The 114,735-nt window shown below is 60.3% G+C and carries 89 protein-coding genes, 2 tRNA genes and 11 pseudogenes; 41 read left to right on the plus strand and 61 right to left on the minus strand.

Annotated features, from left to right (window positions below; translation table 11 throughout):
• The first annotated feature begins 3 nt into the window (after positions 1 to 3).
• A complete protein-coding gene (locus tag ACZIRK_RS16925; RefSeq protein WP_463327770.1) occupies positions 4 to 2,208 on the plus strand; it encodes a response regulator transcription factor in 2,205 nt (734 codons plus the stop codon).
• Between the two features lie 397 nt (positions 2,209 to 2,605).
• Here ACZIRK_RS16925 and ACZIRK_RS16930 read toward each other — a convergent pair whose 3' ends face one another.
• The 3 genes from ACZIRK_RS16930 to ACZIRK_RS16940 all read right to left on the minus strand — a co-directional run bounded on the left by ACZIRK_RS16930 (position 2,606) and on the right by ACZIRK_RS16940 (position 6,472).
• Positions 2,606 to 2,779, minus strand: coding sequence for a hypothetical protein (locus ACZIRK_RS16930; protein WP_165435647.1), 174 nt, complete (start codon positions 2,777 to 2,779; stop codon positions 2,606 to 2,608).
• Between the two features lie 530 nt (positions 2,780 to 3,309).
• Complete coding sequence (locus ACZIRK_RS16935) at positions 3,310 to 3,723, minus strand: hypothetical protein (protein WP_130231735.1); 414 nt, start codon at positions 3,721 to 3,723, stop codon at positions 3,310 to 3,312.
• Between the two features lie 1,303 nt (positions 3,724 to 5,026).
• Entirely contained in the window at positions 5,027 to 6,472 is a 1,446-nt protein-coding gene (locus tag ACZIRK_RS16940; RefSeq protein WP_463327771.1) for an IS1182 family transposase, read from the minus strand.
• Between the two features lie 609 nt (positions 6,473 to 7,081).
• On the opposite strand from ACZIRK_RS16940, the gene ACZIRK_RS16945 reads away from it, so the two are divergent.
• The 5 genes and pseudogenes from ACZIRK_RS16945 to ACZIRK_RS16965 all read left to right on the plus strand — a co-directional run bounded on the left by ACZIRK_RS16945 (position 7,082) and on the right by ACZIRK_RS16965 (position 10,298).
• Positions 7,082 to 7,408 carry a hypothetical protein gene (locus ACZIRK_RS16945; protein WP_130231780.1) on the plus strand — a complete coding sequence of 109 codons (327 nt, stop codon included), beginning with the start codon at positions 7,082 to 7,084 and terminating at the stop codon, positions 7,406 to 7,408.
• 66 nt (positions 7,409 to 7,474) lie between these two features.
• A complete protein-coding gene (locus ACZIRK_RS16950; protein ID WP_130231782.1) occupies positions 7,475 to 7,702 on the plus strand; it encodes a hypothetical protein in 228 nt (75 codons plus the stop codon).
• 778 nt (positions 7,703 to 8,480) lie between these two features.
• Positions 8,481 to 8,705: a hypothetical protein gene (locus ACZIRK_RS16955; protein ID WP_130231784.1), complete on the plus strand. Its 225-nt coding sequence runs from the start codon at positions 8,481 to 8,483 to the stop codon at positions 8,703 to 8,705.
• Positions 8,706 to 9,244: 539 nt separating this feature from the next.
• A pseudogene (locus ACZIRK_RS16960) lies at positions 9,245 to 9,735 on the plus strand (ATP-dependent DNA ligase); the annotation flags it as partial.
• A 486-nt stretch (positions 9,736 to 10,221) separates the two neighbouring features.
• Positions 10,222 to 10,298: transfer RNA gene (locus ACZIRK_RS16965), tRNA-Arg, on the plus strand.
• A gap of 148 nt (positions 10,299 to 10,446) precedes the next feature.
• Here ACZIRK_RS16965 and ACZIRK_RS16970 read toward each other — a convergent pair.
• The gene (locus ACZIRK_RS16970) at positions 10,447 to 11,451 is read right to left on the minus strand and encodes a dienelactone hydrolase family protein (protein ID WP_130229656.1); all 1,005 of its coding nucleotides are present in this window, start codon (positions 11,449 to 11,451) and stop codon (positions 10,447 to 10,449) included.
• A 101-nt stretch (positions 11,452 to 11,552) separates the two neighbouring features.
• Here ACZIRK_RS16970 and ACZIRK_RS16975 point away from each other — a divergent pair, with 101 nt between their 5' ends.
• Entirely contained in the window at positions 11,553 to 12,212 is a 660-nt protein-coding gene (locus tag ACZIRK_RS16975; protein WP_165435549.1) for a TetR/AcrR family transcriptional regulator, read from the plus strand.
• Positions 12,213 to 12,568: 356 nt separating this feature from the next.
• On the opposite strand, the gene ACZIRK_RS16980 is transcribed toward ACZIRK_RS16975, so the two are convergent.
• Positions 12,569 to 13,348, minus strand: a complete 780-nt coding sequence (locus ACZIRK_RS16980) for an ArsR/SmtB family transcription factor (RefSeq protein WP_130229654.1) — start codon at positions 13,346 to 13,348, stop codon at positions 12,569 to 12,571.
• Between the two features lie 251 nt (positions 13,349 to 13,599).
• Here ACZIRK_RS16980 and ACZIRK_RS16985 point away from each other — a divergent pair.
• Positions 13,600 to 14,996: pseudogene (locus ACZIRK_RS16985) on the plus strand (MFS transporter); the annotation flags it as partial.
• 163 nt (positions 14,997 to 15,159) lie between these two features.
• Positions 15,160 to 15,235, plus strand: a tRNA-Ile gene (locus ACZIRK_RS16990).
• A gap of 48 nt (positions 15,236 to 15,283) precedes the next feature.
• Here ACZIRK_RS16990 and ACZIRK_RS16995 read toward each other — a convergent pair.
• The 7 genes and pseudogenes from ACZIRK_RS16995 to ACZIRK_RS17025 form a co-directional block, all read right to left on the minus strand.
• Positions 15,284 to 15,862 (minus strand): hypothetical protein, encoded by a 579-nt coding sequence (locus ACZIRK_RS16995; RefSeq protein ID WP_165435548.1) that lies wholly within the window; start codon positions 15,860 to 15,862, stop codon positions 15,284 to 15,286.
• A 481-nt stretch (positions 15,863 to 16,343) separates the two neighbouring features.
• Positions 16,344 to 16,892, minus strand: a pseudogene (locus tag ACZIRK_RS17000) (IS5 family transposase); the annotation flags it as partial.
• 129 nt (positions 16,893 to 17,021) lie between these two features.
• A complete protein-coding gene (locus ACZIRK_RS17005) occupies positions 17,022 to 17,768 on the minus strand; it encodes an SDR family NAD(P)-dependent oxidoreductase (protein ID WP_130229653.1) in 747 nt (248 codons plus the stop codon).
• A gap of 137 nt (positions 17,769 to 17,905) precedes the next feature.
• Positions 17,906 to 18,823 (minus strand): MBL fold metallo-hydrolase, encoded by a 918-nt coding sequence (locus tag ACZIRK_RS17010; RefSeq protein ID WP_165435547.1) that lies wholly within the window; start codon positions 18,821 to 18,823, stop codon positions 17,906 to 17,908.
• A 107-nt stretch (positions 18,824 to 18,930) separates the two neighbouring features.
• Complete coding sequence (locus ACZIRK_RS17015; protein ID WP_463327772.1) at positions 18,931 to 20,136, minus strand: NAD(P)/FAD-dependent oxidoreductase; 1,206 nt, start codon at positions 20,134 to 20,136, stop codon at positions 18,931 to 18,933.
• Positions 20,137 to 20,247: 111 nt separating this feature from the next.
• On the minus strand, positions 20,248 to 20,535 hold the full coding sequence (locus ACZIRK_RS17020; RefSeq protein WP_130229652.1) for a hypothetical protein: 288 nt from the start codon (positions 20,533 to 20,535) through the stop codon (positions 20,248 to 20,250).
• A 35-nt stretch (positions 20,536 to 20,570) separates the two neighbouring features.
• A complete protein-coding gene (locus tag ACZIRK_RS17025) occupies positions 20,571 to 21,401 on the minus strand; it encodes an alpha/beta fold hydrolase (RefSeq protein ID WP_130229651.1) in 831 nt (276 codons plus the stop codon).
• Positions 21,402 to 21,738: 337 nt separating this feature from the next.
• Between ACZIRK_RS17025 and ACZIRK_RS17030 the strand changes: the two genes are divergently transcribed.
• Positions 21,739 to 22,692, plus strand: coding sequence for a helix-turn-helix transcriptional regulator (locus ACZIRK_RS17030; RefSeq protein WP_130229650.1), 954 nt, complete (start codon positions 21,739 to 21,741; stop codon positions 22,690 to 22,692).
• Positions 22,693 to 22,811: 119 nt separating this feature from the next.
• On the opposite strand, the gene ACZIRK_RS17035 is transcribed toward ACZIRK_RS17030, so the two are convergent.
• Together ACZIRK_RS17035 and ACZIRK_RS17040 are read right to left on the minus strand one after the other, a co-directional pair.
• Complete coding sequence (locus tag ACZIRK_RS17035; RefSeq protein WP_463327773.1) at positions 22,812 to 23,411, minus strand: invasion associated locus B family protein; 600 nt, start codon at positions 23,409 to 23,411, stop codon at positions 22,812 to 22,814.
• A 103-nt stretch (positions 23,412 to 23,514) separates the two neighbouring features.
• Positions 23,515 to 24,519, minus strand: a complete 1,005-nt coding sequence (locus ACZIRK_RS17040) for a hypothetical protein (RefSeq protein ID WP_130229648.1) — start codon at positions 24,517 to 24,519, stop codon at positions 23,515 to 23,517.
• 1,055 nt (positions 24,520 to 25,574) lie between these two features.
• On the opposite strand from ACZIRK_RS17040, the pseudogene ACZIRK_RS17045 reads away from it, so the two are divergent.
• The 3 genes and pseudogenes from ACZIRK_RS17045 (at position 25,575) to ACZIRK_RS17055 (ending at position 28,850) form a co-directional block, all read left to right on the plus strand.
• Positions 25,575 to 26,449: pseudogene (locus ACZIRK_RS17045) on the plus strand (tyrosine-type recombinase/integrase).
• Between the two features lie 7 nt (positions 26,450 to 26,456).
• Positions 26,457 to 27,656, plus strand: a complete 1,200-nt coding sequence (locus ACZIRK_RS17050; RefSeq protein ID WP_463327774.1) for an IS91 family transposase — start codon at positions 26,457 to 26,459, stop codon at positions 27,654 to 27,656.
• A gap of 660 nt (positions 27,657 to 28,316) precedes the next feature.
• The gene (locus ACZIRK_RS17055) at positions 28,317 to 28,850 is read left to right on the plus strand and encodes a hypothetical protein (protein WP_463327775.1); all 534 of its coding nucleotides are present in this window, start codon (positions 28,317 to 28,319) and stop codon (positions 28,848 to 28,850) included.
• Positions 28,851 to 29,292: 442 nt separating this feature from the next.
• On the opposite strand, the gene ACZIRK_RS17060 is transcribed toward ACZIRK_RS17055, so the two are convergent.
• From ACZIRK_RS17060 to ACZIRK_RS17075, 4 genes are all read right to left on the minus strand, one after another.
• A complete protein-coding gene (locus tag ACZIRK_RS17060) occupies positions 29,293 to 29,781 on the minus strand; it encodes a hypothetical protein (RefSeq protein WP_130231878.1) in 489 nt (162 codons plus the stop codon).
• Positions 29,782 to 30,081: 300 nt separating this feature from the next.
• The gene (locus ACZIRK_RS17065) at positions 30,082 to 32,490 is read right to left on the minus strand and encodes a hypothetical protein (protein WP_463327776.1); all 2,409 of its coding nucleotides are present in this window, start codon (positions 32,488 to 32,490) and stop codon (positions 30,082 to 30,084) included.
• A 1,206-nt stretch (positions 32,491 to 33,696) separates the two neighbouring features.
• The gene (locus ACZIRK_RS17070) at positions 33,697 to 35,295 is read right to left on the minus strand and encodes an FAD-binding oxidoreductase (protein ID WP_463327777.1); all 1,599 of its coding nucleotides are present in this window, start codon (positions 35,293 to 35,295) and stop codon (positions 33,697 to 33,699) included.
• A 76-nt stretch (positions 35,296 to 35,371) separates the two neighbouring features.
• Entirely contained in the window at positions 35,372 to 36,541 is a 1,170-nt protein-coding gene (locus tag ACZIRK_RS17075; protein ID WP_463327778.1) for a saccharopine dehydrogenase family protein, read from the minus strand.
• Between the two features lie 820 nt (positions 36,542 to 37,361).
• Here ACZIRK_RS17075 and ACZIRK_RS17080 point away from each other — a divergent pair.
• Both ACZIRK_RS17080 and dinB read left to right on the plus strand, forming a co-directional pair.
• Complete coding sequence (locus ACZIRK_RS17080; RefSeq protein WP_463327779.1) at positions 37,362 to 38,051, plus strand: Crp/Fnr family transcriptional regulator; 690 nt, start codon at positions 37,362 to 37,364, stop codon at positions 38,049 to 38,051.
• Positions 38,052 to 39,115: 1,064 nt separating this feature from the next.
• Complete coding sequence (gene dinB, locus ACZIRK_RS17085; RefSeq protein WP_130225187.1) at positions 39,116 to 40,219, plus strand: DNA polymerase IV; 1,104 nt, start codon at positions 39,116 to 39,118, stop codon at positions 40,217 to 40,219.
• A gap of 61 nt (positions 40,220 to 40,280) precedes the next feature.
• On the opposite strand, the gene ACZIRK_RS17090 is transcribed toward dinB, so the two are convergent.
• The 5 genes from ACZIRK_RS17090 to ligD form a co-directional block, all read right to left on the minus strand.
• On the minus strand, positions 40,281 to 40,898 hold the full coding sequence (locus ACZIRK_RS17090) for a cell envelope biogenesis protein TolA (RefSeq protein ID WP_130225186.1): 618 nt from the start codon (positions 40,896 to 40,898) through the stop codon (positions 40,281 to 40,283).
• A 24-nt stretch (positions 40,899 to 40,922) separates the two neighbouring features.
• The gene (locus tag ACZIRK_RS17095) at positions 40,923 to 41,828 is read right to left on the minus strand and encodes a ribonuclease Z (RefSeq protein WP_130225185.1); all 906 of its coding nucleotides are present in this window, start codon (positions 41,826 to 41,828) and stop codon (positions 40,923 to 40,925) included.
• An 80-nt stretch (positions 41,829 to 41,908) separates the two neighbouring features.
• A complete protein-coding gene (ku, locus tag ACZIRK_RS17100; RefSeq protein ID WP_130225184.1) occupies positions 41,909 to 42,835 on the minus strand; it encodes a non-homologous end joining protein Ku in 927 nt (308 codons plus the stop codon).
• Between the two features lie 369 nt (positions 42,836 to 43,204).
• Entirely contained in the window at positions 43,205 to 43,759 is a 555-nt protein-coding gene (locus ACZIRK_RS17105) for a hypothetical protein (protein ID WP_130225183.1), read from the minus strand.
• A 2-nt stretch (positions 43,760 to 43,761) separates the two neighbouring features.
• Positions 43,762 to 45,606 carry a DNA ligase D gene (gene ligD, locus ACZIRK_RS17110; RefSeq protein ID WP_130225182.1) on the minus strand — a complete coding sequence of 615 codons (1,845 nt, stop codon included), beginning with the start codon at positions 45,604 to 45,606 and terminating at the stop codon, positions 43,762 to 43,764.
• A gap of 1,592 nt (positions 45,607 to 47,198) precedes the next feature.
• Between ligD and ACZIRK_RS17115 the strand changes: the two are divergent.
• The 3 genes and pseudogenes from ACZIRK_RS17115 (at position 47,199) to ACZIRK_RS17125 (ending at position 48,889) form a co-directional block, all read left to right on the plus strand.
• Positions 47,199 to 47,645 (plus strand): annotated as a pseudogene (locus tag ACZIRK_RS17115) (hypothetical protein).
• A 378-nt stretch (positions 47,646 to 48,023) separates the two neighbouring features.
• A pseudogene (locus ACZIRK_RS17120) lies at positions 48,024 to 48,236 on the plus strand (hypothetical protein); the annotation flags it as partial.
• Between the two features lie 260 nt (positions 48,237 to 48,496).
• Complete coding sequence (locus ACZIRK_RS17125; RefSeq protein WP_130225181.1) at positions 48,497 to 48,889, plus strand: hypothetical protein; 393 nt, start codon at positions 48,497 to 48,499, stop codon at positions 48,887 to 48,889.
• A gap of 876 nt (positions 48,890 to 49,765) precedes the next feature.
• Here the strand turns inward: ACZIRK_RS17125 and ACZIRK_RS17130 are convergent.
• Positions 49,766 to 49,996 (minus strand): hypothetical protein, encoded by a 231-nt coding sequence (locus ACZIRK_RS17130; protein WP_130225180.1) that lies wholly within the window; start codon positions 49,994 to 49,996, stop codon positions 49,766 to 49,768.
• 614 nt (positions 49,997 to 50,610) lie between these two features.
• On the opposite strand from ACZIRK_RS17130, the gene ACZIRK_RS17135 reads away from it, so the two are divergent.
• The 4 genes from ACZIRK_RS17135 (at position 50,611) to ACZIRK_RS17150 (ending at position 54,363) form a co-directional block, all read left to right on the plus strand.
• Positions 50,611 to 50,934: a signal peptidase II gene (locus ACZIRK_RS17135; protein WP_165435152.1), complete on the plus strand. Its 324-nt coding sequence runs from the start codon at positions 50,611 to 50,613 to the stop codon at positions 50,932 to 50,934.
• A 10-nt stretch (positions 50,935 to 50,944) separates the two neighbouring features.
• The gene (locus tag ACZIRK_RS17140; RefSeq protein ID WP_165435151.1) at positions 50,945 to 51,166 is read left to right on the plus strand and encodes a signal peptidase II; all 222 of its coding nucleotides are present in this window, start codon (positions 50,945 to 50,947) and stop codon (positions 51,164 to 51,166) included.
• 210 nt (positions 51,167 to 51,376) lie between these two features.
• The gene (locus tag ACZIRK_RS17145) at positions 51,377 to 52,618 is read left to right on the plus strand and encodes an MFS transporter (protein ID WP_463327780.1); all 1,242 of its coding nucleotides are present in this window, start codon (positions 51,377 to 51,379) and stop codon (positions 52,616 to 52,618) included.
• A gap of 95 nt (positions 52,619 to 52,713) precedes the next feature.
• Positions 52,714 to 54,363 carry a metallophosphoesterase family protein gene (locus ACZIRK_RS17150; RefSeq protein WP_463327781.1) on the plus strand — a complete coding sequence of 550 codons (1,650 nt, stop codon included), beginning with the start codon at positions 52,714 to 52,716 and terminating at the stop codon, positions 54,361 to 54,363.
• A gap of 131 nt (positions 54,364 to 54,494) precedes the next feature.
• On the opposite strand, the gene ACZIRK_RS17155 is transcribed toward ACZIRK_RS17150, so the two are convergent.
• Positions 54,495 to 55,487 (minus strand): Bug family tripartite tricarboxylate transporter substrate binding protein, encoded by a 993-nt coding sequence (locus ACZIRK_RS17155; protein WP_130225176.1) that lies wholly within the window; start codon positions 55,485 to 55,487, stop codon positions 54,495 to 54,497.
• Between the two features lie 848 nt (positions 55,488 to 56,335).
• Positions 56,336 to 56,725: a GFA family protein gene (locus ACZIRK_RS17160; protein ID WP_463327782.1), complete on the minus strand. Its 390-nt coding sequence runs from the start codon at positions 56,723 to 56,725 to the stop codon at positions 56,336 to 56,338.
• Between the two features lie 770 nt (positions 56,726 to 57,495).
• On the opposite strand from ACZIRK_RS17160, the gene ACZIRK_RS17165 reads away from it, so the two are divergent.
• Positions 57,496 to 58,443, plus strand: a complete 948-nt coding sequence (locus tag ACZIRK_RS17165) for an alpha/beta fold hydrolase (protein WP_130225191.1) — start codon at positions 57,496 to 57,498, stop codon at positions 58,441 to 58,443.
• Between the two features lie 64 nt (positions 58,444 to 58,507).
• Positions 58,508 to 60,196, plus strand: coding sequence for an MFS transporter (locus tag ACZIRK_RS17170; protein ID WP_130225175.1), 1,689 nt, complete (start codon positions 58,508 to 58,510; stop codon positions 60,194 to 60,196).
• Here the strand turns inward: ACZIRK_RS17170 and ACZIRK_RS17175 are convergent.
• Positions 60,129 to 61,307 carry an alginate export family protein gene (locus ACZIRK_RS17175; protein ID WP_245474645.1) on the minus strand — a complete coding sequence of 393 codons (1,179 nt, stop codon included), beginning with the start codon at positions 61,305 to 61,307 and terminating at the stop codon, positions 60,129 to 60,131. The two genes, ACZIRK_RS17170 and ACZIRK_RS17175, sit on opposite strands and share 68 nt — an antisense overlap.
• Between ACZIRK_RS17175 and ACZIRK_RS17180 the strand changes: the two genes are divergently transcribed.
• Entirely contained in the window at positions 61,203 to 61,673 is a 471-nt protein-coding gene (locus ACZIRK_RS17180; protein ID WP_245474648.1) for a hypothetical protein, read from the plus strand. The two genes, ACZIRK_RS17175 and ACZIRK_RS17180, sit on opposite strands and share 105 nt — an antisense overlap.
• Here the strand turns inward: ACZIRK_RS17180 and ACZIRK_RS17185 are convergent.
• The 8 genes from ACZIRK_RS17185 to ACZIRK_RS17220 all read right to left on the minus strand — a co-directional run bounded on the left by ACZIRK_RS17185 (position 61,642) and on the right by ACZIRK_RS17220 (position 69,695).
• Positions 61,642 to 62,331: a YoaK family protein gene (locus tag ACZIRK_RS17185; RefSeq protein WP_130225173.1), complete on the minus strand. Its 690-nt coding sequence runs from the start codon at positions 62,329 to 62,331 to the stop codon at positions 61,642 to 61,644. The two genes, ACZIRK_RS17180 and ACZIRK_RS17185, sit on opposite strands and share 32 nt — an antisense overlap.
• A 140-nt stretch (positions 62,332 to 62,471) precedes the next feature.
• On the minus strand, positions 62,472 to 63,722 hold the full coding sequence (locus ACZIRK_RS17190) for an alginate export family protein (protein ID WP_207230994.1): 1,251 nt from the start codon (positions 63,720 to 63,722) through the stop codon (positions 62,472 to 62,474).
• Positions 63,723 to 63,938: 216 nt separating this feature from the next.
• Complete coding sequence (locus ACZIRK_RS17195; protein ID WP_130225171.1) at positions 63,939 to 64,853, minus strand: glyoxalase; 915 nt, start codon at positions 64,851 to 64,853, stop codon at positions 63,939 to 63,941.
• A gap of 16 nt (positions 64,854 to 64,869) precedes the next feature.
• Positions 64,870 to 65,295 (minus strand): DoxX family protein, encoded by a 426-nt coding sequence (locus tag ACZIRK_RS17200; protein ID WP_130225170.1) that lies wholly within the window; start codon positions 65,293 to 65,295, stop codon positions 64,870 to 64,872.
• A 1-nt stretch (position 65,296) separates the two neighbouring features.
• Complete coding sequence (locus tag ACZIRK_RS17205) at positions 65,297 to 67,180, minus strand: amidohydrolase (protein ID WP_130225169.1); 1,884 nt, start codon at positions 67,178 to 67,180, stop codon at positions 65,297 to 65,299.
• Complete coding sequence (locus tag ACZIRK_RS17210; protein ID WP_130225168.1) at positions 67,177 to 67,461, minus strand: XapX domain-containing protein; 285 nt, start codon at positions 67,459 to 67,461, stop codon at positions 67,177 to 67,179. The genes ACZIRK_RS17205 and ACZIRK_RS17210 overlap by 4 nt, the downstream gene beginning before the upstream one ends.
• Before the next feature lie 22 nt (positions 67,462 to 67,483).
• Positions 67,484 to 68,134, minus strand: a complete 651-nt coding sequence (locus tag ACZIRK_RS17215) for a hydrolase (RefSeq protein WP_130225167.1) — start codon at positions 68,132 to 68,134, stop codon at positions 67,484 to 67,486.
• A 493-nt stretch (positions 68,135 to 68,627) separates the two neighbouring features.
• The gene (locus ACZIRK_RS17220) at positions 68,628 to 69,695 is read right to left on the minus strand and encodes a LysR family transcriptional regulator (RefSeq protein ID WP_130225166.1); all 1,068 of its coding nucleotides are present in this window, start codon (positions 69,693 to 69,695) and stop codon (positions 68,628 to 68,630) included.
• Positions 69,696 to 70,056: 361 nt separating this feature from the next.
• Between ACZIRK_RS17220 and ACZIRK_RS17225 the strand changes: the two genes are divergently transcribed.
• Complete coding sequence (locus ACZIRK_RS17225) at positions 70,057 to 70,482, plus strand: TetR/AcrR family transcriptional regulator (protein ID WP_463327783.1); 426 nt, start codon at positions 70,057 to 70,059, stop codon at positions 70,480 to 70,482.
• Positions 70,483 to 70,507: 25 nt separating this feature from the next.
• On the opposite strand, the gene ACZIRK_RS17230 is transcribed toward ACZIRK_RS17225, so the two are convergent.
• The 14 genes and pseudogenes from ACZIRK_RS17230 to ACZIRK_RS17295 form a co-directional block, all read right to left on the minus strand.
• Positions 70,508 to 71,884, minus strand: a complete 1,377-nt coding sequence (locus ACZIRK_RS17230) for a carbohydrate porin (protein ID WP_207230992.1) — start codon at positions 71,882 to 71,884, stop codon at positions 70,508 to 70,510.
• A gap of 160 nt (positions 71,885 to 72,044) precedes the next feature.
• The gene (locus ACZIRK_RS17235) at positions 72,045 to 73,064 is read right to left on the minus strand and encodes an alpha/beta fold hydrolase (protein WP_165435147.1); all 1,020 of its coding nucleotides are present in this window, start codon (positions 73,062 to 73,064) and stop codon (positions 72,045 to 72,047) included.
• A 26-nt stretch (positions 73,065 to 73,090) separates the two neighbouring features.
• Positions 73,091 to 74,254, minus strand: a complete 1,164-nt coding sequence (locus tag ACZIRK_RS17240) for an MFS transporter (protein ID WP_463327784.1) — start codon at positions 74,252 to 74,254, stop codon at positions 73,091 to 73,093.
• 284 nt (positions 74,255 to 74,538) lie between these two features.
• Positions 74,539 to 75,183 (minus strand): response regulator transcription factor, encoded by a 645-nt coding sequence (locus tag ACZIRK_RS17245; RefSeq protein WP_130225163.1) that lies wholly within the window; start codon positions 75,181 to 75,183, stop codon positions 74,539 to 74,541.
• Between the two features lie 69 nt (positions 75,184 to 75,252).
• Positions 75,253 to 75,627 (minus strand): response regulator transcription factor, encoded by a 375-nt coding sequence (locus tag ACZIRK_RS17250; RefSeq protein ID WP_130225162.1) that lies wholly within the window; start codon positions 75,625 to 75,627, stop codon positions 75,253 to 75,255.
• Complete coding sequence (locus ACZIRK_RS17255) at positions 75,624 to 77,795, minus strand: PAS domain-containing sensor histidine kinase (RefSeq protein WP_165435146.1); 2,172 nt, start codon at positions 77,793 to 77,795, stop codon at positions 75,624 to 75,626. The genes ACZIRK_RS17250 and ACZIRK_RS17255 overlap by 4 nt, the downstream gene beginning before the upstream one ends.
• Positions 77,796 to 78,398: 603 nt before the next feature.
• The gene (locus tag ACZIRK_RS17260) at positions 78,399 to 79,442 is read right to left on the minus strand and encodes a LysR family transcriptional regulator (RefSeq protein ID WP_130225160.1); all 1,044 of its coding nucleotides are present in this window, start codon (positions 79,440 to 79,442) and stop codon (positions 78,399 to 78,401) included.
• Between the two features lie 553 nt (positions 79,443 to 79,995).
• On the minus strand, positions 79,996 to 81,456 hold the full coding sequence (locus tag ACZIRK_RS17265; protein ID WP_130225159.1) for an FAD-binding oxidoreductase: 1,461 nt from the start codon (positions 81,454 to 81,456) through the stop codon (positions 79,996 to 79,998).
• A gap of 308 nt (positions 81,457 to 81,764) precedes the next feature.
• Positions 81,765 to 82,966 (minus strand): annotated as a pseudogene (locus ACZIRK_RS17270) (cupin domain-containing protein).
• Between the two features lie 377 nt (positions 82,967 to 83,343).
• A complete protein-coding gene (locus tag ACZIRK_RS17275) occupies positions 83,344 to 83,637 on the minus strand; it encodes a hypothetical protein (RefSeq protein ID WP_130225158.1) in 294 nt (97 codons plus the stop codon).
• Between the two features lie 80 nt (positions 83,638 to 83,717).
• Positions 83,718 to 84,203: a GlcG/HbpS family heme-binding protein gene (locus ACZIRK_RS17280; protein ID WP_463327785.1), complete on the minus strand. Its 486-nt coding sequence runs from the start codon at positions 84,201 to 84,203 to the stop codon at positions 83,718 to 83,720.
• A 107-nt stretch (positions 84,204 to 84,310) separates the two neighbouring features.
• Positions 84,311 to 84,691 carry a c-type cytochrome gene (locus ACZIRK_RS17285; protein ID WP_130225156.1) on the minus strand — a complete coding sequence of 127 codons (381 nt, stop codon included), beginning with the start codon at positions 84,689 to 84,691 and terminating at the stop codon, positions 84,311 to 84,313.
• A 31-nt stretch (positions 84,692 to 84,722) separates the two neighbouring features.
• Entirely contained in the window at positions 84,723 to 86,483 is a 1,761-nt protein-coding gene (locus ACZIRK_RS17290) for a GMC family oxidoreductase (RefSeq protein ID WP_130225155.1), read from the minus strand.
• An 11-nt stretch (positions 86,484 to 86,494) separates the two neighbouring features.
• Complete coding sequence (locus ACZIRK_RS17295; RefSeq protein WP_130225154.1) at positions 86,495 to 87,244, minus strand: gluconate 2-dehydrogenase subunit 3 family protein; 750 nt, start codon at positions 87,242 to 87,244, stop codon at positions 86,495 to 86,497.
• A 462-nt stretch (positions 87,245 to 87,706) separates the two neighbouring features.
• Between ACZIRK_RS17295 and ACZIRK_RS17300 the strand changes: the two genes are divergently transcribed.
• The gene (locus tag ACZIRK_RS17300; protein WP_130225153.1) at positions 87,707 to 88,066 is read left to right on the plus strand and encodes a hypothetical protein; all 360 of its coding nucleotides are present in this window, start codon (positions 87,707 to 87,709) and stop codon (positions 88,064 to 88,066) included.
• A gap of 130 nt (positions 88,067 to 88,196) precedes the next feature.
• Here the strand turns inward: ACZIRK_RS17300 and pcaG are convergent, their stop codons facing one another.
• The 5 genes and pseudogenes from pcaG to ACZIRK_RS17325 form a co-directional block, all read right to left on the minus strand.
• The gene (gene pcaG / locus ACZIRK_RS17305; protein ID WP_130225152.1) at positions 88,197 to 88,802 is read right to left on the minus strand and encodes a protocatechuate 3,4-dioxygenase subunit alpha; all 606 of its coding nucleotides are present in this window, start codon (positions 88,800 to 88,802) and stop codon (positions 88,197 to 88,199) included.
• Positions 88,799 to 89,503 (minus strand): protocatechuate 3,4-dioxygenase subunit beta, encoded by a 705-nt coding sequence (gene pcaH / locus ACZIRK_RS17310; RefSeq protein ID WP_130225151.1) that lies wholly within the window; start codon positions 89,501 to 89,503, stop codon positions 88,799 to 88,801. The genes pcaG and pcaH overlap by 4 nt, the downstream gene beginning before the upstream one ends.
• 49 nt (positions 89,504 to 89,552) lie before the next feature.
• On the minus strand, positions 89,553 to 90,092 hold the full coding sequence (locus ACZIRK_RS17315) for a 4-hydroxylaminobenzoate lyase (RefSeq protein ID WP_130225150.1): 540 nt from the start codon (positions 90,090 to 90,092) through the stop codon (positions 89,553 to 89,555).
• Positions 90,093 to 90,123: 31 nt separating this feature from the next.
• Positions 90,124 to 90,852 (minus strand): nitroreductase, encoded by a 729-nt coding sequence (locus ACZIRK_RS17320; protein WP_130225149.1) that lies wholly within the window; start codon positions 90,850 to 90,852, stop codon positions 90,124 to 90,126.
• A pseudogene (locus tag ACZIRK_RS17325) lies at positions 90,828 to 92,055 on the minus strand (ABC transporter substrate-binding protein). The gene ACZIRK_RS17320 and the pseudogene ACZIRK_RS17325 overlap by 25 nt, the downstream one beginning before the upstream one ends.
• Before the next feature lie 235 nt (positions 92,056 to 92,290).
• Here ACZIRK_RS17325 and ACZIRK_RS17330 point away from each other — a divergent pair.
• Positions 92,291 to 93,271: a LysR family transcriptional regulator gene (locus ACZIRK_RS17330; RefSeq protein ID WP_130225148.1), complete on the plus strand. Its 981-nt coding sequence runs from the start codon at positions 92,291 to 92,293 to the stop codon at positions 93,269 to 93,271.
• A 33-nt stretch (positions 93,272 to 93,304) separates the two neighbouring features.
• Here the strand turns inward: ACZIRK_RS17330 and ACZIRK_RS17335 are convergent, their stop codons facing one another.
• On the minus strand, positions 93,305 to 94,489 hold the full coding sequence (locus ACZIRK_RS17335) for an ABC transporter substrate-binding protein (RefSeq protein WP_130225147.1): 1,185 nt from the start codon (positions 94,487 to 94,489) through the stop codon (positions 93,305 to 93,307).
• Between the two features lie 224 nt (positions 94,490 to 94,713).
• Here ACZIRK_RS17335 and ACZIRK_RS17340 point away from each other — a divergent pair, with 224 nt between their 5' ends.
• Positions 94,714 to 95,307, plus strand: a complete 594-nt coding sequence (locus tag ACZIRK_RS17340; RefSeq protein WP_130225146.1) for a MarR family winged helix-turn-helix transcriptional regulator — start codon at positions 94,714 to 94,716, stop codon at positions 95,305 to 95,307.
• A gap of 209 nt (positions 95,308 to 95,516) precedes the next feature.
• Here ACZIRK_RS17340 and ACZIRK_RS17345 read toward each other — a convergent pair whose 3' ends face one another.
• The 3 genes from ACZIRK_RS17345 to ACZIRK_RS17355 all read right to left on the minus strand — a co-directional run bounded on the left by ACZIRK_RS17345 (position 95,517) and on the right by ACZIRK_RS17355 (position 98,401).
• Positions 95,517 to 96,755: an NAD(P)/FAD-dependent oxidoreductase gene (locus ACZIRK_RS17345; RefSeq protein WP_130225145.1), complete on the minus strand. Its 1,239-nt coding sequence runs from the start codon at positions 96,753 to 96,755 to the stop codon at positions 95,517 to 95,519.
• The gene (locus ACZIRK_RS17350) at positions 96,752 to 97,108 is read right to left on the minus strand and encodes a Rieske (2Fe-2S) protein (protein ID WP_463327786.1); all 357 of its coding nucleotides are present in this window, start codon (positions 97,106 to 97,108) and stop codon (positions 96,752 to 96,754) included. The genes ACZIRK_RS17345 and ACZIRK_RS17350 overlap by 4 nt, the downstream gene beginning before the upstream one ends.
• 69 nt (positions 97,109 to 97,177) lie before the next feature.
• Entirely contained in the window at positions 97,178 to 98,401 is a 1,224-nt protein-coding gene (locus ACZIRK_RS17355; protein ID WP_130225143.1) for a Rieske 2Fe-2S domain-containing protein, read from the minus strand.
• Between the two features lie 89 nt (positions 98,402 to 98,490).
• Between ACZIRK_RS17355 and ACZIRK_RS17360 the strand changes: the two genes are divergently transcribed.
• The 7 genes and pseudogenes from ACZIRK_RS17360 (at position 98,491) to ACZIRK_RS17390 (ending at position 107,625) form a co-directional block, all read left to right on the plus strand.
• A complete protein-coding gene (locus ACZIRK_RS17360; protein ID WP_207230991.1) occupies positions 98,491 to 99,378 on the plus strand; it encodes an SDR family NAD(P)-dependent oxidoreductase in 888 nt (295 codons plus the stop codon).
• A 37-nt stretch (positions 99,379 to 99,415) separates the two neighbouring features.
• A complete protein-coding gene (locus ACZIRK_RS17365; RefSeq protein WP_463327789.1) occupies positions 99,416 to 99,910 on the plus strand; it encodes a cupin domain-containing protein in 495 nt (164 codons plus the stop codon).
• Positions 99,911 to 100,209: 299 nt separating this feature from the next.
• Complete coding sequence (locus ACZIRK_RS17370; protein WP_130225142.1) at positions 100,210 to 101,676, plus strand: catalase; 1,467 nt, start codon at positions 100,210 to 100,212, stop codon at positions 101,674 to 101,676.
• 84 nt (positions 101,677 to 101,760) lie between these two features.
• A pseudogene (locus ACZIRK_RS17375) lies at positions 101,761 to 102,401 on the plus strand (HD domain-containing protein).
• Positions 102,402 to 102,976: 575 nt separating this feature from the next.
• The gene (locus ACZIRK_RS17380; protein ID WP_130225141.1) at positions 102,977 to 105,859 is read left to right on the plus strand and encodes an ATP-binding protein; all 2,883 of its coding nucleotides are present in this window, start codon (positions 102,977 to 102,979) and stop codon (positions 105,857 to 105,859) included.
• A 184-nt stretch (positions 105,860 to 106,043) separates the two neighbouring features.
• Positions 106,044 to 106,511 (plus strand): nuclear transport factor 2 family protein, encoded by a 468-nt coding sequence (locus ACZIRK_RS17385; RefSeq protein WP_130225140.1) that lies wholly within the window; start codon positions 106,044 to 106,046, stop codon positions 106,509 to 106,511.
• Between the two features lie 34 nt (positions 106,512 to 106,545).
• The gene (locus tag ACZIRK_RS17390; protein WP_130225139.1) at positions 106,546 to 107,625 is read left to right on the plus strand and encodes a LysR family transcriptional regulator; all 1,080 of its coding nucleotides are present in this window, start codon (positions 106,546 to 106,548) and stop codon (positions 107,623 to 107,625) included.
• A gap of 89 nt (positions 107,626 to 107,714) precedes the next feature.
• Here the strand turns inward: ACZIRK_RS17390 and ACZIRK_RS17395 are convergent.
• Positions 107,715 to 107,917: pseudogene (locus ACZIRK_RS17395) on the minus strand (hypothetical protein); the annotation flags it as partial.
• A 319-nt stretch (positions 107,918 to 108,236) separates the two neighbouring features.
• Between ACZIRK_RS17395 and ACZIRK_RS17400 the strand changes: the two are divergent.
• The 4 genes and pseudogenes from ACZIRK_RS17400 (at position 108,237) to ACZIRK_RS17415 (ending at position 110,894) form a co-directional block, all read left to right on the plus strand.
• Positions 108,237 to 109,175 (plus strand): annotated as a pseudogene (locus tag ACZIRK_RS17400) (IS630 family transposase).
• Between the two features lie 507 nt (positions 109,176 to 109,682).
• Complete coding sequence (locus ACZIRK_RS17405) at positions 109,683 to 109,892, plus strand: cold-shock protein (RefSeq protein WP_018321049.1); 210 nt, start codon at positions 109,683 to 109,685, stop codon at positions 109,890 to 109,892.
• Between the two features lie 227 nt (positions 109,893 to 110,119).
• Positions 110,120 to 110,359 carry a hypothetical protein gene (locus ACZIRK_RS17410; RefSeq protein WP_027558111.1) on the plus strand — a complete coding sequence of 80 codons (240 nt, stop codon included), beginning with the start codon at positions 110,120 to 110,122 and terminating at the stop codon, positions 110,357 to 110,359.
• Between the two features lie 307 nt (positions 110,360 to 110,666).
• Positions 110,667 to 110,894: a hypothetical protein gene (locus ACZIRK_RS17415; protein ID WP_130225136.1), complete on the plus strand. Its 228-nt coding sequence runs from the start codon at positions 110,667 to 110,669 to the stop codon at positions 110,892 to 110,894.
• 575 nt (positions 110,895 to 111,469) lie between these two features.
• Here the strand turns inward: ACZIRK_RS17415 and ACZIRK_RS17420 are convergent.
• Positions 111,470 to 111,715 (minus strand): hypothetical protein, encoded by a 246-nt coding sequence (locus ACZIRK_RS17420; protein WP_130225134.1) that lies wholly within the window; start codon positions 111,713 to 111,715, stop codon positions 111,470 to 111,472.
• Between the two features lie 453 nt (positions 111,716 to 112,168).
• Here ACZIRK_RS17420 and ACZIRK_RS17425 point away from each other — a divergent pair, with 453 nt between their 5' ends.
• Positions 112,169 to 112,411 (plus strand): hypothetical protein, encoded by a 243-nt coding sequence (locus tag ACZIRK_RS17425; protein WP_130225133.1) that lies wholly within the window; start codon positions 112,169 to 112,171, stop codon positions 112,409 to 112,411.
• A gap of 575 nt (positions 112,412 to 112,986) precedes the next feature.
• Here ACZIRK_RS17425 and ACZIRK_RS17430 read toward each other — a convergent pair.
• On the minus strand, positions 112,987 to 114,051 hold the full coding sequence (locus tag ACZIRK_RS17430) for an MBL fold metallo-hydrolase (protein WP_245474642.1): 1,065 nt from the start codon (positions 114,049 to 114,051) through the stop codon (positions 112,987 to 112,989).
• Positions 114,052 to 114,735 lie beyond the last annotated feature (684 nt).

Below are 114,735 nucleotides of genomic sequence, written 5' to 3' on the forward strand. Positions count from 1 at the left end.
AGCTTGACGCCCGATGTGGTGTTACTGGAGGACGGGTTCACCGACGTAAGCGCTTCCGACATCCTCGCCGTCGTTGACGACGAAGGCCTTTCCTCCCGGCTGGTGTTCTTCACTGCTACTGTCGCCTGCGGCGATCTAGCCAGGGCACTGGCGAGTGGTGCTTGCCGCGCAATTTCGATGAACGCCAAACCAGAAGCGCTGGTGCAATCCCTGAGGCTGGAAAAACCGGGGTCAGACCTGGCGAGGGTCGGTAACGAAGCTAATGGAATCGCCTCGTTCGGCAATAACGTTCTGGCGCTCCTGACCGTCAACGAGCGGACGATCATGGATCTCGTCGCCGAAGGTTTGTCGGACACTGAAATTGCCCGGGTGCTCGGTGTCTCTCTGGAGATCGTCAGGATTCACATCGACCACGCGCGACAGAAGCTCGGAATCAACAGCCGGACGGAGCTCGCTGCGCTGGCAAGGTCGCGCCGTTATGGCGCGATGAGTATCCTGGCAGCTGCGATCCTGGCAGCGTTGGACGATTCGCACGGTCACGCCGCAACCGAAAGCTTCACGGTCATGGCCGCAAATGGCTGCGCGGAGGTCGTCACCATCAAAATCAGTTGCAAGGAAGCAGTATCAGGTGGCACCCCGGCCAGAGGCGCGAGCAAGGACCGCGGCGGCGCCGCAACTGGGACATCATCGCCGACCGGCAAACTCGTCGACCCCTTGGCCGAGATTGCCGCGAGCCTATTTGCGCAGGCGGCACTCAACGCGCCGAGGCCGGGTTCGAGCGGCTACAGCATCTTCATGGTTGCAGCTTTCGCCGCCTTGATCTACGACCTCGATGGTGCCAACCACGCGGTGCAGGCGTTCGATTTCGGCGACGACATTGTAACTTCATCTACCGCAAGCGACGCCAACGGACTGGCATCCGCACTTCCCGGCTTCGCAAATTTCGGCGGCACGGCCGTGTACGATGGGGGGGTCGCATTCGAGTTCGCCCAAGGCGATACAATCGCCACAGACGGCAGCGACCTTTATGTCGGCAATGCCCATGCGGAGGATGGCAGCAGTGACCGAGAAATTCCTATTCCCCGAGGTTCCGGGACCGTTGATGTTGTTGCGGCGGCCGCGAACGAAGCCTCGCAGCGTGACCCAACGCAGACGGGCCGGGATAACGGGTCAAATCAGGATCGATCGCAATCCGATTTACGCGCTTCCGACAACAGCTCCGAAGCCGCTAAGCGTGAGGCCCCGGGAGACGATTTAAATCACGGTCAATCGCAGAAGGCCCTACATGAGTCCGACAACAACTCCGGAGCCGCCAAGGGGCGCGCCAAGCATGAGGCCGCGGGAGACGATTTAAAGCACGGTCAATCGCAGAAGACCCTACATGAGTCCGACCACAGTTCCGAAGCCGCCAAGGGGCACGCCAAGCATGAGGCCTTGGGAGACGGTTCAAATCATGGTCAATCTCAGAAGTCACCGCATGAGTCCGACAACGGCTCCGTGGCCGCCAAGGGGGATGCCAAGCATGAGGTCCCGGAAGACGGTTCAAATCACGGCCACTCTCAGAAGGCACTGCATGAGTCCGACAACGGCTCCGTGGCCGCCAAGGGGGATGCCAAGCATGAGGTCCCGGAAGACGGTTCAAATCACGGCCACTCTCAGAAGGCACTGCATGAGTCCGACAACGGCTCCGTAGCCGCCAAGGGAGATGCCAAGCATGAGGCCCCGGGACAAGATTCGAATCGCGGACAGGCGCACTGCGATTTGCAGACTTTTGAAGATGGCTCCGCGGCCGGCAAGCAACACGCACAGCATCCACAGGCAGGTGATCTAGATACTGGCAAACCGCGGCAGAATATGCCAACGGCGTCCGTAAATTCTGCCAACGACGCACATTCGGCATTGAAGATTACGACTGAAGGAAAGGGCGGGCCTTCTTCTGACAACGCAGACCAGGCCAAATCAGCGATTGGCACCGAACTTGGCGATTCCTTTCATTTTAAGAGTGGCGCCGACAATACGTCTTCAGAAATGTATGACCTTCAGCAACTGAGCCAGGGAAATGGAAAAGCCTATGGAGATGGCCAGCATGCTGTTGCACGCGAGGGGCCTGAGCCGGCCCAGGATGCTGACGGGATTGATATTTCAGATGCGCACAACGATCACTCATGGCACGCCAATCTCCATGCGGCTCACGATTTGATTGTGTAGCAATTTACTGATCGAATGGCCGGGGCCGCGGTTCAAGCGCTTTTTGCGCTGCTGACATCGCAACGCGAAGTTGACGCGATCATCGCCGAGACACTCAAGTGCTACGATGATGGAGCAAGTCGTCGCGAAGCATCCGCTATGTCATGTCAGGGTTCATCGGAGGACGACGAATTCGAACACCTTCGCCTGTTTCTGGTGAGGCAAACACAAACTCAACGGCGAGGTCATCTTCCATCTGACGTCGGAGCTCTTGAAGGATAGCCCGTCGGCGAGGATCAATCGGGCTCGCCTTCATTGTCTCGATAAGGGCAATCGTCTTTCGCGAAATGCCGACCTTGTCGGCGAGCTGAGCCTTGTCGAATCCTAATAGATCAAGTTAGCGCGATCCGGTCCGTCTTCAGCCCCTTCGGGTGCAGCAGCCGGCCTCGAATTTCGAGATGGCGAAATTCATGGTAAGGATCGGAGCCCGTTCCGTGTTCAGGCTGAGCAAATAGCTCCAATCTCTGCCGTCGATCGCGATGACGTAGTAGACGTCCGGCTCATGCGGCCGGCGACCACCTTTTTTCCTCACCGCCTTCCGCCTCGGCTCCGCACCCATTGCGGCTTTCCACCATCCGATCACGGCAAGCTATGCGAGTCGGTCGCCACCGCGGACCCCTCCTGAATCACTCGGAAGACGCGGGGCCGACAGCAGCTTCGAGAAGAGTTCTCATAACCCAGTGGATGCTTGTATGTGCGTCAACGACGTGTGCCCACGTCAATTTAACGCCGTCGGAATGGTTAACCCCTTTCTTGTTGACGAGGTCCAATCTGTCGAGCTCATGTAGCGCTACCGGCAGAAAGCGAAATCTTTCCCGAAGTTCGGCGCTCCAAGCGATGCCGTCGCGATCTAGGATTTTCTTTGTAATCCCGATCAATTGACCCAGTGGCCTCCCCTCCGCCGAAGCGCCCAACGCCGCTAGGACAAGCCTAAGAATGGGCTCCGCAACTCTGGACCATCGCACGACCAGGGCGTCGATCGGCTGCCCGCCCCTCTCGGATGGTCTCATACGACGGAAGCGAGCGAAGAGCATCTCCGCTTCGACAAGGCTGGACCTATGCTCACGATCGAGAGCATCCCAGAGCTTGGGCGAAAATGCCTCGCTCAGGATTGCCGTGAAATCCTCGGGGGGGTGCCGTATCGATGAGGGGAAGCCAGGATAGAAGCCCATCGACGTCCCGACGCAATGCCGCGACGTCGAGGGATTCCCTTTTTAGGATGGCGAGCACTGCGTATTTGCTCGACCGGTGATCAGCGGGCAAGTCCGTTATGAACCGCGCAAGCCCGACAAGGTCGGGCAGCGGTTCACGGCAATGGAGCGCGCAGAAGAGCAGCCATTCGCCAAAGGTGAGATTGGTGGTCACGATGACGGAGGCGCGCTCATAGAGCCGGGGAGTTTTTCTTTGCTCTGCTCGCACAGCCAGAATTTTCTCAAGAATGGCGGTCGCGATTCCAATACGAGCTTTGCCGCCCAAGCATCTTCCTTGTCGGGATACTGCGGCCCAGAAAATCCGTCAATATAGGCTCCATGCTTCGTGATCATCACGAAGTAATAGAGGTAGCGCTCGATCAATCTAGCCTTGTTTCGGTACAGATAGGACGATCCGGTGACCTGCCCCGCGCATGCTACAACTTCGTGGGATCGATGACTTCGAAGCCGCGAGGGCACGTGCATCGCCATGGTAGCAGCCGAACTATCTGAACTCATACACAACGCGTTCCCCGTCAAACCTGTCCCCGAAAAGTTTTGGATCGACGGCAATCAACCACTCATTGGTGATATCCCGGAAGATCTTGCGAGGAGGATTGCGCATCGTCCTTGGGTTGATGTGACGATATTCGACTGGAGGATGACGGGGGGCTCACGCGAGTAGTGCTAGGCGGTACATCGATCCGAATGCCTTTCGATATTATTTACCATCCCTGTTGGTCGGCGGTTTGAATGATTTGGCCTTTGTCGATTGGCCTCTGGAAAGTCTTCTACCAGCCGGAAGGGAGCGCCGAACTACTGGAAGTTGGTGGCAGGAATATTGGACCGGTTTCGCTGACGGACAGAAGGAACTCGTTCGGACGTACTTGATTGGCGTTCAATCTATGCTTCGAGAGACGATTCATCTCAGCGAATTGCAGTTTATCGCTGAGGCTCAATTGATATGGCACCAATGACGACACTACGCATCTACGATTGTCGGGATGGCATTCTGGCCATCGATCTGCGCGATCTTATCGATCTACTGCTCCACGCTCGCTCGAAGCCAGTTGGACGGTGTCACCGATTAGCGTGGAATATCCACGTCTTGGCCGCTCCATTGATGAATTCATGATGACGGGGCCAAGTCGGCCGGGCAGGATAAGCTGGAACTGCTCGCGGCCAGTGGCTCGTCGGTCAGCGGCGATACGCTTTCGGAGGCCGCTCATGCAGCGTGGCAGATAATTCGGGGACAGTTCTCCCGGAGCAGAGCGGCGCATGGGTTATTGTACGCGCAACAGGCAGCACCTTCTACGAACTCACTTCATCGGACGAGGCGGTGCTCGACGCCGTTCGATCGACTTACAAGGACGTCAGGGTCGCGCACGCTCCCGCTACTTCGGCTCCTATCGAGCGCATATGAACCAAGAGGAAGTTGGCGTTGACGTCTGCTTCGGGTCTTGGTTGTGTGCAAACGGGACGCGGCCGTGGTCGACAATCGTTGCAGGCCACGCGTTCCAAACGTCCGATAGCCGGCCAAGGTGGATATAGGGACGCGTTATCGCGCTTTTGGACGCACTTTCCGGCCTTCAGGCGGCGCGGATGGCTGCAATCAGGCTCGGTTTGCCGACGATGTTCATCACCCGTGTGAGGTTATAAGCGAGAACATGCAGCGCCATCTCAGCGGCGACATTCCGTAGGCGCTTCATCAGGAAGTGCGTTGCACCCATACGGGCTTTGATCGTGCCGAAGGGATGCTCAACCGTCTCGCGCCGCGTCCGCATGGCGTCGGGATCGGAATCGAGCCGTCTCTGGACCTCCTCGACCACATGCTCATGCTCCCAGCGCGTGATGCGGCGCTCCTTTGACGGCGTGCATTGGCTCTTGATCGCGCAGCCTTGGCACGCCGCTGTCGACCAGTAACGGCGCAGCGTCATTCCATGCTCGATGTTGGTGTAGTGATAGGGCAGCAGCTGGCCGGATGGGCAGCGGTAGACGTCCTCATCAGGCAGGTAGGCGAAGTCCTGTTTGCCGAACCGGCCCTCCGCCTTGGCGTTCGACGTCATGGGCTTGGGCAAGGTGACTGCAACGCCAGCCTCTTCGCAGGCTAATATCTCCTCTCCGTCGAAGTAGCCACGGTCGGCGACCGCCTCGAGCTTGTCCACTTCGAGCACTTCTTTGGCTTGCTTCGACATCCGAGCAAGCTGCCCACGGTCGTTGCCGACGTTTATGACCTCGTGCGTAACAATCAGATGGTGCTCGGTGTCCACCGCGACCTGGACATTGTAGCCGACGACACCCGATCCGCGTCCGCTGGTGGCCATCGAACGGGCATCCGGATCGGTGAGCGATATCTGTTGATCCGGCGTGTTGCGCATCTGCGCATCAAGCACTTCCAGGCGGCTCATCTCCTGCTGCAGCCGAGCGATCTTTTCCTTGGTCCTCGTCGTCTTGATGCTGATCGCTTCCGATGGCTCCTGCCGATCGGCGCTATCGAGTTGACGCAGATATCGACCGACGCTTTCCTCGATCTGCGCCATCCGCCTCGCCATCTTGGCATGCGTGAAGTTGCGGTCGCGGTTGTTCACCGCCTTGAACTTGCTGCCGTCGATTGCGACGCTTGGGGTCTGCAACAGGCCCATTTGCCGGCATAGTGCAATGAACTTCGCACAAACCTTCCGGATCGCCGCACCATTGTCCTTCCGGAAATCGGCGATTGTCTTGTGATCGGGAGCCAGGCGGCCGATCAGCCACATCACCTCGATATTGCGGCACGCCTCACGTTCCAGACGACGACTGGATTGCACCCGATTGAGATAACCGTAGATGTAAAGCTTCAGAAGGACTGCCGGATGATAGGAGGGCCGGCCCGTCTCCTTCGCGATCACACGCTCAAACCCCAGTCCATGCAGGTCGAGCGCCTCGACAAACACATCGATCACATGGGCCGCGTTGCCCTCGCTTATCCAATCCTCCAGACATTCCGGCAAGAGCGTCAGCTGGGATCTGTCCGCGCCTTCAACGAAGCGTCCCATCCGTATCCCCCAATCAGGAAACGGAGGAATCGTAGCCGACTCGTGGCTTTTCACACAGCCAGGGTCATGAGGCGAAATTCTCGGGACAGGCACAAAGCGTCCGCATTACCCCCGGAAGCGGACGTCGCATTTTGTGAGTACGCGCCCTAGACTTGTGGCTCAGCCAGGCGCGACGCATGCGCGACGACGCCCTTAAGATCGCCATGCGCGGCCCCGATAAGGAAGACAAGCTCGCAGCATGAAATACATCGAGGACGGCCCCTAGGCCATCCAGAAAAGGTAGCCCAGAAGTCGCGCACCAAGCGGCAGCACCAAGCGTCCCAATTCCCTCTGCCAGCGCTCCAAAAAGCAGCCCGGTCGTGAGAACCGGGCTGCCAAGTTGCAGTTGCACAACACGCCATGGTGGTGAAACGTGCGTGCGGCCATAGAAACCTCGCTAGAACAGGCCGGTTCCCACAGTCGGGAAAAATATGCAACGCAGGCTCAGAGGAACGAAGCAGTCGCTCAAACGTACTTCGACCTAGTCATTGTACGCAAAAATTCCGCAGGCCGGGGTCAAGTCTTTCTTCAATAAGCCGCCAGGATCGGAAAATCTTTGGGAGACCGTTCATGACCAAGGAGCCGCTCTCGGTAGACGCGGGCAATGTTCCCGAAACGCTTTGCGTAGGAAAAATCAATTTCGCATCAGGGCCTGGACCGCTCATGACTCTTACATTTACAAACGTTCGACCAAAGGCAGGTCCTTTATTTGATTCCAATAGGATTGAGCATGAAAGCATCGTGCGTGCTCGCATTGTCACAACGTTGGACAATTTGATTGCATTACGAGATCTTTTGAACACTTCGATACAACAAACGCCAGCTCCCTCCGCCAGCAGCGAGGCCGTCAAGCTCCATTGTGATGTGTTGTTGGCCGGCCGGATTTTGGAACGCTAAAGATGGGGCCGAGTTTAAGTGCGGCCGTCATCCAGGCGGAGGCCCGAGACAAGGAAGGGCCGAACCATGACAACGTTCCGAACCGACCAAGTTGACGACAACAGGGTGAACATCAAGCGCGCCCCGAACACGCTGGCCGGATCGGTCGCCCGGGTCGACGATCACTGGCGCGTCGAGATCATGTGGAGCGGCCCTGGCGGCGCCATCAGCTACGAGGCGACATCACTGCCCCGCGCGTTGGCGTTTATAGATGGGGTCGACGCGGCATTCGAACGGGTGATAATGCTCGGGTAAGCGCTAAAACCGTAGGCCGAAAGCATGGCAGCCAAGGCGCCAGAATAGCCCGCTCACAGCTCGTTCGCCTTCTCGGCCGCAATGGCGCGCTCTAATCCGACGCGGCCAGGCTCGGTGACCGGCCAGTTCTGCGAAAAACTTCCGTTTGTCCACGTCAGTCGCAACGTCGCGGATTTGAGCGCACTCTGCCCACAACTTCGGCGCCCTTCCAGATGCGCCTGTCGATTGCTCTCTCTCAATAAATGCCGCTAACGTACAATCGCGGTCAGAAATTCGTCGCCCGCGAAACCTACGAGCCGCCGCCCGCACGAGCGCTCACATATGATGAGCAGCCCGGGAACAAGCGGCAACAACAGCCATGGCCATCTCCCTGCGAATCGAGTTTACAATGGGCGTCCCGCGCCATCGTAAAACCGATGAAGCCGGGTCCGGATTTGCCCCTCTGTAAGCTCAACCGCGCGTGTGCTCGGGCCCCATTCGCGGCGCGCTGGGTATGCTGCTATGCGAAGCAGCGACGATTTCAACGCCGGCAACGATTTTTCGAAGCGAAAGCAAATCGGACATCTTTCGTGCCAGCACGTCCGTATCTGACGCCAGTTGCTCGCAAAGCTCGTTGGCACTGCATGTTGAAGCGCGCATACCAGCCGCCCTCCCTATTTAGAAGGGAACGGATCCTAATATAGTCGGGAAAATTCGGCAATTAACTAATTGTACCTTAATTTTTTACTGTATAATTTAATTTCACATTTAATGTCGGTCAGAAATAAAGTAGAAGGCAATGACGACCGGTTTTGGCATGGCGGCCGCGATTTTGGCCCTCGCTCTGACGACGGTCACCCCGCCTGCGCAAGCCTGCAACGACAGGGGAAATTGCGCAAAAGCGCCGGGCCAGAACAAGCACGTCAGCGGAGCCCCTGGGCCGATCGCCGGTGCAGGTCTTCCGATCCTTGCCGTTGGCTACGGCGTCTACTGGCTCATCAGGCGCCGCAGGAAGCAGGACTGACATTTTCTTGATACTAGGGCATGCTCAAATAGGAGGAACGTCGGTCTCTCCGCACGCAAGATCACTGCAGCAGCAGGCACATCGGCGTTTCTTGACGATCGATAGTGCGTAAACGATTGGCTGGTCGCCAGCAACACCGCGGAAAAGACAACAACCAAGGCAAGTTGAAGCATATCTTCCATCGTCATCGCGCCCGGCACTCCTTGCTCCTCAGTTCAGCTATCTTTCGCCCTCGCTCCCATAGCTCGATGTCGTGGCCATCCACCATCTGCTTGGCGTGCTCTTTCGCCGCGTTATCGTCAGGGGCCAGGAATTCGTGTCGGTCCATAATGTGTCCGTCCCGACCCAGAATGAAAATGCGATACTCCTGCATGACGTCTCCCTGAGGTACGTCCTATCGGTCGGGAAAACTCGGCAATACCAAAAAAGGTTTCCAAGTTCCGGAGTCGGAACAGCGACAAAACACGTGGAACACTCTGAGCCGAAACGAACCAAGTTGCGCCACCTTGAATCGGCCTCCATCGCGTGGAGTCTCTTGAGTGACGTTTCAGCGTAAGAAGCCGGCCGCGATCGGTACCAAGGCCCCCTACCCCGGCTTCATCGAGCCCGCGTTGGCGACACAGGCGATCGGGTGCCTTCCGGGACGCGCTGGATTCACGAGATCAAGTTCGATGGCTATCGCGTCCAGCCTCATCTTGCCAACGACGACATCAAGGTATTCACGCGGCGCGGAAAAGACTGGACCAAGCGCTTCAAGAAGAATGCCGCCGACGCTTACGTGATCAACGCGGGCTCTGCGATCATCGACGGCGAGGTCGTCGTCCCCTCAGCCGACGGCACGACGGATTTTTCGGTGCTGCAGAACGAGCTGAAAGGCAAGTCTGCCAAGATCGTGATGGTAGCGTTCGATCTGCTCTATCTCAATGGCTACGATCTTCGGAAGCTGCCGCTGGTCGAACGTAAGGCACATCTCAAAAAGCTGATCGACGAGACGCCGATCCAATTCAGCGAAAGCTTCGAACTCGGCGGCTGATGTCGCCCTCGGCCGACCATACCTGGATGTCGCCGCCGAAGGTGGTCATCATGCCGGACAGGCCCGATCAGCTTGCGTTACTTTCTTCAATCATCCGCTTGACGCGGAACGCAAGCGATTGGGCCAGCTCAGGTTTTATGCGGTCTATGCAAATGCTGTCAGGTTCCTAACGTTGAACATCAGCGATAAGCGAGCAATGTCGCAGAAAATCGAAGGCGAACGCGCTTTCGGCGGCGGCGTCGCAGAGCGGCGTAAAATTTCCGCGCTGCCTGCGTCAGACGAAACCGGTTCAAAGCGCGGACATGCAACCATCTCAAATTGCTATTTCAGGCGGTCGCTTGGCGTTGCCCTCCGAAGGCACGTGTCAAGCCGGCTGGTGTGAAAAGTGACGAAGAAAGAGTATTGAACTACAAGGGCTTGCGAGGGTTACGCGTTGGGGTTCACTCATTCGCGAAATTCGCGTAAGCACTGCGTAAGCAGTAAGCACCCGTAGCTCAGCTGGATAGAGCGTCGCCCTCCGAAGACGAAGGCCACACGTTCGAATCGTGTCGGCTGCGCCAACACGGCCCCTTTCCCTGCCAGCCATGCGCCATCTCCAAAACCAATGTGCAGACAAACGCTTGCAACCCGGGCGAGCGGACGGCGCCCGCTTCTATCTTGCCGTCCTTCGATCGGGAGTAACTTCGCCGCCCATAGCCCTATCCACGGCTACTCAGGCCTGAGATGCAGTCGTAGGAATCCCATCGCTTCGGCAGCCGACTTCGCGCGAACCGCAGCATCGTAAACCATGGAATAGCCCGGCGCCTTGCCCATGCAGGAGCCGAAAGTGCCTGGGTCAAAGGGCTCCAATTGGTCATCGACGAGCAGCGAGGGTCTGTTTGGCCCGATCAGGATAAGCGGACACTTCTTCGCGCTCGGGTATTCCGGATAGAAGCGCAAGGTCGTCAAACTAGGAACCGTCCATGCATGGTAGGCGTCGGGATAGGTCACGACCTCGATCGGAGTCGGGGATCCCGCGGCTTTCGCGTAAGCGAGATAGCCCTCGACTTTCGCCACCGGCAGATTGTCGTCCTTTTCGCCGAGGAGTATGAGGACCGGCGATCCGGTGTAGGCCCCTCGTTCAGCGATCGCGCCAAAGACACCTGCCGGATAGTACGCGACGTGAGCGGCAAAGCGAGCTTGACTCGGATTGACCGCGGCGCGCAGTTGCTCAAAGGCCGTCAGATGAGCAACCTCGCCGCCAAACGAGAAGCCGACGATAGCGATTCGACTGGCGTCGATTTTAGGATGGCTGGCGAGCAGCCCCAACGCTGCGTAGGCATCTGCCACCCCAGTCGGCCAAATGCCCGGGCCGGAACGTGATGCTGCAATCCCAGTCGTTCCGCGTGCAGCAAAGCTATCATAGGTCAAGGTGGCGAACCCCGCCTTGCGTAGTTCAGCCGCGTATTGCCCTTCATTGGCGTCGAGATAGCCAGCAATCGTGTGTACGATGACGACAGCGGGATAGCGATTCCCCGCTTCGTCGGGAAAGCTCAAGGTAGCAGGCACCGTGATCGTTGCGGCAGGGGCTTCGCGCGACTGGAGTTGGCGAAATTCTGTATATGACGCGGATTGAAACGTGACCCGGTTTGGGCCTGGCTGAAGGGCCTGTCCATGGGCTGTCGCTGTTCCGAATGCGGTGGCAGCGATCATCAGGAATGAGCGCAGATGCATGTGAAACCTCTCAGTGTTCGGAGGTGCGGGGCTCCATGCGCCCAATGTAGACACCGGTCACATTGCATCTTGATGTGTGCCGTGTCAACATCAAGTTCGTCGTGACCACGAAACGCACCTATCATCATGGAGACCTGCGGGCGGCGCTGCTCAAGGCGGCGGCCTCTGAAATTGAGCGCCGCGGCTTCGAGACGCTTTCGTTGCGCGAACTCGCGTCGTTGATCGGAGTTGCGCATAGCGCGCCCTATCGGCATTTTACCGACCGTGACGCTCTGTTGGCGGCGCTTGCGGCCCAGGGCTTTGCAGAACTGCTGAAGCGCTATAAGGATAGCGCGCGCGAAAAGAGCCCGGGCGCCCGGCTGCGTGCTTGTGGCCGAGCTTTTCTCGAACTGGCCGCGGATCGGCCACAGCTTTTCCGCTTGATGTTTGCCTCCGACCTGCTGAGCGATACGTCGGCTGACCCGGCGCTCGCAGAGGTGGCCAGCGCCTGCTATGTCGCGTTGGAAGAGCGAGTGAGAGCGACCCGGCCCAACTCAGACGAGCAAACGATAAAGGCGATGACGATCGCCTATGCGTCGCTGGCGCACGGCTTTGCGCTAATGCGGGTGGGCAATCGAATAAGACCCTTCATGCGCGCCGGGCTGTCGGACGAGGACCTCGTCGATGCGTTGCTCTCGTTCGATATTCAGACTCCGTCGCGCCCCGCAAGTGCCGCAACGCGCGGCCGATCGAGAAGGCCCTCGCGGCCGGGCGACTCCTGAATGGGTAAAACTACGAAATAATACATCAGACTTCTGTTTTCGACTTTGCCCTCGATCTCGGAAATTACTCCAATTTCGCGGCGAAGCGCCAAGTCGCAGGTGGTCGCAGGGTCTTCGGAGGCGAGCGCGTGCAAGGCTGTAGCGTCATAGCGCCACGGCGAAGCTATAGTGCCCATCTTCATCGGCCGTGGCGCGCCATTTCGGAATGCGCTATCACCGCCAAAATGCGCCGCTTACCTGATGCAAGAGAGCAAACGGCAATTGCGCTGACGGAGTGCGAACCAAGTGCACTGTCCACCGTGATTCTGAATGTCAAGTACGGACAGTACTCTCGGCCGAAGCGGCTGATCGCAGCGCTACCTCCGGCCGGGGAACGCTGACTCAACCGGGATAACCGCTACCCGGCCTCGGGACAGTGATGCAACAGGCCCTTCGCAACCGTCCGTCGGGCGTGCGCTCTCGATGCCGAACGTTGTGGCGAGTTCTCTAACGCCAACCGGAGTGACGACGAGCGCGCGGCTATCCCGGACATGCTCGACCCAATCGTGCTCGAGCGCGTGATGAAGAATGGCAGCGCCGACCGCCCCTGCCAGATGCGGCCGCCGCTCGCTCCAGTCGAGACAGGGGCGACAGAACACTCGGCGCCTCGAGGCGAGGCGAAGATCGATGCCCAACTCATCGAAGAATGACCGACCGGCATCGGTTAATTGTCCGCCATCCTCGTCGAGCAGAACAAACGACTGTTGGACCAGGCGGTCGGTGATTGCGACCGCGATGCGGCCGGCCATGTGGTCATAGCACGTGCGCGCGTGTCGGAGCGTCTCTCCGCCGCGCCAGAGATTGCGCTGCCGGGCGGGGCCTTCCTGCGCCACGACCATGAGACCTTCCAGCACGCGCGCGACGGACGGAGAGGCCAAGCGGAAATATCGTCGTCGGCCCTGCTTTGCGAGCGCGAGCAATCCGGCGTCGCTGAGTTTCGCAAGATGGCCACTCGGCGTCTGTGGCGCCACGCCAGACACATAGGCAAGCTCCGAGGCGGTCAACGTTCGGCCATCCATCAGCGCGCTCAGCATGTTGGCGCGCGCCGGATCGCCGATGAGCGCCGCGACTTGGGCGATTTTGGGTCCCGTGTCCATGTCTTTCTCCTAACGCCGACGAGGACGCAGTGCCAGCGCAAATGCTTCGGCCGAGACCGTAGTAGTTCCGCAAGACTGGTTCGATCACCGGACATAGGTTGCCTGGACACCAACAAGCCCAGCGAAAGCAAGTGCCGCGATGGGCGAAAGATATCATCCCCGCGGCTGCGAATATTCGATTGGTATCGAATGTGAACGCAACGTAGGCTTATCCGAGCCGTCAAATTCTCACAGACAACTGAGTGTGATCAATGCAAACAGCTTCGCTCAACGCAAGGCGGCCGGAACAAGCCCGCTCCCACAACACGTCATCCCGTTCGCCTCTCGCGACGGCGCTGGCGCTTGCCGCCACGAGTCTTGGCCTCGGCGTGGTGCAGCTCGATATCACCATCGTCAACACTGCGCTGAGCAGCATCGGCACCTCGCTCGGCGGCAGCGTCGCCGAGCTGCAATGGGTGGTGACGGCCTATACCATCGCGTTCGCTGCCTTCATTTTGACCGCCGGCGCGCTCGGTGGACCGCGTTGGCGCCAAACGGATATTCATCGGGGGCTTTGCAATCTTCACGTTGGCTTCGCTCGCCTGCGCACTGGCCCCGTCAGCGATGTTCCTGATCGCTGCGCGCTCCGTGCAGGGCCTGGCGGCGGCGATCCTAGTGCCGAACTCGCTGACGCTGCTCAATCACGCGTATACCGATCCGAAGGCGCGCGGCCGCGCTGTCGGCTTCTGGGCCGCAGGTGCGAGCGTCGCACTGACTTCGGGGCCGTTTCGTCGGCGGCGCGCTGATCGCGCTGGTCGGATGGCGCGCCATCTTTCTCGTCAACCTGCCGATTGGCGCCGCCGGCCTCTGGCTTGCCTGGCGCTATGCCGAGGAGACGCCGCGGCTCGCGCAGCGCGAGATCGATCTGCCGGGACAGATCGCGGCGATTGCAACCCTCGGCACACTGGCCGGCGCCCTGATCGAGGCCGGCGCGCTCGGCTGGAGCCACCCGCTCGTCATCGTAGGCTTCGCGGCGGCGGCCGTAATCGGACTCGTGTTCGTATGGCGCGAGGCGCGCGCGCCACAACCGATGCTGGCGCTGTCGCTGTTCCGCCATCGCATGTTCGCGCTGACCGCTCTGGTCGGGCTTCTTTTCAGCATCGCCTTCTACGGCCTGATCTTCGTGCTCAGTCTCTACTTCCAGAAGGTCAATGGCTGGTCGCCGTTCGCAACGGGCCTCGCCTTCGTGCCCATGATGGCCATGGTGCTGCCCGCCAACCTGGTCACCGCGTCGGTCAGCGAGCGCCTCGGCTCGCCGCAAACCATTGCGTTGGCTTGTGTGATCACTGCCGCGGGCTGCGTTGCGCTGCTGCCCATGGCCTCAGGCACCAGCTACGGGGCGATCGGCGCTCAGCTCATGGTCCTCGGCGGCGGGCTCGGCCTGCTCGTGCCGTCCTTGACCTCAACGCTGCTCGGCAGTGTCGAGAAGTCGCGATCCGGCATCGCCGCGGGCGTATTGAACGCGACGCGGCAGACCGGCAGCGTGCTTGGCGTTGCCCTGTTCGGCTCGCAGGTCGGAGGGAACAACGCGTTCATGACGGGCGCGCATGCCTCCCTCGTGATATCGGCCGCTGTGTTGCTCGCAGGTGCGTTCGCGATCTGGCATGGCCGGGCAAAGGAGGAACGATTGGACAGTCCAACGATACCTGCGAAAGTGTCATCAAATATTGCGAAGATTTCCACGCCTGAGCGGGCCTTCAAGCTGCGAAAGCCCAACGAATTCGTAACGTTTGTTGCGGCGGTTTAGGCCTATCGCGCGCGCGGCAGCTGGGCGGCCTGTAGCTCAATGGTTAGCGCCGGCCGCTCATAACGGTCTGGTTGCAGGTTCGAGTCCTGCCGGGCCCACCAGCGATTTCAAATTTGTGCGGACACTTTGAGAACGACTCGATTTCCGCTTTACGAACGACTCGATTTCGTTTTGAGAACGACTCGATCGCAGATCCCGCTGATATTTCTCGTAAATTCTGCCTCGATTTTTCGCCGATTTTTGAGCTCGAAAAAAGTGAGGGGGGTCAAATCACCTTCTTTGGGTCCCCAGATGCCTGCATATCCCCGCTCCAACGGCCTCGCGAGGAAGCCATGAAGCAGCCACCGACGAAGTTCGCCTTCCATGAGCAAGAGGTCGGCGACGTCGGCTTTCGTGCGATGGTGGAAGCCCGTCGCGTTGTTCTTCACATGGAGAATTCGAGCGGCCGCGAGTCCAGCGTGGACCTCATTGGACAGGCATTCGCTCTGCCTTGCCTTTGCTATTCCGAAGCAGGCTGGCAGCGCCGCGGAAGCCATTCCGGTCCGCCGGGCTGGGCTGTTTGCCACGACAGAGCGCGTGAGCCCCGGTTGTTTCTCGGGCACCTTCACAGCGATGACGTACGGCTTCTGGCGCACGAGTTCGGGCTGCATCGCGGAGATTTCCTCGGCCATCAGGTCGCGTTCAAGGATTCCATCGCTGGCCAGACTTTGAAGCAGATCATGCTCCATGATCCCATCCGCGCGGCGCTCTTCCGGAAGGCCGACGCATCGCTCGACAATTGGGCCGAGCAGGTCGTTTCCGAGGAGCCGGCGTGACCCTGTCGACTGGCGATATGACGGGACTCCCGCTTCGAAGGCCTCAGACGAAGTGAGTAATCCTCTAGCGCAGGGGCGGTGGTCGACATCTTCTCAACCCAAGGTCATGCCTGCTATATCCGGCACCGCATACCGGAGGAGTCGATGAGAAGCCCTGCCATTCGGATCCAGGAACTCGATGACAGCCAGCTTGAGGAGTTCGTAGATCTTTGGGCGAGCCAAAAGTCGAAGCTATACGTCAGCGTGGAGCGGGTCGGCGGCGCCAACGATAAGGGCCGAGATGTCATTGGATTTCTAACCCTCCGCCGACACGAAGGCGAATGGCACCTCTACCAGTGCTAACGGAAGACGCTGGGATCGAAACTCGGGCTTTCAGAGGCGCTGCTCGAACTCGGAAAGGGCCTTGCTGGCGGGCAAGCTCCCTGATCCAGTCGGCGTCGTAGCCGCGATCCGCGAGCAACATCGTCTGGGGAAGCATGGCGCAGAGGAGGACCGAACACAGCCGGTTGTCGTGCGCTTCACCGGGCGTGAGGGCAAGACGGACCGGCAGGCCATTGGTGTCCACCACCGCGTGAATCTTGCAGGTCAGGCCCCCTCGCGAGCGACCCATATCCTGCTGATTGTTGTCCGAGATGCAGGCTCCGTGCTGGTGCACTCGGACGACCGAGGTGTCAATCATCTGCACCGCCGGTTCATGACCGGCGGCAAGCGTATCCATGATCTGGTCACAGACGCCAGCCTGCCGCCACCTAACGAAGCGATTGTAGCAGGTGGTGCGCGGACCATAGGTCGGCGGCAGGTCGCGCCATGGCGCACCCGAGCGCAGAACCCAGAAGATGCCATTGAGCACGCGACGGTCATTTACCCGCCGAACGCCGCGCGGCTTGTTGGGCAGCATCGGCTTGATTGCGGTCCATTCATAGTCGCTGAGTTCGTAGCGCATGATTCGAGGCTCCCGGTCAGAGATTGAATCACGTCTCGAGCAGCGCCATCAACTCGCCATGACCAACGCGCAGTCGCTCATGCTCTGAATTCACTTACGGACATGGCTGGACTTTTGGCAGCGTGGAAACTAAGCCAGTCCCAAGCCGCCATCGACGGCGAGAACCTGGCCCGTCAGCCATTGCGAGGCGGGGCCCGCAAGCTGGACAATCCATTCCGCGATGTCATCGGGAACGCCGCGCCGACCGAGCGGAATCCGTGCGCGCTCGTCTTCCTTGACGGCTTCTGCCTGTTCCGCAGATAGCCCCATCATCCCGGTCAAGGCGCCGGATTCCGTGGGCCCGGCGGCGACCGCATTCACCCTTATTCCGAGCGGCGCGAGTTCGAGCGCCCAGCAGCGGGTCAGGTGTTCCAGCGCCGCCTTGCTGGCGGCGTAGTGGGATAGTCCCGCCGCCGGCCGGTGACCGAAGGTCGAGGAGATGTTGATGATGGTGCCCTGCGTCGCCTTCAGGTGAGGAAGGGCGGCGCGGGCCAGCAGGCTCGGACCGAGCACATTGACAGAAAAGATGTCTGCGATCCGATCGGCTGTCGCATCCGATAACGGAAGGATGGCTCCCGCGCCGGCGTTGTTGACGAGCCCATCCACTCGGCCCCAGTTGTCGACCGCCGTGGCGATGGTCCGCCCGGCGTCTTCAGCAGAGGCGGTATTCGCAACGATGCCCGCGATATTCTTATGCTCCGCCACCGTTTGCTCGACGGGGCCGGCGCGGCGGCCGGTGATGAGCACCTTGTCGCCTTGGTTCGCGAAACGGAGCGCGGCCGCCCGACCAATGCCAGAGCTGCCACCCGTTATGATCATGACTTTTTCGTTCTGCATGTTCGTTCGACTCATCTGTAAAGTTTGAAGTTGGTCCAAGCGGGCATAAACGACCGCTTCGGGTTCAGTGGTTGCGAGGTATTGAACCAGGGCGCGAACTCATACGCGCCCTGGGTCGGCCTTAACCCAACGAGCGGTCAGTAGTCCCAGAAGACCGGCACGAAACGGAAGGCGTCGCCGTCGGCCGCCACCCGTCCGATGGACGGGAAAGGCAGGTGAGTGGCCACCAGCATCTCGCCGTTCTTAGCCAGCTCCCGCAAAAGACGGACCCGAACGCGCGCCGCCTCTTCGGGATCGTGTTCGAAACCGTTGTGCCAGTCGGGCTGCTCGAACCCGACGGTAAACACGGCGTCGCCGGCGAACGTCAGCCCGTCACCGCCGGACGCCACGCGGACCACGCTGTGCCCGGGGGTGTGACCGCCGGTGCGACGGGCGACCACGCCCGGCGCAATCTCGTGCTCCTCATCGAACGTCCGCAGGTTGCTACCGTACTCGCTCACGAACCGCCTGGCGGCCGACCGGAGCGCATCCGGGAAGCCCTGCGGCATGGAGGTGTGGGAGAAATCGGGCGACTCCCAGAACTTGACCTCGGCGGCCGCCACGTGGATCCGCAGGTCTTTACGCAGCCGCTCCTTCACCCCCTCGACGAGCAGCCCGCCAATGTGGTCCATGTGCATGTGGGTCAACACCAAGTCTGTGACGGACCCAAGATCGATGCCGGCGGCCTCCAGTCGCTTGATCAACTGGCCGGCCCGCGGCAGGTTCAAGTCCGGATCGGACCCTAGTCCAGCGTCAATGAGGATGGTCTTGCCGCCGCTCCGCACCACGACCACGTTCAGCGCCCAATCGAACGCGTCCTGCGGCAGGAACATGTCTTTCAGCCAGGCCGCGCGGTCGGCCGGGTCGGCGTTGTGTCCCAACATTTGGGTCGGGAGCGGGAGCACGCCATCGCTGACCACCAGCACGTCGATGTCGCCGACCTTCAGCGCGTAGCGCGACGGGACGAGCTCTTCGGGTTTGGATGTCGCGGGGTATGAGGTGTTGTGCACGTTCATGTCTGTCTCCTGTTTTATGGTAAAGGCGCTTGGTTGGTCTTGGTCTGTCGGGATTTGGTTGAGCAGGCCGCGGACCAGGGGAGCGCGGCCGCCATTGCTTGGGGCGTCTAGAGGTCGGTCACACGCTCCGGATCGGCCGACGCGAGCGCCGCGGCGCGCTCGGCGCGGGGCGGGTAGATCCAGACAGTGTTGATCTCCTGCTTGGTCTTCTTGGCGACGTCGCCGACCATCTCGACCTTGCGCTCCCAGCCGCGCGTGAAAAGCGCGCCGGCTTCGCCGAGGTCGAGGCAGGTGACGTACGCCTTCTGGTGATACCGCCTGGTCGGAACGCCCAGGAGTTCGGCGGCGGCATTGTTGCCGGCAAAGGCGCCCATCCGGGTGGCGTGCTGGCAGGACATCAGCGCGTAGTTGCCGTCGTCGTCGCATGCGGCCCGCGCAGCATCGCCTGTGGCGAAGACGCCGGCGACACCCGGCACGCGCAGATCGCGATCCACCAACAGCCGGCCGAAATTGTCGCGCTCGGAGGGAATCTGCGCCGTCAACGGCGCGGCGCGCATGCCGGCCGCCCAGACCACCGTCTCGGTTTCGATGTGTTCGCCGGTCGACAGGGTGACGCCTGAATTGTCGAGGGAGGCGACACCGGCCCCGAGCCGGGTCTCTACGTCGAGCTTGCGCAATGCTTCCTCGATTAATGGGCGAGGGCCTTCGCCCATGTCGGGAGCGATCGCACTGTTGCGGTCGACGATGATCACGCGCGTCCTTGCGTCCGTGCCAAGGATTTCGCGCAAGCGCGTCGGCAGCTCGGTCGCCGCCTCGATACCTGTGAAGCCGCCGCCGGCGACGACGACCGTATCGCGCCCCTTGATGGCCGGCCGCCCGGCCAGGCTGTGTAGATGCTTGTCGAGCGCGATTGCGTCATCGAGCGAGTCAACACTGAAGCCGTGCTCGGCAAGGCCCGGAATATTCGGGCGGAACAGCTGGCTGCCGGTGGCCACGACCAGCCGGTCGTAGGAGAGCGACTTGCGTGTACCTTTGGCTGTGGCGATCTGCACCATCCGAGACTTGGTGTCGATCGTCTCGGCGCTGCCCTGCACGTAGGCGACGTCGATCGCCTTGAGCACATCGAGCAGAGGCGCAGTCAACGTCTCGGGCTTCGCTTCGTAAAGGCGCGGGCGCACCACCAGCGTCGGATCGGGGGCGACCAGCGCGATCTCGAGCTCCTCGGGCGAGACGCCCCGGATGTCGCGCAGGCGGGCGGCGGAAAGTGCAGCATACATGCCGGCAAAGCCGGCGCCGATGATGACTAATCGCATGTCATTTGCTCCTGTGGTTTTGGCTTCCAAAAGTCCGCGCGTTACCGGCGCTGCCCCAGATGGGCGGCAGCGACCGACGACGACGCGAAGCGGTGAAACGAGATCTGGTTCTTAAGGGGCGACGCAGCCGGGCGGCGACCAGCGCGGCCAGCCGTGGCGAAAGAGGATCGGTTGCGCGGGGTTTGCGCCCCACTCCTGGTGGGGAAGACGGGAGCCGTCCCTGGGCATGATGGAAATCAGCGGGTGCGCCCGTTGCGCGGCTTGCGGTGGAATCTCCACCTCTTCACCCGCCGCTGAAGTGAAGCGAACGGCCAGCGACAGCCCGTAGATGACCGCAGAGGCGACGGCTCTCGGCCGCGATCTGATTGCAAGGGGGGCGACGAGGTTCTTCCAGGTCATTTTTTGTCTCCCGCTGTTCTTGACGTCGATGCCGACTAGGCTGAGATGAAGGAGAGAAGCTCGGCGTTGATGATGTCGGCATGTGTCGTGCACAGGCCGTGCGGCAGCAGGTCGTAGATTTTCAGAGTGCTGTGCTTCAGTAGCTTCGCCGACAGGGATGCCGAGTCGTTGACGGGTACGATCTGGTCGTCACCGCCATGCAGGACGAGCGTGGGCACGGTGATGCTCTTCAGATCCTCGGTGAAGTCCGTTTCCGAGAAGGCTTTGATGCCGTCATAGTGGGCCTTGGCACTGCCCATCATGCTCTGGCGCCCCCAATTCCAGATGACGGCCTGCGATGCTTCTGCGCCCGGGCGGTTATAGCCATAGAATGGACCGCTCGCGAAGTCTTGGTAGAACTGCGCCCTGTTGGCGGCGAGCTGCTGGCGTAGGCCATCGAACACTTCGATGGGCAAGCCAGCCGGATTCGCCTCTGTCTTCAACATCAGCGGCGGCACCGCACCGATCAGGACCAGCTTGGCCACGCGATTTCTGCCATGGCGTGCAACGTAGCGCGTGGCCTCGCCGCCGCCCGTGGAATGACCGATGTGAATGGCATTCCGAAGATCGAGGTGCTCTACGACGGCCGCGACATCGGCTGCGTAGTGATCCATATCGTGGCCGTCACTCACCTGCATCGAACGGCCATGACCCCGGCGATCATGGGCGATGACACGGTAACCCTTGCTGACGAAGAAGAGCATCTGGTTATCCCAGTCGTCGGCGGTCAGCGGCCAGCCGTGGTGAAAAACGATCGGCTGGGCGGATTTCGGCCCCCAGTCCTTATAGAAAATCTGGACGCCATCGTTGGTGGTGACGGAGGTCATAGGATCGGTCCCTTGAGTTCGTGTGTCGCTCTCTCAGCGCGGGCACGACGATCTCTAGCGAACCTGGCGTGCCGCTGCCCCAGAGCGTTTGCCGTCGCTAAAGAGCGATTGCTGCTAACGCCTCCGCCAATCGCTCGGGATTTCGCAGGTTCTGCGGATAGCTCGGCCAATTATGTGTTCTTCCGCTTCACCGTAGCGGGTAGATCACACTATCCGTCAGGTTTACGTGAGGAGTTTGCTGAGGTAAGTTCCGCCATCAGGTCAGCGACCGCCCCACCTACTTGCTCGCGCCATCGCGGCGAGGGCTCCATCGCCACCGCAACTTTGGTATTGGATCATGAATAAGCCGATCCTGCGCGATCCGTTGCAGGAGCACCCGCCCGCCATATCTGAGGGCCGTCAGAGCGGCGTGTCCGTTGCCGATGGGCGTCGTGCCGATGCGGAGATGGCCCGTGTGCTCGGGACCGAACCGTTTCACATGGCATTGGACGCCTCCGGTGCCGGGATCGCCCACTGGAAACATGAACCACTGCACGACGTCGTCGCGCCAATGGCCCATCACGTCATCATGGCTTACAACGGTATGATGCAGCGCATGGAGCGGCGGTCAGGAAGATCGGTCGCGATTGGAACGTTTCGTCCCGGGGTTGTGATCATCATTCCGGAAGGATCAAGCTCCCGATGGGATATTCCGAAACCTGTTGATGTCGTCCAGCTCTATCTTCCTCACGCAACGCTGAGGCGCGTTGCCGACGAAGCCGATATCTCCACACCGGTCGATCTCATGGAGCGAACGGCGCATCCCGACCCCTTTACATCCCGATTGCTGTTGAGCGCGGTGGATGTCATGGAGGGCAATGGGGCCCTGGATACCCTGTTCAGGCATCAGCTGACGGACCTGCTGGCCACGCGCCTCCTGGCTGCACACGCCGGCTCGCCAACCACGTCCCGGCCGACCATGGGTGGGCTGTCGCCGAAGGTCCTGCTCCGTGCCATCGAACGCTTGCGCTCGGGCAGCGACGCCGACGTCTCCCTCGATGCCCTGGCTTCCGATGCTGGCCTGTCGCGCTTCCACTTCTGTCGTGCCTTCAAGGAGAGTACCGGGCTTTCGCCGCATGCCTGGCTGCGCCAGCACCGCCTCGAGCAGGCCATGAATATGCTGCGCGACACCGACGAGTCGGTCGTCTCGGTCGCCGCGGCGCTTGGCTATGCCTCCCAGACGGCCTTCGCCGCGGCGTTCAGGAAGCTGACCGGTGAAACGCCGAGCGATTGGCGGCGGCGCATGCGTTAACAGCAATGCTCCGCGCAGGACGTCATGCTGAACCGACGTACCACTTGGCATATGCCTTGTTGCGCGACTTCCGTTTGGGGTCCATCGCGTCGCTTCGCTGCTGTGCAACGATAAGTCGCCTATCGGGGCATAGCGGACCTCGCAAGCCGCCCGTCCGGCAGATTTATGGGTTCACGGCCTAGTCTGATCGGCGAATTGGCTTTGTCGACCGTCTCGAGAACAAGCATTCGCCCTTGCTTGAGCTGATCGATCAGTTCCGCTCCAGCGTCATAGTGGGCCATGCAGCCACTAGCAAGGCAGCGGACATAGGGCCGCTCGATTGGCTTGCTCTGATCGATGATGATACGGACACCGCGCTCAAAGCTCACTCGGGTCGGCAGGGTAACGTGCAACGTCTTTTGGGTGTCTCCGTTTCGCTCAATGAACACAGCCGTGACAACTGGTGCACAGTCAGCATAGCGGCCATCCCTGCCGACAAAGCAGGTTTCGTTCACACAGAACTTAGTCCAGGGAGAGTAAGTTAGCGCCGGCGGACCGGCCTCCTCGGCGGTTGCCGGCGCGGCAGCGAGACAACAAAACGTGGCGAAGCAACGAAATACCTTGCAGCACACAGCCGCCTCCCCGAAAGGACATGAACTCAAGCATGGACTGCAAACTTTGTCCACATTGGGGGCGTTGCTACGCTCGGCAACAGTTCTGCTATGGGTCAATCGCATCATTTTGTGCTTAGCAATAGGACGGCAGCTTCGCCCCAATAACCGGACCTGTTTGAGACCAGCCGGCTCGCCTGCGTCGGGCCAACAGACGACGTGGTTCGATCATCTATGAGGACGTGTTAGCAGATAGGCTTGCGACCAGTTCGCGCAAATACACCCTGATCGCGTCGGAATCTGCATTCAACCGCGCGCCGTTCGTGTGAAACAGAAACTTGATGCGTAGTCCGTTAGCAATGACTTCTTGCGCACCGCAGAAGAGCGCTGCGTCGGCGGTAGATGCTTCATCGCCTTCGCAGACTAGCACGAAAGGCTCGCTGCTTTCGATTAGACGCTGATGTAGCCGCTCTTCTATCGCGAAGTTGCCGCCGCGCAGGATGGCGGCGTCCATCTCGGAGCCGTAAATCGTGGCGCGTTCCATCCTCCGTGCTGGATGCGTCTTGTCAGCTAGGAGGCACACGAGGATAAGCGTCTTATCGGCCGCCGACGTGCAGGTTGCCGCCGCCCAACTCTGCACATGCGAGCTGCCGAACATCCAAGGATACAGGTTAACCGCGACCGGCCCGATCACTTGATTGTCTCGGAGTTCGCGCCCGCAGAGTTCCTTGAGACCACGCTCGCTACCGAAGCCGAGATGGCGAACGTAAGTCGAACCCGTCGCGCCCAACTCATCGACGGCAAACACCGGTGTTGCCCTTATTTGCAACATCATGTTCGCCGACGTCACGCGATAGACGGCTGCGGCGCAAACTCGCTGGGAGGGCCGCTTGAGCCATGCGACGGTCTCTGCAGGCCCCGAAAAGGCGACGGGTGGCAAGATATAGCCGATCATGGCGACTGCCATGAACCGATAGGGATGTCGGCTCAAAGGCGCGATCCACAGCGTCGCCGCGCGAGTGAGCAATCCACAGCATAGGCCGCCGACAGCGGTCAAGACGAAGAGCAGAGCGAGAGCCGACGCGAGCCCGCCACCTGCCGTCGCCTTCGCGTAAGCGGCGGAGGCAAGAGCAGCGAAACCGGCAATGATAAGCGAAGGCCACCCGGGCAGTGCGAGGCCGACTAGAAATGGGAACGTGTACAACGTCGCAATGTGAGTGTCGTCGAGCAAGAACATGGCGGCTCTCAAATTCCTCCGTGACGCATGACAAGCCTGCTGCCCGAGTTGCCACAAACATTAGCCCGCAGGCTAACGAACGTTTATCGCCACGGCTTGAAACGGAGTGCGTAAAATTCCGGAAATATTTGGAATCGAGACCGGAAAAGTCCGCCAGTTTTCATCTTCTGAGGCACGTCCGCTTCGGGTCTTGTGTCACGAGCATCGCCAGTCCACGCGGCGATGCGCAACTGTACGAGAGATGAAGGAGGGCCCTTCGGGTTCGGCAATCAGGTGCCGATCTCAAGCCACCGCAAGCTGCTGTCGCCAAAAGCGATGGTGGTGAACGTTGCGGAAACGTCGGGACAAGATCCCGGCAGGCACGGTCGAGAGAGGCGAGCGCAAGCGAACCGCTGCAGAAGTGTCGAAAGCGGATTAGGCGATGTCAGAACCGGGGGGTGACCCTTCCTCCGGGATCAGCTCGGGGGATGCCTGAGACTGCCCGAGCGACATCCGGCATGTAGGCGGCGCGAAGCTCGACCAGGCTGTCGTACGGAACGTGAGAACCTGGCCGGCGATGCCAAGGGAAAAGACACAAGCGGCTACCACCGCAAGGTCGAAAGTACCGATGCGCCGGAGAGGGGCGGACTGCCTCGTATTAGCGATGAAGCGGAGTAATGCCCGTGGAGCGAAGGGGGCAGGTCATCGCCATTGGATCGGGTCAACCAGCATTGGGAGGAACTCGATCGTCAATGGAAGGCGGCAGCCTTCATGCGATGGCACGAGCCGTATGAATCGAGAGGTTCACGTACGGAATCTGTGAGAGGCTCGGGGTGAAATTCCCCGGGCCTACTCGGCATCAACGTCGTTTTGGCCATCGGTCGGTCGCTTCCGGTCTAGCCCGATGAACGGACATCGTCAGAGGCCGTTGGCATGTCACTGAAGGGCCACGGGACTAAACCGCTCGCGCGGTAGGCCGCTGCGGCAAACAGGGTGGCCAAGCCGATAGCGCCAAGGGGCGTCCTGTCTTGAGATTGAGGGGTTGCAACAACCTCACCCAAGACAGGAGCATCCCCATGACCGACGAGGCAATGAGCCCGTTGCGCCGGCGCATGATCGAAGACATGACGATCCGCAAGTTGGCCCCGAAGACCCAACATGACTACGTGCAAAGGGTCAAGAACTTCGCGGCGTTTCTCGGGCGCTCGCCCGATACGGCGAGCTTCGAGGACGTGCGGCGCTACCAGCTGCATCTGGCGGCGAGCGGCGTTGGCGTGCCGACCATCAATCAGACCGTCTCGACCCTCGGTTCTTTTTCAAGGTCACGCTGAAGCGCCACGAGATTGTCGAGCACACCCATGTCGTTCACGAGCCGCGCAGGCTGCCGGTGGTGCTCAGCGTCGAGGAGGTGGCGCGGCTGCTCGCTGCCGCGCCGGGGCTGAAGTACAAGGCGGCGCTGAGCGTGGCCTATGGCGCCGGCCTGCGCGCTGCCGAGGTGGTTTCGCTCAAGGTCGCCGACATCGACAGCAAGCGCATGATCATCCGCGTCGAGCAGGGCAAGGGCGGCAAGGACCGTAACGTCATGCTGTCGCCACACCTGCTTGAGTTGCTGCGGGCCTGGTGGAAGGCGGCGCGGCCGCAGGGCTGGCTGTTCCCGGGCCGCGATCCGGCCCAGCCGATGACCACACGCCAGCTCAATCGCGCCTGTCACGCCGCCGCCCAGATGGCCGAGATCAACAAGCGCGTCTCGCTGCACACCTTGCGGCACAGCTTCGCCACCCACCTCTTGGAGCAGAACATCGACGTCCGCGTCATCCAGGTGCTGCTCGGTCACGCCAAGCTCGACACCACGGCGCTCTATACCCGCGTCGCCACCAAGACGATCAGCGAGGTCATGAGCCCGTTGGAGCACATCGCGCTCAAGCTCAAGGAGATCCGGCCGCCCGGCTGACGCACGCGTGTCGCGCCCAGCCTTGGAGGTTGCGGACATCTTCCGCAACCATGGCCCGGCATGGCGTCAATCCCATGCCGGCCATGTCAGCCTCGACCAGATGAAGGTGATGTCGGCGATCGAGCGCTGCCGCACGGCGGCCCTCGGCGGCCATGTCGCGCGCTGCGCGGACTGCGCCTATACGACCATCGCCTACAACTCCTGCCGCAACCGGCACTGCCCGAAGTGTCAGGGCGCCGCCGCCAAGGACTGGCTCGCCGACCGCGAAGCCGACCTATTGCCGGTGCCGTACTATCATGTCGTGTTCACGCTGCCTGCGGCCATCGCCGACATCGCCTACCAGAACAAGGCCGTCCTCTACGACCTGCTGTTCAAGGTCTCGGCCGAGACCATGCTGACGATCGCCGCCGATCCGAAGCATCTGGGGGCCAGGATCGGCATCACCTCCGTGCTGCACACCTGGGGCTCGGCGCTGACCCATCATCCCCATGTGCACATGATCGTGCCGGGCGGCGGCATCTCGCCTGACGGCCAGCGCTGGGTGTCCTGCCGGCCGGGCTTCTTCCTGCCCGTGCGCGTACTCTCCCGCCTGTTCCGGCGAGTGTTCCAGGAGAAGCTCGTCGCGGCCCACCAGGCCGGCCGCCTGAGCTTCTTCGGCGATCACGCCCATCTCGCCGAGGCGCAATCCTTCGCGGCTTATCTCGCACCGCTGCGCAAGGCCGAATGGGTTGTCTACGCCAAGCGGCCGTTCGGTGGGCCAGAGGCAGTGCTGGCTTATCTGTCGCGCTATACCCACCGCGTCGCCATCGCCAACAGTCGCTTGATCGCCTGCGACCAGCAGGACGTCGCCTTCAAGTGGAAGGACTACCGCGTCGCGGGCCGCGATCGATACAAGCAGATGACACTCGAGACCTTCGAGTTCATCCGCCGCTTCCTCATCCACGTGCTGCCCAAGGGCTTGCATCGCATCCGCCACTACGGCCTGTTCGCCAAAGGCGCTTGCGCCGGCAACATCGCACGCGCCCGTGAGCTGCTTGCCATTGCAAAACCTGAAGGTCGGCCCACCGCGGCCGCCGTCGATCCCAGCAAGCCGGCTTGTCCATGCTGCGGCGGTCGCATGATCATCATCGAAGTCTTCGCGCGCGGTGCAATGCCACGGCATCGGCCGACAGCTCCAACGAACCACATCAGGATCGACACCTCTTGACCGTGCCGCAATCCCGCAAATCCGCTCGCCGCGCTCGCTGGCCCTCGACCGGCCACGGCAGAGCGCGCCCAGATATCCACCAGCCGTCGCAAATCGTCGGACAACTTGTCGAGTTCAAGGCCATCCGCCGCGCATTCGTCAGCGACTTCACCGTCGCGCAACTCGTTGGGCCGACTCGATCTCAATCAACGAGCTCGCCCGCGGCGCTCAAATCCCCATAACGCCTGCCGCACCGCCTTACGTTTCTCACGCGCGGTTTCCTTCCTTGGAGGCTTTCGGACGCCGGCCGCCGAATACGCCGCGCCCTCCCTCAAGCGGCCGGCATCCGAAACCCTTCACAGAAGCGGAAGAATGGAAGCTCGTGACTTGCCCGAGCCAACCAAAAGATTCGTCGGATGTTCATCGATTGCTCGATCAATTCGAAACCGGCGAGCTGCTCGCATCTGCTTGACAGAGGGCTGCACGATCTACATTAGCGCGCTCTGACCGTCGCAGTTGCACGTCCATAGGAAGTATCGGCGCCCGGCGCTCGCAAAGAGCTAGGTCAGTACGGCAGACCATTGATGCATGGAGATCACGCGTCCAATAGACGCATTGGAAATTCAAAAGTGGAGGTCTTTGCTCGACGACGTGTACCCGCAACCTATCTGGGAGGAAACCATGAGGTATCATCTCCATTCATTGTGGATTTCGGGTTGTGTTGTGCTTGCTTTGGCAGTCCCGACGGCCGCTGTCCCGGCCGCGGCAGAAGAAGCGGGCCAATGGTTTGGTCGAGCCGTTCTGGTCGCCCTGTCCAGCAAGAGCGTGAAGGTGGAAGACCGGGCTGACCATACGGTGTCGGTCACCGAATACGACGGCGCCGTGTTCAACGCCGACGGCAAGACCTTCCTCGACAAAGCCCGCTATCAGGTGGTTGATCTAACGGATGCTGGCACTTCCAGCGGCGGCCACAAGACCTTCACAGAGGCCGATGGATCTAAGGTCTTTGCCAAGTACGTCCTGAAAGACGCGAAGCCGAAAGAGTTCCGCGGTACCTTCGAGTTCACTGGTGGCACGGGCAAATATGCCGGGATTACGGGCCGCGGTGAGTACCACGTCGTGCTCGTCAGCGACACGGCCCTGTGGGATGAACTCCGCGGCGAGTACAAAATTCCGGCTACCGTTGGAAGTTCGCGACCTGATCCGACCAGATGAGCATCGAACGCTATGCTCGCGTTCATGATGAGCTGCTCTAGTTGCGTATGAATGTCGATCAGTGGCACCTGCTCGACCAGTCTTCAGTCGACCATCGGCGGAGGAGCGCAGCCTGGCGACAGTCGGACTGGACCGGCTTTGACGTGGCCAGTCCGCCCCTTACTCCGGACGATATTCGGCGGGATCGTGAGCTGCACCGAACGGGAGCCCGCGTAAGGTAGTGTCTTTGGAGGCTCTCACCGCCCGTACACTCAGTACCGGCTCCACTTTGTAGGTGATGCTGGAACTACTCACGATGAGCCGTCGCCAGATCTATACCGGCGACGGCGTTTCTAAGATTAAGGACGACTTGGAGACCGCCAACAGAGGGGCTTCCCATGTCGCCTGCGCAATCCTGGTGCTGTGTGGTCCATCTCCAACTCAGTTTACCGGACCCGTCCGGTTACTCGTTCACGCACAACTCGCCGCGAGCATGCGAATCAAATCCGCCGCCTTGACGACCGATGCCGGTGAGAAAAATGAGCCGGCCGGTGGAGTTGCTGAATCGATCAGTTCCTTTGACGATCTTATCCAGTTGGCTGAAGGCCTGAGACTCGGTGTCGTACATGCCAGCATTGGTGGTCGTGAATGTTCCCCCTTTTGCCGTGACTACTACCGTTCCGGCGTAAGATTGCAGTGTTTTGGGCAAAGAGGGCAGTCCAGCCGTTTCGGCCATTCCGTGCGCCGTGAAAAACCAAGTTGCGCCGCTTAGAGCGGTCTCGTTGCTCATGACTGTTCCGACTGTGCAAAGGTCGATCTGACTTAAGCAACCTTCTTTGGTCATCTGAAGCGCAATTGTCGCCTCAAAGTTTCGGCACTGCGCGGGCTGTTGTGCGAAGGTGGCGCTCGTCGAAAGTGCAAGGATCAGTGTTGAAAGAAAGGTGGTTTTCATCATGCCCTCTACTGGATGTGCACTCTACGCTCGATGGAAGGGGTAAACTAGAGTGTGCAAGCGCACCCGAATACCGAGTTGACGCTGGCAGGTCGAAAGTCCCTTATGGGCCAGAAACAGAACTTGGCCGCGCACCGGACAAGCGCAAGATTGAGCCCGAAGCGGAAGGTGCGGCCAGGGACGGCCCACCCCAGAGAATTCCCGTCACGTCGATGAGCAAGCCAGGGCGCAGCACCGCTGAGAGCCGCAAATGTCGCGTTTCAATTTCTATTCACTTCGTCGTCGCGCCACCCCGATATCCTATACATTCGTAGGCTCGCTCGGGTGCAGGGATCGGAGAGTGGTGTGGCCGGATCGGGCGCCAGCGGACATCAACAACACTGCAGGAGCGGCGACCAGGAGATAGCAGGCGGCCCCAATCCTGAGCGTCGTATCGATACTGAAGGCAATGCTGGTGGCAACGGCGACGCTTGCGGCGAGCACGCCTGCAGCACCGTTGATGCCCCAGAACCATGGCGTGGGGACCGTGCTGATTGCAGAGACCAGTCGCATGCCGGTGGGAAATCCAAAGCCCATCAGCAAGCCTGCCGGCGCCAAGACAAGAAGACAGAGGCCGGCGCGAACGAGCAGGCCCGCTCCACCAAGATCGACCAAGAGCGGAGGCAGCCAGAACGGCAACGCAAACAAGTAAGCGGCACTCGCCACGCTCCAGGCTAAGACCTTGCCCGTTCCGGCAAGGCGCATGCGCTCGGATGCCAGGCTGCCGAAGCCCGTCCACAGGATCAGGCTGAACAGAACGACACTCAACGCGTAGACGGGATGACCGAGGAAGACGCTCATCCGCTGTAGCAGAGCGATCTCGACCATCATGAACCCGCTCCCGATCAGAACGAAATAAGCGGTGCCGCCCACGGCCAGCTGCCAGCCGGCTTCTCTGACCGTCGGCTGCAGCGGAACGATGATCGTAGCGGCGACCAGCGCGACCGAAATCAGAACGAGCATGGCAAGGGTCAGCGTCGCGATCAGGTTGCCCGCGAACACCCCGGTGTGGGTGAAGTGCGACAACACGTCCGCGTCCAACAACGTGGCGAACCACAACTGGTTGAAGAAGAAAGGGCGCGCATCGGTCGGCGGCGTGAGGTCGAGATAGAAGCCGGTGGTCGCCCGGTCGAGCATGCGACGGTCCGTAGCACTGACGATCTTCTCGAGCACTACGGATGGCGCGGACATGTTCGGGTTTAACAGCACGGTGAATTCATTGGCATTGGCGGCAACCTCGAGCGCCCTGAGCGCCGCCGGCGAGAGCGGCGACTTCGTCACGATCAGTGTCGCAACCTTCCCGGCTGCGGCGAGAAAGAGGTGGCGGCGGGGCTCGGCGGCGCCGCTTGCAAGAAGGGTTGCGACGGCAAGGCTGACCAATCGCCCGGTCTCGTTCACTTCGCCGGGCGCGTACCAGCGACTCACCGTGAACAGGCCACTTGGGGTAAGCCGATCGAGAAAGCGTTGCCAGGCCTCGACTGTGTAGAGACCATTTTCTGTGAGCGTGAAGGCGCCGGCACCTGTCGCCGCCCAGGTATCGATCAGGCTCATCTGGATGACATCGAAGGAGCGCGGTGTGCGGGCAAACCAGCTGCGCGCCTCGTCGACCTCGAACTTCACCCCATCCAATGCGGCAACAGCCGAATAGCCGGAAAAGTGGCGCTCCAGGACGTCGATGATGATCGGATTGATCTCGACGCCCGTCACGTCCCTCAGGCCGAAGAGGCGTTGCGACAGGACGTCCCGACCGCCGCCCACGCCGATCACGGCACCCGTTTTCAGGCCCGGGATGGCATAGGCAAGGTTGGTCACGTCATAGCGCAGGAACTCCAGGTTCGCGAGGACCCCATCGAAGCGGTATAGGGCGGTGCCGGCGCCGCCGTCGATATTCAGCGCGCGCTGCTCGATGGTCGAGTGCGGCAAGCGAGCCGAGGCGCCGAACATCGCCGGCGGGACGGTTTCGCTCCGACTGACGGTGATGCGGGAAAACGAATTCCAGCGATCGAACGCAAGGTCGGCCGGCGTTTCCACGTGATCCTTGATGATCAGCGGTCGAACGCCATAGGTCGTGAGCGTGTTCGCAATCGCAAAGAGTAGGCAGCTTATGAAAATGCTTCGGCGGTAGCGAAAGAGCTTTGACCCGAGCGACGTGGGTTCGGGCAGGGTGCCGAGTCCGGAGCCGGCGAAGCCGAGTGCGGCGAGCCCGATGAGCGCACCGATCCACAACACCGCTGATGGCCCGCTCATCAAATTTAGGAGCATGAGGACACCGATGGACCCAGCGGCCGCACCGATCAGATCCGCTCCGTAGACATTTCCGATTGCATAGGGACTGCGCGTTAGGGCCAGGCTCACGACAACGCCCGAAAAGAAGAATGGAAGGGCAAGACAGAGCGCGAATTCTGTCCAAGCGACCAGGGAGGTGAGGGATGGCGAAGCACCTGTTACCAACGTCAATTGCACGAGCATGGCAAGATCGGTCGTTAATGCGAAGGCCAGCGCCGCCACGGCCAGGTCGTAGGACAGTTGCGCCGGTCTGAACCTCTCCCTGCGCAAATAGACAAAAACCGCGCCGGCGGTCAGGCCGAACATGGCAATGCTGATGACAAAGAAGGCCAGGTGGTACCATGAGACAACAGAAATGATTCTGGTCTCGATAATCTGCAGCATCAGCGTCGCTGCCGTTACCAAGCCAAGAGCCACATAGAATCGGACTCTTCGGCCGGTTTCGTCTCGCGATTTCGCTTTCGGTAGATGCACGCGCCCTCCCCGCCGATACGCGGCTGCCGAGCTGGGCCCAGGGTGATCTGGGTTAGCAATCTTTCCGTACGGCCTTGCGATGGCCCACAATAAACGTTGTCCTTCACTCCACAACAAACGTTACCCAGACAGAACGCAGAGGCATTTGGCGCGGCAATTAGAGCAAAAGTGCGCCTGAACATTTCAGGTTCAACGCGCAGAGAACGCGGCCCCAAGTCGCGGTGGCAGCGTCGCCCGTTCAGCACGCGCGAATGCTATCAACGCACGCGCCAGAGTAACGCGCCGTATCTGCGAAACTGTCGACTTTTGCAATAGTATCTGCCAACAGGTGATAATTCGGAATGAAGAGGCCGCCAACTGAGGCGGCCTTACCGTAGGCCAATCCGGACCACAGCCATTTCCGCGATCTCTCACGGCTCGCTGATGCCTGTCGCGCCGACCTCGATAACCTTGCGAGCGACCATATTGCAAAACGGGTCGTTACGATCAACCACGCCCAGCAAGTTTCGAGCGTGATTGAAGGCCTTGTTCAAAAGCTCGATTTCACCCTGCTTATAGGCACTGGATTTTCGTTCACGGCCGGAGAACTACGGAAGGAGCCCTGACCCTTCACGAATGTGCTGCGCTTCGGCACTTGGATCGGCGTCAAATAAGGATGCCGCCAAGGTGCTGGGGCCATGTTTTTGTTGGCGGTCGCGTGGCAAATCCACGGTCTCAAGCGCATATTCCGGCGATGGCGACAATCGTCCGATGGAATTGCGGCGCCGAGTACCGACGCACGGAAGAGAAGTTCTTGGTGCCGCATACGGGTGACGCGATCTGCACGGTCTGCGGAGCTGCGCTGGAATCATGGTCGGAACGCACCCACGTTCCCATTTATGAGTTTGTAGAACCTCCGGACAGAAAGCCGGAGTGATTAGCGTGACGGGCGAAAATCCCCTCATGTCTGTTCACGCTCCTTCGCGTCGATCTGACCGTCCGCCGGCCACTTCCGGTCTTCCCGCTTAGCCAACATTCTCAGAGTCCGTCGGCATGTCTCAAACATGAAGAGCGGACTCGTGCACTGCAGCAAACAAAACAATTATTCGCTTAGTCCCGTTGGCGCGTTGATCCGCGTTACGGATCGATAAGCACTCCCGGGTTAAGCATGCCTTGCGGATCGAGTTCTCTTTTTGCTGCCCGAAGCGCGGCCGCGAAAAGCCCCGGGCGCTGACGATCGTACCACGGCCGATGATCACGCCCGACAGCGTGATGATGCGTGATCGTACCACCCGCCTCAATCAGCGCGTCGCTGGCCGCATTCTTGATCGCCTGCCACTGCTCTAGAAGAGCACCGTGTCGGCCGAGCGCGTGGAAAGAAAAATAGGGCGCGGGCCCGTCCGGATAGACATGGGTGACGCGGCATGTGACCTCGCCTTTTAGGCCAGTCGCTTCGAAGATCGATCGTTCCGTTGCCGCCTTCACTTTGTCGTGGTTACTTTCGAACCGATCCCAGGTGATAGCGGTCTCAAACGTGTCGTTGATGAGACCAGCCGGCGTCAAAAACTCGCGCGCATATGGCATGCGAATAAATGCGTTCCGCCAGATCCCTGCTGCGCCTTCGAGATTTGCATCGCCGGCTTTTGCGGCCTCTGGCGTCCCGCCGTGGTCGGCGCAGCATTCGAGCGCACGTGCCATCCAGGCGTCCGGCGAATGGTCGCCGGATTCAAAGCCGAGCACCATGATCGCGACACTGCCGTCGGCCGCACCGGTGTTGAACGCCTCTTGCGCGTCAAGGATGCGGCAGTTCGACGGATAGAGGCCGGCTTGTGCGATGGCGTGCAATGCGCGTGCCGCCCCGAAGAACGACTGGAAACGAACCGATGCGCCGGTACGGAATTTCGGACGTGGCTGCAATCGCATCCAGGCCCGCGAAATCACGCCGAGCGTGCCTTCCGAGCCTATGAACATGCGGTCGGGACTCGGCCCAGCACCCGATCCTGGCAATCGACGCGTTTCCAGTATGCCGCGCGGCGTCACGACGCGCAGGCTTTCGACGAAATCGTCTATATGCGTGTAGAGACTGGCGAAATGACCGCCCGATCGCGTCGCGATCCAGCCCCCAAGGGTTGAATATTCGAAACTCTGCGGAAAATGCCGCAACGTGACGCCGTGCGGCTTAAGCTGGTTCTCCAACGATGGACCATAGGCGCCGCCTTCGATCAGTGCGGCGCGCGATATCTGATCTACCTCGACAACCTTACCGAGATTGCGTAGATCAAGTGTGACGGCCGCCTTATAGCGAAGCCCATCGACTCGCGGCTCGACGCCGCCACAGACGCTCGACCCGCCCCCGAACGGCGTCAGCGAGGCGTTGACGCCACCTGCCCAGTCCATCACGGCGGAAATCTCTGCTTCATTGCGTGGATATGCGACTACGTCGGGCGCGCTCTCGTAATCGCCGAGCATGGCTCGCACGTAGTCTGGATAGGATTTGCCGTAGGTATGCGCGACCCGGTCGTAGCGTTCGCTCGTACAGAAAGCGGCGAGTGAGGTCGGCAGCGCAACGCGCGGCGCCCGCAGGTCCAGGTCCTCAAGACGCGGCACGACTTTTGTCTCAAACGCATCGCGCGCGAATTTCGCGTGGTAGCGGCCGAGCACGAAAGCCTGCTCCTCAGCAGTCATGCCTTCGTCTTCGCGGCCCCAGCCGTAATGCTTTAGCCTTGCGCCGCTCATGGCATCCTCCCTGTTTTTCTGTCTGTGATGAGATAGCCGCGATATTCAGCACGCCGCTGCAGTCCTGAGCATTACCTCAACGCGTGCTGAAGGTGAGGCCGGCGCGCTCCTTCAGACGCTTGCGCAACGCCGGCCCCATCAGCGCGCCCGGCGTCCAGGTACCGCCCTCGCCCTGCACTTCGCGCACGAGGCAGAGAGCGCTCTCCGCGATCATCTTGCTGGTTGAGCCGTAGCCAGGATCGCGGTCGCCCGTAACCACCGCCTCGACCCGCCCGCCATCCGGCCGCTCGCCCAGGAAGAGGATGTCGTAGAAGCCCTTCTCGCGCTCATCCCGAGTGGGGCCTCCGCCGGGTTTGAGACCGCCGGTCCTGAACAAGGAAACCATCGTGGCGAACGTCTCCGTTGTCACGCCAGCGATTTCCCCAAGTCCCGGCGCGACCATCATCTCGTCGTAAACGAAGTCCGTGCCGTAGGGATGACCCAACAGGAAATTCGTGCGGTGCACGTTCTTGGTGTTGATCGGCGCCATGGGGAACGGCACGAGCCACACGTTCATGCTCGCGTCGTATTCGGGAATGAGGCCTGACGGCTGAGACGGCCCGGTGAACCCCGGCGTCAAGGCGAAGGGATCGGTCAGCAGCCGGATCAGGGCCGGGTCGCGCGCGGCGGCAGCCAACGTCGCCTGAGCGCTCGCCGCGGTGCCGCCAGACATGCCGCCTTTCACCTTGCGCAGGCGGGCTTTGACCCGCCGCGCCGGGCGTCCGAACTTCTCGCGCGCCTTCTCCTGCAACGTGAGAACGCCAAGGTCGAACGGGATGGAATCGAAGCCGCAAGAGAAGACGATACGCGCGCCGGTCCGTTTCGCCTCTGCGTGATGGGCGTCGATCATGCGCCGCATCCAAGCCGGCTCGCCGCACAGATCAACATAGGCCGTGCCCGTAGCCGCGCAGGCCGCCACAAGCTCGGGACCGTGGAGCTGATAAGGCCCGACCGTCGTGATGATCACGACCGCACGCTCGCACATCGAACGCAGGCTGGCCGGCTCGGCGGCATCCGCCTTAACCAACGGCAAATCGTCTGGTGCGCCGATGTCGGCACGCACCTTCTGGAGCTTGTCGGTCGAGCGTCCCGCAATCGCCCACGACGGAGCATCCTCGCCGCGATAGGACGTCGCCAGATATTCGGCGATGAGACGGCCCGTGTAACCCGTCGCGCCATAGACGATGAGGTCGAAGTCCCGCTTCACGACGTTGGTCCTCCTCGAGACCCGGGAGACTGACGCTCAGCACGAGCAGCAGAGGCCTTTTGAGGGTCCGCCGCTTCACCGAACCATCGCGTAAACGGAGGATACCAGAGTTCCTGCCTTGGCGTGCGCAACGTTCGGTTGGGCTCAAACTGAGAAGAACTCCGTGTGAGCAAATGTCTTCCGAGTTACCCCTGAAAGCGGACATCGCTCACTACGGTCGGCATGTCCATAGGTGCCATAACCGGAAGCCGCTAAATCTGTTACCTCTTGGCGATTAGAACGCCATCGTGCCAATGCGGGGAGCGGCTAGTCCACCACCCGTCAGCACTGTTCGCCCGTTCCTATCGATCGACGCACCGGTCCAATTTTAACAATTGTATGACACGCGGAATGCGCCAAAGGCCAGCTGCCCCTCATATTCGACATGGGTGGAACCGAAGATCGGTGCTACGCAGCGCGGGTGGAGAAGAGCACCTTTCGCAGCTTGCGTATTTTCGCGCTGCAACTGCATCGAGACTGCCGTTTGCACTGACTCTCTTCCCTTACTCGCCGTGCGCATGTCGCCGGCGCAAGCCCCTAAAATTGATCCGTTCGTGTCGATGAGGACTCACGCTTGAGCCGACATCCAGTTGGAATATCCGAATTTGCAAGTGAGTTGGATCTCAGCGCGAGTAGCGACAGCAGATCTAAACATATGTTAAGGCCGCCGCTTCGCACCACCCGGAATGAAGTGCCTCACCGCGGGTCATCTGCAGTGACGCGTCCGGGCGGAATGCCTAACTGTCTCCTGGCCACACTGCCGGTATCGGATCTCGATCTGTTGCGGCCCGCGCTGGAGACGGTCGCGCTCGATCAGGACGCGATCCTTGCGCGAGCGGGGGACGAGATCGACTATGTCTTCTTCCCTCACAGCGGCGCCATCTCGCTGATGATCGACATGGCGGACGGGCAGACGGTCGACACCGCCGTCGTCGGGCGCGAGGGGGCACTTGGCCTTCTTTCGGTGCTCGGGTCGTCACCTTCGGCCACTACCGCGATCGTTCGTGCAGCGGGCACCGCCTCGCAAATCCCCGCGTCGCGATTTCGCGCCGCTTTCAACCGGAGCCCTGCGATCCGGCACGCGGTCCAGATGCACGGCAGGGCGATGCTGATGCAGTTTCAGCGGGGCGCGGCCTGCAATGCACTGCATCCGGTCAAAGACCGCATGGTCCGATGGCTACTCCATTTTTGCGACTGCATCGACCTCGACGTTCTTCCGCTCACGCAAGAGGCCTTGTCGCAAATGCTCGGTGTGCGACGAACGACGGTGACGCTCCTGATGCGCGATCTGCGCGCATCCGGAGCGATCAAATCTGATCGACGAGGCCGAATCGAGATCGACCGGTTGCGGCTCGCGGCCGCGGCGTGCGAATGCCACGGCAATATGCGAGTCGAATTCGAGAAGATCTTCGCGATGAACACGGCCCGACCTATCTCATTGGACGTGCCAGATGAAGGGCGTATCCCCTGAAGGGAAGCGTGGTTTTGCATCACAGTAAATCCAGTTGTCCATGTCGCAGAAGGGTCAAAGGCGGCGGCCGACCCCTGAGTGGGACGACTTCCGCTCTACCTCTCGCTTCAGACATGTCGCTGCGGCACCCAACCAACGCGATGGGCCAAAGGACTAAACCGCTCGCGCGGCTGGCGGCGGAGCCAAGAGGATAGCGCAACGGGGCGTCCTGTCTTGAGATTGAGGGGTTGCGACAACCTCACTCATCGCTCGTGAGGGTGCGCCGGCCGGCGTTTCCTACCAGGCTGCGGCTGCCGCGATCGCTGAAGTGCTCGATTCGATCGGAGATACCTGCCCGGAGTGCCCGCCTTAGACTAGCGAAAGCGGGGACGGCGCTTTTCGCGCATTCGACCGATCGCCAACAAGGCTCCGGCGATGGTAGCCGCGGCGCTGCACGTCCTGACGGATTTTCTCGCTCACCGACCGTACTGCGCGTTTCTTCTTCCGCCAGTTGCCGCTCAAATGCAAAGGAACGGCGTGCCCCCGTGGAATGACCAGGAGATCGTTCCGGCCGTTCAAATACACGTCGTACATGCCTATCCCCCTTTGGCGCGACCATAGACCGGTGCGCCGTCGGCTTGGTGATATGTCGGCAACAGCTGCGGCTAAGGTGAGAGTCTTCACGCGGTCTTCCCTCGCGAGAGTCTCTGCAGCCCTGCTGCGCTACGACTTCGAGCGATCCCAGCGTCCTCTTCCCTTGCTGCGCAGCCCGCACCAGCTTCTTGGCGATGAACTTGCGGTGCTCATGAGAGCCTCCGCTGTTTGGGAGGCCGCGGCAAACGTTGTTCAGGACAACCTCCAGGTTGGCCGTCATTCGCTCATCGAACTTCTGCATCGCAATCATGCGGCATGAACAATGTGATCGCCAAAGAGGTGCAGCGCCGTAACATATCCTCCACTTAGAGACGTTCAACTGCCAGCATCGCCCGGCGATCCCGAGGAGCCAGCACATCCCAGCCCTATCCCCGTTGTCCACTGCTGGCGGGGGAAGCGACCTTGGCAACGGCTTCCTGTATGATTGCCACATGGCATCTGCGGATCAGGATCAGAATAGCGTCGAGGCGCGACAACGTAAGATCATCCATATCGATATGGATGCATTCTATGCTTCGGTCGAGCAGCGGGACGATTCCGCCTTGCGTGGCAAGCCGATCGCCGTGGGTGGGTCCAAGGAGCGCGGTGTCGTTGCCGCTGCGAGCTATGAGGCCCGCAAATTCGGCGTCCGATCAGCGATGCCGTCGGTGACGGCGCGGCGCCTGTGTCCAGACCTGATCTTCGTCAAACCGCGCTTCGACGTCTACAAGGAGATCTCAAGACATATCCGCACGCTATTTGCCGAGCACACCGCGATCGTCGAGCCGCTATCGCTGGACGAGGCCTATCTGGATGTCACCGAGAACTTCCAGAACATTCCCGTTGCGACGGAGATCGCAACCGCCATCAGGGCACAGATTTTGAGTGAGACCGGCCTAACCGCCTCCGCCGGCATCTCCTACAACAAGTTCCTGGCAAAGCTCGCCTCCGACCACCGCAAGCCGAACGGCCAGTTCGTCATCACCCCGAGAATGGGACCTACCTTCGTGGAACAGCTCCCCGTCGAGAAATTCCATGGCATCGGTCCGGCGACAAGTGCGAAGATGAACAGGCTTGGCATCTTTACCGGCATGGACATGCGCCGTCAGACGCCCGAATTCATGAACGCCCATTTCGGTAAGGCGGGCGCCTACTATTACTGGATCGCGCGCGGCGTCGACGAACGTCCGGTCCGTGCGAACCGGCTCCGGAAGTCGGTCGGCGCCGAGACCACGTTCTGGAGCGACCTCTCTGAGTTGAACGCATTGGTCGCTGAGCTCGAGCCTTTAATCGACAAGGTCTGGCATCACTGCGAAAGCACCGGCAATCGCGGCCGCACGGTGACATTGAAGGTGAAGTTTTTCGACTTCGAGATCATCACCCGCAGCCGGTCCTCCCCCGCCGCTATCTCGAGCCGCGAAGACCTGGGACGCTTGGCCGTTGGTCTGCTCGAGAAGGAGATGCCGCTTCCGAAGTTGGTCAGGCTATTGGGCGTCTCGCTATCGTCACTGCAGAGCGAGACGGAGCTTGAACCTCAATTGGATCTGCCGATCTGACGAGATGCGCTTGTGGCTGCAACGGTTGGAGCGCTTCCCTCGGCATTTCGTCCGAGCGCCTTTACTCTCGCGCCCGCCGCAACGCGGCTTCCAGGTGAGCCTTTTCTTTGTCCCAACGGGCTTCTTCGGCCTCAAATCTTTGCTCGAGCGCGTCTCGCTCGGCTTGAATCTCCGAAGCCTTCTGTTCGTGCTTCCGGCGAGCCGACTCCAGGGCGCTTTGCGCCTTCGAGACGGCCTGTTGCCGCCGCTCGCGCTCCTTCTGCCTGATAGCCTCTTCCTTTGCGCGTTCGCGGTCGCGGCGTTTTTGCTCCTTTTCAAAAGCCAGTGCGGCCTTCCGGTCGGCCGCCTCGTCTTCGGTGCGCTTCGGATGCTTCTGCGGCTGTCGGCTCGCCGACTTGCGGCCTGACTTCTTCGAAGTGCCGTCGCCGGCGAGTTCGGTCAGCAGCTCGGCGTGCTCCTTGAAGGGCCCGCTGGAGCCGACGGGACGCTTCAGAACCACGCCCGGGGCGGCCATGGTCGCTGCGATGACATCGGGATCCTCGCTTTGCTTCGCCGCGCCCTGATGGAAAAGGTTGCTGTCGGCGCCCCAGGCCTCCAGAGCCGCTTTCATGGACGGCGCCGCGATCGCCAGGTCGAAGAAGCCCAACGAGGTCTGATAGGCCTTAAGCTTCCTCGCCATTTGCGTGCTCTCCAGCGCGGCCGGTTAGATCACGATGCGGTCGAAATCTCCGGCAACCCGGCTGTTCTGGAATATTTTCCTTGCCTCGGCCAGGATTTCCTCATCGCGGTAGCGGCCGGAGATATGGGTCAAGACGAGCAGCCTGACGTCGCTCTTCGCCGCTAAGGCGGCCGCCTCCGCCGCCGTGAGATGGCCGTAGTCCCGCGCGATCGCCGCGTCGCGTTCCAGAAACGTGGCCTCGAGCACCAGCACGTCGGCGCCGCGGACGTGGTCGGCCAAGCCGTCGGTGGCTTCGCTATCGCCGACGATGACGAGTTTCTTCCGCCCCTCCGGCGGTCCGAGGACGTCTCCAGGATCAATCCTTCTGCCGTCCGCCAGCGTCACCGGCCGTCCTTCCGCCAAATCCTTCCGCACCGGACCGTCCGGTACGCCGAGCGACGCAAGGCGGTCCGGCCGAAGGTGACGGCGGGCTCGATTTTCGAAGGAGAATCCGAAGCTGTCGGTGTCCCGGTGGCGCACCGGAAAGCAGAAGATCGCAAATTCACCAGCGTCGATCACCGGGCCGGCCGTCAGCGGAACGAGCTGCAGTGGGATCGGCGCCCGCCCTTCGCCCCACAGGCCCGCCAGCATCCGGACGACGACCTCGAGCGTGCCCGGGCTGCCGTGAATCGTCATGATCTTGGCGTTCCGCCGCAGCCTCAGGGTCGAAAAGAGCCCCGGAATGCCGAGCACGTGGTCGAAATGGCCATGGGTCAACAGGAGCCGGTGGAGCCGTCGAAATCCGGCGCCGCCCCGCAGCAGCTGGCGCTGCGTCCCCTCTCCACAATCCACCAAGATGCGGTGATCTCCCGCCTCGACGAGAAGTGCCGGATGGTTGCGTTCGGCCGACGGAACGCTTGACGACGTCCCCAAGAAGGTGAGCGCGAACATTCGTGCTGGCGTCTCTCTTATCGCTGCGATTAGCCGAAAACGCTCACGCCCGTTTTTGCTGCGGCGAAATCATGTCCAAGTCAGGCCGACTTTCGCTGTTGCCTGCTTGTCGGCTTCTTCGCAGCCGTCTCCTTCTGCTTCTTGCCGGCGATCGGCATCAACATTTCCTTCTGGCCAGCCGCCGCCTTGCGTGGCGTCTTGGCGGACTTCTTCGGAGCCTTGGTCTCGGCCGCGGCGCCCCCGACGCTGCGCCGCAACGCCTCCATGAGGTCGACGACATTCTCTCCGCGCGGCCGCTCCTTCGGCGTGATCGGCTTGCCGGCGCGCTTCTGGTTGATGAGGTTGATCAACGCCGTCTCGTACTGGTCCTCGAACTTGTCCGGCTCAAACCGACCGGACTTTTGGTTCACGATGTGCTTGGCGAGATCGAGCATATCATTCGTGACTTTGACATCCTGGATCTCGTCAAAATACTCGTCCTCCGAGCGGACTTCGTACGGATAGCGCAGCAGCGTCCCGACCAGGCCCTTGTCCAGCGGCTCGAGCGCGATGATGTGCTCGCGGTTCGTCAGCACCACCCGCCCGATCGCAACCTTGTTCATTTCCCGGATGGTCTCGCGGATCACCGCAAAGGCGTCATGGCCGACCTTGCCATCTGGCCGGAGATAGTAAGGGCGGATCAGATACCGCGGATCGATCTGCTCGCGGTCGACGAACTCGTCGATCTCGATGGTGCGGGTGGATTCCAACGCCACCGCCTCGAGCTCTTCCTTCGACACCTCGATGAAGGTTTCCTTGTCGAGCATGTAACCCTTGACGATGTCCTCGTTGGCAACCTCCTCGCCGGTGTCGGCGTCGACCTTCAGGTACCTGATGCGATGACCGGTCTTTCGATTGAGCTGATTGAACGAGATCTTCTCGCTCTCCGATGTGGCCGGGTACGGTGCAACCGGACAGGTAACCAGGGACAGACGCAGGAAGCCTTTCCAGTTGGCGCGGGGAGCCATGTTACGCAGAACTCCGGTTTGAGACGGCTTGATTCAAGACGACCAAGGAAGGCTAGTTCCGACAATACGGCGCAATTTAATCTCCCGCAGCAGCGCACACTCAATCACGATCATCTTCGGCGAACAAAAAGGAAACGCGCGCGCTGGTCTTTGGAGCATGGCGGCTTCGGCTCCTAGCGGCGCGAGGTCCTTAGCGCACATGCGCAAGAGGTAAAGTCTAGGCGCGATCTATTTCTGGGTGCTGTTCAGCAGGCTGGTCAGCTCGGCTGCTGCCGCCGTCCGTTCCTCCGCCTCCTCCTGCGTGGAGTTAGTCTTCTGCGGGAGGGGAAGGAGAGGAAACGGCTGGTTGCTGAGCAGGTGAGCTGCGACCTAGCCGTAGTCCACTGCAACGACACGTTTTTTTAGCACGCCAAAACTATCGCGCTTGTATTCCGCAGGAACGATGCCCGCCTCTGGCTCGGCGTTGCCAAAAACAAGACAATGGAGGGGCTGGCCGAGGTCACCCCGCCGCCACTCGCCCGCCAACGTGTCGAAATTCTCTTTAACATAGCCGTCACCGCGTGTAACAAATGCGCGGTAGTCGAGCTGTTGCCACTCGCCATCCGTCAGGGGGTCTGCGCGCGGCATCACCACGAGGAAACCGCCAGGAACCGAAAAGCAGACTGGGCAGAGTTCAGACCAGCCTTCGGCTGCAAATTTCCGCTCCTGCATGTTGCTCAAAAGGCCACGCAACAAAAAATCCCACCACCACCGATGGCCTGACCACGTCCATCGCCCAGGAAACTTGAAGACGTAGCGACGCGTGAGGATGATGGTTCGGACGCTCCCGAACCTGCGCTCCGGCAAGCGCGCTTGCAGTGCGTTGCGCGGTCGCTTCGATCGGCGACCATGCTTCGCTTCCGCAAGATAGTCGCTAATCGCCATGCTCAGGCTCGCTGCTTTCCCATGCTTCTTGTCGTGCTACAGGTGGTCCGAAACGGATGCTGCATCGTGAAGACGTCCGGACGGATCCCCGCTTCGATGCGCGCCCAGGTCACGGGCGCGGCGATCGGAAAATGACGGAGTGCCCGCGGCGAATAGGTGCCGATTGCCGTGGTCCCTCGCCCGTTGCGAAGGTAATCGAGAAAAATCCGCCCGTGACGCTTCGCCTGTGCCGAAAGAATGTATTCGTCCGGAAAGCGCGAAGCGAGTTCGGAAACCAGGCGGCGCGCCAAACTGTGCGCCCGATCATGCGGCACGCGGCCCTGAAGCGGCGCCATGAGATGGATTCCCTTGCCGCCGGTCAGCTTGGGCCAGGGATCGAAGCCCTCCGCCCGCAGGAGATCGCGCATTCGCAGCGAACCTTCGACAACCGCATCCCATGGGATGCCTTCACCGGGATCGAGATCGATGACGATGCGATCGGCGAGTTCAACGTCTTCGACGGTAGCGTTCCAGGGATGCAGCTCGACGGCTCCGATCTCGACCAGCCCGAGCAAGCCGTCGAGATGATCAACCCATAGCCGTATGCCTTCCCCTCCTTCGCGCTTGCGGATGCGCAGTTCGTGCACGGCTTGGGGGATGTCCTTCGGAAGCGGTCCCTTGTGATAGAAGGTTGTGCCGCGCACGTGACGCACGAGCTTCAGCGGCCGATGCCCGAGGTGTGGCAGAGCCTTCTGCCACACCCGAGTCCAATAGCTGGCGAGTTCGTCCTTCGACGGAGTTACGGCATCTGGAAGAAGCTGAAGAATATTTTCGCGTGGCACGCCGATCTTCGGTCTTGCGACTGACGAGGGAGCGAGCCGCGGAGCCCGGACTTTCGGCGGCGCGAGATCGTCCCGAAAGCCCTTGAACACGGCGGAACGCAACAAGCCGTCGTCGGTCAGTGCGCCATACTCCACCTCGGCCTTCACCTCAGGTTCGACCCAGGTCGCCTTCGGCTTCTTAACAGGGATGCTCAGCGGGGAAGTTCGGCGGATCAGCGGATCGAGCCGCTCGCGCAATTCGCGGGCGCTCTTCTCGGTATAGCCGGTTTGCACCTTGCCTGCGTAGAGAAGCTTGTCGCCCGCGTGTCGACCCACATAGAGGGACGCGATTCTGCGCGGTCGCGCGCCAAGCTTCTCCACGAACGCGACGATCGGAAACGTCTCGCTCTTCTTGCATTTGAGCTTGACCCACGATTCCTGCCGCCCGGAACGGTACGGAGCGTCTATGCGCTTGGCGACTAGTCCTTCGAGGCCCATCCGGCATGCATTTCTGAAGATTTCGTCGCCATCTGCCAGGACGTGCTCGACGAGGATGAAAGTTTTCGGTGCGTCCGCCAGCACGTGCTTGAGAAGCTCCTTGCGCTCCTTAAGAGCTGCCGCCCTCAGATCATAGCCATCCAGGTAGAGCAGATCGAAGGCGTGATAGTGGAGTTGTGCGCTCTCCCGCCTGCCGAGCTCGCGCCTCAACTGCTGAAAATCAGGCAGTCCGTTGCTGCCGTACACCATGGCCTCACCGTCGATCACAGCACTCTTGACCTTGAGGCGTTCGGCACCATTTGCGATGGACGAGAACTCCTCGGTCCAGTCTAGTCCTGTCCGCGAATAGACCCTGGTTTCATCCGGCCGCAAATGGAGTTGCGCGCGATAGCCGTCGGCCTTGATCTCGTAGACCCATCCTTCACCGCCCGGGGGCCGGTCCCGCTGGACCGGGTCACAGAATTCGATGAAGCCCGGAATCGGAGCCTTCCGCGCGCCGGGGACGCGCGCCAGAGAACGCAATCGGGAACGCAACGCCACCGCACACATGCGGATTTAATAGAGGCGAGACCGAGTCGTTCCATGTATTTCATCGCGTCGCCGCACCCATAGCCATGCTTTCTGATTGGATGCTGCAAATCGTACGGGGCTGGGCCAACGATCAACAGCAGTCGTAGACTTGTTGAACAACCTTACATCGCTGTGCGAACAGCATAGCGGCCGATCGAGCGGGCAGAGATCGGCCGCGGTCAGACATATCCGTAGCGACGTCCCAGCAGGCAAGCGCTGACTTTCATCAGCGCCCGCGGGATCCTCCGGCAGTCGGTCGCCGCGCACGCGACATGCTGATCCAGACGAACCAGCAAGAGAGAATGCTGATAGACGTCGAGCAACTCCGTTGCGGCGACGTCGAGAACTGCAAGGCATGCCGACCGCCGATGCAACGGTCGTCAGGCCGTAGACATCGATGTGGCGATCGCTGCGAATTAGTGCGTAGTAAGGTCCCAGAGCATCATGGGAGAGAGCCGGAATTGGAAAGTAACCTCCATCGGTCGCCCTTAACAGCAGATCACTTCGCTAATCCCATGCCGATCGCGGTGAAATTCACCACAGCGAATTGACGAGGACAGCGTACGCGTGCTCGGCGATCGCATTGAGTCACATTGTGGGTTGGCGGCCACAGATGCCGGCGAAGTGTGACATCGGCCTCTCAGATGTGCCTCACCGCGATGGAGGAGCCTGCCGCAGCCGGCTGGGAATGCTGGCCCTCAACCGAGGCCCGCAGAGATCCACGCGCGCAAAACCAAGGATGCCGCCCGAAATATCTCCAAAAGAGACCCGCCAGAGCGTGTTCGGATAGCTGCCGGCGCAAGCCAAACGTGTTGTATTCGCTGCGTGGTCGGCACAGCGTTTTATACACTGCTTGGCCAACGCAGCTTGGCGATCAGGGCAGCTTAGGCCAGTCCTTTGGTCTTCGGTCCTACCGGCATCGTCCTCCAAAATGCAATCCCGCAACCGCGCATTTCGGGTCAACGCGTTCACGCATTGCTCGGTCGCCTCGTCGACCTGTTTTTTGGTCGGATTCACCAATGGGCAGTGCCGGGGGATCTGCGGTGGGGCCACGTAGCGGACCGCGCGTCGCGGGCGGGCGACCACCGAGGTTCGATGCTTGCGCGTTGGACCAGCGGACTCGCCGGACGACTTTCGAGCAGGCTCGGCGCACGCAATGGGGATGCAACGGGTCCACAGGGGACCTGTGGTCACGCACCTATCGACCTCCGGCGTGCAGCCCGCAGGGCAACAGGTTTTCGCAAGCGCAGGCGATATCAGTGCACATGCCAAAACCGGGATTAGCAGCTTAACGTACGGCATGCCTCCCTCGTTCGATTGGCGGGCGCGCCAAAGGTCCAATCCAGCTCAGAGCTGGGGTTTGTAGACAGCCGGACCAAGGGCGAGCCCGACGCTGTAAAGCTCTTACGTTTGCTCCACTCGCGCAATTACCCCAGGAGGGCAGAAGGCCAAACCGAGAGGCCTCCAAATGAGTGCCAACAAAGCGCTCGCGGATAGATCAAGGTGCATCGCTCTCGGACAAACCACAACACGGCCCGCACAGCGAGTCTAACCCTCTACATCATGGCCATATGGCTTCCAAGCACCATCCCACACCCCTCTCCGGCCACCCCGGAAAGCTCTCGCGAGGAGCCGACTGCCCGAGCCATCACCAAAATCCTCGCTGAACGGCGGCAGAGAAGCGCGGTGCTGGCGAGGCGCTGATCCGGGAGGCGGACAGCCTTGCCTGCCAGAGCTGGAACGAGCGGGTGTGGGCTGACGGAGGCCCGATCGATCCCTCACCGACTACCGATCAGGACCATCAACGGCGGGTACAGCTGGCTGGAGATAAAATGCTCGCGCTGCAAGACACCGCGCAGCGTCGACCTCGCAGCCCTGCCTCACGTCGCCACCACTGCCATCGCTGATCTTGCCAGCCGGCTGCGCTGCCAGAAGTGCGCAAGGCCGGCAAGCGGCTGGCGGCAGATCTGCACCAACTCGCGCCGCGACAGCGGCACTATCGGGAAGAGGAGAAATGACTGAGCTGACGCGACGACGCGATCTTCACCGCTCCGGATGCTGGCGAGTCCACTACGGCACGTGGAGGTCGGCACGATCGCGGAGCGCATCGGTGGGCCGAACGACGAGAACAAATGAGATCGGATTTGCGGGTTCGACCCGGGCCGAGCCAGGCGAGCACAAGAACGGCAACGCGGCGACTTTCGAGATCGCTCGGCGTGAATTCGAGGCCGCTTGGGAGTCGCTGCTGGCCAGACGTACCGAGGCCGACTTTCAGGCGTGGCGTGACGCGCAGGCTTTTGCCGCGTGGAAATACGCGATGTGGGAAACTGCCGACTCGGGCACCTCACGCTGCTCTGCGGCGCCGCTATCGACATCGCCGGCGTGGACAGGCAAGTATGCGAGGCTCATCCCTTCGAGGCTGGCTGACGTGCAATCTCTACTCGATCAACACCAACCAGGAAGCGATTGGCGCGCTGTTCCGCGTCATCAATCGCTATGTCGGCAACCTGCCGCCGATGCCGGGCGTCTTTCCCGATTATCCGGCGCCGGTGGTACGCGAGACCGCCGATGGCCGCGAACTGGTACTGATGCGATGGGGCTGCGCGCCCCATGGGATGAAGCCAAGGCCCTGCGGCGTCTGTTGCCGGATCACACGCTCAAGATAGCCCTGCGAGGGCCGGATAAAGAAGACAGGCTGGCAGCATGACACCGGCCTCCGGTATGGCCCTTCCCGTCAGGCTGCATCAGCATAGGGGTTCTTCAGGGACGTCATCCGATTGGCTTCGGCGTTCGCAAACGGAGAGGGTGCGTTCGCGCCTGGATAATGTCGTCATCGTGAGAGGTGCGTATAAGCAGTACCGAATCCACTTTGGCAGACAAGGCAGAACTGAACGACACCATGGATCGGGGTATGCGCGCGCTATTCGGCGACCTCTACCCAGAGTTCGCTGAGAGGGAGTATCGGCTGGCACCGGCCGAGATTGCCAAGCCTAATCAGACGGAGACCAATCCGGCCAACCGGGGAGTGCTAAGGACCCATGAGCGGAAGCCGGAGGCCAAACACAAGAACTGGCCTTGGCTGGCTTATGCGTTGTGCTTTTTGGTCGGCATAGCCGCGATTGGTGGGGCCTTGATCGATTTCGCAATGAAACGCCACCCATGGCTGATCGTATGCATCGTTATGGGGCTGGCTTGGCGGGAGATACGAACCCTAGGGAGCACGCTTCCTACTTCCAAGCCGAAGCATGAACCAGCACATTGAGGTTTCGTGATTGCGCGTCCCAGGCTCGCGGCAAGAAAAAGGAACGGTCCCGGCCGGGGGCAAGGCTGAGACCGTTCCTCTCGGGACGTGACAGGCGGCTGTCACACATCAGTGCACGCGGCCTCGGGCGCGCCCCATCGACAGCATGGCACCGATCTTCAAAACTTCAGTCGTACCTGCGGCGGCGCTTAATCAGCCAATAGACGCATAAGCGACGGCGAGCACCGGAAGACCCGCGCCAGCAATGGGACCGGAGGCTCCGCTGACACGGTGACCGGGCGGGTCTCGACCGGGAGCGTTGTCGCAATTTCCCCCGCCGTTGCAGGCATTCGCAGGCGGCGCAATCATTGCCAGAGCGAGAGCGAAAAACGCCGCCGAAGCGCCAGGTACGATCTTCATGAATTCCTCGCACGCCTGAGGCAGCGAGATAACAACATAAATATCTCATTTAACAATTAAATGATTTAATTTATTTAATTTGGATGCACTAGCCGGCGAGCGGCCCCAGCTCAAGAACAATGCGAACTAGCGCCGGGGCTGCCCCCTCTTCTCTCTAACGTGGAGGGCCCCATTAGGAACGGTGGCCGTTGGCTCGGGCTCTACGGAGGCCATCAGGCAAGTCTTCGTGCGATTGGCCGAGGTCCCTCACTGTGCGAGCCTCAGCCATTGTTCAGAACTCCGTAACAGTTCCTGTTTGTCTATCGGACAAACCGTCTTCGCAGCTTGCAGGGCGCGGTCTGATCGTCGCTCAGGCGCTCGTCCCGGTTACCACTCTCGTACGTGCGCGGGCGAAACACCAGGGATCGCGCTCGGCGTCGAGGTACATATGCCTCCACGTTCGCAGCGCCTTGGTTCCGGGAGGGTCGAAGAACATCTTCAAGCGCCCGCTGCGCCGGCGCCGGCCGTTGTCGGTGCTGGCGCTCTGCCGCTCGCGGATCGTTCGGTCGATGCGGGCGATCGCGTCCATCGCCGCGCGTGACGGACGGGATCGGTCTGCTCGAGCCGAAGGAATTCGAGGATGAAGTCCTCCTTCCACATGATCTCTTGTCGGATTGGATAGTCGAGCTCGGCAAGCGAACTGACATCGGCGCGGAGCCGCGCCTTCATGGATCCAGCCGAATACCAATTGCGATGCTGCAACGAAGATCAATTCGATTGTGCGGCGGCTCGAAGGGGTAAAGCAGACGTCGGTTAGATCGGTCCGCCGCGGCCGGTTTTGACCCAAAGCCGGCCTGCGCCACGTCTCGTATTTGCCGCCGCACTGAATCCATGCCCCTACTGCGGAGAGAACCATGAACCCGAAGGATGTGTTTGGAGAGTCTTGACCGCAGGCCCGGAATTAGAGAACAGCCAGGGTCATGAGCGGCAGTGGAGGCGAGCGCCCAACGACGTCTGATCTGTCCTCGACGGCTGGCGTCAGGATGGCGTCGCTGTTGTTCGGCTCAGGGCCGATTCTGTTGAAAAAGTCTTCGCCGCTGTCGGGGCCAAAGACACGGTGGACCGCATTGACCTGAACAGAACCTTTCGACGACGTTCTTCTTGGCATGAAGAACCTATCCTCAGAAGGAATCTGCCGCCGGCAAGTTTTTGCGAGAATTTTGCCTTGGCAGCATTTTCGACTGTTTCAACAGAATCGGCCACTAGGCGACATTGTCAGAGTTGCCCGATATAAGGGAGCCGTCTTCCGGAACCCGGCACGCAGCAGCAAACAGGAGATTGATTTGAACAACCGCCTCTTCGCGTTGTCTGCTGCATTTGCGGTGCTGGCATTGGATCAGCTGACGAAACATTGGGCACTCATGTCATTGGTCACCGTTGGCACGACTATCAAATTGGCGGGTCCCATTGACCTCACCCTTGTCTTCAATCGCAGCAACGCCTTTGGTTTAGTTCCTGACTACGGTGAGTTCTCCCGGTGGGCGCTCTCTGCCGTAAGCCTTGTCGTAGCGGCAGTTTTGCTCCGATCTGCATTGCGGCCATCGACATCGACCATGAATGCTGTTGGGTTCGCTTTGATCGGCCGGCGCCATCGGGAATGCTGTTGATCGCCTTCGATTGGGGGCTGTCGTAGACTTATTCGATGCCTCGAAGCTTCGATTTGCTTGGGTTTTTAACGTCGCGGACGTTTCAATAGATCTGGGGATCGCACTAATTTTGCTCGCTGCGCTCCTACCTTCTTCGGAGGTTCTACAGCAGACGACTGTAACAACTAGATTGGTTATGTTCGACCGCTGTGGGTCAATCGCATCGTTTTGGGCACAGGTTGGCCATTGCTAGTCCTCCCTGACAGCCGGCATGCTCGCGTGCCCGACGAGGGCGCGCGCTCGAGCGCCGGCACGCGCAGATCGGGAGGCTCATATGCGGTCTGCGTTGCGTTGAGGCTCCGGCGTTGACGCGGACTGATCCGGGTTTAACTACAAAAACAAATTCTGCAGGGTGGCGACGTTCGCTGGGCTGGATCCCGCTAACGCCACCAATGCAGGAAACATGACGACCTCGACCCACGCGAACTCGACCGCGGCCTCGGCACCCCTTCGTCTCGGCATCATCCTCTTCTCGCTTGCGATGGGCGGGTTTGCGATCGGAACCACCGAATTCGCATCCATGAGTTTGCTGCCATTTTTCGCCGCCGACCTTCGAGTCGACGAGCCGACCGCGGGACGCGCGATCAGTGCCTACGCCTTGGGCGTGGTGCTGGGCGCGCCGCTGATTGCTGTGCTTGGCGCGCAGTTCGCTCGGCGCACGCAGTTGCTGCTCTTGATGGCCGTGTTTGCGCTCGGCAATGCGCTCACCGCGCTTGCGCCAAGCTATGGCTGGATGATCGCGGCCCGCTTTCTCTCGGGATTGCCGCATGGCGCTTATTTCGGCATCGCCGCGCTGGTCGCAGCGTCGCTCGTTCCTTACGATCGTCGCTCCCAGGCGGTCGGCCGCCTGATGCTCGGCCTGACATGCGCCACGATCATCTGCGTGCCGCTGGCCAATCTGGTTGGGCAGGCGGTCGGCTGGCGCGCGAGCTTCGGCCTCGTGACGTTGCTGGCGTTGCTCACGGTCCAGCTTTGCGCCCTGTTCGCGCCGCGCGACCAAGCCGACAGGTCGGATCCGCTGCGAGAACTCGGGGCCTTGAAGAGCGGACGTGTCTGGATCACGCTTGCGATTGGTGCAATCGGCTTCGGCGGCATGTTCGCCGTCTATACCTATCTTGCGACAACACTGATCGAGATAACTAAGGTGAGCACCACGGTGATTCCATTTTTTCTAGCAGTGTTCGGTATCGGAGCCACGCTCGGCAATTTGTTTGTTCCGCGCTTCGCGGACCGCGCGCTGATGCCGACGGCGGGCAGCATCCTCCTGTTTTCAGCAGGCGCGCTGTTGGTATTTCCGCTTGCCGCCGGCAATCCCTGGCTGCTCGCGGCAGACGTCTTCGCGATCTGCGCCGGCGTCTCGCTCGGAGCCGTCCTGCAGACACGACTAATGGACGTCGCGGGAGACGCGCAGGCGCTCGCAGCCGCACTCAACCATTCGGCGTTCAACACCGCCAATGCGCTCGGCCCTTTCCTGGGCGGCCTTGCCATTCGCGAAGGGCTGGGCTGGACTTCCACCGGTCCCGTCGGCGCCACGTTGGCGCTTTCGGGTTTCCTGATCTGGATCGTCGCCTATCGCAACGTCGGATCCGCTCGGGTCGAGGACCGGCACGTGGGAGAACTATGGCAGAGTTCTTCGCCGCCTTAGACATCGAAAACGTTACTCGACGATACGCCTTCTGCATTGTTTCATAGACCAAAAGGCCAGTGTCACTGGCAGGGACTATCCAAGGGAGGCTGCCAATGGCGACCACACGGCGTGGACTTCTCGGTGCCGGAGCTTCGGCAGCACTGGGCTTAATTCCTTTGGGCAAGGTAAACTCTGTGTTTGCCCAAAATTCACCGACCACCGCAACGCAAACTTCGCAGACTTGGGATGATGGCGAGCTATCGCATCTCCTCCCTACCAGCAGCCATGATCGCATTCTAATAAAGGCGTCATTCAAAAACCCGCTCGGCGCCGCTCCGACTCTCCATGTTGGCGACCAACGAATTTCGGGCCTTCGATCCGACACGCGAGGTTATTTCTGGCAGTTTCACGCCGGCGACCTCAAGCCTGGGACCTCTTATGAACTATCCTTGAGGTCTTCTGACGGCCGCAGCCTCAGTCAATCTTGGAAACTATCTACGATGCCTGCGCCGGACGACTTGCCGAGTAAGCTCCGCCTTCTGATTTATTCATGCGCAGGTGGGCACGACCTTTTCAGCGCGAATCATACTGGTTTTGGCTTCCTGCCCGCAGCCGTTCGTCAGAGGCTGCTGCGACGAGGGCTTTCCTTTGCGCCTGATGCGCTGATTGCGAATGGAGATCACGTCTATTGGGATCTTCTTGCGCCAAGAGCTGCACCGAAATTGGGTGCCTCGAAGGCGGCGCTTGAATACGCGCGCTTTGACAGGAATGCGCCCATCTTAGGTGGCGCTAACGAGAGTGCATTGCTTCGCGCTGCGGGTGAGCAGATAACTCCGCTGTACGGCACGCTCTGTCGTTCGACGCCCGTCTTTTTTTTACAAGATGACCACGACCATTTCGACAATGACGAGGCGACGGATGACGCTGTCACTTTTCCGCCTGACAATTTCATGTTGCAATCGGCGCGGGCGACCCAACGGCTTTGGTATCCTGAGTTCCTGCCCGATCCGAACCGGTCACCCGGACTTCCAGGGTCCGATAATCCTGACCAGCCATCCTTTCGCCCCTCCGGGCTCTCGGAAAGTTTCGGTACATTGCGTTATGGACGCCTCGCTGAGATCCTTCTCTATGACGTAAGGCGCACTGTTACGCTCGCTGGACCGACCGCGGTATTTGTGGCTCCCGATGTGGAAACTTGGCTAAAGGCTCGCGCCGCGGCGAAGGACGTCATTCATTTAGTGAACGTCCCTTCCAACCCGCCAGGCTGGAGCGCAGGTAAGTGGGGTGAATGGTATCCTGATCTGTTAGGGTCCGATGGCAAGTTGTCGGAGGAGAGACCCAAGCCTTATTGGCAACGAGGTTGGCTCTCGCAACATGACCGGCTGATGCAATCGCTTTCAGAGATGCCTGGGCGCATTCCGCTTGTCATCAGCGGCGACCTTCATGCGATCGGCGAGGGTCGAATGTTACGGAGCGGTCATCTAAATTTTTCGAATAATCCCGTCGTCGCCGTTCTCCCTGGCCCGTTGGGCACCAGTAACGGCGGCTGGGCCTCGGAATTCCGTGGCGTCGGCCCGAGGCCACCGCAGCACCTGGACATGGAAGAGACCGTTGCACCGATCGAAGAGAATGGTTTCCTGATAGCTGACTTCACACCCGACAACATAACGCTGCGTTATTTCAAGTGGAACCAGAAGACGCAGCCTGTCGATGACATTGATTCGCTTGAGCCTTTCCACACAACGGAGCTGAGACGCACCTAACTCGATTGGGCACGCAGAAGGTAACGCTGAAAGATGCTCGATCATCTGGCTACGTCGGCGGAATCAACCACCGTTGATCATTAGCTGTCGTGATCCCGGCGACCGATCAGCTCTCGGCCAGCGAAAGGGCTTCACTCCGGCTTGATGCCGGCCGCCTTCATGACCGGCAGCAGCCGTGTTTCCTCGGCATTGCGGAATGCCGTGGCTTCCTCGGGCGAGATCGGCCAGACCGAAGCGCCGAGATCGGCATATCTTTGCTTCACTGCGGGATCGGCGAGCGCCTTCAGAATCAGCGCGTTGATTTGCGACGCTAGGTCCGGCTTCATGTTCGCGGGACCGATCATCGTTGTCCAGGAGGTCATCGCATATCCCGGCAGCACCTCAGCCATCGCGGGTACGCCCGGCAGTTCGGAAATGCGCTTTGTCGCGGTAACCGCAACCGCCTTGATCTGTCCGGCCCGTACGCTCGGCAGCGAGCCCGGCAGGTTGTCGAACAGCATGTCGACGCGGCCGCCCAAGAGATCTGTCAAGGCAGGACCGGCGCCCTTGTACGGAATATGAACCACCTCGACCCCGGCCATACTATTCATCATCTCGCCGGAGAGATGCAGCGTCGTGCCAAAGCCGGCTGAGGCGTAGGTGTATTTGCGTGGCTCCTTCTTGAAGGCGGCCAGCAATTCCCGGATGTCCGACGAGAACAGGTCTTTTCGGGCGCAGAGGATGTTCGGCAATTGCCACATGCCGCCGATGAAGGTGAAATCATTGACGGGGTGATAGGGAAGTTTTGCGTAAGTGCCGAGCGCCAGCACATTGCTTGCGATGCCGCCGAGGCCGACGGTGTATCCGTCCGGCGCTGATTTGGCGACTGCGTCCGCACCGAGCGAGCCGCCCGCCCCGCCCTTGTTCTCGACCACGAACGACTGACCGGAGATGTCGCTCATCTTTTGGCAGAAAATGCGCGAAAGCGTGTCAGTGGCGCCGCCAGCCGGAAAGCCGTTGATGTAACGCACCTGGCGGGCAGGCCACGCCTCGTGCGCGCTGCCCGCGCGAGGCGCGAGCATTGGTGCGGCGATCGACCCGCCGATCACTTTCAGCACGGAACGACGGTTCATACGCAGCGGCATGACTTCCCTCCCGATCGGCTGTTTATGTCGGCGGTCGGGACTGCCGCCGCCTCTCTTTTTGCGAATTGAAGCAGCCGATCCGGGCGATGGTCAACGGCAATTTGCTTGCTGCGGCCAGCAATCACAGTCCAGCGGCCATCCGTTCAAAATGCCGCTGTAATTCCAGCCCCCGGATAGGCGCCGCCCATGATCGAATGCTTGCAGGACCGTCGGTATTTTCTGCAGGCGTCGCATTGAGGGAGTCTGGGCGGTCGGGACGTCGGATTTGATCCCCTCCGAGACTAGAGAAACCGCCCCAGGAAGCGGAAAGCAATCTGCTGAACTCGATCGTCTCTCTCTCACGGCGCTGGCAACGGTCTGACCGAAGCCTCCACCGTCCTTAACGCGTCGGTGTCGCCTTGAGTGTGATCCGGCGTCCAAGATTGACCCCACTAATTCGAGGTCAATCAAGCACTTGCAGCACCGATTGGCGCCCGGACCCCACGCCGATTCACATTCATGTTGATCACCAGTTCGAACTTCGCTGTAGTCTGGGCAGGAAGCTCACTCGGTTTCCAGCTTTGAGAATACGCCGCGCTCCAGTGCTCATATGCGCTAACAGAACTGCGACGGCGAGCCGTGCTCCCGCGACCAAATCGAGCTTTTAAAGTGAAGGCTGACATGCACTGTCAGGTTTCGGATCTCGCCTTTTCACTTACTGACGGACTTCGGTCGGGGTGTGTGGAAAGTGTGCGGATAACCAATCGCCGCCTGGGTTTCGGACACGCGGCCGGACACTCAGCTGCTCACTTTCACCATGCCTTCAAGTTCGTCTTGACGTTGAAGGTGATCGAGCTCGTGATTGAAAGTTACCCAGGGATGCCCTGTCGTCTCCCACGCAGATAACGTCGGCCAAGGCATGGAGGGATCAGCGAACGCCCCAAAGGGAATGCCGATAAGTCCTGGGTCAAACTGCGCGTACCAAAACCGGTGGAACCGCAATCGGGGCAGAAATGGAGTTCGACCTTTCGCCCCGAGTCGCTGCTGCGGTCGTAGACCTTGTTCGGCCCTTTGGTGTGCACCTGTTCTTTGGAGAAATAGGTGGCAACTCCAAAGGCCGAGCCCGTTCGGCGCTGACATGCGACGCAATGACACGCGGCCACAGACGCGGGCTCGCCGATCACCTCGGCACGCAACAAACCACAGCAGCATTGCGCTATCCTACTCATAGCTCGACTTCCGAGGGTGCGGTTTGTCATGAAACTGTCCAAGGAGCGAAAACGGTAGACATGACGCGTGCCACACCCCTACAAGTCAAACCGGCGCGAACGTTGCCCGATTTCGGCAATGTAGCGACGGTTCCTACCGCAGCAACCTTCGAAATGTCTCGTCGTTCACGGTTTCAGTCGCCTGCTCCAGTGTTTCCTCTTTAACCAGACGTCCGTCCGTCTCCTCCGTGAACGAAATCGCACATGGTACCTTTCCCCGGGCAATTCCCACGGCCTCACTAATGCTCGTGATTGGTTACGATCCCAGTTTGCGAAGCAGTGACACCAGCGCCGCCTCAGGTCTTATATTGCCGAGGGAATCTCTGATTGCAAATCAACAGGAAATCAGATCGACACGAGTATGGCATGTGAGATGGCGGCTCGCCTTGTCACGCTGCTTCAGCGGAAGCGCAGCACTTTCGCTAAGAACCGCCGTTCCCGCTAAGTCGCACTTTATCGTTGCGAACGATCCAAGCCAATCCTGCACTGCCTGGACCTCAGGTGGCAGAAGCTCGTTGCACATTCACCGTCGCCGAAGCAGCGGATTGCAGCGTGCGCATCGGGCGGCTGAAATAGATTCACTTCCGCGGACATTCGAAAATGTCCAGACTATCAGAGATGGCAGTTGAGATCCGCGATCGATGCCGGTCGATCGGGTGCGATTTTGCGTGCGCTGGTTCATCAGAGCTCGAACGATTAAAGAACGGCACCACGAGATGCAAATGCCAGCATCAGCCTGCGTCCTTTCAAAGAGCCATAGCATGCCCTGTTCTTTCCGTCAGATTTCGTTCGCTCTTGTTCTCTCCGCGGCGATGCTGACCGTGCCGCTCTTTGCGAGTCGGGCGGCCGCCGAAACCCGGCCTTTTCCAAATAGTTTTCACGCGCAGGAGATGCCGGTCTCGGATGGCACGCAATATGTTCGCGTCGGGGGTCAGGGCCCGGCCGTGCTGCTGCTGCATGGCTTCGGAGATACCGGAGACATGTGGGAGCCGCTGGCCGAAGTTCTGGTGAAGAACCACATGGTGATCGTTCCCGATCTACGCGGCATGGGTCTTTCGTCACACCCGGAGAGTGGATACGAAAAGGCCGCGCAAGCACGGGATATCGCGGCCATTCTCGACCAGTTGAAGATTCAAAAAGTCGCGCTGATCACCCATGACATCGGCAATATGGTTGGCTACGCATTGGCAGCCCAGTTTCCCGACCGCGTCACCAAATGGGTTGCCATGGACGCTCCGCTTCCCGGGCTTGGCACCTGGTACGCGCAGCTGACCAATCCCAAGCTCTGGCACTTCAATTTCCGCGGTCCTGACACCGAACGGCTGGTCGCCGGCCGTGAGCGCATCCTGCTTGATCGCTTCTACAATGATCTGTCGGCCAATCCCGCGGCGATCGACGACCAGACCCGAGATCACTATGCGGCACTCTATGCCCGCCCGAACGCTATTCACGACGCCTTCAGCGGACAGTTCGCGGCCTTTCTCCAAGATGGTGAGGACAACAAAGAGCTATTGGCAAAGACCGGCAAGTTGCCGATGCCTGTGCTCGCGATCGGCGGTGATCACTCCTTCGGCGCATCCATGCAGTCGGAACTCGCCTACGTCGCGAGCAATGTCCAGGGCGCGGTCATCACCAATTCCGGTCATTGGATCATGGAAGAGCAACCCCAGCAGGCCGTCAGCATCATCGTTCCCTTTATCGAAAAATAGATGAGGCGGTCCGCAAACAACGTATACTTGGCACAGAGGCAACTCGGTTGGCCGAGTGAAAAGCATGGCCCTTCCTGACGAGAATCGGAGCAAAGCGGCCCCGGAGCGGCGAGCCTCCCCCTGGATTGCTTTTCGACACACGGCCTTCACGGTTGTCTGGATCGCAACCGTCGTCGCGAATGTCGGCACGTGGATGTACAATGCGGCGTCCGGCTGGCTCATGACAAGCCTGGATGCCGATCCACTCGCTGTCTCGCTGGTTCAGGTCGCGACCAGCCTTCCCATGTTCCTGTTCGCACTGCCTGCCGGGGCACTGGCGGATATCGTCGACAAGCGCCGCTTTCTAATCATCGCGGAGATCGTCATCACCGTCGTGGCGGCGATGAGTGCGGTTCTGGTGGGGCTCAACTTCGTCAATCCGACCATCCTGTTGCTGTTCACCTTCCTTCTTGGTGCCGGCGCAGCATTCACTGCACCGGCGTGGCAATCGGTCGTGCCTCAGCTCGTCCCCAAGCAGGACTTGGCTGCAGCGATAGCCAGCAACGGCGTCGGTGTGAACATCAGCAGGGCAATCGGACCGGCCCTGGGTGGCGTGATCATTGGCGGCTTGGGCATCGCGGCGCCGTTCTGGATCAACGCGTTGAGCAATTTTGCCGTGATAGCCGCCCTGTTCTGGTGGCGTCCCTCGTCTTCAGCGACCGGGATCCCGCCAGAGCGTCTGGCCGGTGCGCTGGTGATCGGTTTTCGGCATGCCCGGTACAATCCGCATTTGCGCGCAACGCTCGTTAGGGCCGTCGCGTTCTTCTTTTTTGCAAGCGCATACTGGGCGCTGCTGCCGCTGGTCGCCCGCAATCAGATCGCCGGAGGTCCCGCGCTCTACGGCATATTGCTGGGTGCGATTGGAGTTGGTGCCGTCGCCGGCGCCTTCGCGCTACCCTGGATGAAGAGCGCTCTTGGACCGGACCGGCTCGTTGCGCTCGGCACGCTTAGCACGGCGATTAGCCTGGTCCTCCTCGGCATCGCATATCATGCCGCGCTCGGCCTAGCGGCTTGCCTGCTCGCCGGCATTTCGTGGATCAGCGTTCTCGCAACCCTCAATGTCTCGGTTCAGGTCTCGCTACCGGATTGGGTACGTGGCCGCGGATTGTCCATCTTCGTCACCGTGTTCTTCGGCGCCATGACCGCCGGCAGTGCACTCTGGGGGCAGCTTGCGTCGACGATCAGCCTGCCTGCAGCGCATTTCATTGCGGCAGCCGGCGCTCTCGTCGCCATCGGACTGAGCTGGAGCTGGAAGCTTCAAGTCGGCACCGGCATGGATCTCGCGCCGTCGATGCACTGGCCGGCGCCGGTTCTGACGGCCGATTTGCATCCCGATCGAGGTCCGGTGCTGGTAACGGTTGAATATCGCATAGCCTCCCAAAGACGTGACGATTTCCTGTCCGCGATCCAGGCCCTGGGCCAACAGCGGCGGCGTGACGGTGCATATGCCTGGGATATCTTCGAAGATGCCGCCGAAGAAGGGCGATTCCTGGAAACGTTCTTTGTTGTTTCGTGGCTTGAGCATTTGCGACAGCACCATCGGGTGACAAACGCCGATCGAATTCTCCAGGATACGATCCGTGACTTCAGCGCAGTGGATGAGCCCAAAGTCACCCATTTCGTCGCTGCCACCCCATTTTCCGCGATTAGAACTTCAGCATCGCCTCAAGACCCACGAAGTGAGCCGTCTCGCCCCAACCCGTCTCCTGGATGAACGGCCCCGGCACGAATGCGGAATAAGAGAACGCCGCGCTGAACCAGGGAACCGGCTGCCAGCCGAGTATCACGTCGGCTTGCGTTCCGATGTAGCGGGCACGGCTGTTGCCCGACGGGCGCACCAAATCGCCGCCGGCACCGTAAACGCCGTCGCCAAGACTTTCGCGCCAATAGAACACCGTCGCCAGATCCAGAGTCCAATGCTGGTCCAGTTGAAGGGTGAGCGTCGGATGGGCATTGATCAGGTTGTATGGTCCAATCAGGCCGATCTCGCCGAAATACTTTCCTTTCGGAAATAGCGGGTTGAACGTCTGAAGATCGGCCTCATTCGGATTTTGGTCGCCGCTGATGATGTTGGCCCGCAGGCCAAGCCGCGGGCTGAAGGTCACGTCGGCAAATGTATAGCCAGTATCGGAGGCAACCGACCAGGCGCGGATATTCCCGTGAGCGAAGTGCCCGAACTGGGCCATGCCTTCAAAATTCCAGTCCCAACCCTGCGCGGCACCGAAGAGGCGGCTGCCGATGGTATGCCGCACTTCCTCTCCGCGACCTTGATTGTACTCTGCGGCGGCGTTCCGGTATCCGATGTAATAAAGATCGAACCCCGACTTGGCGCTGATGTCAGGCAATTGGCGCGTGGCATAGATCGACCAGACGGATCGGTCGTGATCGAAACGGTCATTGAAGCTCCCGACCAAATTTCGAACCGGCTGCGCATAGAAAGCGTCGACGCGCCACGGAGCTGTCTGGACCGAGGCCAATGCTGCGTCAAAGGAACGAAGCACATTCGGACCGTACCGCAAGCTGATGAGCCGCTCCGTGCCATACGACAGCAGTTGCCGCCCTCCTCGCAAGGTGAGATCCGCGCCTTCGGCCAGTGGTAGCTTCAAATCCGCGAAGGCCTGAAGCGGCTCGAATCCGGTCTGGTCGATGCCACCAACCGTGTCCTTGTCCGTAACCCAGGTACCGATCAGCTGGCCGAAAAGACGCAGGTTGGAGCCGAGATGCAGATCCGCATAGGGCAGCATCCGGTACCATTGATACTCGTTGACCGGCAGTTGGCCCCAATTGAAATTGCCATAGGCCTCCTCCCTGAAGCGAAGCTCCAGGCCAAGGGTGAGATAGGCACCACCATTGAGATCGAGCGGAATGTATTTGAACGGCTCCCACCAGGCCCCTGTCCGCTTCGCCGGATCCCGCAAATAGGAATAGTCTTCGTCATAGCGCAGGGTCGTAGGGTTGAATGGCGGGGCATGCTTGGTCTCCGCTCCATCGAGCTCGGCGGATCAGGCGACGGCAGGCAAGGCGATGACAGCGGTCACGATGGCAGCCCATGCTGCGATGACCGCAGTCATAGCGACAATGGCCGCCAATTTTCGCCCTCCGAGAATTTCGGAACGGCCAACGTTATCGACATCGACCTGCATCTTCCGACCGCTAACTTTACTTCTTCGCCGGATCCACCAGTCGAATAAGCAGCGAAAGTCCGCCCAGAATCGGCGGCACCACGAAAGACCAGACGCCGTAACCGACATACAGGAGCGCCGCGGCACCGCATCCCACGGCGAAGACGAACACATTCCAGGACATATTCTTCATCCGCGCTTTGATCTGGCCGTCCGGGGCGGCTTTTGAATAGATCATATCCGCAACGTCGATCATGATCTGCGTCGTCGTTCCCGTCATCAGCGTCGAGGGTGGCGCGCTTCCCAGATAGATGCGATGGGCGGCGTTCTGGATCGCCATGGCAGCGACAAGCACCATCCCGGTCAGCACTGCCTGCCAGCTATCGCCGTCATGGAAGGGGCCATATCGGATCGCAAGCGCCGCACCGACGGCCAGCATGAGGACTTTCAGGCCAAGAAGGGTTTCGAACACCTGACGGTAGTGGCCGGAAAGCAATGTTGCGAGCAAGCGCATCCCGGTCACGACGACACAGAAGACCGGCAGCGCCAGGAGTTTTGCCAGGGCACCCGAGGTGCCGAGCGCAAGAGATGCACCGAGCGTGACGAAATTGCCTGTGACGTGCGCGGTGAATAGGCCCTGCAGCGCAAGAAAACCTGCCGTGTCGACGTAGCCTGCGGTCAGGCTCAAAACCAGCGGGAGAAGCGAGCGGTTCTCCGTATCAGCCATTGTTCCTCATCATTCAGGCAATCTCGTCCGATCGGCGCGTGGATCTCAGTCCCAGCCCGAGAACGATTTCCTCAGTCTTCATTGAAACGATCTACTTTGCCACTGCATGGGGGTGGGGACGCGTTCGACAACGGCTCTCCCTACCACCCGCTTTTGATCTCCACGCCAACGTAATTCGAGTCATGGCCGCCAGCGTTCCGCAACGCATCTCCGATCGCAAAGTGCACCGCCTCGATTGCGAAGGAAGTTGTGCGGTCGATCGTCCAATCGAGCCGAAGCTGGGCATAGCTTCCGGTGTATGCGCCCGGCCGGCCGGCAGTGTTTGGGACCGCAATATCGGGCTGGGTGTAGATCGCATCGGCCGTGTTCTGGCGCCACAGGGCCGCTGCCGCGAGCATGACCTTCACCGACGAAGTGAGACTCAGCGTCAGGGATGGCTTGATGTGAATGAGGTTGGCGTACCCGGTGTAACCCGCAAGCGTAAAGTAATAACCATTGGGAAACAGCGGATTGAATGTCCCAAAGGTTCCTTTGGTGTTGCCGTCACCGGACGCCGCGTCGAATTGGATGCCCACCCTTGGGCTCCACTTCAAGTCGGCGAAGGTGTAGCCAGCGAGTGAGCCGACAGCCCAGGCCTCGATCGGCTCGATGCCGATGCGTCCGGTTTGGTTCATCACTTCGAGGTCAAAATCGAAATGATTGGCGTTGCCGTTCAGATGGACATCGAAAATGTCTCTCCGCTCGTCGCCGGACGCATTTGGAAACTGCACGTTCGTCTGTGTGAAATTGGCATAGTAGCCGGCGATGAACAAGGACTCGGAAAACTTATACTCTGCCCGCGCCATCCCAAAGGTCTGCGCGCTGACGCTGCTGTAATCATCGAATATTGTAATGTCCCGAACCTGGACCGGTAGGCTGTAAAAGGTGATAAATCGCCAGGGTCCTTTCTCGTAGTCCGCCCAGGCGGCGTCGTAAGATTGTCGGACGTTGGGACCGTCGCGAACGGATACGAAGCGCTGGAGATCGAAGGCAAATTGCTGGCGACCGCCTCGCAGCTTCAGCGTTCCGCCGCCCAAAGGCTCCGTCAGAGCGACCCAACCCTGCTCGAGATCGAGCCGGTCCCGATCAACCGGCGTCAACATGGTCTTCCATGGTGCATAGTCGGCCTGAAATTGCACGAACGCCTGTATTTGATTGTCTACGCGGAGATCGGCATGGAATTCGTTTCGGCTGATGACGTAGTTCTGGCTGCGGTTCGGACCGGTTCCGAAGTTCGCAGCGTTATTGGACTCGAACCGCTCGCGGGTGTTCGCGCCGAATGAGACATATGTGTATGGATCGACGCTGGACAGCGGAATGTATTTGAACTCGTCGAAGGGCTCACGCGGCACCCGCGAATCCGCGAGTACGGACCAGTCCTCCTGAAACCGATTAAACATGATGGCAGGCCGCTGCGGCGTGGAGGTTTGCTTGGAGGACTGATCGTCAGCCCAGGTCGCATGCGGCGCCGCAGTCAAGCAAAAAGCGACCGCCGCATACCGCCAGCGCCTCCGCGGGAGAGATGGTGACGAACCGACCCCCAATCGCGTCTCCTACCTGGACTCCCACTACTTTTCAGATGCCGTCGCGTGAATCTCCGCGATATATCCGCCTGGAAACTGTACCATGGCCGCGGACCGGCCGCCAGACGTGTAGGGCTCCACGAGCACGACAGCGCCGGAGGCCTTTGCCTTCGTCAACGTGCCCTGCAAGTCACTGACCTCGTAGCCGGTTAGCTCGCGGCCGTAGGGATAAGGCAGATGGCCGTCGGTGACGAATACGGTGATCTTCCCGAACACTGACTCGATGCGGATGCGCCTGTAGGTTTCCTTGGCTCGACCGATCTCGACGCCGGCGGCATGCGCATCGTCGGAGGCGACCTTCCCGTGCGAGAAGCGGAGGAAGCTGCGCATGAAGGCATCCGCCCGCTCGGGAGAGACGTAAACACGATTCTCGGGAATCGTCTCGAACGCCGCATAGGACGGCTTGGTCGTGTGCCAGTAGAGCTGCATGTTGACTCCACCTGGCCATTGGATCACCACGTCACGCCCGATCGGATCCGGAAACGTCGCGACCAGCACGTCAGCTCCGGCAACCTTGGCGGAGTTGACCGCCTCGTCGATATCGGTGACCAGATAGCCGGTCCGCTCCGCCCCGAACGGATAAGGGATCGGCGTCTTGAACCCGAACAGGGACACGGTGCCGACCGGTGTTTGCAAGAGCTGTGATGTCGTGCTGCTCGGCGTCGGCGTCACAGTGGCGACGACCTGTTTGGTGCTCTGGCCGCCGAAAGTGGCGAGAAAACTGGCAACGAACTTGTCGACGTCCTCGGGCGCCACATAGACATGCGTCGTATCGTATTGGGGACCGACACCGACCTGCGGAGCCGGCTCCCGGACGGAGTCCTTTGCGATTGCTGCGGACCCGCTCGTGAGCAGCGAAAGGGAAAGCAGGATGTTGATCAGATGACGGTTGCCGGACATGGAAGCCTCGTTGCGATCACGCGCTCTGCTTGCGCAGGGACAGTATGGAGACGAGCACCAGGCCCGCGATCAGGCCCAAGTGCTCGAAAAAGGCGTTTACTGCCATGAAGCGATCGTGGCCGATCTTCGCCCAAAAATCGTTGGCGGTGAGCATGGCGACTGCGGTCAGTACACCGAGTCCCCCTGCCCCCAGCCATACCCATCGGCCGGAGATCACCAGGGCGGAGCCAAAGATTTCGACCACGATGGCCGTTGCGGCCCACAGCCAGTCGGGCTGCAGACCGAAATGAGCCTGCTCTGCCACGGCCGCGGGAAAGTCGATGAGCTTCTGGATTCCACCAATCAGGAAGGCCGAGACCAGGGCGACCCTTGATAGCGGCAGCAGCCACCGCGAGCATAGGACCGCTGCGACCCAGCGGGGAGTGTCGATCTCTGGCTGCATCTCAGACGGCCCAGCAGGCGCAACCGAGCGCGCCCCAAAAACTCTTGAAATCGGACACCGGCAGCCTGCCTGACCACGCCCGCGCGTGATCATGGCCGTGCACGGCGCAAGCGCTCGCGCAGCCGCACATTTGCGCCGCGTGAGACCTGATGGCGCGCGCCTTGCCGTCGGTCTCCACCCAATTGCCATATCCGCCGAATTGGCGCACCGGCGACCAATCGGGCATCGCCGGCGGAGGCGCGGTGTCGTCGAGCGCCTTAAAGTCTCCTGCGCCGTAGACGATGCGCCCGCCGACCATCGTCAGCTCGCTCGTGATATCGGCGATCTCGTTTGCGCCACAGGAGAAGAAGTCCCGGTCCGGCACGATCAGGTCAGCGAGCTGTCCGACCTCGATACGGCCTTTCTTGCCCTCTTCATTGGAGAACCAAGTGACGTTCTCCGTCCACATGCGAAGCGCGGTCTCGCGATCGAGGCAATTGCGTTGCGGATAGAGACGGAGCCCACCTACCGTCATGCCGGTGACGAGCCAACCCAGCGCGACCCACGGGTTATAAGAGGCAACCCTGGTTGCGTCGGTGCCAGCCGAGACCTTCACACCTTTGTCGAGAATCTTCTTCACCGGCGGCGTCGCTTCGGCGGCGCCGAAGCCGTAGCGCTCCACGAAATACTCGCCCTGATAGGCCATGCGGTGCTGCACAGCGATGCCGCCGCCGAGCGCCGCGATGCGGTCGATCGATTGATCGGAAATGGTCTCGGCATGGTCAAAGAACCAGTGCAGGCCTTCGAGCGGGCTATCCTGGTTGACCTTCTCGAACACGTCGAGCGCCCGCGAGATGGTCTCGTCGTACGTCGCGTGCAGCCGCCACGGCCATTTGTTCTGGACGAGAATGCGGACGACGTCCTCGAGCTCGCTCTCCATTTCCGGCGGCATGTCCGGGCGCGGTACGCGGAAATCCTCGAAGTCAGCCGCCGAGAACACCAGCATCTCGCCGGCACCATTGTGCCTGAGGTAGTCGGTGCCTTGCTTGTACTTCGACGTCCTTGTCCAGTTCAGGAAGTCCTCTTTCTCCGCCTTGGGCTTCTGGGTGAACAGGTTGTAAGCAAGGCGGATGGTCAGCTGCCCCTCATCCGACAGCTTCTGGATAACCGCGTAATCCTCAGGGTAATTCTGAAAGCCGCCGCCGGCATCGATCGCGCCGATGACGCCGAGCCGATTGAGCTCGCGCATGAAATGCCGGGTTGAATTGACCTGGTAGTCGAACGGCAGCTTGGGTCCCTTGGCCAAGGTCGCATAGAGAATATTCGCGTTCGGCTTCGCGAGCAGCAGTCCGGTTGGATTGCCCTTCGCATCGCGTACGATCTCGCCGCCGGGCGGTTCCGGCGTGTCCTTGGCATAGCCGACCGCACGCAGCGCGGCGGCATTGAGGATGGCGCGGTCGTACAGGTGGAGAATGAAAACCGGCGTGTCCGGAGCGATCGCGTTGAGTTCATCGATGGTCGGCAGCCGCCGTTCCGCAAACTGGTGCTCGGTGAAGCCGCCGACGACGCGCACCCATTGCGGCGGCGGCGTGATCGCGACCTGCTTCTTCAGCATCGCCATGGCATCGGCGAGCGACCAGACGCCGTCCCACCGCAGCTCCATGTTGTAGTTGAGTCCTCCACGGATCAAATGGAGATGATTATCGATGAGCCCCGGCAGCACGCGGCGCCCTTTCAGGTCGATGACCCTGGTGGACGGACCTGCGAGCTTCATCACGTCGCTATCGTGTCCTACGGCCGTGAACTGTCCATTTTCGATCGCAACTGCGCTGGCCGCCGGATTGGAACGATCGAGCGTAGTGAACAGGCCGTGATGCAGGATCAGGTCAGGACCCTGGTTGCTCATGTTTGCTTCTCCGGAGTCTTAAGGCCAACACCAGGTGCATCCGTACGGCTGCCGGGGAGCATGCCGAAGATGTGCGAATCGCAACTCGAGAGATGCCATGCGGCGGAGAAGCTCGAGCCCTGCAGGAGAAGTTTTGCTACCGGGATAACCTGCTCGCCGACCAGTATTCCCAATAGCCCGACCAGCGCCACCAACGGTGGCGCCGGCGAGCGCACATTCAGGAGATAGTAGACCACTCCGACGAGGAGACCCGCTCCCAGAGACAATAGGTAGACCTTCATGACGGGCCCTCCTGCCAGTTTGCTAGGCTGCCTTGGTGCCAGCCTCGGACGCGTGTTCGCCGAGCGCCCACTTAGAGAAACGGACCTGAATGCCGTAAGGCGAGTGAGCCCGGAGGATGTTCATGACCCCCTCATAGGTCTCCGTTCGCGCCCAATCCTGCTGGAGCTCGAAGACATACTGCAGCGACGTGATGGGAACGGCACCCGCCTGCACCAGGCGATCCATCGAACGATCATGCGCTTCCAGCGAGAGGTCGCCGCAGGCGTCGGCAGGCACGTAAACCTCGAAACCTTCCTTCAGCATTTCGAGAGCGGCGAACATCACGCAGGCCTCTGTCCACAGTCCCGCCACCACGAATTTCTTCCGGCCGGTCTCTTGCACGGCCTTGCGGAAGTTCGGATCGATCCAGGCGTTCATCGAGGTGCGATCGATGACCTCGTTGCCCGGGAACAGTTCGGTGATCTCCGGCATGAACGGGCCGGAAAACGTGTTTGCGGCCACCGTCGAGATAATGGTGGGAAGGCCGAACAGCTTTGCGGCTTTCGCCACCACCTGCACGTTGTTGAAGGGCACCAGCCGGTCGTGGGACTGAACGCCCTGGTACATTGCCGGCTGATAATCAATCAGCGCCACAGCGCAGTTCTGAGGCGTCAGCATGTCAAGCTTGGACATTCGGGGTCTCCTGGGTTTGAAGGATGCGGATCGTATTTCGGGATATGGCGAGCTGTACCGGACGCAAAGCGCTGCCCCGCATTGGGCAGCCCTCGCGACGCCTGCCAAGCATTGCCGAGGTAGCGCCGGGCAGGATCGATTTTTGCATGACGCGTGGTCCTTCGATCATCGGTGGCGAGTGCGCAACTCGTCGGTCTCACACACCTTATCTGTTCGGTCTGGTCCGCTCGCGGAAGTGAAACTATTTCACGCGCCAGATGAATACGCTGCAATTCCACCCTTCTACGTCGTGGCATGCGCTATGACAGGCACCGATCTCAGCCGATTACCGTCATTAGGCGTCCTGGATGTTAAAGAGCTGCCCTAGCGGCCAATACAAAAGCGAACGTCGCGCCCAGACGCGCCAAACGAGAAACGCGAGGACTATTCGCTCATCGCCTGTATCGTCTCGCAACGGGCATTTGCTGCGAGATGATGACAATGATCGAATTCGTCAGTCCGCATCCTGGGGCACGAGGCAAGGCCTGATAACAATGCGCGGAAGGAAAGGAGTTGACGTGAATCGAGCTGCGCGCTCGAGTTCTGCCAGACAGCCGCACAGCGGCTCACCGGCCCGTCTCAACAGTTCCCGCAGCCATTCCTGCGGAGCATCATCGGCGTTGCGTTCGTGCCAGACCACGCTGACGTCCACCAACCCCGGTCTGTATGGCAGTTCGTATGTCGATAACCGACGCGCACGAGCGAGCGACCTGGCGAGGGGTCGCGGTACGATAGCTGCCAAATCGGTGTCCTCAACCAGCGAGGGAAGCGCCAGGAAATGCGGCAGCGATAGCGCTATGCGTGGGCCGCGCATCGACCCGGAAAAGGCACGCTCGAGCGCAGCCCGGTCGTACATTTCTGATCGTCGTGCCAATCCACGCTCGTATACGTAGCCATTGACAACGCCGTCGTGCTCGCCGTGCTGCGAGACGACGGCGATAGAAAGGCTAGAAAGCTTCTCGAGCGACAGATCGCCGAGCTCGCGTGAGGAGCTGGCGATAAGCACATCGTCGTATGCGAACAGCGAACTCGAGCGGAAACGCGCCGGCACATCAGAAAACGGACCAATCGCGGCATCAATCTGACCGAGATCGATTTGTCCAGTCAAGTCGATACTGCAGTCAGAACGGATGACGAGATCGACAAAAGGCGCCTCGCGTCCCAGCAAGCCAAGGAGGTTAGGCATCAAAACCGTGGTTACGAAGTCGCTCACCGCTATGGTGAACCGCCTAGTCGAACTTCGTGGCTCGAATTTCGGCAGGCCGATGGCTGCCTCCAGTGACTTCCATGCCTCGCGGATCAGCGGCGCCATCGCAAGCGCGCGAGCCGTTGGCTGCATTCCGGTCGCCGTGCGGACGAACAGATCATCATCCAGTATGACCCTCAGTCGCGCAAGAGCGTGGCTCACGGCAGATTGACTGAGGCACATCCGCTGACTGGCCCGCAATACGCTCCGTTCCTCCATGACCGCGTCGAAGACGCGCAAGAGGTTCAGATCGAGCTTGTTGAGCGGTACCGTCATGGGCAAATCGCGAGGTCGTTTTCGGTTTCGCAACACAATCAACGTGCGGTTCAGCCCTCGCAACTTCTTGCTGGTTCGCACGAATACCGTGAATGAACGGCATAACCTTGAATACAGGACCGATCGGTCCTACATCAACGGGCTTCCTCTTGACATTATGGACCGGTCAGTTCACATCTAAGTGATGGACGGAACGGTGTGACATGGCACGCCCCCGAGGGTTTGATGAGACCGAGATCCTCGGCAGAGCGCTGCGGGTGTTCTGGCGCCAAGGCTACGAAGGCGCCTCATTGAACGATCTACTCGACGCGACGGGCCTGACGAAATCAAGCCGTACGCCGCATTCGGCAGCAAGGCGGATTTGTTCCGCCGGGTCGTTGAGTACTATTACTCCGAACACCTTGGATTTCGCCAGAATGCATTGGACGAACCAACACCTCGACGAATCGTGGAACGCCTCCTGTTCGGTACGGTCGATCTCCACACCGGACCGAATACCCCGCCGGGCTGTCTTGAGACAGGCGCCGCGCTTGCGTGTTCACCGGAAAACGAACCTATTCGCAAAGAACTCATCCAAAACCGCGCGCGGTTCAGCCGCCTGCTGCGGCAGAGACTTGAAGCTGTGAAGGATTCAGGGCCGCTGCCTGCCGGCATGACGGCCGAAGATGCGGCGCAGCTTGTCGGTTTGACGGTTCAAGGCATGGCAGTCCAGGCGAATGCCGGAGCGACGAGGAATGATCTTCGGCGAATTGTACGTGCATTTTTGCTCAGCTGGCCCGAAAGCTAATTCGACCCAAGACTGGCCAAGAGACTCAGAAACTCGCCGAGGTCTTCAATCCAAAGATCAAGGCGTCCTTGTTCTGACTGATACCGCCGGGATGGATGACATGCTGGACGTTCGGACGAAACAGCAGACCGCTCGTCGGGCGGAAAGTGTAGTACAGCTCCATGACATACTCGCTTCCCTGGACCGGGACGGGACCGAGGCCTATCTCATTCTGCAAAATCTGGGCATCGGCCACGCGGCTATTTACATGCGTCATTCCCACGGCGAAGGCGATATCATCGTTGGGACGCGACCGGAAGAGACCGGTATACATCAAGCCACCGGCAACCTGAGCATCTGTTCTCGATGTCCGATCGTCTGCTATGGTTGCATTGAGAAAGGCACTCAAGCCACTCTTGGAATTCGGAGCAGACAACGGCGTGAGCTGCTGGGAAATGCTGATATAGCCACCGAAGCGCCCGCGGCCCGCGATCGGTGGCAGGCCAGTGACTGCAAACGGATTTCCGTTGATGTCGCTGACGACGTCGTTCGCGGTGGACGTGTCGTACCAGGCCCCGACCTTGTAACTTCCAGGCAGCTTGCCACCGAAATTTGGAAGCCACGCCAATTCCACTGGAATCATGGCCCCCGTAGATCCCGAGAAGAACGCCGGAACGACCGCGGCGCGCAGACCCAGATATTTCGGATTCACGTCATAGACGCCGACCTGGAAATATCCGAATCCGGAGAAATTGAACCTTAATCTGGTTGCCCATCCGCTCACTGGCCAGTTGAGGATGTAGTCACCGAGGATATTGCCTGGAGGCGCACCGCAGAACGTCAGGTTCTGGAAGTCGCATGAGAATGATGCGAAGTCCTCCCCGAAGGTCATGCGTCCCACTTTCCAGTCGACCGCGCCATTAAGATACTTCTGATCGAACCAGAACTGCGTGAGGCGAGCCGTCTGTCCCCGTCCGAACACCTCCTGGACCAGTTGCAAGGTCCGGAGCCCCGCATCTTCGCTCAGATTGTGGCCGGTGCGTTCGGTAAACGTCGCCTGAAAGGTCGCATCTCGAACGCCGAAGAGGCGGTCGAGATCCAAAGTTGCTCCTGCCGTGTATTGATCGGTATATGTACCGGTGCTTCTGACGCCGCCTGTCGCGTTGTAGGCAAATTCGCTAGTGTACGAGAACTGAAAATCGATGCCGAGATTCTGGAGCTGAGTTCGGGCACCGTTCCAGTCACCGAGCAACCAGGGAACAGACTGGGATTGCGATGCACCCGCCTGGCTTGCGACGAGGGCTGGAGCGTGAGTGGCGGAATTTCCGCTCGCGATCGACTGCGCCGCTATTGGGCCAGATAGGAGCATGGCAAAGCCGAGTAATTCAAGCCCCAAGGCTAATGGCCTCGCTGCACCGCGCATGCCCGCCTATCTCCAAGTCGGCCAGAGATGCGATTATACAAGTATCACGCATTCAGACGTAGCGCTTCCCGTATCGCGCCACGCCTGACCTGTTTCAACCCACAATGACGGAGGCCACTTCCATCAAGCAGCCTCCATTGCGATCACCATATACATCCGATCAGCTGTGTCGCTGCCAAAATTGGCTCAACTGACCAACAATGAAATCCGGCTTCTCTTCAAAAACCCAATGCCCGCATTCCTCGATGACACCACCTTCTGCGTTGCTGGCGATCGCCTTTGCCGAATTGATGCAATGATCACCAAAGGATCTCCGACCAGCCCATGCCAACATTGGTACGGCAAGCTTGCTGCGCGTCAGCTCCTTCGTCTGGTCGGCCATCTGCGGAATGTAGCCGTAATGATTCAAGCTGGCCCGAAGGTTACCCGGCTGCCGCATTTGCATGACATAGAACTGGACTTCTTCCTCGGAAAGACCGTCCGGATTATACGCAAAATCTCGGAAAAAATGCCGAAGATATTGCTCTTCACGCCCTTCGACCAAAAACCTCGTAACATCCATGTTCATGTGCATTCCGAGATGCCAATAGGTTACACGAGGGTCCACATAACCGGGAAAGCTTAGTCCGAAGAATGGGGTTTCGATGGTGGCTAACGACCAAGCTCGGTTTGACGCCAAGTATGCCAGCGCCACCGAAGGTGGGCCGCCCAGATCATGGCTAAGAATGTGAAAGCGCGTAACGTTCTCCGCATCCAGTAAGCCGATCATATCTTGCGCGATGGTCTTCGGCTCATAGCCATCATAGGGCTTGTCGCTGTCGGCGTATCCTCGAAGATCCGGGGCGATGAACGTAAAGCTGTCGGCAAGCCGTTCCATAACCGGAAGGAACTCGCGGTGGTTTTGCGGCCAACCATGCATGCACAGAACCACCGGCCCGCGGCCAACCGTGACGTAGTGAAGGGTTACGCCATTCGTTTTGACACGCTTGTGCATCAGCTTAACGGAGTTGCCGACCGTAGACGCACTTCGCGTCTCCTCCGACGGCGCCGCGATTCCTTGTGCGGACTGAGCCAAAACAGTCCCCGCCGTCGGAATCGTGGCGGTGGCAATCGTTGCTCCGGCAATTGTCATAGCGCCACGCCGCGTCATATTATTCGCCTGACTCTCGCTGTCCTGCATTGTCACTCCTCCTAGTTGGGTCTTTGTCATGCGGTGACCGGCTGCCGGTGGAGCGCAACCGTAGTGATCAGTAGTGCGATGATCGCCATCGCGATTGAAGCGTAAGGCGTCATCAACAGCCCCGGCCCTTCCAAGAGCTGTCCCCCAATGAAAGACCCGCCTGATATTCCGAGATTGAACGCTGCAATATTGAAGCCCGACGCGGTCCCAAGCGCATCCGGAGCCACTTCCCGCGCGGTCGCGACAACTCCAGCCTGCATCACCGGAGGGATGGCGAATGCAAACGCCCCCCAGATCGCGATCACCGCGAACGTCGCGACCTCATTGTGGATCGCCAATAGAAGCAGGAAGAAAGAGACAATCAGCCCGCACAGCAAGACCATCATCGCGTTGCGCGTACCGGCAAAATCGCTCAGCTTTCCGCCGGCCAGATTTCCGGCGACGGTCGCTGCACCAAAAAGCAACAATGCGATGTTGACGCTCTCCTCCGGCACGCCGGTGACCTCAGTCAGCAACGGCGACAAGAACGTGAAGACCACAAAAGTGCTGCCGAACCCGACCGCAGTCAGCAGGTACATGGTCGCCAGACGTCGATTTCCGAGAAGGCTCAGTTGCGCGGCGAACGGCGCAGGCTGATTATAAGTGATCTCGCGCGGCAGAAGCCAAAGCAGACCAAACACTGCGACCGTTCCGAGAGCGGTGATAACGAGAAACGGCGTCCGCCAGTTGAATAGTTGGCCGATCCACGACCCGATCGGCACGCCAATGACCATGGCAACCGTAAGCCCGCCCATCATCACCGCAACTGCGCTACCGCCCCGCGATTTGGAAGCAAGGGACGTCGCACATGCCGCCCCTACGCCGAAGAAGACTCCGTGAGCAACAGCCATCACGATGCGTGACAGCAGCAGCGCGCTGTAATTGGGAGCTAAGGCCGCCGACAGATTGCAGACCGTGAAGATCACCATAAGACCGATCGCCAATCCACGCCGCGGGAGTGCGCCAGTAAGTGCAGAAACGACTGGCGTGCCAAGTGTGATCGACAGCGCGTAGAAGCTGACGAGAAGGCCCGCGGCAGAAATTGACACGCCTAGATCGGCTGCAATGCCTGGAAGAAGACCCACAACAACGAACTCAGTCATACCAATCGCAAAGGTCGCAGTAGCAAGTGCGTAGAGGGCGGCTGGCATGGCGTTCTCTTGATCTCAGGAGCAAGGCCAGAGGTAGGGCACCGCGGGAGCGAAGCCGGTTACTATTTTGGACCTAAGGTGCCGGTTCCTGGGCATTCGGCTTGATCATGCGAGTTAACCCAAAAAGCCACCTCGCTGCCGCTAAGCTGTAAGATCTCGAGCGCTTACGGAAGTGAAGCCTCTTCAGTCGCCAGATGAGCATGATGCACTACGCCATTCGATTGCAATCATACTTCATTGCAACCATACGGCTATTTGAAAATACATCTCGACTTCTGGACTGATCAGAGAGCCTCGCGTTGCGGCCCTTGCGCATGTGCAAGGTCGAGCTTCGCCGCAACGTTCACCAATTCCGCGAAGGAAGTGACATTCATCTTGCGCATCACTTGGCCACGATGCGCTTTGACCGTTATCTCGCTGATGCCGAGTCTGCCGGCGACCTGTTTGTTCAAGAGACCGCAAACGATCAGAGCCATCACTTCCCGTTCACGGCGACTGAGCAAGAGATAGCGGTCCCGCAGCGCTTGCATCTCCGCCTCGATCCGAAGCGCGGCGCCGCTCCTCTCGATGGCGTGATGTATGGCGTCAAGCAGCGTCGTGTCGCTGAAGGGTTTGGTGAGGAATTCAACAGCGCCCGCCTTCATCGCCTGCACCGTCATCGGCACGTCGCCGTAACCAGTGATAAAGATGATCGGCATGTCAGGCCGGTCGACGCTCACCTGCTTCTGCAATTCGAGGCCATTGAGCCCCGGAAGGCGAACATCCAGGACCAGGCAGTTAGGAACGAATACACGCGGGCGCGAGAGGAACTCCCGTGCGGATTCGAATGTCTCCGGCTTCCAACCCGCGTTGCGGATCAGCAACTCAAGCGACTCTCTTACGGAGATGTCATCGTCGACAACGAAAACGATCGCATTGTCGTGCGACATAGCGAGTCTGCCCTCCACCACCGACTTCATCGTTAGCGCCCCCATTTTGAAGTGCAAGGGCCCTGTCGGTCAACTCGTCCCGAGGGCGGCGTTGAGTGCTTCGAGCAAAGCCGCGTCGCTGAATGGCTTGGAGAGGCACTCCACGGCACCTTGCTCCAGCATGCGCGGACGCGTCAGTTCGTCTCCGTGTGCAGTAATGAACACTATGGGAATTTGGTGACTGAGACGTACTAGTTCCTTTTGAAGTTCCGGACCTGTCATGCCCGGCATGGCGATGTCGAGGATCAGACAGCTTGTTTGACCTACATAGTCCGACGCCAGGAATTCTTCCGCGGACGAAAACGCCTGAGCCGCGTAGCCGAACTCCCTCAGCAGGTCGGGCAACGACTCGCGCACGGATTCATCGTCATCGACGACGGACACAAGTGAAAGCGCCACCATCATACATTCCTCGTGACGCCGTTTCCGTCGAGCGTCCCTTTGGCGTCAGGACCGCGGACGCTGGTCACACCCTCGGAGACCCGAGGTATAGAAAACGAAAACGTAGCCCCCGGGCCATCGTTCAATGTCGCCCACAGGCACCCATGGTGGTTCTCGATTATCGAGCGACTGACGGATAGTCCAATTCCCATCCCGCCTTGCTTAGTCGTGTAGAACGCGTCGAACAGCCTCTCTATCGCTTCGAAGTCAAAACCAGGTCCCGAATCTTGCATACTCAGGCGGACACAATCGATTTCGTCTTGTGCTGTCTGGATTATAAGTTCTCTCGATCGATCATCGATCGTGCTCATCGCATCCATGGCATTTTGGAGTAGATTCAAGATCACCTGCTGAAGCTGAATCCGATCGCCCGTGACAAGCGGAAGGTCTTCGGTGAGTTCCGTCCGCAAAACAATACCATCCCGGTGAAGTCTGTTCAGCGATAGCGTAATCACTTCGCGAGTCGCCTCGTTCAGGTCGACTGGGCCCGTTACAGGCGCGTTCCTGTTAAAGAGCGCGCGCAATCGCGCTACAATCTCCGATGCCCGGTTGCCGTCCCGAATCGTGCGCCGCACAGTTTCCCGAGCGCCAGCGACGTTTGGAGGATCCGCGGCCAGCATACGCAGGCAGGTGCTGGCATTGGTGACGATGCCCGACAACGGCTGGTTGATCTCGTGCGCTATAGACGCCGTAAGCTCTCCCATCGTCATGACGCGCGCCATATGCGCGAGCTTCCCCTGCGTATCGCGTAGCTTTTCCTCAGTACGCTTGCGGTCCTCAATATCAGTGTTGATTCCGAACCATTTGATAACGTTGCCGGAACTATCGCGTAGCGGGTTGACCCGGAACAAGAACCATCGATAGGTACCATCGAAACGGCGTAACCGCGCTTCCTTCTCTCCCGCCTGCCGCGACGCCATGATCGATTGCCACGCATGCGCGACACCGTTCCGATCGTCAGGATGAATCGCGGCAGTCCACCCCCAACCTTGGGCCTGTTCCAAGCCGAAGCCCACGTAATCCTGATAGTGCTGATTGAAATATTCGGCAGAGCCGTCCGAACTGGCCGACCACACGAGCGCAGGTATCGTGTTGATGATCAGATTGAGATCGCGCTCGCTGGCCCGCAACGCCTCCTCAGCGCGCTTGCGATCTTCGATATCGATCTGCAATACGCACCACCGCACGATGCGCCCGTTGTTGTCCCGCAGCGGAAAGCCGCGGACGTGGAACCAGCGATAGACGCCATCGCTGCGGCGGTGGCGACTTTCGACTTCGTACCGATTTCCGGTTTCGACAGCCTGCCTCCAGGCGTTGATAGTGGGTGCGAGGTCTTCAGGATGAACTGCGTCAGTCGCGCTCCAACGCTTCAATTCCTCAACGGAACTCCCAAAATATTCCAGAACAGGCCGATTGACGGCCTCGACCTCGCCATCCGCGGTCATAATGGCGAGGGGAGCCGGGATGGCGTCCACGACCAATTGAATATCGATTTCGCGTACGCGCAACGCTTCCACCTCTCGCTTGCGCTCTTCAATCTTCCTTCTCAGGTCTTCGTTGCTGGCAGCAAGCTCTTCGGTTCGTTGTGCAACTTGCTGATCGATGACGTTCGCGGCCTGCTTCCGTTCGTCCAAGAGGCGCGCCTGTTGTAAGCCGATCACCGCGTGCCTCGCCGCAACACTGAGACGAAGCCTCTCTGTGTCGTCGGGAAAATCAGTCCGCCGAGACGCAGCGACCAACACTCCGAAGTCAGCCTGCGGCCCCAATTTCAACAGTACGATCGACATGTCGATGCCACAAATGGCAATTTTTGCATGCGACGGCCATTTCTGCAGATCGGACCCCAACGAGCCGTCCAGAACATTCCCGATCTCCGGCGGCCCGAGCGATTTGTCTCGCTGTTGCGCCGTCCGCACTATTTCGATCGGCGCGGTGCCGGCGGATTCACTGCACCGCGCGTAGACGAACTCAAGCTGGAGCATGACAAGAAGCACGTCCAGCAGATCAGAAAGCGGTCGTGATGAGGAGCCATCCTGGTCCGTGGCAGGGAGAGCGAGGATCTTGTTGAGATCATCGATACAGCGCTGAAGACGCGCTCCTGATTCAACAGAATATTCGGCACTGAGTACCATGGGCTGCCGCCTAGCATAACGCGGTCCGCTCCGCTCGCGGTTCGTGAAGTTCACGCCCAACGTTTTCCGGTCGTCGAAAGCCCGGGTTCTTCCGCAGGATGCCGCCGGTGAAGCCGAAAGCGTTCTTGTGGCATGAATTACCATGTCTCTCGCAGTTATCGCAAGACGGCCAATCCTCGGCATCGTTTGGTGACTCTGTATGCCATTCCCAAGCATCGATCCGACCGACGGTTGGCCATCCGCTTTATTTGACAGACGATGCCGCTCTCGAATTTTTCTAACTCTTCCCTTGATTGCGCGTGTTAAGGCGGCAGCGCCGAATGAGATTGCCGCTGCAAGCCTCAGCTCGCGCTGGCGAACGCGCGACACTCGACCAGGCGGGAGCCGGACAATGGATGCACCCGTGCCGTTCCACACGTATAGGGTGCCTTGGCGACAAAAGGCTATCGTACTTTGGTGTTGGTTTGCCAAATGCATCGACGATGCGCGGGAAATGCGAATTGCAACGCTTGCTTGTCGGGCTGAGGTCTCGCCGGTTCGATCAGGAGCAGATTTTCGCAAAGCTGGGAAGCGCTGAGAATGAGGCGTAACGGACGATCTGTCCTACACGCCCTCTGCAACGCGGAGACACGGAGCCGCCGAATTGGATCGAATCGGTGGTGAGAATTCGGCCAGACCAACGCGCAGAGGTTCGGTGGAGCGCCTAACCATTTCGCGCAGCCATTCTTGTGGCGCATCACCTGCAGTCCGCTCATGCCACAGAATGCCAACGTCTACAGGGGTGGTTTCGTAAGGCAATTCATAGATCGACAGCGGGTGCATACGTGCCAGCGAAGTGGCGAGTGGTCGCGGCACGATCGCAGTCAGGCCCGTATGCTCAAGCAGAGAGGGAAGTGCAAGAAAGTGCGGCAGCAAAATCCGCATGCGAGGGCTTCGCTCGGATCCCGAAAACGCCTCTTCCAGAGCAGCTCGATCATACATTTCCGATCGCCGAGCCAATCCGCGCTCCGATACAAAGCCGTCCACAACCCCTTCATGCTCGCCGTGCAGCGAGACCGCCGCGATGGAAAGACTTGAAAGCGTTTCGAGCGAAAGCCTTCCGAACTTTCGTGAGGAGTTGACAATAAGAACGTCATCATACGCAAAAAGCGAGCTCAAGCAAAAACGCGCAGGCACATCAGAGAAAGTTCCGATTGCTGCATCAATCAGCCCGAGATCGATTTGCTCGGTGAGATCTATCCGGCTGTCGGGCCGAACGATCAAATCAATCAGCGGCGCCTCTCGCCTCAGCAGATGAAGGAGGTCAGGGACCATAATCATTGTTATGAAGTCGCTCAGCGCTATGGTGAACCGCCTCGCCGAATTTCGTGGCTCGAATATTGGCAACTCGATCGCAGCTTCGAGGGATTTCCATGCTTCGCGTATCAGCGGAGCCATCGAAAGGGCCCGCGCCGTTGGCTGCATTCCAGTTGGCGTGCGTATAAACAATTCGTCGTTCAACATCTCTCTGAGCCGGGCCAGAGCGTGGCTAACGGCAGACTGACTGAGGCACATCTTCTGACTCGCCCGCAACACGCTCCGTTCTTCCATAACCGCGTCGAAAACGCGCAAGAGATTCAGATCGACTCTATTGAGGGACATTGTCATGGGTACACCGCGATGATGACAGCTTCAGGCTTCACAGCACAGTTCAGCCTGCGGTTCACTCTGACCCTTCTGGTAGCTTGCCAACGGATTTGGCACGGATAGACCCTTCTGCGCTTCCTGCTGGTCGTCGCACCCGGCGCAAAGGCCAGCACAGCTTCGGAAATCATAGCTGCACACCGACGCTCGGAGCGTAGGGGCTTCGATCCGAGTGTGAGACTAGAGCGATCGAGATCCACGGCTCAATTGGACCTTGGTGTCATTATGGTCGTGCCAGCCGACTTCAGCGCGATCCCTGCAACGAACGCTGGGGGACAACTACCGCCGGTTTCGATGTCCGAACCTCTGCTGGCCAGCCGCAAGGCCACCACTGCGACAATTTGAGTAAAGCGAGAAGGAAGGCCGTTCACTCGATGGACGATTGATCTCAAATCGAACACGCCGGTGGGGCAAATTTGGTGGAACCGATCGAGCGATATTCGTGCTTTCTGGAAATCGAGATAGCTGAGTCCAGGAGTCATCAGATCTTCACCGGCGCACCAGCGTCGGCTGGCGGCTACAATGCCATGTCACTACTCGCTCTTTGCGCATCATTTTCGGCGCGCGCGACGTCTACGATGTTGTGGTTCATGCGGAACAGGTTTCGCGGGTCGTATTGCCTCTTGATCGCGACCAGGCGGTCGTAGCGTTCGCGGCCGTATATGGCGCGTAGGTTCTCGGGGGTCGTGCCCTGATGGGCGCTGAGCAGGTTGGGGACTATCTCGTCCTGCACCCACGGGCGCATCGCGTCGAGCAGGGCGATTAGCTGTTCTTGCAAGACCGGGGCTAAGTCGGGGCGGCCGCCACCGGAGGCGAAGAGCGACCAGCGTCCGCTCCGACCGGGCACTGCGTCCGGTACCGCAGGCGGTCGTCCGAGCGCGCCACCGAGGAGCCGCAGTTCGACAAATCCCAGCCGCGTGTCCGAGTTAGTGCCGAGCACGGAGAGCATCGCGTCAACAGCTTCGCTGGGGAGGTCCCGCAGCATTGCCGCACGCTCGACCCACGGAACGGGCGTAGGTGGGTCCAAGAATAACGAGCCGGCCTCGCGGTAGGGTAGCTCGGCGATCGTATCCATCACCGTGGGTGCGATCTTGCGCATTGGCGCGAGCACCCGTTCGGCTTCTTCCGGCGCTCGGAGCGAGGAAAATCGTAGGTGCATGACGAACGTTCCCCGTAGGAATTCCGGCACCTCCGGCAGCGGAGACCGGCGCAAGAAGGCGACGGAAGAACTCGTATCCGTCGGCAGGTCGACCAGCCACTCTCGCCAGGTGTGCAGCACCTTTGCGGCGTGTTCACCGGCAAAGAAGAGGCCGCCGCCGTAGAAGCGCTTGACCGGAAAGAGCCTGAATTCCAGAGCGGTGACGACGCCGAAGTTGCCTTTGCCGCCGCGCAGCGCCCAGAACAGATCCGGCTCTGAAGAAGCCGTGACCCAGCGCAGCCCGCCATCCGCGGTGACAATCTCGATCGCCTGTATGTGGTCGGCGGCGTAGCCATACCTGCGGCCCAGGATCGGGCTCGCCCCGCCGCCGAGGTGGTAGCCGACGACGCCCACGGTCGGCGAGCTGCCGCTGGCCGAAGCGAGCCCATGCTTGTCGGCCTCATTAAGGACCTCGCGCCAGCGCGTGCCACCTTCGGCGCGGGCGACTCGTTGGGCAGGGTCTATGCGAATCGCATTCATCCGGGACATGTTGACCAGCACCGCGCCCGCGGCTGAGCGGACCATCTGATGCCCGGTGGCGAGGACAGTTATCGGCATGTCGCGTTCCGCGGCGAACCTCACCGCAGCCTGCACGTCGCCTACGCTGGCCACGCCGACGGCGACAGCCGGTCGCACTGGGCTCATGAGGTTGAAGGTGGCGCATTCGGCTTGGTAGCCGACGTCACCGGGCATCAACACCGGTCCTGTCACCCGGTTCGCAAGATCGGCAATTTCGGCGGCTCTCAGCGCAACCGGCGCCACCGTCTCATGCACGATCATATCTCTCAACTCCCCATTGGGATCGTGATGCCGGACGAGCGAGACTCCTCCGAAACACCTCCGCGCGACGCGGTACCGCACGGCTCGCGAAGAGGTTCTCACTCCTATATCTTCTTGGTAAGATAAGTACAATGCCGTCCAGTAAAACGGGTGTGATCCGCATCGAAGGGCCACCTTGTTACGGCCCTGATTGCATTTGCAGTTAGTTCGCCAGCATGTTGACTTCACATCGACAGAGTCCATGCGGGCTCGTCGTCCTTCAATCGACAGCCGGCGTCCCCAATGATCCCGCCCGACGACGATCGACCTTAGTGCGGAACGACCGGTGCCTTCGTCTTGCGTAGGTTATCCATCACTTCTCGATCCAGGTTCAGATGTGCATCCACCAGCGGCGACGGAGTCAATGCCATCCACGTGTCCAAAGAGAAGTCGACAAAGTAAGGACTCTTGAATGTCTCGAGGAAACGCAACGGGCCAGCGCCTGTGTTCTCCAGATAATGGCCCATCGCGACCGGCACGTAACCGACATCGCCGGCTCGCAGGTCGAAGGTGCGCGCCTGGCCCTGCCCCGCAAATACGCCCATGCGCGCTTGCCCCTCGATGACATAGAGCCACTCGTCTCCATTCGGATGCCAGTGCAGCTCGCGCAGACCGCCCGGATTGACCTCGACCAGTGCCGCTGCCGTCGTGGTGTTGACCGGAAACACGGAGGAATCGCTGATCCGCACCGTGCCGCCCGATGTCTTGATGGGATCCTGTGCCATCAGCCGGAAACTGAAGCTGTGCGACACGGGCGTGGCGCCCGGAATGCTGTCCCCGCTGAGCGGGCCCGGCAAGGGAGCCGGGAAGATGTAGCGCTGGCTTTCATCTGGGGTGTGGTCGAACAACGACGCCGGCACCCCAAAATTCTTGCCGAGCACCTCGTTCGGCGTGCGCTTGAGCCAATCGGCGATCATGAAGGTGTTGTCTTCATCGAAATCACCATCGTCGAAGACGAGGAGAAATTCGCAGCCGTCCGGACCGAGGCCTGGATGGAATGCGGGACTCCGGAAGGGAAGAACCAGAGGTCGCCGGCACCCACGTCATCGACGAAGTAACGCCCATTGGCGTCGACGGCCGTAATGCGGGCCGTGCCGTAGAGCATATAGGCCCATTCGGAAGCCTTGTGCCAATGCATCTCGCGCACGCCGCCGGCATTGAGCCGCATGTTCACGCCGGCAAGGGCCGTCGCAACGCCGAGTTCGCACCGCGTCACCTGGCGGGTCCAGCCGCCTGTCTCGAGCCACATATGCGCATCGGAAAACGAGAAACGCAGGTTCGGCAAGCTGCCGTGATCGGTCGAGGGCGGCACGAGCATATCCGGGTTTTGCCGGTCCCGCGTCAGATCACGAGGGCCATGATCGGTGCCGCCGCGACCTGGCAGCTGGGGCTGCGGGACTGCGTCTGCGGATTGAGCCTGCGCGATAGCGGTTGTCGTGAGAAGACCTCCGGCGGCGGTCGCTGCCAGCATTTTGCGACGAGAAACGCGATCCACGATTTTGTGTCCTGTGGTTCAAGGCTGAAGACTGGCCTCTGAACGCGCGCCTGGTCTCTTCACAGCTCTATCGATTGGTGACTGTGGATGCGGGGGGCGCGGCCGCTCAGCCCATGTAGCTAAGTGGGTGTACGGACCTCTCGGCAGAATTGAAAAGGTCGCAGTATCACTGTGCACGTACCGCATCGGCTCGACCCCATGTGCAACTCGATCGCGCCAGTGAACGCAGTCACCATCCGCGCGCAACAAGTTGATTGCCGCCATGTGAGATGAAGGGAATACTTCAAGATACGTGAATGCGGCGATCGCCCCTGCGATCACGGGAGTGCGACCAGCCTACGCACAACCAATGATCAATCTCGCGTCCGAGACTCGGGATCTTCGTCAGTATCGGACGGAACGATCCTGGCAGGCTCATCGTAGCCCGAGCGGCTGCTGTAAAAGAGAAGAGCCATTAATCCGATGCCAAACACGAGAGACAACAGTATCCCGATTGCCATCGCCATATATCCGAATGCAGGAACAGCTGTCCCGGCGGCCGATGACCATCCCATGATGGCAAGAACGATCACAGCGGCCAGCAACATCAATAGGATGCCGACCAGGACGTACCCGCCGATACTTAACGTTTGCACATTCGACGCCATCTCTCGCCAAAATGATCTCCACCAAGACACCCAAACATCGTTCATACTTGTTTGTTCGCGGAGAAATGAGAGACGCTCAACTAACGCTTCAGTGCCGCTAGTCCGGCTTTCGCGATCTGGACATCATGATCGGGAGTGTCGAAGCTCGCGCCGATGCCGCCAATGACCTGCCCATCGACCACGATCGGAAGCCCACCTTTCATCTCTGTAAAATCACGCGCCGTCACCGCCGCGAAGCGGCCATGATTTATGGCGTCCTCCAACGCTTCGGTGGGCTTCTTGAAGAGCGCTGCGGTTCGCGCCTTCCCTGGCGCCAGCTCCACACTCGCAACATAGGCTGCGTTGTCCATCCGCACCAATAGGATCGGCCAGCCGCCATCGTCGACGACGGCAATTACGCCGGCGAGTTGATTGCGTTCGGCCTCCGCTCTTGCGGCGGCTACAATCCGTTCTGCGGTCGCCAAGCTGAGAACCTTCTTATCCAGAAGCTGAGCCATCGACGGGCGTGGTTGAAGCATGGTCACCGCCAAGAGAACTGCAAGCGCAAGTCCGATCTTCTTCTTCATGGAATCGTTGTCCTCTCTCGGTCAGCAGGTTGGGGCGACGACTAGCACCCGCGATCATCGGGACAATCTAGCCAGATCAGCGTTTCCGATCATTGCAGCCATGGTATTCATTTCAGCGTCTCAAGATAGGCGATAAGATCGGTTCGCTGCTGCTGATCCGCAATTCCGGCGAACGGCATCACCGTGCCCGGAACAGCCTTCTGAGGCGCCGCAATGAAAGCGTCGAGCGATTTGTCATCCCAAACGATGCTGGCCGCCTTCATCGCCCGGCTATAATGGAATCCCGGCAGCGAACCCGCGTGCCGTCCCAAGACTCCGAGCAACCCTGGCCCCATCCGATTGCTCTTGTCCTTTGCATGGCAGGGCGCACATTTCGCGAAAACCAGCTCGCCCTTTGTCGCGTCTCCGGCTGCATTCGCGCTGTTAATCGGCGCCGACACCGTCAACAATAAACCTCCGATAGCAATTATTTGGTGGACGGTACGCATGACTGGTTCTCTCAGTTGCTAAGGCGAGTTATTAGAGGTTCTGCGGACGCTGCGCGTAGCGAACGAGATCATCGCCAAGCCGAAGCGCCAGCGCGCCGAGCGGTCCCGTCGGGTTGTATCCGGCGTTGAAGGGATAAACCGAGGCGCCCACGACAAACAGATTCTGCGCGTCCCAGTGCTGAAGATGCGGCGATACCACACTCGTGCGAGGGTCGGCGCCCATGATGGTGCCTCCGGTCACATGCGTTGTCTGGTAAAGTCGCGAATCGTAGGGTCCCTTCCGCGGCGATGGCGTCCCTACGATCGTAGCACCGCTGGCGCGCGCGACATCAAGGGCCTTCTTCGTGAGATAATCCGACATGCGCAGCTCATTTTCGCGGATGTCGAATGTCATTCGCAGCAGCGGCTGACCGTACGCGTCCTGATATGTCGGGTCGAGGTCGAGATAGTTCTCGCGATGCGGGTACCAGCTTCCGTGGACGTAGATGTTGAAGCTATGCGAGTACCAGTCCGCGTTTGCTTGCTTCCATTTGCTTCCCCATTGCGGGGTGCCAGGAGGCAAGATGCGCTTGGTGATGGGACGGCCGCTGGTGATGTTTGAATAGATGTATCCCCCGCCGAAGAAGCCGAGACCGCCATGATCGAAATTGTCTCCGTTGAACTCATCGATGCAGGTTTGCGAAGCACCGGAGGCGAAGAACGGATTGATCCAGCGATCCCTAAAATGAACGTTGACGCCTGACATCGTCTGATGACAAAAATTCTTGCCGACGACGCCAGTGCTGGTCTTCGGATCGTAGGGCGTTCCGATGCCTGACAAGAGCAGTTGCCTCGTGTTCGACATCGTAAACGACGCGAGAACGACGATATCGGCTGGCTGCAGGTACTCCTCGCCGCTGAGCAGATCGATATAGCGGACGCCGCGGACCCGCTTTGCTTGGTGGTCGTAGTCAATCCTGGTGACATGCGAATGAAGCCTGAGCTCGAACCCAGGCCGTTTGAGCAGCATCGGATACAGCAAGACCTGGGGGCTTGCCTTGGCGTTGGCCTCGCAAATGAAGCGCTCGCAGTGGCCGCAGAACTGGCATTGGCCGAGTTGCATGCCGTCAGGGTTGGTGTAGGGATTGGGCGAATTTGCCGCCGCCATGGGGAATGGCTTGTGGCCGAGGCTCTCGGCGGCTTTCGCAAAAATCAATCCGGCCTCGGTCGGCGGCAATGGCGGCTGAGGATATTCGTCCTCGCGCGGCGCCTCAAATGGATTTCCGCCTGGCTGGATCTGGCCGCGGATATTTCCGGCCTTCCCGGAAATGCCGAACAATTTTTCCCATAACGCGTGATACGGCTCGAGCTCGGCGTAGGTAACGCCCCAGTCCTGTACCGTTAGTTCCGGCGGAATGGCGTTCTTGCCGTACCTGTATTCGAGCCGCGTCCGCAGGATCGGATCATATTCGGCCCAACGCCAGGTCTGGCCATTCCAGTGATTGCCGGCGCCGCCCATTCCTTCGCCGGGAAGAAAGGCTTCCATGCGCCGAATCGGAAGCGCGTCTTCGCTGCTTCCGTGGCGCAACGAATAAGTCTCGATCGACCAGTCCTGGACCAGCCCCTCATGGACGTCCCATCGCAGCTCGTCCCGCTGATTTGGCAGCTTGGCTTCCGCCGCACCCGTGTGATCGCCGCCACGCTCCAGAACGAGAACGTCGATCCCCTTTGCGGTAAGCTGACGCGAGATCAAGCCTGCGGTAAAGCCGCCGCCGCAGATCACGACCGTTCGCGATTTCAACGTTTTGACCATCGAATCCATCCTCAGCCGAAATCGCCGATCGCTTTCGGATCCTGCGCCGCGGGATATGGCTTGCCGCGAAACTGCACCATGTCATCCGCATGCACCGCCGGCAGACCGGGATAGCCAATCATGCGCCAGAACGCCTTGCCCACGTTGCCGCCATAGATCGGATCAGCGAAACAAGCCTGCACGAAAAGGGGGTACACCAGTTCGTTGAACCAGGACGCCAGCGGCAGATCCGCGTCCTCGATCTTGCCGGCGGCGAGATCCTGCAAGAATGCGTCGGCCTCGTCCGGGCTTAGTTCGGTGAAGTCTCTGCTGAATTTCCGCTGCGCCGCCTTGTTGGCGGCGGCGAGACCGAGCTTGAAGAACTGTTCAGGGGTTAGCGGCAACTGATAGCCGTGTTGCGGTTTACCCGGCTTCCAGGGTCCATGCTTATAGAGACGTTCGCCCTTTCCGAAACCGCCGGCGAGCTGACGATCGATATAGACCGCAAGTCCGCAGTCGACGCCGCTCGGCGTGAGATGGTCGGCCGGACACATCACATTGACCAGCGCCTCAACGAAACCGGCTTCATCGGGACCAAGGGATTGATAGCCGGCTTCCGGCGCGGGCAGACTTCCCGGCTCGCTCGCTCCACCGGAACGAACGACGTCCGTATCGTCCGCGCCCGCGACCGAGGCCGATGATAGAGAAACGGCTCCTGTAACCGCTGCGATTCCTTGCAGAAATCCGCGGCGGCCAAGCTTGCTGTTGGTCTTATGGCTCATTGATCACTCCGGAACGGGCACGGCCAAAGCAAACATCCGATCGATGTTGCACCGATCGCATCAACATCAGCATTTGCACGCTACCGAACGTTCACGGAAGTGAAACGATTGCAGTTTGCAAATGAGCACGCTGCACGTCTGACGTTCGATAGACATGTTGGTGCACGACACGGCCTCACTCAATGGCAGCAGTTGCGCGGCGACGCGCTCAGCCGACAGGCCTTTAGGGATTGATTTGCCCTACTGGCGCATTTCTCTGCCGCGGCTCCACGAGAATGCGGCGTGCAAGATCGCCGCTACCTGCTGTAACAGCATAGTGACTTGGCTTGGCGGAATTTTATCGAACCGCCTACGGCGGCCAGCCTACACCTTCAGAATCAGCATAAGGCGCTAATGGGACCTCGAATGCTTCGCAATTGTGAAGTTCACGCTATTACCAGAATAACCTTCGGAGAGAATGTCATGAAACGGCTTCTGCATGCAGCCGTAATCGCCGCAATGGGATCGCTCCTCGTTACCAGTGCCGATGCAAGGTCTGCCTATGATGGCCGTTGGGTTCTCGTGTTCGTCACACAACACGGCCCTTGTGATCCGACGTACAGCTTCGCCGTCAACATCATCAACGGGATCGTGACCCATCCGAATCTGGTAAACTTCAGAGGGCGCGTGGCTCGATCTGGCGCAGTTCGCGCCTCCGTCACCGTCCATGAGAAATATGCTTCCGGATCCGGTAGGCTCGTTGGTCCATCAGGTCGTGGAACCTGGAGCGGCCATTCGGGCAAGGGGCGCTGCGCAGGCTATTGGATCGCCCAGCGCACCTGACAAACCTGCGCAACACCCACGACATCCGGCTCAAGGTATCGCTTGATGGACCGTCATCGGCTTTCCGTCGAACAGTGCTGATCGCTGTCATCCAGCGGGCGTGCTCGTGGAAAATATCTAGTCGCAATCGTTAAACATCGAAGAACGCTGTCTCGTTGTCGCCCTGCAGGTGAATGTCGAGCACGTAGCTCGGATTGGCTGCGCCGGCCTTGTGCCTGGCGATCAGCGTCGCGCGGCGATCGGCCGGCACCAGCGCCAGCACGGGATCGGCGGCGTTGGCCGCCTCGTCGTCGAAATAAATCCGCGTGTAGAGATGCAGCAGCATGCCGCGCGCATACACCGCGAGCAGGATGTGCGGCGCCTGCGGCGTGCCGTCCGGATCGGGCACCTGCCCCGGCTTGATGGTGTCGAAGGAATAGCCACCGCTGGCATCGGTGCCGACCCGGCCAAAGCCCTTGAACGCACTGTTGGGCAACGCGCGGGCATCCTGCGGGTCGGAGAAGCGGCCCTGCGCGTCGGCCTGCCAGATCTCCAGCATGCAGTCCGGCACCGGCACGCCTTCGCCGTCGAACACCGTGCCTTCGACGCGGATGCGCTCGCCGGAAACATCCGGCGTGATCAGGTTGTTGGTGAAGGCATCGTTCCAGGCGTACTCGCCGTTCGGCGTCAGGCCGTATTTGAAATACGGGCCGACCGTCTGCGATGGCGTGATGCCGTCCGGCCGCTGCTCGCTCACTGTCTATTCTCCATCGGCGTCGCGTTCCTGCCGCGCAGGACAATGTTGAAGCGGTAGCACAGCGCCCATTCCGGCTGGGTGTTCTCGAGATCGAACGACGAGATCATCCGCGCGCGCGCCTTCTCATCCGTCACCGAGTTGAAGATCGGGTCGAACGGAAACAAGGGATCGCCCGGAAAATACATCTGCGTCACCAGGCGCGAGATGAAGGCATGGCCGAACACCGAGAAATGGATGTGGGCCGGGCGCCAAGCGTTGTGGTGATTGCCCCAAGGATAGGCGCCGGGCTTGATCGTGATGAACCTGTAATAGCCGCTCGCATCGGTCTGCGCGCGGCCGGCGCCGGTGAAGTTCGGATCGAGCGGCGCCGGGTGCTGATCGACGACATGGATGTAGCGGCCGCAGGCATTGGCCTGCCACAATTCAACCAGCGTGTTCGGCACGCCGCGGCCGTCCTCGTCGAGCACATGACCGTGCACGATGATGCGTTCACCCAGTGGCTCGCCCTTGTGCTGGATGGTGAGGTCGTTGTCCTTCTCACGCACGGTCTCATGGCCGTAGACCGGGCCGATCAGTTCGGAGAGCGTTTGCCGGATCGGGATCAGCGGCCTCGAGGGCGCGCGCTTGATCGAACTCCTGTAGGCGGGAGACAACAGCGCGGGATGGATGCGCTTCGAAGCGGCCGGATAGATCGACGTCATATGCTTGCTCCAACAGCGGCGGCGCCACCTGGCGTAGCTCGATCAGCAATCAGGCTGGTGCTTTGAAGTCGTAGGAAATGCGACCAGCGGGAAGATAAAACAATGCGATGACCGCCCCGCCCCTGACCTCGGGATAGTGGCGGCTCCCAGGATCAGGCGCTGTCCAGCCGGGCCCCTGCCAGCCCTGCAATCCCTTCAGCTCGGCGCCTTTGTTCAAGGGCACCACAAGGTTGAGCTCGCCGTAGGGATGGCCGTGATACTGCCCGCGCAGGACGTCATGATCGTCCTCATCCTTGAAGCGGTGCGGATCGGCGCTGTTCATGTAGACGGCAGTGATGCTGAACTGAAACGTTTCGGCCGTCGGTTCGAGAATGCGGCTGCGCCGGTAATTCGGGCCGTCCACCTCCTGGTTCGCTGCCCAGCCTTCGTCGACGCCGATCTTGATCAGGCGAGCCAGTTCCTGATAGAGCGAGCTCTCCTCTCCATACTTTTCGTTGAGCCAACGCTCCATCTCGGCGCCGGGCGTCATGTCCTTGACTTCCCGGAGAAACGGAATGCTGCGCTGGATCAGTTGTTCTCGATTTCCCATGGCCGTCTCCTTTGACCTTCTCGATTGATTTCTAGGCTTCGAATCCCGCGAACGAGGCAAACTCGTCAACGTCCGCCCGCGGCATCAATCTTTTCCCCACCTCGACCTTGGCGCGGCCGATCGAGATGCCGCACACCACGATCTGCTCGGCGGGGATCGACAGCAGCGGGCGCAGGATCCGGTGATATCTAGAGAACGTCTCCTGTGGGCAGGACTGAAGCCCACGCCCCGCCGCAGCCAGCAGCACGTTCTGAATGAACATCCCGAGATCGAGCCAGCTTCCGACTTCCAGCCGGCGGTCGATAGTGACGATCAATCCCACCGGGGCGCCGAAGAATGCATAGTTCTTCGCGGTTTGCCTGCTGCGGGCTTCGACGTCGCCTTGAGCGATTCCGAGCGAGCCGTAGAACAGCCGTCCGAACTGCTGCCGGCGATTCAGGTATGGCGCGGGCAAATCGCTGGCGTAGTACTTGTACTCGGACACGTGATCGTCGCGGCACGTCTCGTGCGCCTCCAGCAGCGCCGCCGATACGCGGTCCTTGGCCGCGCCGGCGAGCACGTAGACGTACCACGGCTGGATAGTCGCTCCGCTCGGCGCGAACCGCGCGATGCGGAGGATCTGCTCGATGGTCCGTCGCTGGATCGGATCATCGGAGAATTCACGGCACGCGAAGCGGCCGGCGATGATCTCGTCGATCCGATTCTGCGCGACGCTGCTCGCCGCGTCGTCGCCGATCACGGCTTCTTCGAGAGCGGACATCCTCCTTCCTCCATCGGTTTGAAGGCTTCTTCCCCAGGAATTGTCGCGAGCAGCTTGTAGTAATCGAACCTGTACTTGGACTCCTCCGGAGACTTGACACGGAACAGATACATATCGCGCACCAGCCGACCGTACCTCCCGGATGCGGCCGTTCTTCGTCATGAAATCATTCACGGGCATTTCACGCAACTTGGCGGCGACGGTCGGACCATCCAGCGTACCCGCCGCTTCAACCGCCTTGAGGTAGTGCATGACCGCACCATAGGTGCCGGCATGGATCATGGTGGGAACCTTTTGGGTCTTCTCGATGAAGCGCTTCGACCATGCGCGGGTCCCGTCGTTGAGGTCCCAATAGAACGCCGAACTGAGCATCAGGCCTTGGGCGCTCTGCAGTCCGAGGCTGTGAATGTCGGCAATAAAGACGATCAGGCCGGCAAGCTTCTGCCGGCGCGTAACTCCGAATTCGCCAGCCTGTTTCACCGCGTTGATGAAATCGCCGCCGGCATCGGCGAGCGCGATCACGTCCGCCTTCGAGGATTGCGCCTGCAGCAGGAACGAGGAGAAATCCGGTGTATTGATCGGATGCTTCACGGCGCCGACGACCTTGCCACCGGTGGCGTCGATGACCTTGCGGCTGTCGGCCTCGAGCTGCGAGCCGAGGGAGTAGTCGGCTGAAAGGAAAAACCAGGTTTTTGCGCCGAGACGTGAGATTGCCTTGGTCGTTCCCCGCGACAGCGCGTAGGTGTCATATGTCCAATGGATTCCGGTCAATGAGCATTCGTCGCCGGTAAGGCGAGAGGTGGCGGCGCCGGTGGCGAGGAAGAGCTTCTTCCTGTCTCGCGTGATGCCCTGCACTGCGAGAGCGACGGCGGAATTCGGCACGTCGAGGATAGCCTCGACACTTTCATTCTCCAGCCATCGCCTGGCTATCACGGAGCCGACGTCAGCCTTGTTCTGGTGATCTCCCGCAATAATCTGGACGGCGCGTCCGAGCACCTTTCCTTTGAAGTCGTGCACCGCCATCTGCGCCGCGATGACCGAGCCCTGGCCACCATTGTCCGCGTAGAGCGAAGACATATCGGTCAGGACCCCGAGCTTGACGGGGCCGCCTTCCGCAATCGCTGACGTCGCCACCGTTGCGAGCGTCAGCGCCAATTCGAATGATTTGCGCCAGTCACCTCGGGACCTCACCCAGGATTTCATCGTGCGTCTCCTCCCAACCCGGCAGAGGCAATCATGACCAAACGGCCGTGGTACGGAAGTGAAACTCTCGCAGAGTAATCCTGAACCGTCTTCAGATCGCAGCGGCCGATAGCGACACAGCGCGTTCTTCGGCATCCATTCGGTTGCGTCCGCGGCGCGCGTGGCCTTAATTGGACCCGGGCGGCAGCAGCTTATCGGGGCGCCGATCCGCCAGTGACCGGAGGAGATCCCTATCGTGTCTGTTTCGTTCAAGACATTGGATTTGAACCTGCTCAAGGTCTTTGATGCCGTCATGGAGGAGCGCAGCGTGCTGCGAGCCAGCCAGAAGGTCGCCCTGAGCCAGTCCGCCGTGAGCCACTCGCTCGCGCGGCTCCGCGAGATGCTGGAGGACGAGCTGTTCGTGCGCACGGCAACAGGCATGCAGCCAACGGCACGCGCGCTGACGATGGCGCCGCTGGTTCGCGAAGCCCTGCGGTCCCTCGAGGCCGCGGTCGAACTGCCGACCTTCGTTCCGGCGGTCGCGACCAAGCAGTTCACGCTGGCCGCCAACGACTTCACCACGATGGCGCTGGCGTCTCCGCTCTTGAAGATACTTGGCCGCGAGGCCCCCGCGATCGACCTGATGATCAAGCCGGTGACGCGGATCGACCTTGCCGAGCAGATCGACCTTGGCCGCATCGACGTCGCCATCGGTGTCTTCTCGGTCCCCCCGAGCCGCTTCCGCTCAGCCCTGCTGTTCGAATATGACGATGCGCTGATCGTTGGCGGAAGACGCGAACTCGGCCGGCTGGACAAGGAGAAGCTGTCACGCCTGCCGCTGGTCGTCGTCTCCTTTGGCGGCGAGCAGGAGGGAGCGATCGGCGGTTTCATCTCCGAACGGGGTCTCGCCAGACGTTCGGAAATGTACGACCGCGCCGCGCTCGAGCGGGCGCTCGCCGAAAGCGACCGGCCACCGCGAATCGCGGTCTCCTTGCCGCATTTTCTTGCCCTGCCTGCCCTGCTGGCGGATTCCGACCTAGCTGCCATCGTCCCGCGTCCGTTGGCGAGAGTGCTCGAGCAAACCCATGCAATCACGACCTGCGAATTGCCTTACACGACGACACCCGTCGAGGTTCGGATGCTGTGGCATGAGCGTGTCGAGGGCGAGCCGTCCCACGAATGGCTTCACGATGTCCTCCGGCGCGCGACCGAGGCGCTCAGGCGCGGCGCGAGCTGATGGCATGCCGCGCCGGCGACCGATCGCGCCCACCTATCTGGCTGCCATGGTGCCGGAAAGCGGGACCCAGCGCTCGCCGTCGAATCGTTGTGGGCGGAGCGATTTGATCAGGCGATAGTCGTCCGGGCTCGTGTTGACGGTGATGCCCGGAATCAGGCCCGGAAGAGCTACGTTCTTCAGCGACGTGGCATGCTTCATGATGTTCTGCGGCGTAAGATCATCGCCACACGCTTCGATCACCTTGGTCATCAGAACGGCGACGTTCCATCCGGTGAAGTTGAGCTGATCCTGAATGTCTCCTTCGGGGTAGTATTTCTTCATGAAGGCCAGCCACTCCAGATAGGCGGGGTCGTTGGCCCATTCGGGATCGCCCACGGTCTTGGTCGGCGTGGCCGAAATCGCACCTTTTGCGTTTTCGAGCCCTGCCGGCTTGAGGATCGTCGCCACGAAGTTGCTTCCGATCGGCAGGAACTGCTGGGCGCGCCATCCCAGTTCAACCGCCTTGCGGATCGCCTGCGAGGTGAATTTGCCGGTCGACGCATTCAGGAAGACATTGGCATTGCTGCTGGCCAGCGACACGACCTGGGAATCAACGGTCGGCGCCGTGACCTCATAAGGCGCGGTAGCGACGATCTCCGCCTGCGGATCGAGCCGCGCCAGTTCGGTCTTGAAACTACGGAGATATTCGCGCCCGTAGTCATCATTCTGGTAGAGCACCGCAACGTGTGCTCGCGGAATGGCCTCGGAAACCAGTCGCGCGTAAATCGCCGCCTCGGTGCTGAACAGGGTCATTCCCGAGATGGTGTATGGGCTGGTCTTCGGGTCGGCAAAACGGTCGCTGGCGGCGAAGACAAAGAGCTGAGGCACTTTCCGGCCGTTCAGATATTTCTGGACCGCCGCGTTCTGCGCGGTCCCCATGCTGCCGAAGATCGCAACGGCCTCATCATTCTCCACGAGCCTGCGCGTCTGCTCCACGGCCTTTGGCGGGCTATAGCCATCGTCGAGCGAGATCAGCTTGATCTTGCGGCCATTGATCCCGCCGCGCTCGTTGATCATTTGGAAATAGCGGGTCTGGACCTTTCCGACCGCGCTCAGCGCCGATGCCGGACCGCTATAGGGCATCGTCTGCCCGAGGATCAGTTCGCCCTGAGCCGCCTTGGCTGCGCCTAACGTAGCCAGTGATACCGCGAGAAAGAGTATTGCGCCAAGTCCCCGCATGCGAACCTCCCCATGTGTATCATATTTCCTACTCGGAATATTCTTCCTAGGAAGATATTTGTCAACATCGGAGCAAGGCGTCGCATCGCCGCCGCATCGCGCCCGGATGCGGGCCTTGGACGAATACCAGGAACTTGCGCCGCGACACCCGAATTCGAGAGTGCTAGATTGCACCAAACATGGTGCCGGCGCCGCTGGCGCAGGACTAGCGAGGGTAGAAAGGAATGACGAAAAAGAGCGTGTCGCGCGGTGCAGAGCCAATCACCAGACAAACGCCAAAGCCGGATAGCACCCTCTACGATGACATCGAAGCCGCCTGGCTTGAGCAGCGCCCCGATCTCGACCTGACGGCCGCATTAACACTGTTGCGGCTGGAGCGCGTCAACCAGCTTCACGAGAAGCGGCTGCAGGACATATCAAAAGCCGTTGGCCTGCAGACCGGCGAGCTTTACGTCCTGCTGGCGCTCAGACGCTCGGGAAAACCGTATGAATTGCGCCCAACGGACCTGTTCCGCGCCCTGCTTGTCACCTCCGGCGCCATGAGCAAGCGGGTAGCGCGGCTGCAGGAAGGAGGGTTCATCCTGCGCGTCTCGGCGAACGATGATGGCCGCTCCGAGCTGGTCCGCCTGACCGCGAAGGGCCTTGCGACCGCCGACCGCGGTATAACCGAGATCGCGCGAGTCGTGGAGACCGTGACCGCGGCGAGCGGGCTGACCAAGACGGAGATCGCGATGCTCGACCGCTGCCTGCGGAAGCTTCTTGCGGTGAAGACCGTAAAGCCGACGAAGAAGATGGGCCGGCTCGCCACGACGGGCTAAAGCGTGATGAGATCAGGTTGAATTGCATCCCCAATGGATACTGCCCCTTCTCCCGCTTGCGAGGGCTGGGCTGGGGGTGACTTCGCCATTCACGCTGTCCAACCGTGTGGAGAGAGCCCCCGCCGGCGCTATGCGCCGACCTTCCCCGCGGGAGAGGTGACGTGAACCAGCGCGTAATCCAACCAAATAGCAATGCTCGAGACGCGAGATCAGGCGACCGTTTTTTCGGCCGCCTTCAGCAGCCATTTGAGATCGAACGAGCTGTCTGCCGCCTGCTCCGGCGCCGGCGAAATTCCCGCGGCAATGAGGCGCCGCGCCACCATCTGGTCGCCGGGTCTGTCGATGCTGTCAGCCGCGACCAATCTCCCCTGCCTGAAATGGAAGACAGAGAACCTGCCCTCCTCGACCGAGCCACGGGTTGCGATCTGGTCGCTGCGTCCGGAGAGCCCGACGATCTGCAGTTTGAGATCATACTGATCCGACCAGAACCGCGGGACGCTGTCGTACCGCTCATGGCTTTCCGCGATGGCGAGCCCCGCCGCCCTGCCCTGGTCCTGGGCGTGCTGGACCGATTCCAGCCTGATCCACCCTTCCGCGAACCGGTTGCAATGGTTTGCGCAGTCACCGGCAGCGTAAATGCCGGGAACCTCCGTGCTGCCGTGTTCATTCACGACGATTCCATTGCAGCATTTCAGTCCGGCGGCACTGGCGAGTTCATCGTTCGCGATTCCGCCAATGCCTACGACGACGAGATCCGTACGCAGGCGGGTGCCGCTGCCGAGAACGACTTCGGCGATCCTCCCGGCACCCCCGGTCATCGCGACGACGGTCTCGCCAAGCCTCACATCGACGCCCGCCTGCGCGTGCGCATCGAGCAGGAAGCGCGAGACAATCGGCGAGACGGCGCGTTCAAGCAGCCGGGAGGCGGCCTCAATCACCGTGGCCTTCTTGCCGAGCTTTGCCGCCGAGGAAGCGACCTCAAGTCCAATGAACCCACCGCCGACGATGACGATCTCGCTCGCCTGCCCTAGTCGCGCCTTGAGATCGCTGGCGTCGGCGACCGATCGAAGATAGCAAACCCCGTCGAGTCTGGCGCCGGGCACCAATATCCGCCGCGCCCGCGATCCGGTTGCGATCACAAGCCTGTCGAAGCCCAGTCGGGCGCCATCCGCCAACGCGACATGTTTCGCTTGCCGGTCAATCTCCACTGCCCGTCGGCCCGGAACCAGGTCGATCCGCTTGGCCTTGAAGAACGCATCGTCCCGCAGGATCAGGTTGTGCTCGCTGATTTCGTTGAGCAGAAAATCCTTCGATAGCGGCGGCCGTTGATACGGCAGCGATTTCTCGTCGCCGACGACGGTCACCGGTTCGGCATAGCCGGCATCACGGGCACTGAGTGCCGCCTGAACACCGGCATAGGATGCTCCGATGACAACAAGCCCGCTCACGATTTGACGTCCACCACGCTGTCGCGGACATCCTCATTCGCGGCCTCGCCGTCGAGATGCACAAAGACTTCGCCATCGCGGATCTCGACCTTGAATGCCCTGATATCCTTGTAGGCGCCTGAGCGGCACCTGCCGTCGCGTACGTCGAACATCGCACCATGCAGCGGGCATTCGACGACATGCCCTTCGAGAAAGCCGGTCGAAAGCAGAGCAAACGCATGCGAGCAGACATCGTCCGTTGCGAAGATCTCGTCATCAATCTTGTAGAGGGCGACACGCTGGTCGCTGACCTTGAAGCCCAATGGCTCCCCTTCGGGCAGTTTCGAGGCGGCGCATACATGTTTCCAGGTCATGGCCATGACGTCTCCTGAGCCGGGGAATGGACGCGGACAAGACATCCGCGTCCGACGCGTCCGATCTAATCAGCGGGGAATCTGTCGCCAGTCATCGGCGGCGGAAGTCAGCCGGCCGCCGACCGCGCGGATGTCCTTGTAGGACATGCTGTCGCTCTGGGCGCTCCTGGGCGGCTTGCCGTTCATGAAGCCGCGCACTTCCTCGAGCAATTGGCGACGGACCCTGACGATCGCCTGGTCCGCCGAGCAGAGATATTCCTGCGAACGGTCGACGATCGGCCCCATGCTGACCATCACCACAAAATCCTCGATGACGATCTCGTGGAAACCGGTGCTGTTGCCGGCATCCATGATCTGACGATTTTGCCCCCAATTATTGGCTTGATTGCCCGGAAGGCCGCCGGCCATCGGCCACTGATTGGCGCGTTGCACCTTGCGCCAGGAGTCCACCGGCTTCTCGGGATTATAGTAGATGTACCACTGGATCAGGTTTTCATCGTCGATCGGCACTGCGATGATCGCGGTACGATCCTGCTGCGGTCCGGAATAGATCGGCGCGATCAATCCGTAATAGGGCATCACGAACTCCGTGACGCGGGCGAGGCATGACCCATCGGGGGCGGATCGAAGCGCCGCGGCACGAAAGCCGTACGGCTTCTTCTCGAACGCGTAGCTGACTTCGGTATTGACCCGCGTCGCCGCAAAATCCGTTGCCGAGCTCGCGGTCCAGCTCTGATGCAGCAGCGCGACATGCGAGGAATCGATGGTCGCTTCGACACCCTGCAGCCAGTTCGCGTTGAGCTCGATGCCGGCCGCGTAGACCTGATCCGGTGGCAAATCCATCCATTCGAAGTCCGGCACGGGGGGCGCCGCTCCTTCGCCGAGCCAGACCCAGATCAGCCCGGCTCCTTCCCGGGTCGGATAGGATTTTACCTTGACTGTCTTTGCGAATTCCTTGGGGTTATTGGGCTCATTGGGAACATCGAGCACCTCCCCGCCGGCACTGATCTTCCAGCCGTGGAACAGACAGGTCAGCGAGCAATCACCGACACGCGCGAGCGCAAGTGAAGCACCCCTGTGCGGGCAGGCCTCGTCGAGGAAGCCCACGGTCCCGTCCTTGCCTCGGAACGCCACGAAGTTGCGGCCGAACAGCTTGACGCGCACCGGCGCCTCGCCCCTGCGCACCCGCACCGAGAGGACCGCCGGCAGCCAATAATGCTGACGCAGCATTCGCCCCATCGGCGCGTCACCTGTGACGCGGCACAGCAATTCATTCTCTTCCCTCGTGACCATAGCGAGACATCCCTGGTTGACCTTTGATTATCTCTGCCTATTATCTTCCCCGGAAGATTATTGTCAATGCATCTTCCTGGGAAGAAAAAATGCGGGATGATATGTCCGAGGGACGCCTGAGGGATTGTGTTGCGCTGGTGACGGGTGGAAGCCGCGGCGTCGGCAAGGGAGTGGCCATCGGACTGGCCGAGGCGGGCGCAACGGTGATCGTCACCGCGCGCACGCGCAGCAGCGGCGGCTCGGAATGGCCAGGCTCTCTCGACGAGACTCTTTCGGCAATCGACGAGGCCGGTGGCAAGGGCCTCGGCCTCCTCTGCGATCATTCCGATGACGGCTCGGTGAAGGACGTCTTCGATCTGATCCGCCGTGACTACGATCGGCTCGACGTCCTCGTGAATAACGTGTTTGCGGCGCCGAACGTCATGCCGGTCAACGTTCCCTTCTGGCAAGTTCCAACCTCGCTGTGGGACACCCTGCATCGCGTCGGCCTGCGCTCACACTTTGTCTGCAGCCAGTTCGCGGTACCGCTGATGCTGCCGCAGAAAAGGGGCCTGATCGTCAATACGTCATCCGGCGGCGGGGTCCGGTACACATTCAACGTCCCTTTCGGCGTACAGAAGTCGGGAGTCGACCGGATGGCCCGAGACATGGCGCATGAGCTCAAGCCCTTCGGCATTTCCGCCGTCTCGATCTGGCCCGGATACATCAAGAGCGAGAAGCTCGCGGCCCAACCCGATCGTGTCCCGGCGGCACTTGCCAAGCTCATCGCCGAGAGAGGCGAAACACCGGTCTTCGTCGGGCGCGCGATTGCTGCGTTGGCCGCTGATCCCGATGTGATCGCCAAGACCGGGCAGATCCTGCTCGCCTCCGAACTGGCGACTGAATACGGCTTCACCGATGTCGACGGGAAAATCCCGCCTCCGCCGAGCCGCGATCCCGCGCCACTTTCGGTATTCAAGCCGATCGCAGCAACTTGAGATCAAGCAGGAGAGGCCAATGAGCGTTGCACCGGAAATGATGACGCCGCTCGTGGAGCGGGACTGGCGCCGGTTGTCGCTGGCGATCCTTGCGGGTTTCGCCTGCGCGGCGGCGATCGCAAGAACGTTGCCGGTGGCAATGACCGCGATATCAGGCATTCCGGCGCCGCTATGCGCCGACAGCAGCTCGGCCGGCTCCTCGCTCAACAAGGTCGAGGTGATCAGTTCACACGCCTTGCCGAATGTACCCGGCAAGCGTCTGACCGTGGTCCGCGTCACTTACGGGCCGGGCGGCTTTACTCCGCCGCACCGCCATGGTGGCTCGGTGACGGCCTATATCACAAGGGGCGAAGTCCGCTCGCAGCTCAAGGGCGGCCCGCTGGAGACATTCGAGGTCGGACAATCGTTCTTTGAGCCACCGGGCGCGACCCACCTCGTCTCCGCCAACGCAAGCAACACCGAGTCGGCCGAACTGATCGCCGTCTTCGTCGCTGACGAGGGTGCGGAATTGACGACTCTCCTCGATCGATAGCGGCATGACCGCAACCAGAAAAACCGCGTGTTGCCTGGTCGCCCTGGAGGAACGGCCGCTCGTGAGGCCGCCCGCCTCGCACGTAGTCGAGATAGAAACTTTAGCTCCCAGTCAGCAGTCGATCGCGGTGAAACGCGGGTGCCGATGCGATCGTGGGAACTTGAAAAGTTGCGTCTAGTAAACTGCACCGGAAATCCGATAACCGTTACTGAAGTGCCGGGTGACCGGTTCGTATCATTGAACTCGGGCATTGCATGGAGTTGCTTTTGGAAAGTGCCCTGACAAGTAGGAAGCAAACGATGAGCGATTCTCGTCCTCCGATGACACACGCGACCGGCGCGCCGGTGGCGGACAATCTCAACATCATGACCGCAGGCCCGCGCGGGCCGGCGCTGCTGCAGGACATCTGGCTGATCGAGAAGATGGCGCACTTCGATCGCGAGGTGATCCCGGAGCGGCGGATGCACGCGAAGGGCTGGGGAGCCTACGGCACGTTCACGGTCACACACGACATCAGCCGGTACACCAAAGCCAAGATCTTTTCGCAGATTGGCAAGCAGACGCCTATGTTTGCGCGCTTCTCGACGGTCGCCGGCGAGCGCGGCGCCGCCGATGCGGAGCGCGACATTCGCGGCTTCGCTCTCAAGTTCTACACTGAGGAAGGAAATTGGGACATCGTCGGCAACAATACGCCGGTCTTCTTCTTCCGCGATCCGCTGCGCTTCTCAGATCTGAACCACGCGATCAAGCGCGACCCGCGCACCGGACTTCGCTCGGCCGATAACAATTGGGATTTTTGGTCGCTGCTTCCCGAAGCGTTGCACCAAGTGACGATCGTGATGTCCGACCGCGGAATCCCGAAGAGCTTCCGCCATATGCACGGCTTTGGCAGCCACACCTTCTCGATGATCAATGCGGCCAACGAGCGAGTCTGGGTCAAATTCCACTTCCGCACCCGGCAAGGCATCGAAAACCTCACCGATCAAGATGCGGCTGCGCTGGTCGCAAACGATCGCGAGACGCACGGACGCGATCTGCTCGACGCCATCGAACGGGGCGACTTCCCGCGTTGGACGCTATTCATTCAGGTGATGACGGACGCGCAGGCCAAGGCCCACAGTCACAATCCCTTCGATCTCACGAAGGTCTGGCCGAAGGCAGACTATCCGCTGATCGAGGTCGGGGTGATGGAGCTCAACCGCTGTCCGGACAACTATTTTGCCGAGGTCGAGCAGGCGTCGTTCTCGCCGGCCCACATTGTTCCCGGCGTCGGTTTCTCGCCCGACAAGATGCTGCAGGCACGCCTGTTTTCGTACGGCGACGCGGCGCGTTATCGGCTGGGAGTCAATCACCACCTCATTCCGGTCAACGCGCCGAAGTGCCCGTTCCACAGCTACCATCGTGATGGCCCAATGCGCACGGACGGCAATCTCGGCGGCACGCCGAGCTACTGGCCGAACAGCAAGGGTGCATGGATCGATCGCGATCCGCAGCTTGCCGAGCCGCCGCTCGAGTGGACGGGCGCAGCGGCGCACTGGGACCACCGCGTCGATGACGACCACTATGAGCAGCCCGGCATACTCTTCCGCAAGATGACGCCGGCGCAGCAGCAAGTTCTGTTCGAGAACACCGCCCGCGCGATGGGGGATGCGCGTCTCGAGGTGAAGCAGCGTCACATCGCCAACTGCGCGAAAGCCGACCCGGCCTATGGTGCAGGCGTGGCGAGGGCGCTGGGACTTACGCCTGCACAGGCCGCCGCAGAATAATCGGCGGCTCCCAATCACCACAGCCGCACGCCCCGTCGCGATTCACGCCGCTCCGGAGGTTTCCGTAACGATGGAGACACTTCCATGTCCGAGATGATTGCCGGCATTCGAGTGCCGGACAGCGCTATCGCCCACGCCGCCACCCAGCTCGTCCGCGATACCGAGGATGACCCGCTTTACAACCACAGCCGCCGCGTCTTCTTTTGGGGGGCGCTCACCGGCGAGCGCCGCGGCCTGAAGTACGACCCGGAGCTTCTGTATCTTGGCGCCATGTTTCACGACATGGGGCTGACCGAACGCTATTCGAGTCCCGATCTGCGCTTCGAGGTTGACGGGGCCAACGCGGCCCGCGATTTCATGAAGAGCTACGGCGTCGCGGAGCGCGATGTTGAGGACGTGTGGACCGCGATCGCGGTCCACACCACGCCGGCATCCCCGAACATATGCGTCCAACGATTGCGCTGGTGACTGCAGGCGTGGAGATGGATGTGCTTGGCATCGCCTATCACGACTTCAGCCATGAGCAACGCGACCATGTCTGCGCCCACCATCCGCGCGAGGCAAACTTCAAGGAAAACATCATTGACCACTTTGCCAACGGCATCATCAAGAAGCCGCTGTCGACCTTTGGCAATGTGAAGGCCGACGTGCTGGCACTGAAGGACATGAATTATGTCCGCCAGAATTTCTGCTCGATCATCCTTGGCTCCGCTTGGCCTAGCTGACACGGCAACGCCGGGGTAGAGCTCGCTTTCGCGGCGGAACCGGCCGAAGGTCGTGGACTTCAGCGGGACTGCCTTGTCGCAACCATCTCTGTCAGAGATCGTGCAGCGCTGAACCCTCACATTTGGCGTCGGTCCGTGGGCTTCCGGTACCTGTCGCGAATGCGCATTCCGGAAAATACCACTGCGTGCTGGTTAGACTGCGACGTCCATGCAACACCACGCGCGCGGCTGTAAGTCAGCTCTGCTAACCACGTTAACTCATAGTGAGCGCCCGGGATTTCATATTCCGACTTGTTGATAATAACCTCGCCAAGGCCAAGGAGCAGCCTCGCGATCTCCTAAACGTACCCATTGATCTCAAACCAGCGAGGCGGTTCCTGAGCTTCACGCCGGTTGTCCAGCCTGGCGGCCCTTGGGGCCTTGATTTACACCATCGTATACTTGTCCTCACGGAAGGTTAGAGCGTGTTAATAGTCTGGTTCGTTCCATCGGTAGATGCCGGCAAGTGCATGTGAGCAACTGCTGCAGCGAACGCAGCACTGTAGATCCGCGAGCATATCGACCGGTGGGGCTGGGTGAAGGTTGAGGACGCTTCCTTGCAGCAACGCGCTTACGAGGGTGAGTCATTTCACTTTGGACCGTTTCGTCTGGCGGTCTCTGAAAGGCTGCTGATGAACGGAGACGTGCAGGTGCCGCTGGGCAGCCGCGCGCTCGATGTCCTGATTGCTTTGGTGGAACGGCCAGGCGAGGTCGTCAGCCATGGGGACCTGATCAAAAGGGTTTGGTCCGGCGTGATCGTCGAAGAAGCCAGCCTTCGGGTTTCTGTTGCGGGGATCCGCAAAGCGCTCGGCGATGGTCGCGACGGTGCGCGTTACATTACCAACGTTCCCGGACGAGGTTATTGCTTTGTGGCGCCGGTCCAACGCTTGGTGCAAGGTGGCCAGTCCGCGGCTACACCTGTCGGGCGGGGCAAGGTGCAGACCCTGCCTGCGCGTTTGCTGCGAATGGTTGGCCGCGACGAGACAGTCGAAGCGTTGCGCCTGGAGGTAATGTCGCGGCGGTTCGTCAGCATCGTCGGGCCCGGCGGGGTCGGCAAGACGACCGTGGCTGTCGCCGTTGCGCATGGGCTGACGGACGAGTTCCGCGAAGCAGTCTGCTTCGTGGACCTCAGCGCGCTGCAGGAGGGCGCGCTCGTGGTTCCGGCAGTCGCTTCAGTCATGGGATGCCTGGAGCATACGCAGGACTCACTATCGCGGCTACTCGCATTCCTCACCGACAAGCGTCTTCTGCTGGTTCTCGATAGCTGCGAGCATGTGATTAAGGCCGTCGCTGTCCTGGCGGAGGGGCTTTTCCGTGAAGCGCCGCTTGTCCACATTATCGCGACCAGCCGCGAATCCCTCCGCGTTGAGGGCGAGAACGTCCACCCGCTTCGCTCTCTCGACAGTCCAAGAGGCGCGGCGTCGATGACAGCGGCCGAGGCACTGGCCTCTCCTGCTGTACAGCTCTTCATGGAACGGGCCGCTGCCGGCGGATATCGGGACGAGCTTACCGACGAGGACGCGTCCCTTGTCGCCGACATTTGTCGCCAGCTTGACGGGATGCCGCTCGCGATCGAGCTGACGGCCAGCAGGGCGAGCACTTACGGCATCGGTGGACTGGCAGAGCTGATCGGTGACCGCTTGATGCTGCTTTGGCAGGGGCGGCGCAGCGTGCCGCGACACCAGACGCTGCAGGCCATGCTCGACTGGAGCTACGAGCTCCTGTCGGAGCGCGAGAAAGCAGTCTTATCCGCGCTATCTGTGTTTGTCGGTGCGTTCACAATGAAGATGGCGCAAGCCGTCGTAGCAGACGCGGACCGCGATGAGCTGCAGCTTGTAAACGCCATCGCAAACCTGGTCGACAAGTCGTTGATCTCGGTCTCGCTGACGGGAGGCGCGAGCCCCTACCGGCTGCTTGATACGACGCGGGCCTATGCCGCGGTCAAATTGAAGGAGCAGGGGGCGGCGAACGCAACGGCAAGACGGCACGCGCTCTACCACGCAGAACGCCTCGCGGGACTCCGGACCGGCGTCTTGAGGGATCGCGATCTAACGCCCTACTCACGGCACATAGGCGACATCAGAGCGGCACTCGAGTGGAGTTTTTCGCCGTCCGGCGACAGGTCGGTCGGGGTAGCGCTGGGCGCAGGCGCAGTGCCCCTCTTCCTTGGAATGTCGATGCTGCGCGAGTGCCGCTGGTGGAGCCTGCAAACGCTGCGTGCGCTGTCAGAGGAAGATCGCGGGACAAAGCTCGAATTGGGACTGCAATTGTCCTTGGCGACATCATCGATCCACGCTCACAGTGACAGCGTAGAGGTAGGAGCGGCACTGGAACGGGGACTGAGCCTTGCCGATTCCCTGGGCGATGCCGACTACCAGTTGGAATTTCTGGCCGGTCTCAATCTTTATCGCGCTCGGCTCGCGGATTCTCGCGGCTCGTTGGCTGCAGCGCAACGCTACGCTGCCATAGCCAGGGAATTGGGCCGGCCGCGGGAGGTCGTGATGGCCGAGTGGATGCTTGGCGCGAGCTATCATCTGGTGGGAGAGCAGGCGGCTGCCCAGCAGAGCTATAAAAAAGGCTTCGAGGACGCAGCGGCTGCCAGCGTGAGCGTGCTGCATTCCTTCGGATACGATCATCAAGTGCGAGCGTTCGTGGGTTACGCGCGGACATTGTGGGACTGCGGCCTTCCGGATCAGGCGGCTCAGTTCGCATATAGAGCGATCGAGGTCGCCGAAAGGAAAGAGCATCCTGTCTCGCTTTGCATCTGCCTCGTCTTTGTCGCGCCGGTGTTTCTGTGGCGGGGCGATCGGCAGATTGCGGAAGAACTCGTAGAACGACTCATTACCTACGCTGGCAGGTACTCGCTCGCCATGTACAGGGCCGGCGGCCTCGGCTTGCGAGGAGCGCTTATGCTGGAGAGAGGGGATACAGAGCTTGGCATCAAGACGCTGCGCGAAGCGTTGTCCACTTTGCGAACCGAACAGCGAAACATCCTCTTGCCATCCAATTCGCGCGCCTTGGCCGAAGGTCTGGCCCGCACCGGAAACTCGGCAGAAGCGACCAGCATCATTGATGCGGCCGTAACCAACGCAATGCGCGGCTCCGGAGCCTTTGAACTACCGGATTTACTGCGGACTCGTGCGGCGGTGCTGCTCGCGGCGTCACCGGCGAACTGGCCGGCCGCCGAGACCTCGCTCAAGGACTCGCTTGACTGCGCCAGGCAACAGCACGCTCTTGGGTGGGAGTTGCGTTCAGCGACGGACTTGGCCCGCTTGTGGATGGAGCACGGGCGCGTGGACGAGGCACGGGCGCTGCTCGGCGACGTGTACGGACAATTCACGGAAGGATTCGAAACTGCCGACCTGAAAGAGGCAGAACGTCAGCTTCGCGTTCTCGGAGTCCGGACGTCTCGTCCTTGAGGTATTTCGTTCTCGCGGGCAGCGAGCCACGCCAGGGTTGTCAGGTCCGAGACGCAGAATCCGGCGGATGCTGCATCGCAGCATCGGCGCCAGCGTGAGGCTTTACACTCTGTTACATCAATAAACTCGCCGCCAGTCCGCTGTTGCTCCACTCTGTGTTCCCGTGAGCCGCGGAGCAATGGCCATGTCACCACGCTTTCCCCTGCCACCCTTCACTTGGGACACCGCTGCGGAGAAAGTCCGAGCTATCGAGGACTGCTGGAATAGCCGCGAGCCCGCCCGGGTGGCACTGGCCTACACCATCGATAGCTTCTGGCGAAATCACCTCGAGTTTTTCTCCGGACGCGCCGCCATCGAAGCGTTTTTGGCGCGCAAATGGGCAGATCAGTTGGAGTACCGGCTGATCAATGAAGTCTGGGCATTTACCGACAATCGGATCGCGGCGCGCTTTGCCTATGAATATTGCGACAGGGGAGGACGTTGGTTCAGGGCCTATGGAAACGAGAATTGGGAGCTCGATCCGGATGGGCTGATACGACGGCGTCTCGCCAGCATCAACGAATATCCGATCGCTAAGACCGACCGGATGTTCCTGTGGCAGCTGGGACGCAGGCCCGATGACCACCCTGAGCTTAGCGATTTCGACTTTTGAGACGCTTGACGCAATCCATCCGAGTGATTCTGCGATGACGACACAGTTCAACCGGCTTGATCTGAACCTCTTGCGCGTCTTCCACGCCATCATGGAGGAACGAAGCGTGTTGCGCGCGGCCCAGAGGATTTGCCTTAGTCAGTCGGCCGTCAGCCACGCTCTCGCGCGGCTGCGGGAGATGCTGGACGACGAATTGTTCGTCCGCACGGCAAGCGGAATGCAGCCGACTGCGCGTGCGCTTGTCATGGCTCCATTGATCCGCCAGGCATGGAAATCGCTGGAAGCGGCGATCGGTCTGCCCAGATTCGAGCCCGCCAAATCGGCCACGCGGTTCACAATCGCAGTGAACGACTTTGTGACCGCGGTTATGGCACCTGATCTCCTCCGCCTGTTGAGACAAGAGGCGCCGTTTGTCGATCTCGTGATCCGTCCGGACGCTCGGATCGATTTGACCGAGCAGATCGATCGCGGACAGATCGACGCCGCAATCGGAACCTTCTCGGACGTTCCAGCGCGGTTCCAGTCGAGCTCGCTGTTCGCGTATGACGATGTTCTCATCGCCCATTCTTCGCGGAAGCTTGGCAGACTGTCGCTCGAATCGCTGTCCCGCCTGTCACTCGCGGCGGTGTCGCTGCATGGCGAGCACGAAGGGCTCGTGAACGGCTTTGTGTCCGAACGTGGATTGACTCGCCGATCGGACATGTACGATCGAGCGGCGCTCGAACAGGCCTTCACCGGATCGCAGCAGGCCCCGCGTATGGCGATTTCACTGTCACACTTTCTTGCGCTGCCTGCTCTGCTCGAGGATTCCGAGCTCGCCGCGATCGTACCGCGACCACTCGCGAGCTCATTGGCCAGCATCCACCCCTTGTCGACATACGAGCTGCCCTACAAGACGGGCTTGATGGACGTTGGCGTTCTCTGGCATGAGCGCAATACGAACGATGCGCCGCAGCAGTGGCTGCGAGAGATGCTGAGGCGTGCAACCGGATCGCTGCGCGCAAGTCCTGTTCGTTTCCCATCAACCCTCATATGTTCGTCGCCTTCAGCGGCCTCCATAGCGCGCTTTGCTACACTGGTATCGTCGCCCGCCAACGAAGCATTGGAGATATGAAATCCTGACGGAACTACTTTCCCGCCGGGCGGCCGACCTCATTTCGGCCGGTATGGGTCGGAGGGTTTAGGGGCCATCACTTAGATTGCCTAGGCTGTTCGATAGCTCCAGTCGTCATTGTATAAGGATGCGCGCTGGACCAGCTTCTCCGTGCTCAACGTCGCTTCGATCTCGGCAACGTCCAAGCCAGCCGATCGGCCCATGCCTTCTGTCCGGCCTGATCAGTGATCAGATCCTGGCGGATCTCGATTCCAGTGTTCATCAGCCCGCGCCTGTTGCCATGAACGGGATCGTGTAGTCCGTCTGCATCCTCGATCGGACCGTCGGGCTCAAGGCTCACGGTGGCTCGGAATGGCTTATCGGGCTCACTACCGTTAATCGGCGTGGGATCCCGACGCCGATCGGCACGATAAATCTTTGATCGAGCGGTCATGCTTCGGCGCCGATTTGGAGGCTGCGAACGCCTGTCTCGTCGCGAGGGAGCCGTGCACTCAAGACCCGACGGGATCAGGCGACCCTAAAGCGGGATGGGGTTAGGTTGAATCGATTTGGGATTCCCAAATCAGTGTGTTTCTGATTCACCATGCTGGCTGGATAGGAGGCCAGCATGGATGGGCAAGCCTTATTCTCTGGATCTGCGTAAGCGTGTCGTGGCCGCGATCGAGGGCGGGATGTCGCGCAATCGGGCGGCCAAGCAGTTCGGGGTGGCGATCAGCACGGCCGTCGGCTGGATGCAGCGGGTCGAGGAGACCGGTAGCGTTGAGCCCGGCCAGATGGGCGGTCACAAGCCGAAGGCGGTTCGGGAGACCACGCAGTCTGGCTGTCGCAGCGGATCAGGGACGGCGATTTCACCATACGCGGTCTCGTTGCCGAACTTGCCGACCGCGGCCTGAAGGTCGACTACCACTCGGTGTGGGACTTTGTGCATGCCGAGAAGTTCAGCTTCAAAAAAAAGCGTAGCGGCTGGCGAACGCGATCGACCCGAGGTCGCGCGGCGGCGAGCCCAGTGGACAAAATATCAAGGTCGCGTCGAAGCTGAGCGGCTGGTCTTCATCGACGAGACCTGGACCAGGACTGATATGGCGCCCCTGCGGGGATGGGCGCCGCGCGGGCGCAGACTTCACGCCAAAGTTCCACATGGCCGCTGGAAGACCATGACCTTCCTGGCGGCCCTGCGCCATAACCGGATCGATGCGCCATGGTTCATCGAGGGGCCGATCGATGGCGTGAGCTTTCGCACCTATGTCGAGAAGGTTCTTCTGCCCGTCCTTCGACCCGGCGATATCGTCGTCCTGGATAACCTCGGCAGCCATAGGAGCAAAGCAGTTCGCCAGCTCATCCGTTCGGTCGGTGCCAAACTGTTCTTCCTGCCAAAATACTCACCCGACCTGAACCCGATCGAACAGGTCTTTGCCAAGCTCAAGCACCTGCTCCGCAAAGCTGCCGCGCGAACCGTCGACGCGGTTTGCGCCGCAATCGGCCATGCACTCGATGCCTTCACCTCCGAGGAATGCGCCAACTACCTCAAAAATTCAGGCTATCGAACTTAATGCCATCGCGCTTTAGTTCGACTTCGTCCGGCGGCAGGTCCGCCCAAACAATCGGAACGGACGCGAAGTGGCAGATTGATCAAAGCCATTCTACAGCAGCCTGATGTAGTAGCGGCAGCACCGCGCATACTTGCGTTAGACTGGCCGGTGCTGGCCGCAACGCCTGCGGTACCGAACGGCCGTAAGGAGTTCGCTGACCCGACATGTGGAACTGCCATGCTCCCGATCCGGCTTCGACCACTCAAGCCTCGCCGGCGCTAGTCGCAGGGTTGACGTGATCATCCGATGATCAGTGCACTACCACGCTGACGCACCGCTGGCTTTCTTCTTGAAGTCTGTCAACTGCTAGTGTATTGTCTCACGCATCGATACTGGCCGAACAACTGTTCCGCTTTCGCCTCAGATCCTGACGGCGCGCACGTTTCAGACATTCTCCATCATCGACTCACCGGACGGCTGGCGGCAACTCTGCGCGCCAGGTCCTGCGCGCATAAGAAGGAAAACCTGATGAACACCGGTACAGTGAAGTGGTTTAATACCCAAAAGGGCTTCGGCTTTATCCAGCCATCAAACGGCACCAACGACGTCTTTGTTCACATCAGCGCGGTCGAACGCGCCGGTATGGGAACTCTGACGGAAGGTCAGACGCTGTCTTACGATGTCGTCGCAGACCGTCGTACTGGCAAGTCCGCTGCCGAAAATCTTCGTGCTGCTTAGTTAAGAGCACGACAGACCTATCGCTCTAGCCACGGATGTACTGGCAGAGCTTGTGGTCCTGCCCCGCTCCCGAGTTATCGGGGCGGGGTTTTTCATTCAAGCAGGTAAAAAGATCGAAAAGCGGGCGCGACTGCGGCTTCCTGTTGCGCCTGTGTCCGGTGGGCTACGTCAACATGTTCACCAGCCGCATCGGGAACGTGATTCCTCAGTGCCAAGCAGGAGAGTCAATGAGCATCGTTAAACGTCATCTGGCCGAGCAAGAAGAACGCATGGTCCTGATCGAGGAGATTTGTATCGATACAGGAGCGCTTGTCTTGGACACTGCCACAGACGAAGTTTACTTCTCCGCGGACGAAGCGGCTTACAAGAACGCATACGTCACGGTGTTTCAAGCTTGGGCGAAGGGCACGATCAAGGGCACAGCGGAACAGATATTCGAGGCTACAAAATCCATTCTTGAAGACTAGCGAGACCGCCGATAGACCCGCAAACGTCGAGAAAGCAAATATGTCATACGCTTATAAGCTAAATGAAGAGGTTCGGCACCACGCTCAAGGTCCCCAAGGACGCGCCGCAACTGAAGCGCCAAAGATCTACACGATCGTACAGTGCATGCCGATCGAGACCGATGGACGAGTAAGATACCGCATCAAGTGCAGGTCCGAGAACATTGAGCGCGTGGTTACGGAAGATCAGCTTTCGTATTTTCACTGATCTCCGTATCTTTGCCGCAAGCGTTCATCAGACAGTGCCCGGAGGCAGCAGGGAGGAAAAATGTCAGACCGGCGGGAGCTCTATCGGAGCCCAAACGGGGACGCGTGGTTCATCGCACGCGAGCCCACAAACGGTTACGCTTTCATCATCCACCAGCCCAATGCGCCCTCTGGTGGCCGGCTATCTCACGTCGAGCTGGGCGAGTTCTTGCGTGACGGGAAGCGACCCGAACAGCAAGCATTGTTGCGATTGATCGGAACGCTGGTCGAGGTCCCGCCGTTTGCGTAGGATCATTACACTCATCGATCATGGCCAACTCGCCTCATAACGCTGATGGCCCACTTCAAGGCTGCTGCCAACTTGAACGCGAGTCTAACACTTCTTTGTAGGTCGACACGTTGGGCTACCGGCCGCGGGGATCTTCGACGGGCCACAAGCGTTCAGCACCCTGCTTTGCCGCGAGAGAGTCTCGGCCGCCCGCGAGAATGGCGCTTCGGTTGAGGGAGCTGGAATAGTACAAGCGAGTCCAGACCTTCAGCCACGCCAGAAGCACCTGACGCACGCCTGAAGGATTCATCGAGTCACTTCGCGTAACCCTGTGATCGGAGCCAAGCGATCCGACGCTCTCCATTCATCCAATCATCAATATCGGCTTTGCTCGTGAAGCCCGTAATCTCTCGCGCTTCTGCGCCCGGGTACTCGGCGATGATTGCCCAGTCGCCCTCGGATTTACGAACTGGTTTGAAGCTCACTTTTATTTTTGCCATGCCGAACTATGTAGGAAGGCGGCCAAAAAGGGAACCCCGTTGTGCCATGTTCGGCCTAGAGTAAGTACCAGACGCCGCCGGCCTACCGAGGATGCCTTACTCTGGAGCGATCCTGTAGACATCGCCGGGTTTGAGGTTGAGTTCCTCGAACATCCTCTGCTGCTTTTCAGTCAGGACCGCTGGCACAACTTCCGCAGTCCAGCCTTCGGGAACGGCAGCAAGGACTAGCGTCAATGCCTGATTAGGCTTGGCTAAGGCGAGCCACATCTGCTTCGTTGACTGCGGAGCGTCGTCCGAGGTGACCTCAACGATAGTGAATGAAGTGCCGAACGACTCTGCCATCAATGGCTAATCCGCGGAATTGCTAGGAGTTGCAATAACTAGCTGGGTCGCGGAAGGCGGACGGGGCCAGCAATCAATCTATAGGTGGGCACCCAAGCGGTGTTCCACGATTCTATGGTCGCGCCGCAAACCGAGCACTCGAAGCTGGCGATCTGCCGACCCAGGGCCATCGCCTCGGTTCGGGTATAGACCGCTCCACACTGGCAGGATCGGTAATGAGAATCGGGCATCCCCGTTTATGCGCTCAAAAGGCGAAACGGGCCACTGCGAAAATTGAACTAGGCCGCTGAGGATGGAAGCAGGATAGCCGGTGAAGCCGGGAGATACAGGCCCCCGAGAGCTAAGCCTGGCACCGCTGTGCGGGCGCCGCCTTGCCCCAGCTCTGCATATATAGTTACTCTCCACTAGTTACTCTCCACGCGAAGCTCAATTCGATACTGGCAGAAACTTCACATGCCAACGACGACACGCGAGTACATTAATTTCTGGGTCGAGAACAGCGTTCACGCTGCGGAGCAATATGGGATGCCGGGCGCTTCGCAAAGCGTGGACGTATTGGTTGACCGCCTCGCTGAGGGGGCCAAGACTCAAAACATCCCGCGAGAGGCCCTTGAGAAGGCGGTCGGTGATCTAAAGCAGTACATTGAGGGAAAACTCGCGACTGCTAACCGGATTGAGCAGGATCGCCGCAAGTGACCTCGAGTTGCGCAGAGCCGACGAAGTCGCGTCTATCTAGCTCCGATCAGGAAAGGCACTGTGAGAACGGCCATGGCAATGCGAGAGGAAATAAAGCGAGTGATACATGCTGCGACACCCGGTATGTCGCAGCAGCTCTACTCAACACTGCTGGTGTTAGGCGAGCTCCTTAGCAACGCACTCGACAGAATCGATGAACTCGAGAAGAAGGCCGGCGGACAAACGGTAGACAAGCGCTGATCGCCGCCCGATCTCATTGCTCAAGCTTTTTCCGGCTACCTAGAACGGCGTGAGGTTAGCCACAGGCGAGGTCCGCAATGGGTCACGCACGGAAGAACTCAGGTTGAGCATATCGAGTCCGCTTTACCCCCAAAGAGCAGACATCTAGACTAGCGGACATGCCGGGTCGGCCGCTGGGGCCAAATCCGGACATTGTTAGCACGACGCCCAAAGTCATCGACATCGCACTACTCGTTCGGCATGGCGATACGATTCAGACCCTCCAGCATCCGCTGGTGCCAGCAATTGCACCCGTTCGCGGCCGTGAGCGCCGGGATTGCGTGTGTCCTTCTTGCTCAGGCAGCGAAGATGAAGCGTGTGCCCGTGTAGGAGCGCAGGAGCTTGTTCGGCATCTCGGCCTTTGCCATTTCGTAGAACGGCTCACCCGTGCAGTGCAGCGGAATGACGTAATCGATGTCGATACCCTTCAGCGCTGTGATCGTGTCGCGCACATAGTCCTCCTTGTAGGGCGCGAGGTGGAAGCCGCCGATCACCGCATGAACCTTGCTGATACCCGACGCCGCTTGGGCTTGTTTGATTGCGTTGATTACCCCGCGATGGCTGCAAGACGTCAACACGATCAACCCGCGGCCTTTTAGATTGAATGCGGTGGCGATCTCGTGCCGGAATTGGTCCGGGACGACAGCCTTCATCCGTTCGTCCTCCGGAAGCTTGTCGGCATAGCATCCAATGCCGCGATCCACGCCGATCTTCATGGCGCTGGGGGACAGCAGCTTCTCAAAGCTCGTTTGGCCGATGTGCCCCGTGGTGAAGCCGTGATCGGCGACCAGTGCCGGCCCTTCGGCATAGGTCACCGCGACATTGGCACCTTCCAGTGCCTTGCGATCCAAGGCTCCAAAGTCGCCGCGCACCGGCGGAGCAGTCCATTCGCGGGAGCAGAATGCCTCCTCGCCGCCGATGTAGATCGGTAGCTTGGCTTTGAGCTTGCCGTTGTTTTGTTTAAGGAAGCCGGCGAGACCGCCAAAGTGATCGTAGTGACCGTGGCTCAAGACCAGCGCATCAAGCGCGGCCGGATCGATGCCTACGAGATTGGCGTTGTTGACCAGCGCGTCCGGTGTGAAGCCGAAATCGACCAGCACATGTCGTGTTTCGGCGCCGCGCCGCGACTCGACGTGCATCGACAGTCCGAACTCACTGATCAACGTTTTACCCGGCGGCTTGCCACTGCCGATGCCCCAGCCGAAGTGTTCAATCTCAACATCGGAAACCTTCCGGCTCGGCGCGACAGCGAATTGGTAGCTGTCGACGACCACGCGCACTGCCACACGATCGATCTCCGGAACCTTACCGGCGACCGTTTCTGCGCGTACCGGCTTCCCGCTGCCGATCAGCGTCGCCACGAGGGCGCTGAACAAGGCAGCACCGCCGCCGCATACCACATCGCGTCGATGAATTGCGTTGCATTGGCAAATTAACATGATCAAATCCTCCGTTTACGTGGCCTCTGCTGCCGCAAGGCATCACGCGGAAACGCACTCCGGGGCGGAGGCGTTGGGGTGCCGAACACACCGGCGTCTGGCAGCCCGCACACCGAGGATTAGACGCATCCTATCCCGCACGGGACAGCGTCGCGAGTCACATTGGTCCGGTTCGGGTCAAAGGCGGCCCCCGCTTCGCTCAAATTGGACCCAAGTACGTCTCCAATCGTCTCAAAGCGGACGCGGGATTGGAAGGGCTCCGGGCTGAAAATGACCAGCCTCACTAGCTGAGGAGGTCAACCATGACCGATATCCCAAGCACCATCCCTGCCGTTTCGTGAGAAGGTGCGCCAGGTGTTGGCCGACACGCGGCCTGATATCGATGATTCCGAGGTCGAAACGCATTTCGCACAACGCCGTGCCGCTGCGCTTCGAAAGGCACCGGAGCAGGAACGGTGAAACTAGAGCGTGATGAAGTTAGGTTCGTGCATATCCTGAGTTTGCCAAGTAGCTTGCGCATTCTTTGGGCGTGAAGAGCTGCAGAACCTGGCCGATGGCGAGGCAGACAGCGTCGACGGTTCGGGCGGCCGCTTTTCGGAGAAAGTG

The sequence above is a fragment of the Bradyrhizobium sp. Leo114 genome (assembly GCF_055229415.2).

Coding starts and splice junctions, on each gene's coding strand:
- ACZIRK_RS16940 (WP_463327771.1), bottom strand. CDS start 6,472: ATGGGACGCTTCGTTGAAGGCGCGGACAGATCCCAGCTGACGCTCTTG.
- ACZIRK_RS16945 (WP_130231780.1), top strand. CDS start 7,082: ATGACCAAGGAGCCGCTCTCGGTAGACGCGGGCAATGTTCCCGAAACG.
- ACZIRK_RS16950 (WP_130231782.1), top strand. CDS start 7,475: ATGACAACGTTCCGAACCGACCAAGTTGACGACAACAGGGTGAACATC.
- ACZIRK_RS16955 (WP_130231784.1), top strand. CDS start 8,481: ATGACGACCGGTTTTGGCATGGCGGCCGCGATTTTGGCCCTCGCTCTG.
- ACZIRK_RS16970 (WP_130229656.1), bottom strand. CDS start 11,451: ATGCATCTGCGCTCATTCCTGATGATCGCTGCCACCGCATTCGGAACA.
- ACZIRK_RS16980 (WP_130229654.1), bottom strand. CDS start 13,348: ATGGACACGGGACCCAAAATCGCCCAAGTCGCGGCGCTCATCGGCGAT.
- ACZIRK_RS16995 (WP_165435548.1), bottom strand. CDS start 15,862: ATGGAGCATGATCTGCTTCAAAGTCTGGCCAGCGATGGAATCCTTGAA.
- ACZIRK_RS17005 (WP_130229653.1), bottom strand. CDS start 17,768: ATGCAGAACGAAAAAGTCATGATCATAACGGGTGGCAGCTCTGGCATT.
- ACZIRK_RS17010 (WP_165435547.1), bottom strand. CDS start 18,823: ATGAACGTGCACAACACCTCATACCCCGCGACATCCAAACCCGAAGAG.
- ACZIRK_RS17015 (WP_463327772.1), bottom strand. CDS start 20,136: ATGCGATTAGTCATCATCGGCGCCGGCTTTGCCGGCATGTATGCTGCA.
- ACZIRK_RS17020 (WP_130229652.1), bottom strand. CDS start 20,535: ATGACCTGGAAGAACCTCGTCGCCCCCCTTGCAATCAGATCGCGGCCG.
- ACZIRK_RS17025 (WP_130229651.1), bottom strand. CDS start 21,401: ATGACCTCCGTCACCACCAACGATGGCGTCCAGATTTTCTATAAGGAC.
- ACZIRK_RS17030 (WP_130229650.1), top strand. CDS start 21,739: ATGAATAAGCCGATCCTGCGCGATCCGTTGCAGGAGCACCCGCCCGCC.
- ACZIRK_RS17035 (WP_463327773.1), bottom strand. CDS start 23,411: ATGATGCGATTGACCCATAGCAGAACTGTTGCCGAGCGTAGCAACGCC.
- ACZIRK_RS17040 (WP_130229648.1), bottom strand. CDS start 24,519: ATGTTCTTGCTCGACGACACTCACATTGCGACGTTGTACACGTTCCCA.
- ACZIRK_RS17055 (WP_463327775.1), top strand. CDS start 28,317: ATGAGGTATCATCTCCATTCATTGTGGATTTCGGGTTGTGTTGTGCTT.
- ACZIRK_RS17060 (WP_130231878.1), bottom strand. CDS start 29,781: ATGAAAACCACCTTTCTTTCAACACTGATCCTTGCACTTTCGACGAGC.
- ACZIRK_RS17065 (WP_463327776.1), bottom strand. CDS start 32,490: ATGCTGCAGATTATCGAGACCAGAATCATTTCTGTTGTCTCATGGTAC.
- ACZIRK_RS17070 (WP_463327777.1), bottom strand. CDS start 35,295: ATGAGCGGCGCAAGGCTAAAGCATTACGGCTGGGGCCGCGAAGACGAA.
- dinB (WP_130225187.1), top strand. CDS start 39,116: ATGGCATCTGCGGATCAGGATCAGAATAGCGTCGAGGCGCGACAACGT.
- ACZIRK_RS17090 (WP_130225186.1), bottom strand. CDS start 40,898: ATGGCGAGGAAGCTTAAGGCCTATCAGACCTCGTTGGGCTTCTTCGAC.
- ACZIRK_RS17095 (WP_130225185.1), bottom strand. CDS start 41,828: ATGTTCGCGCTCACCTTCTTGGGGACGTCGTCAAGCGTTCCGTCGGCC.
- ku (WP_130225184.1), bottom strand. CDS start 42,835: ATGGCTCCCCGCGCCAACTGGAAAGGCTTCCTGCGTCTGTCCCTGGTT.
- ACZIRK_RS17105 (WP_130225183.1), bottom strand. CDS start 43,759: ATGGCGATTAGCGACTATCTTGCGGAAGCGAAGCATGGTCGCCGATCG.
- ligD (WP_130225182.1), bottom strand. CDS start 45,606: ATGTGTGCGGTGGCGTTGCGTTCCCGATTGCGTTCTCTGGCGCGCGTC.
- ACZIRK_RS17130 (WP_130225180.1), bottom strand. CDS start 49,996: ATGAAGGCGCGGCTCCGCGCCGATGTCAGTTCGCTTGCCGAGCTCGAC.
- ACZIRK_RS17145 (WP_463327780.1), top strand. CDS start 51,377: ATGACGACCTCGACCCACGCGAACTCGACCGCGGCCTCGGCACCCCTT.
- ACZIRK_RS17150 (WP_463327781.1), top strand. CDS start 52,714: ATGGCGACCACACGGCGTGGACTTCTCGGTGCCGGAGCTTCGGCAGCA.
- ACZIRK_RS17155 (WP_130225176.1), bottom strand. CDS start 55,487: ATGCCGCTGCGTATGAACCGTCGTTCCGTGCTGAAAGTGATCGGCGGG.
- ACZIRK_RS17160 (WP_463327782.1), bottom strand. CDS start 56,725: ATGACAAACCGCACCCTCGGAAGTCGAGCTATGAGTAGGATAGCGCAA.
- ACZIRK_RS17165 (WP_130225191.1), top strand. CDS start 57,496: ATGCCCTGTTCTTTCCGTCAGATTTCGTTCGCTCTTGTTCTCTCCGCG.
- ACZIRK_RS17170 (WP_130225175.1), top strand. CDS start 58,508: ATGGCCCTTCCTGACGAGAATCGGAGCAAAGCGGCCCCGGAGCGGCGA.
- ACZIRK_RS17180 (WP_245474648.1), top strand. CDS start 61,203: ATGCAGATCCGCATAGGGCAGCATCCGGTACCATTGATACTCGTTGAC.
- ACZIRK_RS17185 (WP_130225173.1), bottom strand. CDS start 62,331: ATGGCTGATACGGAGAACCGCTCGCTTCTCCCGCTGGTTTTGAGCCTG.
- ACZIRK_RS17195 (WP_130225171.1), bottom strand. CDS start 64,853: ATGTCCGGCAACCGTCATCTGATCAACATCCTGCTTTCCCTTTCGCTG.
- ACZIRK_RS17200 (WP_130225170.1), bottom strand. CDS start 65,295: ATGCAGCCAGAGATCGACACTCCCCGCTGGGTCGCAGCGGTCCTATGC.
- ACZIRK_RS17205 (WP_130225169.1), bottom strand. CDS start 67,180: ATGAGCAACCAGGGTCCTGACCTGATCCTGCATCACGGCCTGTTCACT.
- ACZIRK_RS17210 (WP_130225168.1), bottom strand. CDS start 67,461: ATGAAGGTCTACCTATTGTCTCTGGGAGCGGGTCTCCTCGTCGGAGTG.
- ACZIRK_RS17215 (WP_130225167.1), bottom strand. CDS start 68,134: ATGTCCAAGCTTGACATGCTGACGCCTCAGAACTGCGCTGTGGCGCTG.
- ACZIRK_RS17220 (WP_130225166.1), bottom strand. CDS start 69,695: ATGACGGTACCGCTCAACAAGCTCGATCTGAACCTCTTGCGCGTCTTC.
- ACZIRK_RS17230 (WP_207230992.1), bottom strand. CDS start 71,884: ATGCGCGGTGCAGCGAGGCCATTAGCCTTGGGGCTTGAATTACTCGGC.
- ACZIRK_RS17235 (WP_165435147.1), bottom strand. CDS start 73,064: ATGCAGGACAGCGAGAGTCAGGCGAATAATATGACGCGGCGTGGCGCT.
- ACZIRK_RS17240 (WP_463327784.1), bottom strand. CDS start 74,254: ATGCCAGCCGCCCTCTACGCACTTGCTACTGCGACCTTTGCGATTGGT.
- ACZIRK_RS17245 (WP_130225163.1), bottom strand. CDS start 75,183: ATGTCGCACGACAATGCGATCGTTTTCGTTGTCGACGATGACATCTCC.
- ACZIRK_RS17250 (WP_130225162.1), bottom strand. CDS start 75,627: ATGATGGTGGCGCTTTCACTTGTGTCCGTCGTCGATGACGATGAATCC.
- ACZIRK_RS17255 (WP_165435146.1), bottom strand. CDS start 77,795: ATGGTACTCAGTGCCGAATATTCTGTTGAATCAGGAGCGCGTCTTCAG.
- ACZIRK_RS17260 (WP_130225160.1), bottom strand. CDS start 79,442: ATGACAATGTCCCTCAATAGAGTCGATCTGAATCTCTTGCGCGTTTTC.
- ACZIRK_RS17265 (WP_130225159.1), bottom strand. CDS start 81,456: ATGATCGTGCATGAGACGGTGGCGCCGGTTGCGCTGAGAGCCGCCGAA.
- ACZIRK_RS17275 (WP_130225158.1), bottom strand. CDS start 83,637: ATGGCGTCGAATGTGCAAACGTTAAGTATCGGCGGGTACGTCCTGGTC.
- ACZIRK_RS17280 (WP_463327785.1), bottom strand. CDS start 84,203: ATGAAGAAGAAGATCGGACTTGCGCTTGCAGTTCTCTTGGCGGTGACC.
- ACZIRK_RS17285 (WP_130225156.1), bottom strand. CDS start 84,691: ATGCGTACCGTCCACCAAATAATTGCTATCGGAGGTTTATTGTTGACG.
- ACZIRK_RS17290 (WP_130225155.1), bottom strand. CDS start 86,483: ATGGTCAAAACGTTGAAATCGCGAACGGTCGTGATCTGCGGCGGCGGC.
- ACZIRK_RS17295 (WP_130225154.1), bottom strand. CDS start 87,244: ATGAGCCATAAGACCAACAGCAAGCTTGGCCGCCGCGGATTTCTGCAA.
- ACZIRK_RS17300 (WP_130225153.1), top strand. CDS start 87,707: ATGAAACGGCTTCTGCATGCAGCCGTAATCGCCGCAATGGGATCGCTC.
- pcaH (WP_130225151.1), bottom strand. CDS start 89,503: ATGACGTCGATCTATCCGGCCGCTTCGAAGCGCATCCATCCCGCGCTG.
- ACZIRK_RS17315 (WP_130225150.1), bottom strand. CDS start 90,092: ATGGGAAATCGAGAACAACTGATCCAGCGCAGCATTCCGTTTCTCCGG.
- ACZIRK_RS17320 (WP_130225149.1), bottom strand. CDS start 90,852: ATGTCCGCTCTCGAAGAAGCCGTGATCGGCGACGACGCGGCGAGCAGC.
- ACZIRK_RS17335 (WP_130225147.1), bottom strand. CDS start 94,489: ATGCGGGGACTTGGCGCAATACTCTTTCTCGCGGTATCACTGGCTACG.
- ACZIRK_RS17340 (WP_130225146.1), top strand. CDS start 94,714: ATGACGAAAAAGAGCGTGTCGCGCGGTGCAGAGCCAATCACCAGACAA.
- ACZIRK_RS17350 (WP_463327786.1), bottom strand. CDS start 97,108: ATGACCTGGAAACATGTATGCGCCGCCTCGAAACTGCCCGAAGGGGAG.
- ACZIRK_RS17355 (WP_130225143.1), bottom strand. CDS start 98,401: ATGGTCACGAGGGAAGAGAATGAATTGCTGTGCCGCGTCACAGGTGAC.
- ACZIRK_RS17360 (WP_207230991.1), top strand. CDS start 98,491: ATGCGGGATGATATGTCCGAGGGACGCCTGAGGGATTGTGTTGCGCTG.
- ACZIRK_RS17365 (WP_463327789.1), top strand. CDS start 99,416: ATGATGACGCCGCTCGTGGAGCGGGACTGGCGCCGGTTGTCGCTGGCG.
- ACZIRK_RS17370 (WP_130225142.1), top strand. CDS start 100,210: ATGAGCGATTCTCGTCCTCCGATGACACACGCGACCGGCGCGCCGGTG.
- ACZIRK_RS17385 (WP_130225140.1), top strand. CDS start 106,044: ATGTCACCACGCTTTCCCCTGCCACCCTTCACTTGGGACACCGCTGCG.
- ACZIRK_RS17390 (WP_130225139.1), top strand. CDS start 106,546: ATGACGACACAGTTCAACCGGCTTGATCTGAACCTCTTGCGCGTCTTC.
- ACZIRK_RS17405 (WP_018321049.1), top strand. CDS start 109,683: ATGAACACCGGTACAGTGAAGTGGTTTAATACCCAAAAGGGCTTCGGC.
- ACZIRK_RS17410 (WP_027558111.1), top strand. CDS start 110,120: ATGAGCATCGTTAAACGTCATCTGGCCGAGCAAGAAGAACGCATGGTC.
- ACZIRK_RS17415 (WP_130225136.1), top strand. CDS start 110,667: ATGTCAGACCGGCGGGAGCTCTATCGGAGCCCAAACGGGGACGCGTGG.
- ACZIRK_RS17420 (WP_130225134.1), bottom strand. CDS start 111,715: ATGGCAGAGTCGTTCGGCACTTCATTCACTATCGTTGAGGTCACCTCG.
- ACZIRK_RS17425 (WP_130225133.1), top strand. CDS start 112,169: ATGCCAACGACGACACGCGAGTACATTAATTTCTGGGTCGAGAACAGC.